The organism is Novosphingobium sp. PhB165, from assembly GCF_004341845.1.
Classification (GTDB): domain Bacteria; phylum Pseudomonadota; class Alphaproteobacteria; order Sphingomonadales; family Sphingomonadaceae; genus Novosphingobium.
Genome location: NZ_SLVB01000011.1, coordinates 56,551 through 142,559, shown reverse-complemented (window position 1 = coordinate 142,559; position 86,009 = coordinate 56,551). Strand labels below are relative to the sequence as shown.

At 63.4% G+C, this 86,009-nt stretch carries 77 protein-coding genes, 1 tRNA gene and 2 pseudogenes (1 of these 80 running past the window's edge); 48 read left to right on the top strand and 32 right to left on the bottom strand.

All coding sequences use genetic code 11. From position 1 onward, the window contains the following. From EDF56_RS22925 to EDF56_RS22830, 20 genes are all read left to right on the top strand, one after another. Positions 1-265 (top strand): VirB3 family type IV secretion system protein (locus EDF56_RS22925; RefSeq protein ID WP_132391944.1); only part of this gene is annotated, 265 nt, incomplete at its 5' end. Continuing rightward, entirely contained in the window at positions 244-2,616 is a 2,373-nt protein-coding gene (locus EDF56_RS22920; RefSeq protein ID WP_132391980.1) for a VirB4 family type IV secretion/conjugal transfer ATPase, read from the top strand. The genes EDF56_RS22925 and EDF56_RS22920, both read left to right, overlap by 22 nt. Beyond that, a complete protein-coding gene (locus EDF56_RS22915; RefSeq protein WP_132391942.1) occupies positions 2,616-3,782 on the top strand; it encodes a type IV secretion system protein in 1,167 nt (388 codons plus the stop codon). The genes EDF56_RS22920 and EDF56_RS22915 overlap by 1 nt, the downstream gene beginning before the upstream one ends. Then, entirely contained in the window at positions 3,782-4,639 is an 858-nt protein-coding gene (locus tag EDF56_RS22910) for a VirB8/TrbF family protein (protein ID WP_132391940.1), read from the top strand. The genes EDF56_RS22915 and EDF56_RS22910 overlap by 1 nt, the downstream gene beginning before the upstream one ends. Continuing rightward, positions 4,636-5,325, top strand: coding sequence for a TrbG/VirB9 family P-type conjugative transfer protein (locus EDF56_RS22905; protein ID WP_132391938.1), 690 nt, complete (start codon positions 4,636-4,638; stop codon positions 5,323-5,325). Before EDF56_RS22910 ends, EDF56_RS22905 begins: the two co-directional genes overlap by 4 nt. Continuing rightward, on the top strand, positions 5,318-6,403 hold the full coding sequence (locus EDF56_RS26500; RefSeq protein ID WP_243652798.1) for a TrbI/VirB10 family protein: 1,086 nt from the start codon (positions 5,318-5,320) through the stop codon (positions 6,401-6,403). The genes EDF56_RS22905 and EDF56_RS26500 overlap by 8 nt, the downstream gene beginning before the upstream one ends. 3 nt (positions 6,404-6,406) lie before the next feature. Beyond that, positions 6,407-7,393, top strand: a complete 987-nt coding sequence (gene virB11 / locus EDF56_RS26495; RefSeq protein WP_132391936.1) for a P-type DNA transfer ATPase VirB11 — start codon at positions 6,407-6,409, stop codon at positions 7,391-7,393. Between the two features lie 488 nt (positions 7,394-7,881). Next, complete coding sequence (locus EDF56_RS22890; RefSeq protein ID WP_132391934.1) at positions 7,882-8,814, top strand: HEPN domain-containing protein; 933 nt, start codon at positions 7,882-7,884, stop codon at positions 8,812-8,814. Positions 8,815-8,930: 116 nt separating this feature from the next. Next, entirely contained in the window at positions 8,931-10,955 is a 2,025-nt protein-coding gene (locus EDF56_RS22885) for a conjugal transfer protein TraG (protein ID WP_132391932.1), read from the top strand. Between the two features lie 8 nt (positions 10,956-10,963). Further along, on the top strand, positions 10,964-11,365 hold the full coding sequence (locus EDF56_RS22880) for a CopG family transcriptional regulator (protein WP_132391930.1): 402 nt from the start codon (positions 10,964-10,966) through the stop codon (positions 11,363-11,365). Then, entirely contained in the window at positions 11,362-12,375 is a 1,014-nt protein-coding gene (gene trbB / locus EDF56_RS22875; protein WP_132391928.1) for a P-type conjugative transfer ATPase TrbB, read from the top strand. Before EDF56_RS22880 ends, trbB begins: the two co-directional genes overlap by 4 nt. Then, positions 12,375-12,704, top strand: a complete 330-nt coding sequence (locus EDF56_RS22870) for a TrbC/VirB2 family protein (RefSeq protein ID WP_132391926.1) — start codon at positions 12,375-12,377, stop codon at positions 12,702-12,704. The genes trbB and EDF56_RS22870 overlap by 1 nt, the downstream gene beginning before the upstream one ends. Next, positions 12,701-12,961, top strand: coding sequence for a VirB3 family type IV secretion system protein (locus EDF56_RS22865; RefSeq protein ID WP_132391924.1), 261 nt, complete (start codon positions 12,701-12,703; stop codon positions 12,959-12,961). The genes EDF56_RS22870 and EDF56_RS22865 overlap by 4 nt, the downstream gene beginning before the upstream one ends. Beyond that, positions 12,955-15,402 carry a conjugal transfer protein TrbE gene (gene trbE, locus EDF56_RS22860; RefSeq protein ID WP_132391922.1) on the top strand — a complete coding sequence of 816 codons (2,448 nt, stop codon included), beginning with the start codon at positions 12,955-12,957 and terminating at the stop codon, positions 15,400-15,402. The genes EDF56_RS22865 and trbE overlap by 7 nt, the downstream gene beginning before the upstream one ends. A 26-nt stretch (positions 15,403-15,428) precedes the next feature. Next, positions 15,429-16,178: a P-type conjugative transfer protein TrbJ gene (gene trbJ / locus EDF56_RS22855; protein ID WP_132391920.1), complete on the top strand. Its 750-nt coding sequence runs from the start codon at positions 15,429-15,431 to the stop codon at positions 16,176-16,178. A 166-nt stretch (positions 16,179-16,344) separates the two neighbouring features. Continuing rightward, positions 16,345-17,658 (top strand): P-type conjugative transfer protein TrbL, encoded by a 1,314-nt coding sequence (trbL, locus tag EDF56_RS22850; protein WP_132391918.1) that lies wholly within the window; start codon positions 16,345-16,347, stop codon positions 17,656-17,658. A gap of 3 nt (positions 17,659-17,661) precedes the next feature. Further along, positions 17,662-18,408 (top strand): conjugal transfer protein TrbF, encoded by a 747-nt coding sequence (gene trbF / locus EDF56_RS22845; RefSeq protein ID WP_132391916.1) that lies wholly within the window; start codon positions 17,662-17,664, stop codon positions 18,406-18,408. Further along, positions 18,405-19,262, top strand: coding sequence for a P-type conjugative transfer protein TrbG (gene trbG, locus EDF56_RS22840; protein WP_132391914.1), 858 nt, complete (start codon positions 18,405-18,407; stop codon positions 19,260-19,262). The genes trbF and trbG overlap by 4 nt, the downstream gene beginning before the upstream one ends. After that, positions 19,259-20,557, top strand: coding sequence for a TrbI/VirB10 family protein (locus tag EDF56_RS22835; protein ID WP_243652797.1), 1,299 nt, complete (start codon positions 19,259-19,261; stop codon positions 20,555-20,557). Before trbG ends, EDF56_RS22835 begins: the two co-directional genes overlap by 4 nt. Beyond that, positions 20,554-20,763: a DUF2274 domain-containing protein gene (locus EDF56_RS22830; protein WP_132391912.1), complete on the top strand. Its 210-nt coding sequence runs from the start codon at positions 20,554-20,556 to the stop codon at positions 20,761-20,763. The genes EDF56_RS22835 and EDF56_RS22830 overlap by 4 nt, the downstream gene beginning before the upstream one ends. 399 nt (positions 20,764-21,162) lie before the next feature. Here the strand turns inward: EDF56_RS22830 and EDF56_RS22825 are convergent, their stop codons facing one another. Together EDF56_RS22825 and EDF56_RS22820 are read right to left on the bottom strand one after the other, a co-directional pair. Further along, positions 21,163-21,627 (bottom strand): hypothetical protein, encoded by a 465-nt coding sequence (locus EDF56_RS22825; RefSeq protein ID WP_132391910.1) that lies wholly within the window; start codon positions 21,625-21,627, stop codon positions 21,163-21,165. Between the two features lie 476 nt (positions 21,628-22,103). Next, positions 22,104-22,586, bottom strand: a complete 483-nt coding sequence (locus EDF56_RS22820; RefSeq protein WP_165912337.1) for a hypothetical protein — start codon at positions 22,584-22,586, stop codon at positions 22,104-22,106. Here EDF56_RS22820 and EDF56_RS22815 point away from each other — a divergent pair. Then, entirely contained in the window at positions 22,566-24,653 is a 2,088-nt protein-coding gene (locus EDF56_RS22815) for a CHAT domain-containing protein (RefSeq protein WP_132391906.1), read from the top strand. The two genes, EDF56_RS22820 and EDF56_RS22815, sit on opposite strands and share 21 nt — an antisense overlap. A gap of 120 nt (positions 24,654-24,773) precedes the next feature. Here EDF56_RS22815 and EDF56_RS22810 read toward each other — a convergent pair whose 3' ends face one another. The 6 genes and pseudogenes from EDF56_RS22810 to EDF56_RS22785 all read right to left on the bottom strand — a co-directional run bounded on the left by EDF56_RS22810 (position 24,774) and on the right by EDF56_RS22785 (position 33,165). Further along, positions 24,774-26,030, bottom strand: a complete 1,257-nt coding sequence (locus EDF56_RS22810) for an IS701 family transposase (protein ID WP_132391904.1) — start codon at positions 26,028-26,030, stop codon at positions 24,774-24,776. 87 nt (positions 26,031-26,117) lie between these two features. Beyond that, positions 26,118-26,884: pseudogene (locus tag EDF56_RS22805) on the bottom strand (IS5 family transposase). 58 nt (positions 26,885-26,942) lie between these two features. Beyond that, a complete protein-coding gene (locus tag EDF56_RS22800) occupies positions 26,943-27,374 on the bottom strand; it encodes a hypothetical protein (RefSeq protein ID WP_132391901.1) in 432 nt (143 codons plus the stop codon). 304 nt (positions 27,375-27,678) lie between these two features. After that, positions 27,679-30,974, bottom strand: a pseudogene (locus EDF56_RS22795) (error-prone DNA polymerase). Beyond that, the gene (locus EDF56_RS22790; protein WP_243652800.1) at positions 30,971-32,383 is read right to left on the bottom strand and encodes a DNA polymerase Y family protein; all 1,413 of its coding nucleotides are present in this window, start codon (positions 32,381-32,383) and stop codon (positions 30,971-30,973) included. Before EDF56_RS22790 ends, EDF56_RS22795 begins: the two are co-directional and overlap by 4 nt. Further along, entirely contained in the window at positions 32,383-33,165 is a 783-nt protein-coding gene (locus tag EDF56_RS22785; RefSeq protein WP_243652796.1) for a damage-inducible mutagenesis protein, read from the bottom strand. The genes EDF56_RS22790 and EDF56_RS22785 overlap by 1 nt, the downstream gene beginning before the upstream one ends. Before the next feature lie 158 nt (positions 33,166-33,323). Here EDF56_RS22785 and EDF56_RS22780 point away from each other — a divergent pair, with 158 nt between their 5' ends. Next, positions 33,324-33,971 carry an SOS response-associated peptidase family protein gene (locus tag EDF56_RS22780; protein ID WP_132391897.1) on the top strand — a complete coding sequence of 216 codons (648 nt, stop codon included), beginning with the start codon at positions 33,324-33,326 and terminating at the stop codon, positions 33,969-33,971. A 107-nt stretch (positions 33,972-34,078) separates the two neighbouring features. On the opposite strand, the gene EDF56_RS22775 is transcribed toward EDF56_RS22780, so the two are convergent. The 3 genes from EDF56_RS22775 to yghU form a co-directional block, all read right to left on the bottom strand. Next, positions 34,079-35,332: an integrase family protein gene (locus EDF56_RS22775; RefSeq protein WP_132391895.1), complete on the bottom strand. Its 1,254-nt coding sequence runs from the start codon at positions 35,330-35,332 to the stop codon at positions 34,079-34,081. A gap of 173 nt (positions 35,333-35,505) precedes the next feature. Further along, positions 35,506-35,580 (bottom strand) — tRNA-Gln (locus tag EDF56_RS22770). Between the two features lie 129 nt (positions 35,581-35,709). Continuing rightward, a complete protein-coding gene (gene yghU, locus EDF56_RS22765) occupies positions 35,710-36,558 on the bottom strand; it encodes a glutathione-dependent disulfide-bond oxidoreductase (protein ID WP_132391893.1) in 849 nt (282 codons plus the stop codon). A 197-nt stretch (positions 36,559-36,755) separates the two neighbouring features. On the opposite strand from yghU, the gene EDF56_RS22760 reads away from it, so the two are divergent. Continuing rightward, positions 36,756-37,385, top strand: a complete 630-nt coding sequence (locus EDF56_RS22760; RefSeq protein ID WP_132391891.1) for a TetR/AcrR family transcriptional regulator — start codon at positions 36,756-36,758, stop codon at positions 37,383-37,385. 80 nt (positions 37,386-37,465) lie between these two features. Here EDF56_RS22760 and EDF56_RS22755 read toward each other — a convergent pair whose 3' ends face one another. Then, positions 37,466-38,572 (bottom strand): branched-chain amino acid aminotransferase, encoded by a 1,107-nt coding sequence (locus EDF56_RS22755; protein ID WP_132391889.1) that lies wholly within the window; start codon positions 38,570-38,572, stop codon positions 37,466-37,468. Positions 38,573-39,346: 774 nt separating this feature from the next. Further along, positions 39,347-39,886, bottom strand: coding sequence for a hypothetical protein (locus tag EDF56_RS22750; RefSeq protein ID WP_243652795.1), 540 nt, complete (start codon positions 39,884-39,886; stop codon positions 39,347-39,349). Between the two features lie 48 nt (positions 39,887-39,934). Here EDF56_RS22750 and EDF56_RS22745 point away from each other — a divergent pair, with 48 nt between their 5' ends. The 7 genes from EDF56_RS22745 (at position 39,935) to EDF56_RS22715 (ending at position 45,352) form a co-directional block, all read left to right on the top strand. Then, on the top strand, positions 39,935-40,726 hold the full coding sequence (locus EDF56_RS22745; protein WP_243652794.1) for a TlyA family RNA methyltransferase: 792 nt from the start codon (positions 39,935-39,937) through the stop codon (positions 40,724-40,726). Between the two features lie 126 nt (positions 40,727-40,852). Further along, positions 40,853-41,407, top strand: a complete 555-nt coding sequence (locus EDF56_RS22740; RefSeq protein ID WP_132391887.1) for a TspO/MBR family protein — start codon at positions 40,853-40,855, stop codon at positions 41,405-41,407. A 46-nt stretch (positions 41,408-41,453) separates the two neighbouring features. Then, on the top strand, positions 41,454-41,702 hold the full coding sequence (locus EDF56_RS22735; RefSeq protein WP_132391885.1) for an accessory factor UbiK family protein: 249 nt from the start codon (positions 41,454-41,456) through the stop codon (positions 41,700-41,702). Between the two features lie 80 nt (positions 41,703-41,782). Next, on the top strand, positions 41,783-42,388 hold the full coding sequence (locus EDF56_RS22730) for a recombination protein O N-terminal domain-containing protein (RefSeq protein WP_132391883.1): 606 nt from the start codon (positions 41,783-41,785) through the stop codon (positions 42,386-42,388). Positions 42,389-42,408: 20 nt separating this feature from the next. Continuing rightward, complete coding sequence (gene leuB / locus EDF56_RS22725) at positions 42,409-43,452, top strand: 3-isopropylmalate dehydrogenase (RefSeq protein WP_132391881.1); 1,044 nt, start codon at positions 42,409-42,411, stop codon at positions 43,450-43,452. Positions 43,453-43,496: 44 nt separating this feature from the next. Beyond that, positions 43,497-44,681: a glycosyltransferase family 2 protein gene (locus EDF56_RS22720; protein WP_132391879.1), complete on the top strand. Its 1,185-nt coding sequence runs from the start codon at positions 43,497-43,499 to the stop codon at positions 44,679-44,681. A gap of 185 nt (positions 44,682-44,866) precedes the next feature. After that, positions 44,867-45,352: a hypothetical protein gene (locus EDF56_RS22715; RefSeq protein WP_132391877.1), complete on the top strand. Its 486-nt coding sequence runs from the start codon at positions 44,867-44,869 to the stop codon at positions 45,350-45,352. 54 nt (positions 45,353-45,406) lie between these two features. Here the strand turns inward: EDF56_RS22715 and EDF56_RS22710 are convergent, their stop codons facing one another. Beyond that, a complete protein-coding gene (locus EDF56_RS22710; RefSeq protein ID WP_132391970.1) occupies positions 45,407-46,690 on the bottom strand; it encodes a phospholipid carrier-dependent glycosyltransferase in 1,284 nt (427 codons plus the stop codon). Between the two features lie 111 nt (positions 46,691-46,801). Between EDF56_RS22710 and EDF56_RS22705 the strand changes: the two genes are divergently transcribed. From EDF56_RS22705 to EDF56_RS22685, 5 genes are all read left to right on the top strand, one after another. Continuing rightward, entirely contained in the window at positions 46,802-48,010 is a 1,209-nt protein-coding gene (locus EDF56_RS22705) for an aminotransferase class I/II-fold pyridoxal phosphate-dependent enzyme (protein ID WP_132391875.1), read from the top strand. Next, a complete protein-coding gene (locus EDF56_RS22700) occupies positions 48,007-49,368 on the top strand; it encodes a PAS domain S-box protein (RefSeq protein WP_165912338.1) in 1,362 nt (453 codons plus the stop codon). Before EDF56_RS22705 ends, EDF56_RS22700 begins: the two co-directional genes overlap by 4 nt. A gap of 90 nt (positions 49,369-49,458) precedes the next feature. Next, positions 49,459-49,857 carry a Co2+/Mg2+ efflux protein ApaG gene (apaG, locus tag EDF56_RS22695; protein WP_132391871.1) on the top strand — a complete coding sequence of 133 codons (399 nt, stop codon included), beginning with the start codon at positions 49,459-49,461 and terminating at the stop codon, positions 49,855-49,857. Positions 49,858-49,921: 64 nt separating this feature from the next. After that, the gene (locus EDF56_RS22690) at positions 49,922-50,719 is read left to right on the top strand and encodes a LysR family transcriptional regulator (RefSeq protein ID WP_132391869.1); all 798 of its coding nucleotides are present in this window, start codon (positions 49,922-49,924) and stop codon (positions 50,717-50,719) included. A gap of 83 nt (positions 50,720-50,802) precedes the next feature. Beyond that, positions 50,803-51,564 carry a carbonic anhydrase gene (locus tag EDF56_RS22685; RefSeq protein ID WP_243652793.1) on the top strand — a complete coding sequence of 254 codons (762 nt, stop codon included), beginning with the start codon at positions 50,803-50,805 and terminating at the stop codon, positions 51,562-51,564. A gap of 51 nt (positions 51,565-51,615) precedes the next feature. Here EDF56_RS22685 and EDF56_RS22680 read toward each other — a convergent pair whose 3' ends face one another. Both EDF56_RS22680 and htpX read right to left on the bottom strand, forming a co-directional pair. Then, positions 51,616-53,031, bottom strand: a complete 1,416-nt coding sequence (locus tag EDF56_RS22680) for an aromatic ring-hydroxylating dioxygenase subunit alpha (RefSeq protein ID WP_243652792.1) — start codon at positions 53,029-53,031, stop codon at positions 51,616-51,618. Between the two features lie 140 nt (positions 53,032-53,171). After that, positions 53,172-54,068 carry a zinc metalloprotease HtpX gene (gene htpX / locus EDF56_RS22675; RefSeq protein ID WP_207904955.1) on the bottom strand — a complete coding sequence of 299 codons (897 nt, stop codon included), beginning with the start codon at positions 54,066-54,068 and terminating at the stop codon, positions 53,172-53,174. 195 nt (positions 54,069-54,263) lie between these two features. Here htpX and EDF56_RS22670 point away from each other — a divergent pair, with 195 nt between their 5' ends. From EDF56_RS22670 to EDF56_RS22660, 3 genes are all read left to right on the top strand, one after another. Continuing rightward, positions 54,264-55,244 (top strand): nitronate monooxygenase family protein, encoded by a 981-nt coding sequence (locus EDF56_RS22670; RefSeq protein ID WP_132391863.1) that lies wholly within the window; start codon positions 54,264-54,266, stop codon positions 55,242-55,244. A gap of 33 nt (positions 55,245-55,277) precedes the next feature. Next, positions 55,278-56,060 (top strand): enoyl-CoA hydratase-related protein, encoded by a 783-nt coding sequence (locus EDF56_RS22665; protein WP_132391861.1) that lies wholly within the window; start codon positions 55,278-55,280, stop codon positions 56,058-56,060. A 364-nt stretch (positions 56,061-56,424) separates the two neighbouring features. Continuing rightward, a complete protein-coding gene (locus EDF56_RS22660) occupies positions 56,425-57,645 on the top strand; it encodes a hypothetical protein (RefSeq protein WP_132391859.1) in 1,221 nt (406 codons plus the stop codon). A 160-nt stretch (positions 57,646-57,805) separates the two neighbouring features. Here the strand turns inward: EDF56_RS22660 and EDF56_RS22655 are convergent, their stop codons facing one another. After that, positions 57,806-59,059: a CaiB/BaiF CoA-transferase family protein gene (locus EDF56_RS22655; protein ID WP_132391857.1), complete on the bottom strand. Its 1,254-nt coding sequence runs from the start codon at positions 59,057-59,059 to the stop codon at positions 57,806-57,808. A 156-nt stretch (positions 59,060-59,215) separates the two neighbouring features. Here EDF56_RS22655 and EDF56_RS22650 point away from each other — a divergent pair, with 156 nt between their 5' ends. After that, entirely contained in the window at positions 59,216-59,998 is a 783-nt protein-coding gene (locus tag EDF56_RS22650) for an SDR family oxidoreductase (protein ID WP_132391855.1), read from the top strand. Positions 59,999-60,262: 264 nt separating this feature from the next. Here EDF56_RS22650 and EDF56_RS22645 read toward each other — a convergent pair whose 3' ends face one another. Continuing rightward, positions 60,263-61,198, bottom strand: a complete 936-nt coding sequence (locus EDF56_RS22645; protein WP_243652791.1) for a diguanylate cyclase — start codon at positions 61,196-61,198, stop codon at positions 60,263-60,265. A gap of 221 nt (positions 61,199-61,419) precedes the next feature. Here EDF56_RS22645 and EDF56_RS22640 point away from each other — a divergent pair, with 221 nt between their 5' ends. Next, entirely contained in the window at positions 61,420-61,908 is a 489-nt protein-coding gene (locus EDF56_RS22640; RefSeq protein ID WP_132391853.1) for a VOC family protein, read from the top strand. Between the two features lie 9 nt (positions 61,909-61,917). Here EDF56_RS22640 and EDF56_RS22635 read toward each other — a convergent pair whose 3' ends face one another. Further along, positions 61,918-62,946 (bottom strand): LacI family DNA-binding transcriptional regulator, encoded by a 1,029-nt coding sequence (locus EDF56_RS22635; RefSeq protein WP_243652790.1) that lies wholly within the window; start codon positions 62,944-62,946, stop codon positions 61,918-61,920. 264 nt (positions 62,947-63,210) lie between these two features. Between EDF56_RS22635 and EDF56_RS22630 the strand changes: the two genes are divergently transcribed. Next, positions 63,211-64,386, top strand: coding sequence for an acyltransferase (locus tag EDF56_RS22630; protein ID WP_132391849.1), 1,176 nt, complete (start codon positions 63,211-63,213; stop codon positions 64,384-64,386). 284 nt (positions 64,387-64,670) lie between these two features. Here EDF56_RS22630 and EDF56_RS22625 read toward each other — a convergent pair whose 3' ends face one another. From EDF56_RS22625 to EDF56_RS22590, 8 genes are all read right to left on the bottom strand, one after another. Then, positions 64,671-65,840 carry a thiolase family protein gene (locus EDF56_RS22625; protein WP_207904946.1) on the bottom strand — a complete coding sequence of 390 codons (1,170 nt, stop codon included), beginning with the start codon at positions 65,838-65,840 and terminating at the stop codon, positions 64,671-64,673. Further along, positions 65,840-66,244 carry an OB-fold domain-containing protein gene (locus EDF56_RS22620; protein ID WP_132391847.1) on the bottom strand — a complete coding sequence of 135 codons (405 nt, stop codon included), beginning with the start codon at positions 66,242-66,244 and terminating at the stop codon, positions 65,840-65,842. Before EDF56_RS22620 ends, EDF56_RS22625 begins: the two co-directional genes overlap by 1 nt. 84 nt (positions 66,245-66,328) lie before the next feature. Beyond that, a complete protein-coding gene (locus EDF56_RS22615) occupies positions 66,329-67,249 on the bottom strand; it encodes a TIGR03619 family F420-dependent LLM class oxidoreductase (RefSeq protein WP_132391845.1) in 921 nt (306 codons plus the stop codon). A gap of 31 nt (positions 67,250-67,280) precedes the next feature. Further along, positions 67,281-68,489, bottom strand: a complete 1,209-nt coding sequence (locus EDF56_RS22610) for a CoA transferase (protein ID WP_132391843.1) — start codon at positions 68,487-68,489, stop codon at positions 67,281-67,283. Positions 68,490-68,762: 273 nt separating this feature from the next. Beyond that, positions 68,763-69,914 (bottom strand): CoA transferase, encoded by a 1,152-nt coding sequence (locus tag EDF56_RS22605; protein ID WP_132391841.1) that lies wholly within the window; start codon positions 69,912-69,914, stop codon positions 68,763-68,765. Then, a complete protein-coding gene (locus EDF56_RS22600; RefSeq protein WP_132391839.1) occupies positions 69,911-70,663 on the bottom strand; it encodes an SDR family oxidoreductase in 753 nt (250 codons plus the stop codon). The genes EDF56_RS22605 and EDF56_RS22600 overlap by 4 nt, the downstream gene beginning before the upstream one ends. Next, the gene (locus EDF56_RS22595; RefSeq protein WP_132391837.1) at positions 70,660-72,090 is read right to left on the bottom strand and encodes an aromatic ring-hydroxylating dioxygenase subunit alpha; all 1,431 of its coding nucleotides are present in this window, start codon (positions 72,088-72,090) and stop codon (positions 70,660-70,662) included. Before EDF56_RS22595 ends, EDF56_RS22600 begins: the two co-directional genes overlap by 4 nt. An 11-nt stretch (positions 72,091-72,101) precedes the next feature. Continuing rightward, positions 72,102-73,388, bottom strand: a complete 1,287-nt coding sequence (locus EDF56_RS22590; protein ID WP_132391835.1) for an amidohydrolase family protein — start codon at positions 73,386-73,388, stop codon at positions 72,102-72,104. 250 nt (positions 73,389-73,638) lie between these two features. On the opposite strand from EDF56_RS22590, the gene EDF56_RS22585 reads away from it, so the two are divergent. From EDF56_RS22585 to EDF56_RS22570, 4 genes are all read left to right on the top strand, one after another. Further along, on the top strand, positions 73,639-73,953 hold the full coding sequence (locus EDF56_RS22585; RefSeq protein ID WP_243652789.1) for a 2Fe-2S iron-sulfur cluster-binding protein: 315 nt from the start codon (positions 73,639-73,641) through the stop codon (positions 73,951-73,953). Between the two features lie 119 nt (positions 73,954-74,072). After that, positions 74,073-75,398 (top strand): cytochrome P450, encoded by a 1,326-nt coding sequence (locus EDF56_RS22580; protein ID WP_132391831.1) that lies wholly within the window; start codon positions 74,073-74,075, stop codon positions 75,396-75,398. Next, the gene (locus EDF56_RS22575; protein WP_132391829.1) at positions 75,398-76,252 is read left to right on the top strand and encodes a glucose 1-dehydrogenase; all 855 of its coding nucleotides are present in this window, start codon (positions 75,398-75,400) and stop codon (positions 76,250-76,252) included. Before EDF56_RS22580 ends, EDF56_RS22575 begins: the two co-directional genes overlap by 1 nt. Positions 76,253-76,336: 84 nt before the next feature. Beyond that, complete coding sequence (locus EDF56_RS22570; RefSeq protein WP_165912336.1) at positions 76,337-78,697, top strand: TonB-dependent receptor; 2,361 nt, start codon at positions 76,337-76,339, stop codon at positions 78,695-78,697. Here EDF56_RS22570 and EDF56_RS22565 read toward each other — a convergent pair. Next, complete coding sequence (locus EDF56_RS22565) at positions 78,685-78,909, bottom strand: hypothetical protein (protein ID WP_132391825.1); 225 nt, start codon at positions 78,907-78,909, stop codon at positions 78,685-78,687. The genes EDF56_RS22570 and EDF56_RS22565 overlap by 13 nt on opposite strands. Before the next feature lie 13 nt (positions 78,910-78,922). Here EDF56_RS22565 and EDF56_RS22560 point away from each other — a divergent pair, with 13 nt between their 5' ends. Next, the gene (locus EDF56_RS22560) at positions 78,923-81,244 is read left to right on the top strand and encodes a TonB-dependent receptor (protein WP_207904939.1); all 2,322 of its coding nucleotides are present in this window, start codon (positions 78,923-78,925) and stop codon (positions 81,242-81,244) included. Positions 81,245-81,411: 167 nt separating this feature from the next. Here the strand turns inward: EDF56_RS22560 and EDF56_RS22555 are convergent, their stop codons facing one another. The 4 genes from EDF56_RS22555 to EDF56_RS22540 all read right to left on the bottom strand — a co-directional run bounded on the left by EDF56_RS22555 (position 81,412) and on the right by EDF56_RS22540 (position 84,242). Then, on the bottom strand, positions 81,412-81,750 hold the full coding sequence (locus EDF56_RS22555; RefSeq protein ID WP_132391960.1) for a YdeI/OmpD-associated family protein: 339 nt from the start codon (positions 81,748-81,750) through the stop codon (positions 81,412-81,414). A gap of 277 nt (positions 81,751-82,027) precedes the next feature. Beyond that, positions 82,028-82,813 (bottom strand): alpha/beta fold hydrolase, encoded by a 786-nt coding sequence (locus EDF56_RS22550; protein WP_132391823.1) that lies wholly within the window; start codon positions 82,811-82,813, stop codon positions 82,028-82,030. Between the two features lie 8 nt (positions 82,814-82,821). After that, positions 82,822-83,325 (bottom strand): flavin reductase family protein, encoded by a 504-nt coding sequence (locus EDF56_RS22545; protein WP_207904930.1) that lies wholly within the window; start codon positions 83,323-83,325, stop codon positions 82,822-82,824. A 23-nt stretch (positions 83,326-83,348) separates the two neighbouring features. Beyond that, positions 83,349-84,242 (bottom strand): LysR family transcriptional regulator, encoded by an 894-nt coding sequence (locus EDF56_RS22540; RefSeq protein WP_132391958.1) that lies wholly within the window; start codon positions 84,240-84,242, stop codon positions 83,349-83,351. A gap of 145 nt (positions 84,243-84,387) precedes the next feature. On the opposite strand from EDF56_RS22540, the gene EDF56_RS22535 reads away from it, so the two are divergent. Continuing rightward, complete coding sequence (locus tag EDF56_RS22535) at positions 84,388-85,881, top strand: CoA-acylating methylmalonate-semialdehyde dehydrogenase (protein ID WP_132391819.1); 1,494 nt, start codon at positions 84,388-84,390, stop codon at positions 85,879-85,881. Positions 85,882-85,984: 103 nt separating this feature from the next. Beyond that, positions 85,985-86,009: the 5' portion of a hypothetical protein gene (locus EDF56_RS22530; protein WP_165912335.1), read on the top strand. 473 nt of this gene lie beyond the right edge of the window; the window shows 25 of its 498 coding nt (coding positions 1-25); the start codon lies at positions 85,985-85,987; its stop codon lies off the right edge, out of view.

The following is an 86,009-nucleotide window of genomic DNA, read 5'->3' as shown; positions in this document are numbered from 1 at the left end:
GACGGTATTCACGGCGCTCACGCGCCCGCAGATGTTCGCCGGTGTGACCTATACCTGGTTCGTCGCCAACGGCATCGTCGCGGCTGAGGCGTTCCCGATCTCCAAGTCCTTCTGGGTGATCGGTGTCGCGCTGCTGGGACATCTGGTGGGTGCGGTGCTGTCCCTGCGCGAACCGCGCTTCCTTGACCTTTGGATCGTGCGCGTCAGCCGCTGTCCCCGCGTGAAGAACCATGCCCTGTGGCAATGCAATTCCTACCGTCCCTGACAAGTGACCCCAAGACTATCGCACGGGAAAAGGGGGCAGGCGATCACCTGCCCTATGCCCGCCATGTCGACGACGTAACGCTCGAGACGCGCGACGGTCTGCTGATGCAGACCGTGCGCCTCGGCGGGCTGCTGTTTGAGACCGCGGACACTGACGAACTCAACTACCGCGCGGACCTGCGCGATGCGGTGCTGCGGACAATCGGCAACTCGCAGTTCGCGATCTATCACCACGTGGTGCGGCGCAAGGCCGAAGCGAGCCTGGAGGCACGCTTCCCCGATGCCTTCTCGCGCGATCTCGACGAACGTTGGCGCGCGCGCCTGGCCTCACGCCAGATGTACGTGAACGAACTCTTCCTCACCATTGTGCGCCGCCCGATGCAGGGCCGTCTGGGCTGGGCGGACAGCCTGCGGGGCTGGGCGACGCGTTCCTCGGTTGACCGGCAGGCGGCGTTCGGCACGGAGAAGCGTGCACTCGATGCCGCCACAGAAGCGCTGGTGGCATCTTTGGGCACCTACGATCCGCGCGTGCTCTCGGTCTACGCGAGTGAGCACGGCCATCGCTCCGAGCCGCTCGAGTTCCTCTCCTATCTCTACAACGCCGATATGCGCCCCGTTGGCCTGCCGCATGGCGACCTCGGCCAGCACTTGCCGTTTCGCCGGGTGAGCTTCGGTCAGGAAGCCTTCGAACTGGCACCTGCCGGGCATCTCGGGCGCAAGTTCGGCGCCCTCATCTCGATCAAGGACTACCCGGGCCAGACGCTGCCCGGCATGTTCGACGAACTCTACCGCATGCCCTTCGAGATGACGGTAAGCCAGTCCTTCGCCTTCGTCGAACGTGGTGCTGCATTGGGCCGCATGAACCTCGCGCTGCGCCGCATGCGCTCGGCCGAGGACGAGGCCCTGTCGCTGCGCGACGAGCTTACGCGTGCCAAGGATGACGTGGCCGCAGGCCGCGCTTCGTTCGGCGAGCATCACATGACGATCGCCGTCCACGCCGAGAGCCTCGAAGTGCTCAATGCCGAAGTGGCCGAGATTACTGCCGTGCTCGCTGATCTCGGGATTGTCGGCGTGCGTGAGGATATTGCGCTCGAGCCCGCGTTCTGGGCGCAGTTTCCGGCCAACTTCAAATATATTGGCCGCCGGGCGCTGGTCTCGAGCCGCAACTTCGCAGGCCTTGCCAGCCTCCATAATTTCCCGGTCGGCCGCGCGCGTGGCAATCACTGGGGCGAGGCGGTCTCGTTGCTCGAGACGACAGCGGCAGGCCCCTATTTCTTCAACTTCCATCATCACGATCTCGGCAACTTCACCGTGATCGGCCCCTCGGGCTCGGGCAAGACCGTGGTGCTGAATTTCCTGCTTGCCCAGGCCCGTAAGTTTGCGCCGCGCATTGTCTTTTTCGACAAGGATCGCGGCGCCGAGCTCTTCATCCGGGCGATCGGCGGCCAGTACGACCGCCTGCGCGTAGGCAGTGCTTCAGGCCTCAATCCTCTGCAGCTTGAGGATACGCCGGCGAACCGCCAGTTCCTGATGGAATGGCTGGGTCTGCTCGCCGGCGGCTTCGATCCCGAAGAGGCCGAGATCGTTGCCGATGCACTCGATGCCAATTTCGACCAGATCCGGCCGCGCCGGCGTCTGCGCCATCTCGTCGAGCTGCTGCGCGGCCATGCCCGTCCCAAGGCGGGCGATCTCTATTCGCGCATGCGTCCCTGGTGGGGCGAAGGCGAACGCGCGTGGCTCTTCGACAACGAAGAGGACCTCACCGACCTGACGGCGGCAACTGTCGGCTTCGACATGACCGCGATCCTCGATGATCCGGCCGTCCGAACTCCAGCACTCCTCTACTTCTTCCACCGCGTCGAGGAGCGCCTCGACGGCACGCCGGCCATCGTTGTGGTCGATGAAGGCTGGAAGGCGCTCGACGACGAAGTCTTCGTGCGGCGCATCAAGGATTGGGAGAAGACGATCCGCAAGCGCAATGGGATCGTTGGTTTTGCGACCCAAAGCGCGCAGGATGCGCTCGAGAGCAAGATTGCCAGCGCCATCATCGAGCAGGCGGCCACGCAGATATTCATGATCAATCCCAAGGCGCGCCCCGAGGACTACATCGACGGCTTCGGTCTGACACCGCACGAGTACGAACTGGTGCGCAGCCTGCCCGACAACTCGCACTGCTTCCTGATCAAGCATGGCAAGGACAGCGTAGTCGCCCGGCTCAATCTCTCAGGCGAGAAGGATATCCTCACCATCCTCTCGGGCCGCGAGGCGACCGTGCGGCTCTTCGACGAACTGGTCGAGGAGACCGGTGCCGATCCCGAGGGCTGGATGGCTCCGCTGCTGGCGCGCGCCTGATGGCCTGTCCTGTCGTCCATACCGGGGAAGATTTCCTCGCCAATGCGCTGGCGCATATCGACTGCCAGGCGCAGGCGATCGGCAGCTATGGCTACGGCGCGCTCGCCAGTCCCGGCTCGCCGGTCACGATCGCGCTCACCAGCCTGCTGACGATCTTCATTGCCCTGTTCGGGATCCGCCTGCTGCTGGGCTACCCGATGGCAACACGCGATGTGGTCGGTGACGTGCTCAAGGTCGGCATCATGCTGACATTGGCAACCAGTTGGCCGGCCTGGCGCGTGGTCGGCTATGATCTTGTCATTCACGGTCCGGGTCAGATCGCGCAAGTGATCGGCGCAAGCGCCGGGCTTCCAGGCAGTGCCGGCGATCTCGCGGCGCGGCTGCAGAATGTCGACAAGGGCTTGGCAGCCTTCAACACCTACGGCAGCGGCCGCCTCGGTGTGGCCCAGGGCGACTGGTTCCAGCTTGGCTTTGCGCGCAGTGCCTATCTGGTGGGAACACTGGGACCGCTGGCGCTGGTGCGGCTGACGGCAGGTTTCCTGCTCGCGGTTGCCCCGCTGATGGCCGGGCTCCTGTTGTTCGGCATTACACGCGGCATCTTCGAAGGTTGGGCGCGGGCGCTGGTTACGACCTTCCTCGCCTCTATGCTGCTCAGCGTCATCTACGGGGTCGAGCTTGCCCTGCTCGAGCCATGGCTGCAGGACGCCTTGCAGCGGCGCGCGGCCGATGTGCAGACGCTCGATGCGCCCGTGGAGATCCTCGTTGCGGCGCTGAGCTTTGCGGTCGCTTCGCTCGCGGGCGTGTTCCTGATGGCACGGCTCGCCTTCCACAGCGGCTTCCACTTCACGGCGATCTTCCCCGAGGCAAGCGAGCGGGCGGAGGCACCGGCCGCGCAGCGGATTTCGATGACGACGGCGAGCGGCGAGGAACCGTCGCGCGCGGTCACCGTCGCCCAGGCAGTGACGGACAATCTGCGCCGCGAGGAGCGCATCGCGAATATCGCGCGCACCGAAGGCCGCTGGGCGGAGCGCAGCGGCAGCGGCACCGCGCCATCAACCCTTGCCGCGCAGGCCAGCGAGGTCGGCGGTGAGAATGCATTGGGCAATACCTGGCGCAGGCCCTCCCGGCGCCATTCCGGGGCCGCACGGCGCAGGGATCAAAACTGATGAACAAGATGAGCGATGACGACCTCAACCGTTACTACAGCCAGGCCGAATCCTGGTCTGTCGATCGGAGCAAGGCACTTGCCGCATCACGGCGCGTGGCCTGGATCATTGCCGGTGCCGCAACCGGTGTTGCCGTGCTCGAAGCCATTGCGCTTGCGAGCTTGCTACCGCTCAAGACGGTCGTTCCGTACACGCTGCTGGTCGATCGCCAGACCGGCAATGTCCAGGCGCTGAAGCCGCTTGAGCAGCAGTCGATCACACCAGACGATGCCTTGGTGCGCTCGTTCCTCGCGCAATACGTGACCGCGCGCGAGAGCTTCGAGATCAATTCGCTGAAGGACGACTACCGCAAGGTCGCGCTGTGGTCGGCCGACGAGGCACGCGATCGGTATCTTGCCTCGATGGCCGCGAGCAACCCCGAGAGCCCACTCGCCACCCTGCCGCGTCAGGCTCTGGTCGAGACCGAGGTGCGCAGCATCTCCTCGCTGGGGCCCGATACTGCGCTTGTGCGCTTCGTGACCAAACGCTCCGATCCCGGTGGACAGAAGCAGGACGTGCAGAACTGGGCGGTGGTCATGAAGTACCGCTTTTCCACCGCCTCGATGAGCGCGGCCGATCGCCTGCTCAATCCGCTCGGCTTCCAGGTCCTGCGCTATCGCCGCGATGCAGAGATCGTTCCGCAGGCGGTCGCCACGCAGGATGCCGCTGCGCCGGCCTCCTCGATGTCTCCGCAAGGTCCGTCGGCGCTGCCTCCCAACTCGATCCAGGGGACGATGCAGCCTCAGGCGCCCGGTGCAATCCGCGCACCGGCGCAGCCCACGATGAACCGTCTCGTCAGGTCGGGGGCGCAGCAATGAGGTCGCTTGCGCTGCTTCTCGTTCTTGCTGCTGGCGCCGCGAGCGCGCAGGAACTGCCCGCCATCGATCCGCGTATCGTCGCCTTGCCGGTGACCGGCACAGGCCTGCTGAGCTTGCGGACGGCGTCCGATGTGACGCAGACACTGATGTTCCGCCAGGGCGAGCAGATTGTCTCGGTCATCTTGAGTGATCCCACCGGCTTCAATGTCATGGTTTCGGGGGCGGGTGACAGTCTGGCACTGCGCGCCATGCGTCCCTCGGCTTTCGGTGTCATGAGCGTGCGCACCAACATGCGCAGCTACGAGTTCGAACTCACGGCCGGCACGCCGCAGTCGGTGCCGGCCGTGGTGCGCCTGGTGAACCCGCCGCCACCGAGCTTCCCTGTGCCGCCGGTCATGCAGGCGGGAGGCGGCAGCCAGCAATCCACGTATCGCCTCTCGGGCAACAAGACTTTACTGCCGACGTCGATCCGCGATGACGGCGCCAAGACTTACATCGAATGGAAAGGCGACCGCGCGATGCCGGCGACGTTTGCGCTGGGACCGACCGGCAACGAGCAGATGGTCGACGGTTACGTGCGCGGCGGCGTCTACACCATCGACCGGGTCTACGAGACGCTGATCTTCCGGATCGACAAGGAGCATGCCCGGGCAACGCGGGTTAGCGAGAGCAAGGCACGTGGCTGAGACATCCATCGAACCCGCCGCCGATCCGCAAGGCATCCGTCCGCTCGTCGCCAGAGCACCGGGCAGCACCGGCGTCTGGATTTTCGCGGCGATCCTCGCAGTTGCGGGCGGCGGTATCTTCTACGGCCTGCAGACGCGGCGCGTGGCCTTGCAGAATCCGTCACTGGTCCAGGCGCAGGCGGGCAGTGCCAGCACGATGATCAGTTCGCCGCCCGAACTGGCGATCCCGCCTGCGCCGGAGTACCAGCAGCCGCTGCAGAGCATGCAGGCTGCGCCAATGGGATATCCGCAGCAGCCGGTCGGCTATGCCGCAATCGGGCAGCCTGCCTATCAGCCGCAGCCGGTTCGAATGTACGCGCCTTCGCCTCCCGTACCGGCCATGCCGCAGCCCACGCCGGCATCGTACTTGCCGCAATCGATGCCGGCAGCACCCGGTTTTGCCTATCAGGCTCCGCAATCTGGTGGAACCGCTGCGCCTGACGGGCCCGCTTCCAAGGCATTTGACGGGCGCGCGCAGGCCCACCCGTTCGCTAATCCCGGCACCACGGTTCCGCAGGGCAGTGTGATCCAGGCAGTGATGGAAACCGCGCTCGATTCAACGCGCGCAGGTTTTTCTCGCGCGATCGTCTCGCGCGACGTCATGAGCTTCGATGGTACCCGTGTCCTTATTCCCAGAGGTAGCCATCTGTTCGGCAGCTATCAGGCCGACATCAGTCTCGGACAGAAGCGCGCGCTGATCCAATGGAACCGGCTCATCCGGCCCGACGGCATGACGATCGACCTGGATTCGCCGTCTGCCGATCCGCTCGGCCGCGCCGGGGTGAAGGGCAACGTCAATACGCACTTCCTGCAGCGCTTCAGCGGGGCGATCCTGCAATCCGCGCTCGATATTGGCGTGAACGCCGCAAGCAAAAAGGTGGCGGGGAACACCGTGATCGTGGGGCTCTCGGGTTCCAACACCCAGGCAACTACCATCCAGAATCCTGCCGACATCAAGCCGACGCTCAAGATCCCGCAAGGCGCGAGCGTTTCCGTCTTCGTGGCGCGTGATCTGGATTTCACGTCGGTGGAGCACTGAATCGTGCCAGAAGCCGAGTTCGCGCGCGAGGTCTATCTCGAGAGCTATCTCGCGCCGTTGGCGCCGTTCCTGTCACAATCCGACGTAACCGACATTTACGTCAATCGGCCTGGTGAAGTCTGGGTCGAGGCGCTGGGCAAGGTGCCCGAGCGGTTCGACGTGCCGGAACTGACAGGCCGGGTTCTCGCGCGACTGGCGCGGCAGATCGCGGCTATGAATGCGCAAGGGATTAGCCGCGAACATCCGTTGCTGTCAGGCGCATTGCCCGATGGCTCGCGCGTGCAGGTGGTGTTGCCGCCGGCCACGCGGGGCGAGATTGCGCTCGCGATCCGGCGTCATGTCTCGGCGGGGCTGAGCCTGCAGGACTACCATGACACAGGCGCCTTTGCGCAGACCCGGATGGACGCGGCAACACCCAGGCCGCTTGCTGCCGTAACAACAGACGATGATGATCTTCTCGAAGTACTTCGTCATGCCGTCCGGGAGCGGCGAAACATCCTGATTTCAGGCGGCACTTCGACTGGCAAAACGACCTTCCTCAATGCCCTCCTGCAGGAGGTACCGCAGCACGAGCGGTTGATCCTGATCGAGGATACGGCGGAACTGCAGATTGCGCATCAGAACTCCGTCGGGCTCCTCGCTGCGCGTGGCGCGCTCGGCGAGGCCGATGTTTCGGCCGAAGACCTGTTGATAGCCTCGCTGCGCATGCGGCCCGATCGCATCATACTAGGCGAAATGCGGGGGCGTGAGGCGATGACCTTCTTGCGGGCCGTGAATACGGGGCATCCCGGCTCGATGAGCACCATCCATGCCGATACGCCCGAGCGGGCGATCGATCAATTGGCGCTGCTGATCCTGCAATCCGGTGCCAACATGGAGTGGGAGGATGTCGTGCGCTATGTGGTGCGATCGGTCGATCTGATCGTTCAGCTTACGCGTGAGAACGGGGTGAGGATGGTTTCTCGGATTTGGGCTCCTAACGGGAGCTGATCGTGTAGCTGTAACCTAAGTCCGTTGGAGCGGAATGTCTGCCACTCATGGTTGCCAATCCAAAAGGAGGCATTCTGGATTCGGCCAGACCCTGCCAACATCGGACGCATTAACGAGAGGCTGGCTTTGGGGAAGACGCTCGGAGTCGGGAGCGTCCACTCGGTCGGCGGCAATTGACAGCGGCACCCTGAGGTCGGAACGTCCGCTATCCCATTATCGCGGCTCCGAAGTGGACTGAGCACAAGGTCCCAGGGGCGAGCTTTCGGATTCGCAACAGCGGGACCTCCACTGTCGTGGGACTGATCGGGTTTAGGCAGGGAGCAGTAGAGGGCACGACTTCCACCGCCGCGCATACTGGGGCGCACGACTGAATTCGGCGGCGCACTGGTTTTGGAGTTGCGCGCGACCGGCAATGACACAGGAACACCCAGTAGATCGCAAGCCGCAGGGGCTTGCCAACCGATCTCATTCGGGCGAGAATCCAGTTGATGCGTAAGGATATAGATCATCTCCCGGAAGTTCAGCGGGCGGAGCTCGAACGGGCAAAGCAGATCCTGATGGCCGAATTCGAAGTTGCGATTTCGCGGGCGACACAGCCTTGGAAGAAGAATGGCCGGATCCTCAAGATCATTCTTTTCGGGAGCTATGCCCGAAGTGACTGGGTAGATCGGCCGCTCAATGGCTACCAGTCCGATTTCGACTTGCTGATCATCGTAAGCCACCCCAAGCTCACAGATATCGCCGAATATTGGCACGTTGCGGACGACAAGATGGCTAGAGATCCGGCGATCGAACGCCAGGTCAATTTCATTGTCCACACGATGGACGACGTAAATCAAAGCCTCAACCGCGGCGAATATTTCTGGGTGGACATCGCCCGGGACGGCATCGCTCTCTATGAGCTCCCTGGCAGTACGTTTGTTATGCCAAAGCCCCTCACGCCTACTGACGCATACGAAATGGCATCAGCCTATTTCACATCGTGGATGGGGAAGGTGAACGATGCGATCGAAATCGCAGAGTTCTGCGTTGCAAAGAACAAGCTGAACGATGCAGCCTTTCTGCTCCATCAGGCGACTGAGCGAGCTTATATTTCCTTTCTCCTCGTTCGCACCCACTATTTCCCGCGATCGCACAACATCAAGTTTCTGCGGTCGTTGGCCGAGGGAAAGGACTCTCGTTTGATAGACGCGTGGCCGCGCGAAGCAAAGATTGACCGGCGGCGCTTCGAACTGCTTAAGCGCGCCTACGTCGAAGCTCGGTATTCCACGAACTATGAAATCAGCGTCGAAGATCTTGAGGCGATAACGGCACGGGTTCACGCCCTCCGAGACCTCGTTGGGCTTGTATGCCAAGAACGACTCGCGTATCTGAGCGAAAACGCGCGTCACGATATTGGTGGCAATTCACGCGGAGCGTGATCCGCAATATCCTGCAATATCCAATAAACGCCAATTAGCGCCGTTTAGTTTTTTCCCTTCATCATGGATTCTTCTCCCGCTCGGATCGCATTGGACGACCGGGCTGGAGAAGCCCTGTGACGCCCACCAAAATCCTCGCCGGTCAGATTCTCGTTGTCTTTGCGATCATGTTCGCGGGGCTTTGGGCTTCGACGCAGTGGGCGGCCGCAATGTTGGCCTACCAGCCTGAGCTTGGTGCGGCGTCGTTTCATGTGGTTGGAGTGCCGTGCTATCGGCCTTGGGCACTGTTTGGTTGGTGGTACCACTTCGATGCCTACGCGCCCCAGGTTTTCGACAAGGCGGGCATGCTCGCCGGCGCTAGCGGCTTCCTGGGCTGCGGATCGGCAGTAGCAGGTTCGCTGTGGCGGGCTCGCCAGAAGGGCAGGGTCACCACATATGGGTCCGCACGCTGGGCCAGCCACAGCGAAGTGGTCCGCGCCGGGCTGCTAGGTGACGCCGGCCTTATGCTGGGCAAACTCGGCTGCGAGTACCTTCGCCATAACGGCCCAGAGCATGTCCTGGCCTTCGCGCCGACCCGCTCCGGGAAGGGTGTCGGCCTGGTGGTGCCAACCCTGCTCGCTTGGACCGGCTCTGCCGTCATCCACGACATCAAGGGCGAGAACTGGACGCTGACCGCCGGATGGCGCGCGCGGTTTTCGCACTGCTTGCTGTTCAACCCCACCGATGCCGCATCGGCCCACTACAATCCGCTGCTCGAAGTGCGCCGCGGTGCCAATGAGGTGCGCGATGTCCAGAACATTGCCGATATCCTCGTTGATCCCGAAGGCGCGTTGGAACGCCGCAACCATTGGGAAAAGACCAGCCACTCGCTGCTGGTCGGCGCGATCCTCCACATTCTCTATGCCGAGGATCAAAAGACGCTCGCCCGAGTCGCCACGTTCCTCTCCGACCCTCAGCGCTCGTTCGCCGCCACGCTGCGCGCCATGCTCACCACCAACCACCTTGGCAGCGACGAAGCCCCGCGTGTTCATCCGGTAGTCGCTTCAGCCGCGCGGGAGCTTCTCAACAAGAGCGAGAATGAGCGCTCCGGCGTACTCTCAACCGCCCTGTCGTTCCTCGGGCTCTACCGCGACCCTACAATCGCGGAGGTCACTTCGCGCTGCGATTGGCGGATTGCCGATCTCGTCGATGCCGAGCAGCCGTGCTCGCTCTACCTCGTCATTCCGCCGTCGGATATCAGCCGCACCAAGCCGCTTATCCGCTTGGTCCTGAACCAGATCGGACGGCGCCTGACCGAGGCATTGGACGGGGTCGGGGTCGCTGGCCGCAAGCATCAGCTCCTGATGATGCTCGACGAGTTTCCGGCACTCGGCCGCCTGGACTTCTTCGAAACCAGCCTCGCATTCATGGCTGGCTATGGGATCCGGGCATTTCTCATCGCCCAGAGCCTCAATCAGATCGAGAAGGCGTACGGCGAGCACAATTCAATTCTCGACAACTGCCACGTCCGCGTTGCCTTTGCGGCGAACGATGAGCGGACCGCCAAGCGCATTTCCGATGCCCTCGGGACTGCGACCGAGCAGCGCGCCATGCGCAACTATGCCGGTCACCGCCTCGCGCCTTGGCTCGCTCACGTCATGGTCAGCCGACAGGAAACCGCGCGTCCGCTTCTGACCCCCGGCGAGGTCATGCAACTCTCGCCAGACGAAGAACTCGTCCTGCTGTCCGGGATGGCGCCAGTCCGCGCCCGCAAGCTGCGCTATTTTCGTGATCGTAATTTTGCCGACCGGCGGCTTCCGGCTCCGACCGTTGCCTGCGGCCCTTATGCAGATCGCCCGGCATCGCGCTCTAATGATTGGAAAGACACCGTACGGGCGCAGGACGCAAGACTAGCCGAGCTGATCGCGCAGGCAGACGCTGACGACGAAAGCGGCCCTCAGCAGCAACGTCATCCGGGTGCAAATGGTGGCCCACCGATCGCACGCGACGAGCCCGAAGTCACGGAGCCGCAGCTTGCGAACGACGACGATGGCAACCCCGTCGCGGACAAGCGGGCGATGGAACAGGTGCAGGCGCTGACGCCTGTCGCGCGCGGTTTCGCCTTCGATGACAGCCAGCACACCCGCGACCTCGGACTGTGAGACAGCCCATGAAACTTCGCCAGAACCTCTACCTCGACCGCGACGTCACCGTGGCGCTAGACCGCCTGGCCGCCGGCACGCGCGGCAACAAGAGCCGCCTCGTCAACGATGCGCTAAAGGCATGGATCGCGCGCCAAGGCTCGAATGAGATCGAGGACCTGCTGCGTCTGCGCTTCGATCGCCTCGCGCGGGAGATCACCGCGAGCCGGCGCGATATCGATGTCGTGCTGGAAAGCCTGGCACTCTTCATCCGCTACCAGCTTTCGGTGACAGCACCGCTGCCTGACGCTGACTCGGCCGCCCGCGCGGTTGGCCGCGAGCGCTTCGAGGCGTTCGTTGCCCAGGTCGGGCGTCAGATCGCAACCGGCAAGCGGACGCTTCCCGAGCGCAAGTCGGGAGAGGGCGCATGACGGGTACACCCGACGCCATTTCGGCCGAGCGCCGCCGCGCCATGCTGCGGACCGCCATGGGCCCGGCCATTCGCGCCGCGCTCGAAGACCCGCGCATCATCGAGATCATGGTAAACCCGGACGGAGCCCTGCGCGTCGATGTGCTGGGGGAAGGGCGGGTCGATACCGACGTCCGGTTCGAGCCGGCCCAGGTCGAACGCATTGTGCGGCTGGTGGCATCGCATATCCGCGCTGAAGTCCATGCCGACGCCCCGATCGTCTCAGCCGAACTCCCGGCCCATGGGGCCGGTGCGGGCGAGCGCTTCGAGGGCCTGCTGCCACCGGTTGCCATGGCGCCGTGCTTTTCGATCCGGAAGCCTGCAGCGCGGATCCACACGCTTGCCGACTATGTGCGCGATGGGATCATGACAATAGATCAGGCGGGCTTCCTGTCCCGGGCGGTCGTCGCACGCGCTAACATCCTGGTCGCGGGCGGTACGAGCTCCGGCAAGACCACGCTCGCAAACGCGTTGCTCGCGGAAATGGCCAGCCTCGATGAGCGCGTTATCCTCATCGAGGATACACGCGAGTTGCAATCGCCGGCTGCCGATACCGTCGCGCTGCGCACCAGAGCGGGCAGGGTGTCGATGAGCGACCTCGTTCGCTCGACGCTGCGACTGCGGCCCGATCGGATCATCGTCGGTGAGGTGCGCGGGCCGGAGGCCCTCGACATGCTGAAGGCCTGGAACACCGGCCATCCCGGCGGCATCGCCACTGTTCACGCCAACAATGCGCGAGCCGCGCTCTATCGGATCGACGGACTGGTGCAGGAAGCGGTCACCACCGTTCCGCGCCGGCTGATCGCCGAGGCCATCGACATGATCGTCTTCATCGCAGGTCGCGGTGCTTGCCGCCGCATCGAGACGATCGCCCGCGTCGCCGGGCTGGATGAACGCGGCGAGTACCGCGTCATCGACGCCTTTCGAACGCCCAACACCCCAATCGACCATCAACCTGAAGGAGAATGCTGATGCGTGTCTTCCATATCGCTGGCCGGAAACTGAACGGCCTCGTCGTCTTCGCTTTCGCTTCGGTCCTGGCATCTCCCGTGCTGGCCAGCGGTTCAGGCATGCCTTGGGAAGATCCGCTCGAGAAGGTGCTGGAATCCGTCCAAGGACCGGTCGCCAAGATCGTGGCGGTGCTTATCATCATCACCACCGGGCTGGCACTGGCGTTTGGCGAGACCGCCGGCGGCTTTCGCAAGCTGATCCAGATCGTCTTCGGGCTCTCGATTGCCTTTGCTGCCTCCTCCTTCTTCCTCTCGTTCTTCAGCTTCGGCGGAGGGGCGCTGGTCTCGTGAGCCATATCGAGGGCTTCGAGACACCGATCCACGCGAGCCTCGTCCAGCCCATCCTGATGGGCGGGGCTCCGCGCGGGATCGCGATCGTCAACGGGACGCTCGCCGCCGCGCTCGGGCTCGGCCTCCAGCAGTGGCCGGTCGGGATCGCGCTCTGGGCGATCGGGCACAGCTTCGCGGTCTTCGCGGCCCGGCGTGACCCCGAGTTCGCGAACGTCCTCATCCGCCACCTCCGGCAAAAAGGATACCTGGCATGCTGAACCTTGCCGAATATCGCTCCCACTTCGACCGGCTTGCCGATCACTTGCCCTGGGCCGCGCTGGTCGCACGCGGTGTGGTGCTCAACAAGGACGGAAGCTTCCAGCGCAGCTTCGCCTTTCGCGGCCCCGACCTCGAAAGCTCGACCGAAGCGGAACTGGTCGGCGCCTGCGCCCGAACCAACAATGTCCTGCGCCGGCTCGGGTCGGGCTGGGCGATATTCTTCGAGGCCCATCGCCGCGAGATTTCAAGCTATCCGCAAAGCCAGTTTCCCGATGCGACATCCTGGCTGATCGACGAAGAACGGCGCGCCGCATTCGAGGCCGAGGGCCATCATTTTGAGAGCGTGTTCACCGGTACGCTGCTCTGGCTGCCGCCTGGGGATTCGAGCGATGCTGCCGGTCGTTCGCTGATCGAGCGGCCGGAGCCCGAAAGCAGCGAGTCTGGAGGGCGCGATTGGCGCTCCGCGCTTGCCGGGTTCATCGCCGAGACCGACCGTGTCCTCGATCTCTTCGCCGGCTTCATGCCCGAAGTTCACGGGCTGTCGAGCGCCGAGACCCTCTCCTACCTCCACGACACGGTTTCGGACCGGCCCGTCCATCTCGCCGTTCCAGAGACGCCGGTCTACCTTGACGCCATTCTCGCCGACACACCGTTCATCGGCGGACTGGAGCCGAAACTGGGACGCCATTACGTCCGCACGCTGACCTTGCCGGGCTTTCCCAATGTGAGCCGGCCCGGCCTGCTCGATGCGCTCAATCATCAAGGCTTCGGTTATCGCTGGATGACCCGCTTCATCGCCATGGACCGGGCGGACGCCACCAAGGTCCTGACAAAGCTGCGGCGTCAGTGGTTCAATAAGCGCAAGTCGATAACTGCGCTGCTACGGGAAGTCTTGTATAACCAGCCGACGCAGCTGGTGGACAGCGACGCCGACAACAAGGTGGTCGATGCCGATACCGCGCTGCAGGCGCTTGGCGGCGATCACGTCTCGTTCGGCTACCTCACCGCGACCATCACCGTCGCCGACGAAGACCGCGCCCGCGTCGAGGAAAAGGTCCGCGCGGTTGAATGCGTGGTCAATGGGCTTGGTTTCACCTGCATCCGCGAAGGCGTGAACGCGGTCGAAGCCTGGCTCTCCTCATTGCCGGGGCAGGTCTACGCCAATGTCCGGCAGCCGCTGGTCCATTCGCTGAACCTCGCGCACCTGATGCCGCTTTCCGCGGTCTGGGCCGGGCAGGAGAGCAACAGGCATCTCGCGGGCCCGCCGCTATTCCATGCCCAGACGCAGGGATCGACCCCGTTCCGCTTTTCCACACACGTCGGCGACGTCGGACACATGCTTGTCGTGGGTCCGACCGGTGCCGGCAAATCGGTGCTGCTGTCGCTGATCGCCTGCCAGTTCCGCCGTTATCCGGGATCACGGGTCATTGTCTTCGACATGGGTCTTTCGGCGCGCGCTGCGGTCCTGGCCATGGACGGAACTCATAATGCTCTGGGGCAGGGCACCGATGCGCTGGACGGGCTGAGTTTCCAGCCACTCAAAGCCATCGACGATCCGGTCGAGCGCAGTTGGGCCGCCGACTGGATCCTCGATCTTCTGACTCACGAATTGCTCGTCACCTCTCCGGAAATGCGTGACCATGTCTGGTCTGCGCTCACCAGCCTCGCCGGCGCTCCGAAAAGCGAGCGGACGCTCACCGGGCTCTCCTTGCTGCTCCAGTCGAACGAGCTGCGCATGGCTCTGGCGCCTTATACGCTCGAGGGCACGTTTGGCGGACTGCTGGATGCCGCCGAGGAGCGCCTCGCGGACGCCGACGTCCAGTGCTTCGAAACCGAGGCGCTAATGGGACGGAAAGGACTGGTCGCCCCGGTCCTGACCTATCTCTTCCACCGCATCGAGCAGCGCTTCGATGGCCGCCCCACTCTGCTGGTGCTAGATGAGGCCTGGAGCCTGCTTGACGATCCGATTTTCGCTGCGCGCATCCGCGAGTGGCTGAAGACGCTGCGAAAGAAGAACGTCTCCGTCCTGTTTGCGACGCAGAGCCTCGCCGACGTGGCGCAGAGCTCGATTGCGCCGGCGATCATCGAAAGCTGTCCGCAGCGGATATTCCTGCCGAACGACCGCGCGATCGAGCCGCAGTCCCGCGATGCCTACGACGCCTTCGGTCTCAACGACCGCCAGATCGAGATCATCGCACGGGCCACGCCCAAGCATCACTACTATCTCCAGTCAGCGCGTGGAAACCGCCTGTTCGAGCTGGGGCTGGGACCCGTTGCGCTGGCACTTTGCGGCTCCTCCGGCCCGGCCGCGCAGCAGCGGATAGACCGCATCATCGCCGAGCACGGCGCCGAGAACTTCCTGTCCCACTTTCTCGCCGGGTCGGACGCCGCGTGGGCATCCGACCTTGCCGCCTCGTTTCGGGCGCCCGGCACCTTCTGATCCCGCTTCAGCAAAGGAGAAGACCGATGATTGTGAAACAGCGTACCCGTTCCTCGCTCGCCGCCGCCGGGAGCATGGCGCTGGTGGCCCTTGGCGCCACGTTCGCCGCCGTCGCGCTCCCGTCAAGGCCTGTGCACGCGTTGATCGTCTATGATCCGACCAACTACAGCCAGAACCTGCTGACGGCCGCCCGTACGCTCCAGCAGGTCAACAACCAGATCAAGTCGCTGCAAAACGAGGCGCAGAGCCTGCTCAATCAGGGCAAGAATCTAACGACGATCGGTTTTCCCGAACTTCAGGCGCTGACGCAGACGCTCCAGCAGATCGATGTGCTGATGGGACAGGCGCAGGGGATCCAGTTCCAGGTCTCCACGCTGAACCAGCAGTTCCGCCAGCTCTACCCAACCAGCAACGGCTCGCTCTCGCTCAGCAGCCAGGTATCTGCTGCCCGCGCGCGCCTCGATACCGAAATGACGGCCTACCAGCACACGATGACCGTGCAGGCGCAAGTCGTCGAGAATATCCAGAGTGATGCCTCCGCGCTCTCGGCTATGGTGGAGCGCAGCCAGAACGCCGAAGGCGCACTTCAAGCAAGCCAGGCGACCAACCAGCTTTTGGCGCTGACTGCCAAGCAGCAGTTCCAGATCCAGCAGCTCCTCGCCGCGCAATATCGCGCCGACACGCTTGAGCGCGCAAACCGCGCGCAGGCGACCAGCGCCGCGCAAGCCGCGACCGCAAAATTCCTCGGCACCGGGACGGCCTACACGCCGAACTGACCATCCGGACTGGCCGCGGCCAGTTCCGTTTCCATCATAGTTTGCGGTGACGGTCCGCCTCTCCCGTCACCGCCTCGCGGGACGCGGTTTTTTCGCGCCCCTGGCCGCGTCCCGCGACACCCATTGTTTCCAATCCCCTCGGCATTCGGATGGAAAGTGCAGCGCCATGAACGACCTCAATGTCATCGACCGCTTCATGACCAGCTTCATCGCCTACATCGACAGTGGCTTCGGTCTGCTGGGCGGCGATGTCCACTTCCTGACGGCGACCTTGATCGGCATCGACATGACGCTCGCGGGGCTGTTCTGGACGATGGGCGGAGAGGACAACATCCTCGGGCGCTTCATCCGCAAGATCCTCTACGTCGGCGCGTTCGCTTTCATCATCGGCAATTTCTCGGCGCTTGGCGACATCGTCTTCCGCTCGCTGGCGCAGGCCGGGCTCACGGCAGGGGGCGGCACGCTGACGGCGGCTGACTTGCTGAAGCCGGGGCGGCTGGCTGGCACGGGCTTTTCTGCCGCATGGCCGCTTGTCGAGTACGCGTCCAAATTGATGAGCGTCACTGGCCTGCTCAACAACTTCCTTTTGATCGTCGTCCTTTTGCTGGCGTGGCTGCTGGTGATCCTCGCCTTCTTCATCCTCGCGGTGCAGATATTCGTCACCATCCTCGAGTTCAAGCTCACCAGCCTTGCCGGTTTCATCCTGGTGCCGTTCGCGCTGTGGAACCGCACCGCATTCCTTGCCGAGCGGGTACTCGGCAACGTCGTCAGCACAGGCATCAAGGTCATGGTGCTCGCCGTCATCGTGGGCATCGGCTCGAACTTCTTCGACGAATTCACCACGGCCTTACAGGGCCAAGAGCCCGATATCGCACAGACCTTGAGCCTTGTGCTCGCCAGCCTCGCGCTGTTCGGACTCGGGATATTCGGTCCTTCCATCGCCTCAGGTCTTGTCGCCGGTGCGCCCCAACTGGGTGCTGGCGCTGCGCTTGGCACCGGGGTCGGTGCGGCCGGCATCATCGCCATGGGCGCCGGCGGCGTCGCCGGTGCGGCCAAGCTTGCGGGCGGCACCGCGCTCGGCGCGGTGCGCGCCGGCACCAGTATGGGCGCCGCCGCCTCTACGTCGTGGAGCATGGGTCAATCCGCCGCCGGCTCGCAAAGCGTCGGTGCTGGCCTCAGCGGCATGGCCAAAGCCGCTGGCGGTGCAGCCCGACAGAAGGCCAGTCAGGCCTTCGGGATTGGCGAAGCCGCCGAACGCGGTCGCTCGGCTGCGAGGGCTGCCTTCGAAGGCTCGGAAGGTGCCGGCAGCGCGTCTGAGACCACAGCCAATCCCGCGAACAATTCTGCTCCGGGCTGGGCGCGCGATCTCCGCCGCCAGCAGGACACCCGCCATCACCGACAGATCGCGCTCTCCACCCTGAAGGACGGTGAGCGCGGCGGTGCCGCCGCCAACCCCGACATCAAGGAAAAGGAGGACTGATCGATGATCTTCAAGCGCGCTGTCCAGCGTTACGGACGAACACCGCAGCCCGAAACGCCCTTCCAGCGGGCGGGCCAGGTCTGGGATGAGCGCATCGGCTCCGCCCGCGTCCAGGCACGCAACTGGCGGCTGATGGCTTTCGGGACCTTAGGTATGGCCGGAATGATGGGCTCGGCGCTGGTCTGGCAATCGCTTCAGAGCCGTGTGGTGCCCTATGTCGTCGAGGTCGATCAGCTTGGCGAGGCGAGGGCGGTGAACGAGGCCGATGTTGCCATCACGCCCACCGATCCGCAGATCGCCTGGCATCTGGCCCGCTTTATCGAGTGCGTGCGCGGCGTGTCGCTCGATCCGGTGCTGATGCGCCGCGACTGGCTCTCCGCCTACGATTTTGCCAGCCAGCGCGGGGCGCGTTTCCTCGATGGCTATGCGCGCGAGGCCGACCCGTTCGCCAACCTCGGGCAGCGCAGTGTCTCAGTGCAGGTGACCAGCGTCGTGCGCGCGTCGGACCAGTCGTTCCAGGTGAAGTGGATCGAGACGTCCTATGAGCGCGGCGCGAAGGCCGGAACCAGCCACTGGACCGCAATCCTGACGATACTGACCCGCCCGCCGCGCAGCGCCGACATCCTGCGACGCAATCCGCTCGGGATCTATGTCGACGCGATTGACTGGAGCCGGGAACTTGAACCCGCCGCGTCAACCCAACTTCCGCCTGAACCCGCAGCTCAGTCAGCATCGGAGATCCAGCCATGAATGTGCATTCCCACAGGCTCGCCATCATCGCGGGCGTCCTCGCGCTACCTGTGTTGGGCCATCCCGCCCTCGCGGCCCCGGCGCCCAGCTCCCGCGCGGCCGTCGTCGACCGGGCTAATCGCGCGGCGACGATCGAGCCTCAGGCCAGCGGGTTTGTCCAGGCCATCCAGCTTCAAGCGTATTCCGAGGGGGCGATCTACCACGTTTTGACCGCGCCCGACCGGGTGACCGATATCGCGCTTCAGGCGGGCGAGGGGCTCGTTGCGGTCGCCAGCGGCGATACCGCGCGCTGGGTGATCGGCGATACGACAAGCGGGCAGGGCGACAGCAAGCGCACCCATATCCTCGTCAAACCCTACTCGCCGGGGCTTTCAACCAACCTTGTCATCACGACCGACCGGCGCAGCTACCATCTGGCGCTCTCCAGCAGCGGCGGCGCGGCAATATCGGCGTTGTCCTGGACCTATCCGGCTGATGAGCTCGTCGCGATCAAGCGGGCAGCGGCCGCAGCGGAAACGGCAAAGCCAATTGCCGCCGGTCTCAGCGCCGAAAACCTCAACTTCAACTACGAGATATCCGGCGACAAGCCGACCTGGCGGCCGCTCCGCGCCTTCGATGATGGCCGGCAGACGTTCATCCAGTTGCCGCCAAGCATTGTGCTCGATGAGGCGCCCCCGCTGTTCCTTGTCGATGAGAAAGGGACGGCACAGCTGGTCAACTACCGACTGTCGGGCCGCTTCTATGTTGTCGACCGCATCTTCACGGCCGCCGAATTGCGGCTGGGGACGAAGAACCAGCAGGTGGTGCGCATCCAGCGCGTGGCCGAGGGTGCGGTTCAGGAGAGGGCGCGATGAGCGAAGAACCCGTAAGCGCCGTCAATCAGCGGCAGCCAATTGGAGACCGGCAAATGGTGGGCTCCGCTGACAATGTGGAGAGCGCGCCGGCCGCTGGAGTGCGCCCGCCGGCCAAGGTCGATCCGGAGTCGCTGGCGCTCCGATCGAAACCGCCAAGGGCCATCCGCTTCAAGCGGGAAGTCATCATCGGGATGACAGGAACACTCGCGCTCATCGTGGCGGGAACCGCCTGGTACGCCCTCGGGCCGATCAGGCTTCACCTTGCCGGCAACGGCGACAGCGAGGCCAGTGCCGCAAAGATCTCAACCGACGCGATCAATGCGCTGCCCGAAAGCTATGACAAAGTGCCCAAGCTCGGGCCGCCGCTACCGGGTGACCTCGGGCGGGCCATCGTCGAGAGACAGGGCGCAACGATCAAGCCGATCTCGACGGCCTTGCCAGGATCGCAAGCGACGAGGCAGCAGTCGGTGCCGGATCGCATGGAGGAAGAAAGGAGGTCGGCACGGCAGTCCGGTCTGTTATTCGGTAGCGCCAAGGCCGCGGCGATGTCTGCTGCTGCGGAACCTGCTGCGCTTCAGGCCGAAAAGCCTGCAAGCGGCGCCGAAGGAAAGCTCGCGATCGACTTCAACGGCGATCCGAACGCCCAGCAGCGTAAGGCCGATTTTGTGTCTGCCAAGGATAATGCCGGCGATGTTGAGCCGCATGCGCTAACCTCGGCGGCGTCGGCGAACATGCTTTCTGCCGGCAGCGTGATTGCCGGGAGCCTCATTACCGGGCTGCGTGCGGATCTTCCCGGTCTCGTGATCGCGCAGGTCACCGAGCAAGTCTTCGATAGCGCGACGGGGAGGACCTTGCTCATTCCGCAGGGCGCCAGGCTGATCGGTAGTTATGATAGCCTTGTTGCCTTCGGACAGAAGCGGGCGCTCATCGTCTGGCAGCGGATCGTCATGCCCGATGGCAGTTCGATCCGCCTCGACAACGTGCCGGCGGCCGACATGTCAGGGTATGCTGGCCTGGAGGATAAGGTCGATGCCCATACCTGGCAGGTCATCAAAGGAGCGGCGATTTCGACGTTGCTAGGGGTCGGTTCAGAGCTGACCTTCACCGGTGAAAGTGATTTGGCTCAGGCCATTCGGCAATCGACGCAGCAGAGCGTTTCGCGGGCAGGCGATCAGCTCGTTTCCCGCAGTCTGCAAATTCAGCCGACGATCACGATACGACCCGGGGCGCAGGTTCGCCTTGTGGTTCATCGCGATCTTGTCCTTGAACCGTGGTCGAAGGGAAATCAGCAATGACCAGCGTCAGACTGCCCAAGCTGCCCGACCGAACGCCACTAAAGGTTGCAATTCACCTCATGCCGGATCTTTCCCGGAGGCTGGAAGACTATGTCGCAGCCTACGAGGCAACCTACGGCCAGAAGGTGACAGTGGCAGAACTCATCCCAGCAATGCTGGATGGATACATCAACAACGATCGGGCCTTCGCTAGGCGGAAGAAATGATGATGCCTGCTCATTCCGCGCAAATTTCCGACAGAATGGATAAATTCGGAACCTGCAGACTAATAACTATCGAAGAATTTGCGCAAATCGCCTGTTTATCGAGGCGACAGATCGATAGGCTACGTAGACGGCGCCCGAGCGGCTTTCCAACGGAATATGAGATGGGGAGCGCGATCAGTAAGTTTCGGCGCTGCCCGCGTTTCAAGCACTCAGATGTATTGGCTTGGATCGAAACGCGCGCATTGTGGTGATCGCACGATGATTGAGCGATTATTGCCCACCTGCAGACAATTTACTATCGCCACACAACTGATTTAATCGTGATAATATTAATTTATTTTCAAATATTCCGATATGAGATATCCAGGAGCTGGGAGGATATTCAATATCCGTACTAAGTTATCGTACTTTTGTACCGCCTTGCTTAATTGAGGTGCTGCAAGCTTGAAGAAGTGCGTCGGCACGCTGTTTAATTCGGTCCTCGTTGCTCCAGCCAGATTGAAAATCCGAAATCTCGAGGTTAAACGCAATCATTTGCTTCCGGACAAGGTCGTCTTCCGCCAATATAGATAATCCCCAATAATTTCTTCTAAAATTCTGAATAGCATTGCGTCGAGCCGCCGGGCTATCGGAAATTACTATGGCTCCGACTAGATCGGCTATTTCACGATATGAGTCTAACCTATTAGTCCAAAGTTTTCTCTTGAATTCTATAGAATCTCTCTCCAAATTTAGTCGATGCTCTACTTGAAGTCGTTGAGATTCAGCGTGCTGGAATTGCCAAAACCCAATTAATAACCCGCACACGCTAATGATCTGCGCTGTAATTCCCAGTATTACACCAGAACCAATCTCCCGCTTCATCGCTACCTCCGAAGAGTGAAAATTCTATCTTCTGTCTGGGTGGAGCGGTCTATGGCTCGAGACCTTAGGCGAAGTCGTCTTTCAGAACCGATGTTCTGCAATGAAATAATATAGAGTTTATCGTCAATTCTCAATATCGGATCAATACTATCTAGATTTTGTAATTTCCAAGAGTGTGTAGTGTGACGTAATGTTCCATTAACGCACTCATTGATATTTAATACGCCGCGCGGCATGAAAATATATTCCATGCCGACGGCGCAATCATCCTTCCCTCCCCTAAGCATAACCACATCTTCCAGGACCCACCGATTTCCACGGGATCCAGAAATTTGCCCGCCGTCAATTTTGTTAACAGCCTCTGCTTGAATTTGGCATGAAGAGGTTACAATAAATATAGTCAGAAAAGATGATAATAACACATGTCTCATTTCGCCCTCACTGCGTACATGTAGGGTAATATGGCAACGAAGAGATCAATATGGTGTCAATGTTAATTCAGCTCTTTCCATACCTATTCGAGCTCGTTCGTCATGATTATCATTGCTTCCGAAAAAGATCTGACCACTTATTTCGGATGGTGATATCCCCTTTGATTCTAAATATTCCTTAATCACTCTGAATCGTAATTCGCCAATCTCTTCCGAAATTGGACGGGTCCTATTCAATAGAACATACACATCGATGCCGATCCTACTTCGATGTACGAGGTGTTCTGTAATGGCGGCGTTAATTATACGTTTTTCTTCGTCACTAATATGGTACGATTCAGGATCTACGTCTGTGATCGACTGATCGTAGTCATAAAAGATAATATAAGGACCTCTGTTGGGGTGGGTGCCTGTCTGCGCAAAAATTGCGCTTGACGGCCCTAACGCCATTATAAATGCTGCTATGCAAAGCCCCAGTGCTTTACAAAAACAGCTAGGCTGCGGAATATGCTTTTCCATTATTTTCATTTTGATTCAGTGCTCAAGAGGTCCGCGCTATACGGCACCTTATTCATTATCATTTTCGTTGGATATGCACAAGTTACGCGGGCGCAGAGTGTACCTGTGCACGTTTACTCGAATGCCGATCCCTCCCGCGGTTTCCCAAATCTGGATGATGTGGATCGGATTTTGGCTGATCCGAACATTGATCGCGCTGGCTTTGAGCGTGCTCTAGCTTTATTAGAGGCAGCGGAAAAAAAATTTCCAGGAGTGAGGTCAATAGAATGGAAATATAGATCATTAATTGATATTAGGAGCAACAATAAAGATGATTTAAATGTAAGTATAAATCTAGGTCTTGCCGAAAATCTTATTGATCAAAATCGATTTGAGGAGTCTCTTGAATTTCTGAACGAAGCTCAAAGGACTATAACGACTATTCCTGGTGTCGAGCCAGATACGATTTTAGCAGTTGGGTTTGCATTCGCAACAGCATATCGAGGGCTTGGTGATGCGGAAGCAATGATGCAATCGTTGGGCCGGGTCGCAGTATATTCGCACGCGTCTCCCGGAGTGGAGGCCCGATGGCAGTATCTTTCTACGGTTGCAGCGCTGAAATTACATTCCCGAAACTTATCTCCAGATACATTGGCGAAATGGTGTAGTCATCTCGTCGAAACAGTATCTATGCCTGTGTTGCTCGCGGAAGGTGTTGATCGGCAGGGAAATCGCTTCGAGGTGTCGAGCTGCTGGAAGTTGGTTGCGATTGCCTATGCCACTTCCGGGGGTGATCAAGAAACTCTTGGCATCGAGCAGCGCGATGTTACTCTGGAGGGTTTATTAAGGATTGGCGCGAAGTTGAATTCAGATAAAATATCTACATTTAATAAGTTCATTCTCCCTGAAGATGATTCTGTAGTATTTTTGATTTCCCCTACGCAAGAATTTCCGGGGGTAGCTATTTCTATTTTTCAATCTTCCATATTTTTTGATGTTATAGATTCGAATGAAAAGAAGTTAACTGAATTAATTGAATTAATGCGGAAAAAATTGGATCCCAAGGGGTTTTCGATTGGTCCTATGTCGGACGTGGGCGGGCGCGGTTTGTCTGAATGCGAAGTTGGTCGCAAAATATATGATTTGGTCATGAAGCGGTCTGTAGATCATCTTAAGATTGAGGCGGGGCGAAGTACCATTAAATTTGTCGCCGAGGATTATTTGTCTGCTATACCCTTCGCCGTTCTTAACAACCGGGACGTCCAGCCGAATGATATACCTCAGTCGTCGGGTTGCCATCGCTTCATAGAAGATTTCGCCATATCGCAATCCCGGAGCCTGGGTGAGGCCTTGGCGGAGACTAGAACTGCTTCCTCGTCTAGGTTGGTAGGCACGATTTACGCCTTCATCGATCCGAATTTTAAAGTTGCCATGAGTCCATTTTACACGGAGCGGCATCAAGAGGTGGGCGACGAAATTAATTCGCTTCCGGATTTGCCGTTTACGAAATTTGAGGGTGATGAAGCGGCGAAAGCGCTTGTTGGCTGGAAATATAAAGCATATCCAGGACAAGAGGCGTCTGAGAGGAATTTTTTGAATCTTGGCATGAACGGGAGAGTGCGATCTGGCGATATTGTTTTAGTGGCTAGCCACAGCATTCTGCCGGGAGAATTTCTCTCTCTGGACGATCAGGCGCTAGTCTTGTCTTATCCAATGTCTCCGGAAGAGGACGGGTTGGTCTCGGCGCTTGAAATCCAAGATTTAAAATTTAGGGGAGCTTGGATTATTTTGTCAAATTGCAACAGTGCGGCTCCAGGTATTCTTGATAATGCTCCATTTTCCGGTTTGGTGGGCGCTTTTTTCCGTGCTGGTGCCGATTCAGTTCTAGCCAGTCAATGGCGCGTTCGTGACGATGTTACCGCGTCTATTGTGTCATCGATGCTAAAGCATTGGTGGCAAGGCGATTTGTCTAAATCGCGCGCGCTCCGTCTTGCGATGCTAGAGCAGTTATACCGGCCACTTTCTCCTGATTCTCATTCTGGAGAACAGCTGGCTTTTTCTTGGGGAGCACTTGCCTTGGTGGGGGACGATAAATAAAGTTTGTTAATGATCGTCTGTATTTTGATCTAGCACTACTTTGGCAGAATATTGCTAGATGGTTTAAGCAGCGCGCCTCCGCAATGAGGGCAATGGCTTGGCGGAGAGCGCGGTAAGCGATCAAGGATGGCTTGGCGAACTGCTGGCAGACTGGGCTGAGGTGGCGGCCCGGAGACTCTTTTTTTTCCGGCCCGCCTGAGCGAGCCTTCGTGTTTGTAGAAACGCGTACGCCATCATTGTCATGAGCGCGTGTCGATGCAGCCCCGTCCATGACCTTCCCTCGAAGTGATCGAGGCCAAGTTCTTCCTTGAGTTGCTGATGGGCCTGTTCGCAAACCCAGCGTGCCTTGATCGCGCCTGCTAGCTCGCGGATCGAGGTTCCTGCGGGCAGATTGGAGAGGTAGTATTTGCGTTCGCCGTTCGAACGACGCTCGCCCACCAGCCAAACCTCTTCGCCGGGCATATGCTGGGCTCCTGCAGAGCCAATCCGCTGGGGGGCGCCATCGGCGATGCGCATGCGCATGGCGGCGAAGCGGGCGCTCAGCCTCCCCTTCGTTCCCCGCCTCCAACTGACCTGTCGCCATTTCGCATCCTCGAGCATGGCATGGGCCGCTCGGGATTTGACATCAGGCACGTGCCGGACACGTGGCCGGCCCCGCGTCGCTACCGGGAAAATCAATTGCACATCGGCTGGATAGACCTTCTGGTGCCGGGGAATACCGACCGCCCAGCATAGATCCCGGGCGGTGAGTGCCTGCCGGAACGACGCCGAGAGCCCATAGCCGGCATCGGCCAAGACGCAGCCGAAGCGAACGCCAGCAGCGATTGCGCGGTCGATTTCCTCCACAGCGATCTCGGGCTTTGTGCGGTAGCTCTGCAAAGGCTCAGGCACGCCAGCTTTGGTCATCCGCGCCACATCGCCGGTCCAGCTTTCCGGCAGGAACAGGCGCAGGCTCAGCATGATGGGTACTTCGCCCGATGCGAGCGTTACCGAAACCATCGTCTGACAATTCGCATTCTTGCCGAGCACCGTTGCATATTGCGGGGCGACACCGACCGAAGCTTTGCCCTTCTTGGGCAAGGCCGTATCGTCGATGATCAGCCACGCCTTGTTGCCGCCGACCAATTGATCTGCCTGGCTCCACAAGGTCGCTTCCAGCGGGGCGCTGTCCCACAGGCCGGCCCCGATGAAATGATGCAGTCGGTCATAAGGGATGGCATCAGTTCGAGCTGCCATGGGCTGAATGCTCTTGCGATCGCCAGGCCCAATCAAGCCGGCAATATAGGCCGGGCACATCCGCCGCCGCGTCTTGTTGGCCAGACTTCCCAGATATGGCTCAAGCCAACGCTCCAGATCTGCTTGCCAGCCCTCGTCCATCGCCAGCCTCCATAAAAGCTGGCTCCTCATGAATCACGCATTCAACGCCGAGGAAATCCCAAAAATCAAAATTCTGCCAAAGTAGTGCTAGGTCGTAGACTCATAAGCACGGAGCCACAGGCGCATGGAGGCGAGTTGGACCATAGCCAGGAAGTTCTCGGCCAACTTTTCGTATCGGGTAGCGACCCGGCGGAAGTGCTTCAGCTTAGAGAAGAAGCGCTCGATCAGGTTCCGCTCGCGATAGAGCCATGTGCTGAAGTAAGGTTTCGACCGCCGGTTGGCCTTGGGCGGAATATTGGCGAACGCGCCTCTGTCGCGGAGCGATGCGCGGATGCGGTTGGCATCGTAGGCTTTGTCTGCGAGCACAATCGTTCCAGCACCAACATGATCAAGCAGATCGTCAGCCGCCCGCCCGTCATGGTCTTGCCCGGCAGTCAGGGTCAGTCGGATCGGGAGGCCTTGCCCGTCGACGACCGCGTGGATTTTGGTCGTAAGGCCTCCTCGGGATCGACCGAGACAATGATCTCGATCCCCCTTTTTGCCGTTGCGGCCTGTTGGTGGGCGCGAACGGAAGTGCTGTCGATCATCTGAATGTCGCCGTCGTGGGCGGCGGTGATGGCATCCATCATCCGATCCCACACCCCAGCCTTTCGCCATCGCGCAAAGCGGTTGTAGCAGGTGGTGCGTGGGCCATAGCGCTCCGGCAGGTCTCGCCACGGCGCACCGGATCGCAGCACCCAAAAGATGCCGTTCAGCACGCGGCGGTCATCGACGCGAGGGACACCGCGCGGCTTGTTGGGCAACAGCGGTTCGATCACGCGCCACTCAAAGTCGGTCAGGTCATATTGGCTCATGCCACGCCTGAATCAGATTTCGACGGAATAAGAAAGCTCAAGCCAATGGCGCTTGTCGCTATGCCGCTCGGCTGAGCAGATCTGCAACGATCTGCCCCAAAACCGAGACGGACGTAGCAGATGGGACCGCCATATCCGGCTCCGGCTCAAAGCCCTCTTTGCTACCCAAATTGCGATAGGGGGTGACTTTCAGCAAACTCCCGTCGCTAAAGACGGTGACATGCTTGGACAATTTCATAAACGTGGGCCACGAACCAACCCCGGCGGCCGTCAGCAATGGCTTGTCAATACGTGCATCGGGCGACGGTGTGAGGACGCCTTCCTGCGAGCGTTCCAAAGCCTGTTCGATGGCGCGGCCCAACTCATCATGCGAAGGCTGGCTGAAGCAAGCCACATGCGCGTCGTCGATCCAGAACCCAGCCTTCGTCTTGTGCGACGCCGTCACAAACAATCGCCCCTTGCGCTCATAGATTGCAGCCAGCTTCTTCATGCCTGCACTTTGCGCTCGAGGGGCGCCTGTCCACAAGGGGCCACTGGTCTACCGTCCTCATTTATGGGTTCACAGCCTAAAATATTACAAAATGCAATTAATTTTCGCATAGAATTGTCTATGAGATTAGGGGTGACGAAAAACATTTTGCATGACAGGATTTTAGTAAAAGCACGGCGTTTTAATGTTTATTAAAAAGTTACAATTTATAAATTCGTGTTTTATTGTTTTTCCATAGCCGTTTGTTTTACGAAATTACAGGTATTGATCTTATGAGGTCCGCGGGATCGCCCGGAATGGTTCCTCAGCCAAGCCTCAAATCAGGAGCATGTAGGCCGCGAGGATTGCGCCGCAGATGATGGGTTTCTAGGTCACGCGAGTCAGGCGTCATCGCGCTTTTGACGATGTCGGCGCGGCTGACCTGATAAACATTGGCGATGTCGGTGCGGTTTCCCACGCTGGCGACCAACCCGGAGAGATCGTCCAGTTGCTGGGCGATGACGTGGATGACTTCACCTTCCTTCTGGACCTGTCCTCGCACACCCATCATCGAGGCGCCGAGCACTGTGCGCCGGTGCTTTTCAAAGACTTTGGTCCAGACGACGAGGTTGGCGACATCGGTCTCGTCCTCGAGGGTAATGAACATGACGCCCTTGGCCGATCCGGGCCTTTGTCGAAGCAGAACCAGTCCGGCGAGATTGACCCAGCGGCCATCCTTAATGTCGCGTAGATCGGCACAGGTAATCATTTTTCGAGAGATCAACTCGTCCCGCAGGAAGCTGAGGGGGTGCGCCCGCAAGGATAAGCCAACGGCGCGATAGTCCTCGACGACTTCCTCGCCGTCTCCCATTTGGGGCAAGGCGACTTCCGGCTCGACCGCCTCGGGCCGGAGCTTGCCAGCGCGCTCGTCGGCGGCCGCAAACAAGGGGAGGGCTGGGGCGCCAAGGCCCTTTACCTCCCATAACCCTTTCCGACGCGACAGCTTTAGCGAACCGAAACCGCCGGCTTGGCCGATCCGGTCCAGTGCGCGTCCGCTGACCCCGGCGCGCCGCTGAATTTCCTCGACGCTGTCGTAGGGTTCGTTGCCTCGGGCCAGGACAATCGCAGCACCGTCCTCATTTCGCAGTTCACGGGCATAGCGAAGGCCCATGCGCACTGCGAGATAAGGGCCGCTGGAAAGTTCAAGAGAGCAATCCCAGCGACTGTGATTCACATCGATTGGACGAACCTCGACGCCGTGCTTGCGGGCGTCTCCTACGATCTGGGCAGGGGCGTAGAAGCCCATGGGCTGCGCGTTGAGCAATGCGGCGCAGAATACATCGGGATGATGGCATTTTTCATCCACGACGAGGCGTAGGCGATGAGGGCGAACGAAGCCGCATGGCTCTCCGGAAAGCCGTAGCTGCCGAAGCCCTCGATTTGCTTGAAGGCTTGCTCTGCGAAGTCACGCTGGTAGCCGCGCGCGATCATCCCATCGATCAGCTTGTCCCGAAAATGCGAGACGCCGCCTGTCAGCTTGAAAGTCGCCATCGCCCGGCGCAGCAGGTCGGCCTCCGAGGCCGTAAAGCCGGCACACTCGATCGCGACCCGCATGGCCTGTTCCTGGAATAGAGGCACGCCCAGCGTCTTTTCCAGCACGCCCTTGAGCTCGTCGGTCGGGAAAGTGATGGGCTCTTTGCCTTCGCGGCGTCGCAAATAGGGATGGACCATGTCGCCCTGGATCGGTCCGGGCCGCACGATCGCGACCTGCACGACGAGGTCATAGAACTTCCTGGGTTTGATGCGCGGCAGCATTGCCATCTGCGCGCGGGATTCGATCTGAAACACGCCAAGTGTGTCGGCCTTGCGAATCATCGCGAACGTCGCCGGATCGTCGTGGGGAATGCCGGCGAGGTCCATGGCGATGCCTTTGTCCTCTTCCAGCAGGGCAAAGGCGCGGCGCATGCAGCCCAGCATGCCAAGACCCAGGACATCGACCTTCATGAAGCCGAGGGCATCGATGTCGTCTTTGTCCCATTCGATGATTTGCCGGTTGGCCATCGCTGCGGGCTCGATTGGAACCAGCTCGTCAAGCCGGCCAAGCGTAAGCACGAACCCTCCGGGATGCTGCGATGTGTGGCGAGGCGTATTGATGAGTATGCGCGCCAGTTCCAAGGTCAGCGTCAGGCGGCGGTCCGTCATGTCGAGGTTGAGTTCCTCGGCATGGCGCTCCTCAACACCCTCGCGGCTCCAACCCCAGACTTTCCTGGCAAGACCCGAGACCACGTCCTCGGTCAGACCCAGCGCCTTGCCAACCTCGCGTACAGCACCCCGGGCGCGGAAGCGCGAGACAACTGCGGTGAGCGCCGACCGCTCACGCCCGTACGTCTCGTAAATCCATTGGATCACTTCCTCGCGGCGTTCGTGTTCGAAATCGACGTCGATGTCGGGCGGCTCACGCCGTTCTGCCGAGACGAAGCGCTCGAACAGCAGCTCGGACTTTACGGGATCGATCGAAGTGATCCCGAGCACGAAGCAAACGGCCGAGTTAGCCGCGCTTCCGCGCCCCTGACAGAGGATACCCTTGGAGCGCGCGAAGGCGACGATCGAGTGTACGGTGAGGAAATAGGGCGCATAGGCCAGTTCGCCGATGAGGCGGAGTTCGTGCTCCAGCTGACGTCGAACATTGCCCGGCGTGCCGTCCGGGTAGCGCTCGGGAGCCTTGGTCCAGGTCAGCCGCTCCAGTTCCTGCTGCGGTGTGAGGCCGCTTTCGCCGATCTCGTCGGGGTAGGTGTAGGTCAGCTGCCCTAGGTCGAAGGAGCAGGCGCGGGCGATCTCGACACTGCGGGCAACCGGGGTGATGTCGCCGAGGTAGCGAGCGAACAGCCGCTCCAATTCCGCGGCAGCCTTGAGATGCCGATCGGCAAAACGCTCACGCCTGCGGCCCAGCGTGTCGACTGTGCACTTCTCCCGGATGCAGCTCACGACATCCAGCAGTATGCGCCGATCGGGCGCGTGGTAGAGCACGTCGCCGGTGGCCACTGTGGGAACCCCTGCGGCAGCCGCCATAGCCGCAAGGTCGCGCAGGCGAATCGCGTCGCGCGGGCGGCGCCGGATCGAGAGGGCCAGATAAGAGCGTGAGCCAAACACGCGAGTGAGCCGGGCCAGCGCTTCCTCGGTCGCGGCGTCCGCGCGGTCGGGGACAAGGATCGCAATCGGACCTTCGGACCAGTCCTCAAGATCCGACCAATAGAGATGGCATCCGCCCTTGCCGGCACGGCCTTTGCCTATGCTGAGCAGGCGGCATAGCCGCGAATAGGCGTCGCGGTCGGACGGGTAGACCAACAGTGAGGTACCGCAGACCAGATCGAGCCGGCATCCGACGATGGATCGGACGCCTGTAACCTTCTGCCCGTCCCAGGCGCGTACTGCGCCACCCAGCGTATTGCGGTCGGTGATGCCGAGTGCGGGCAAGGCCAGCAAACTCGCGGCAGAGAAGAGTTCCTCGGGGCTCGACGCACCGCGCAGGAACGAAAAATGGGTTGTGACCTGCAGCTCGACATACCGGGCATGTTCGAGGGGATCGTCATCTCCGCCAGCAGAATGGCCATGCTGGTTCATGCGAAGGCGCCATGAATGAACCAGCGCATCGGGCCGGTGGCACTGCGCTCGCCATCGCCCAATCGAAATATCCAGTAGCGTCCGCCTGTCGCTGTCTCGACCTGAAAGTAATCACGCACCGTATAGGGCGTGTCCGCTTCATGCCCGCCTTCACGGCACCATTCGCCGTGCAGCCGTTCCGGGCCATCGGCCTGGGCAACCCGGTGCCGCTTCCCGCGCCAGATGAACATGGCCGGGGGATGGTCGGGCAGCATTGCCATGACTTCGACTGGCTCTGGCGGGATGATCATCCGCGACGGCCGCGGCAAATCGTCGTCCCAGCTAGTGCCTTGGGTTGCGGAGAGCGCCGGCACATCCTCGACCTCGCGCTCGGGCATGGCGCTCTCACGGGGCTGCGTACGGAACAGGCGTCGACGGCCAAATCTGTTCGCCAGCGTATCGACGATCGCAGAAATGTCCGGTCCTCGGCGTTCTCCGGAAAGGATGGAACCGAGCTGCGAGGCCGCCAACGGCTGAACGAGCGAGGCCACGAGAGTCATCGCTTCCACACCCAGTCCGGGATCGACCTCACCCAGCTTCTGCGACAGTAATCTGCCGATGTGACGCGGATCGCGGACCGGGCTGGCCGTCCCTATCCGAATCGCCTGACTGTGGCCGTCGACTCGCTGAAAATAGAGATCGAGCGTGCGCGCACCGATTCCCTCCCGTACCATGAGCGCGGTAATGTCGTCGGCAAGGTCGTCGATTACATGCACGAAGGCCTCGGCAGTGCCGATCGGTTCCAGCAATCCGCGACGCGCACGTGGAAGCTCGACGGGAAACACCGGTTCGATCGGCTCGGAGATCTGCCCAAGTGCCTGGTCGAGGCGTTTGTAGAGCTGGCGACCGAAGCGCTTGGCGAGCGGCGCGCGCGGTGCCGCGATTAACTGCTCCACCCGCTCGAAGCCCATGCGGCGCAGTTCCTCCGACACGCCCGGCTCGATCCGTAATGCCGAGACGGGAAGGATGGAAAGCGCGGCGCGCGCGCCGCCTGGCTCGATGACGCTGGGACGACCGGAGGGAACGAGGCGCGCGACGGCATGGGCGCAGCCGGCAGTATCCGCTACTGCAGCCTGGCAAGCCATGCCAGAGGCAGCAATGCGCCGCATCATGTCCTTGAGCATCGGCTTCTCGCCGTCGAAACGGTGAGCGCAGCCCGTAACGTCTATCCAGATGCCGTCAGGCGGATCGGCAGCGACGACCGGCGAGTACCGGCGTCCTGCCCATAGCGCCAGACGGCGCAATCCTTCGAGATACTCCTCGTGGGCAGCGTCCGCAACTTCCAGTCCGGCCACCAATGCTCGCGCTCTTGTCACTGTCATGCCCGGGAACACGCCGAGCCGCCGTGCAGCCGCGTCAACGGCGGCAATTACACGCCGGCCGTGATCGGGATGAGCCGTGACGAGGGGAGCGGCTTCGCCTTCAGGCGGCCTCCCGGCCTTGCGCCGGATGCGATCCGTCGGCCAAGGTCGGCAGGTATAGCGAGACGACCCTGCGCATCGCATCCCTCCAAAATCCAGAGTTTCGGTTCTACGCCGCGAACGCGTTCCAGCGCGACCTGCCAGCGGGGACGGGCGAGGCTCGGAATGCCGAGTCGCTCGCTGGGTGCCGCCTTGATCCGCCAGCGGGTCATCGCGGCGGTCCCATCGGCTACAGCATCAGCCGGTAAGCCCCGGCGAAACACGAATGCCGGAACGCCCGATTCCTCGGCTGCAAGCTGCAAGCGGCGTGACGCGGTGAGGGACAGTTTCCTTAGCTCGCCAACAACGCCGCCAAGACCGGGTTGGCGCAAGCACTCCTCCATGGCGATCAGCACATTCGTGTCGCTGCCCGCCTCGATGAAGATGACGCGGTCCGGATGAAGTCCGGCAAAGTGGAGGGCCGGCGCGAACAAGTCGCGCCAGTGCATGCACCAGAACACAGTGCCTTCCATCCGCGCGAGAATTCCGGCGAGAAAGACGGTCGCTGCCGCGTCGTCGGCCAGTTCGCGGCTGCCCGCCACTTCGTGGAGCGCGCCAGTTGCAAGGCCGCCGTCGGGGAGGCTCTGGTCGATGGCGTCAATTTGGAAGGGCAGGGCAGGATGCCGCGAGGAGACGCCCTCGATCTGCGCAATGCGCTCACGCAGTTCGTGGAGGACGGTGGAATTGGCCATGGCACGGTTGAGACTCGGACAGGAGGAATTATGTTCCCTATATGTTCGCTCTTTTCCGACCTCAGAGTCAACGCAAGTTGGAGTTCCGAATTTTCTGTCTGGGGTAAAGCCGGTGTATGGGAGGTGCAGAACTCGAACGCGGCGGCACGGAGCCCACGATGTGTAATTTGTACACGCAGCGCCTCAATCCAGCTGATATCGCAGCGCATTTCGGGGTCTCGGCGATCCCCAATTCCAATGCTGACGGCGAAACCTTTCCTGGAAAACCCGGAATGGTGGTTCGGGAAGAAAATGGTTCGCGCCTGATGCAGACGATGACGTTGGGCTTTCCGCTTCGCCTCAAATCAATGGCGCCCACTTCCAAACCCATTCCGGTCAACAATATCGCGGAACTCCCCAAGAACATGTGGGTCGGTCTGGCACGCAAGCCGCAGTGGCGCTGCCTTATCCCGCTGACCGGATTTGCCGAAGCGGAAGGGCAGAAGGGCAAGAGGACCCGAACCTGGTTTAACATCAGGGGACAGGAGGTTTTTGCCTGGGGCGGGCTCTGGCGCGAAAGCGACGAATGGGGGCAGGTCTATTCGGGCGCCATGACCGACTGCAACGAGGCAATCCGGCCCGTGCATGATCGCATGCCCGTGCTCCTCCTGCCGAATGAATACGAGACCTGGCTCCGCGGCAGCTTCGAGGATCTGATGGCCTTTCAGGAGCGCAAGTTCCCCGATGAGTTGGTCGAGATGGTGCGCACGGACGAGTTGTGGTCGGCCAGGAAGGCGCCGGCTTCGCCGGAGAGCACGTTGCTTTGATGCGCAGCCGACCACGTGCGACTCGCGGAAACTTCGCCGGATATTCTGGCGCGGGGAGCAGCATTGCCAGATGGGCATCGTCGCGCCCCGCGCCAGCTTTGTGAGCACTAAGCCGGTGGCTTGATTGGTCCTTCAGGGATTTCGAGCAATCGCGCGACGCCGCTCTGGTGGGCAATCTCGACGATTTCGGACTCCCACTTCAGGAACCAGGCGGCTTTCTCCTCCTCGAGTTCATAGCCGTCATAGATGCGCTCCATCCCCACTTTCAGGTGGTTGAGCATTGCTTCGGCAGTCTCGTAATCGACCTTGAGGCGCTTGGTATTGCTGCGGGCAGTCCGCCTGAAATCGTGCGGCACGAAATGATCGATTTCGCGTCCCGCAATCTGGGCCATCAAGGCAAGCGCGCGCTTCTTTGCAGGATACCAGCCGTTCGTGCGGGGGCCCGCGATGCGGGGAGAGGGAAATACCCATTCCCCTTCCGACGAGATCAGATGGCGGCCCCACGGACCCAACTGGATCGAATGCGGAGCACTGTTCTTCGATCGTGCTGCGGGGATCGTCCATACGCCGTTCTCGATCTCGTCCGATCGCGCGCGGATAACTTCGGAGAATCGGGCGGCGGTCAGAAGCCAGAGCAGCATGCCTCGCCGGAAATCGCGTTCCTCCTCCTTTGCCACCGCTTCCAGGAGCCACCCAATTTCTTCGAGGCTGAGCTTTCGGCTCCGGGGTGTTTCAGGAAATCGCAGATCGGCGAGCCGGCGCGAAGGATCGACCTCGAGGCCGACGATAAGCCCGCGCAGGCTGGCGGCCCAACCGAAGAACACCTTGAGTTCGGCCGCTAGCCGGTTGGCCCGCACCTTGGCGGTACGGCCTTTCGCCAGCACCAGATTGATCAGATCCCTTTCCGTTACCGCGTAGATCGACTTCTTTGCGAGGCGGGGCGCGATGTCGCAGCGATAGATGTAGAGCTTGTCCTGAATCGTGCGTGGCTTGTTTTTGCGCTTTGACCGGGAGCCGCGACCTTCGCGGGTGGCTTCCATGTAAAGTTCGTGCGCGCGGGCGACCGTCATCGAATCGCGCGTATCGGCGAGTCGTCTCGCTTCACGCGGGTCGATCCCCACTTCAATCTCGTCATTGAGCCCCTTGGCCCAGTTGCGGGCATCGGCGATGGTATGTGCGGGGTAGGTGCCGAGGCGCATGCGGACGAGCTCTCCATCTCCCGAGATGCGGCGCGCGTAGCGCCATACCTTTTTGCCGCTTGGCAGCACTTCGAGGCTCAAACCCGGATACAAGGGGTCCCTTATTGAACCCTTGTTCAGCGTGTCGAGCGATGCAGGTGAAAAGGCGATTTTCCGTGTCATTTACCGACTCCGTGGCCGGCCCCGAATCGCAAAAAATCATGATACAAATCGTGATACAAACGCCGTCTAAACCGGTCTTGCCGAGGCAAACCGGGTCTAGCTGGTGGGCAAGAGCCCTTCACGATTTTTAGTAAATTGATCAATGAGATCTGGCCGAATCATGAGGATTCGGCTGGCTGGGGCGGCAGGATTCGAACCTGCGAATGCCGGTACCAAAAACCGGTGCCTTACCACTTGGCGACGCCCCAGCAGGGAATGCGCGCTTAGCGGCTAATGTCGGTGCTGAAAAGGGCTTTTGGGAGAAGTTTTCCGCAGGCTCGTGCACGAAGGCGTGCAAGCGCGGGGAGCAGTGGCACTTCCCCGCGCTTGCTGCCCTTTTACTTGGCCAGCACCGCGTCGATATCGGCGGCCGAGTGCCGTTCGCGGACGAAGCCGTCGCCGTTGCGGTTGACGATGCGGCCGCGCTGGATGCCTTTGCGGGCGGCGAGATCCTCGCCCCAGCGAACGAGATTCGCATAGCTCGGCACGTCGAGGAAAGTTGCCGCGTCGCCATAGGCGTCGCCCCGCAAGAAGCCGCCGAACCAGCCGTAGCAGGCGATGTCTGCGATCGTGTAGTCGTCACCCGCCAGATAGCGCGCCTCGGCGAGGCGCTTGTCGGCGACGTCGAGGATGCGCTTGGTTTCCATCGCGTAGCGGTTGATCGGGTATTCGTACTTCTCCGGCGCGTAGGCGTAGAAGTGGCCGAAACCGCCGCCGATCATCGGCGCGGTGCCCATCTGCCACATGAGCCAGGACATGCATTCGGCGCGCGCCGGCTGGCTGGAGGGCAGGAATTTGCCGAACTTTTCGGCAAGGTGGAACAGGATCGAGCCGGATTCGAAGACGCGGACCGGCTCATTGCCCGAGCAATCGAGCAGGGCGGGGATCTTCGAATTGGGATTGATCGCAACGAAGTCCGACCCGAACTGGTCGCCATTGCCGATGTCGATCAGCCATGCATCGTACTCGGCCTCGGCGACGCCGACTGCCAGCAGCTCTTCCAGCATGATCGTTACCTTCTGCCCATTCGGCGTGCCGAGCGAGTAGAGCTGCAACGGATGCTGGCCGCGCGGCAGTGTCTGCTCGTGCGTGGCGCCGGACACCGGGCGGTTGGTCTTGGCCCATTCGCCGCCGTTCTCTTTGTCCCAGGTCCAGACTTTCGGCGGTTCGTAGGTGGTTTTGAGCATGGAGGAACTCCGTGAGTGTCGTTCCCGGTCAGGTAGGGTCGGCGATGGCCCGCTACAACCCTTCGACCGGTCTTCGCCGGGCGCTCAGGTAATTGAAATAAGATAAATAAATCAAATTCGTAATCCGAAAGTATGAGGAACTTGCCTATGGGTCAGGCGTTGACAGGCAATGCTCAGGTTGGGCAAGCAGGTCAGGCATGATTCAATCGATTGAAAATGAGCTCTCCGGCCGTTCCGGGGAGACCAGCCGCCAGTCGCGTCGCCGCAACAAGGGGTTCGAAGAAACCCACCTCGTACTGATCGAGACCGCAGTGAAACTGGTCTCGGCAAAGGGAATGGAAGCACTTTCACTTTCGGAAGTCGCGCGTGAGGCCGGTGTGAACCGGACCACCATCTATTATCACTTCGCGGACCGCGAGGCGTTGATTAATGCCATACGCAAATGGTCGGCGCAGCAACTTACCGCGGTGCTCTCGTCCACGGACACGGCCGAGCACCGGGGGCGCAGCGTAATCCGCTATGTGCTGGAGAATCCGGAAGTCGTGGCGCTGTGGACGGAGGATTTCCTGTCCCCGGGCCGGATCTCGGACCGCTATGCGATGTTCGATGGCCTGACCGAGGAATTGCGCGTCCATTTCGAGACCGAACCCATGGCCGAGGGCTTGGATGCCGAGGTCTTCGCCACGTTCATGCTGACGTGGGTACTGGCAGGCGCGCGCGTCTACCGGAACAGCGTTCAGCCCGAAGCTTCGCTTGATGAGGCGGTTGAGCGGCTGACAGGCACGCATATGGCGATCCTGCGCCTATGCGGTCTTGTAAAGGGCTGAAGGCCAGCAATTGCTGGCCTGCGATTTTCAAACGATCGCTTAAGGAAACAGGCAGGGGCGTTACCCCTGCCTGCATGCGTTTACTTGCAGTCGATCTTGCGGATCCAGCCATGGGTATCCGCCGCTTCGCCGCGCTGGATCGAAACCAACCGGTTCTTGAGCTTGGAGGTCACCTGACCGGGACCGCCCGAGCCGATGATGAAATCGCCAGCGCGGCCGGAAACCTTGCCGACCGGAGTCACGACCGCCGCAGTGCCGCAGGCGAAGGTTTCGATCAGCTTGCCGGAGGCAGCGTCGGCGCGCCATTCTTCGAGGCTGTAACGGCCTTCCTCGACCTTGAGGCCTTCCTCGCGTGCCAGTTGCAGCAGGCTGTCGCGGGTGATGCCGGGCAGGATCGTGCCGGTGAGGGCGGGGGTGAGCAGGGTGCCATCCTCGAACACGAAGTAGAGGTTCATGCCGCCCAGTTCCTCGATCCACTTGTGCTCCGCGGCATCGAGGAAGACGACCTGATCATGGCCGCGCGCGATGGCTTCGGCCTGCGGTACGAGGCTGGCGGCGTAGTTGCCGCCGCACTTGGCCGCGCCGGTGCCGCCGGGGGCGGCGCGGGTGTAGTCCGAAACCCAGATCGAGACCGCCGGGGCGCCCGACTTGAAATAATTGCCCGCCGGGCTGGCGATGACGATGAACTTGTACTGCTTGGCCGGACGCACGCCGAGGAAGGCCTCGGTGGCTATCATGAAGGGGCGCAGATAGAGCGAGGCGCCTTCGGCACCCGGGATCCATGCGCTGTCTGCCTGGACGAGCCGCTCGATCGCCTCGATGAACAGCTCCTCGGGCACTTCGGGCATCGCCAGGCGCTGGGCCGAGGTGTTGAAGCGCGCGGCGTTGGCGGCGGGGCGGAACAGCGCAACGGCGCCGTCGGCTTGCTTGTACGCCTTGAGGCCTTCGAAGATCTCCTGCGCATAGTGCAGCACGGCCGCGGCCGGATCGAGCGCGAGCGGCTGGCGCGGGCCTACTACGGCGTCATGCCAGCCCTTGCCCTCGGTCCACTCTACAGTGACCATGTGGTCCGAGAAATGCGTGCCGAAACCGGGGTTCGCAAGGATCGCCTCGCGCGTTTCGGCGCTGGTCGGCGCGGGGTGGGGCAGAGTGCTGAAAGTCAGGCCGGCATCGGCGAGCGTCGCCATCGAACGAAATCCTCTAGACTGCGATTGCCTGCGCTCTCTGAACGAAAATTACGCGCAGCGCAACCATATAGTAATTTTGATACGCGGTGTTGTTGCTTTAGCGCGAATTGAGGGCGGAAAGCCGGTAGACTCGCGCAGGAAGCCAGAGCGTGAATGCTCCTAGCGCCTGCTCGCGCGAAAGGGCCAGTGCGAAATGCGCCGGGCGGCTTGCTTCGGGTGATGTTGAGGAGTGCGGCGCGTTCTGGGGCTCAGCGGTGTGCAAAGCCGGGAATGCGCCCAAATGAGAAGGGCCGCCCCGGAAATCCGGTGCGGCCCTTCGCATGGTCAGCGGCCGGGAAGTGCCGCCAGCGAAAGCCTTTATCGCTAATTCAACTCAGCGATAATGCCTCGCGACGGAAATTGCCGACCTCTCTGCTGAACCATGAGACATCGGATCACCTCCTTTCGCGCTGTTGAGCCAAAGTACGCCGTGTTACCGGCTGGGGCTTCGGTCCATCCCGGGCGCGTTTCCCAGGGTCCCTCGGCCCTGTTCAAATGTGTGTCTGATTCCGCAGCGCACAACAAGACTTGTATTCGTTTTTTTTGGGATCATTATCGGTGCTTCGGGCTAGTTTTCCCCAGCCTTCGATCCGCTCCGGAACGCGATTGTTGGGGCGCTGGATTGCGGCCTGAAAGCGCCCGATTTTAGCTCCAGACAGGCTCTTCAGGCGCCCTGAAAGGCGCCTCGCGAGTCCCGTTCAAAAGTGCACGTTTAGAGGGCGTTCAGTGCCAATCTCAGCGGCAGTCCTCGACCACGCGGGAGACTTCGGTCCAGCTCGGTATATAGAGCGTGGCAGTGCCCGCCGTTTCGATGGCGAAGCGGCCCTTGCTGAAGGCCATGGCGTCCAGCAGCGCGTCGCGCGCCGGCACGTCTACTGCCAGGCCCCCGGCCACGGGCGTGGCGGTCAGGGCGCGCGCAACATCGGATGTGCGCACGGTGAGGGAACCGGGCGCGGATGCAGCATTCCCTGCGCGGATCAGCGTGACCGTTCCCGCCGGCCTATTGCAGCGCATCGTGAAGAGCCCACCCGCGAACGTGGCGGTGCCCGGCGCGGTCATGCTCCAGTCGCCCGGGGTCTGCGGAGCGTCGCGCCAGTCGGCCGGCGGTGGGGCGGGTCGCGTGACCGGAGCCGGCGCGGGGCGCGGCGGGGGCGCGGGTGGCTGGGGCGCGGACACGCAGGCCGCGAGCAGCGCCAGCGCGGTCAGCGGGGCGCTTGCGACAAGTTTGCGGGGGAACGACGGGACGGCTGCAAGCCGGCGCGGATTTGCCTTCATGCCCCCGGTATGGAATGAGGCGCGCTCCTTCTCAAGTGCACAAAGCCAATGACCGACCCGTCCGAGCCCCGACATATCGAAAACAAGCCCGCCGACAGCAAGCGCCCGGCAAAGGCGCGCGTCGACCAGATGCTGGTCGATCGCGGCCTTGCCGAAAGCCGTACGCGGGCGCAGGCGCTGGTGTTGGCGGGCCTGGTGTTTTCCGGCGAGACCAAGATCGCCAAGCCTGGGCAGAGCCTCAAGAGCGACGCGCCGCTGGAGGTGCGTGGGCGCGATCATCCCTGGGTCTCGCGCGGCGGGATCAAGCTGGCGCATGCCATCGAGCACTTCGATCTCGATCCCACGGGTGCCATCGCCATGGATGTCGGCAGTTCGACCGGCGGCTTTACCGACGTGCTGCTGACCAAGGGCGCGGAGCATGTCTTCGCGGTGGATTCGGGCACTAACCAGCTGGCTTGGAAGCTGCGGCAGGATCCCCGCGTGACCGTGCTGGAGCAGACGAGCGCGCGGATCCTGACGCCTGAGCAGATCGATCGTCCGTGCAATTGGGTGGTCTGCGACGCCAGCTTCATCTCGCTCGCCAAAGTGCTGGAAGTGCCGCTGCGCCTTGCTGCGCCGCAGTGCCGCGTGGTCGCGCTCATCAAGCCGCAGTTCGAAGTGGGCCGCAGCGAAGTGGGCAAGGGCGGCGTCGTGCGCGATCCCGTGCTGCATGAGCGGGTCTGCGGCGAAGTGCGGGACTGGCTGGAAAGCGATGGCTGGACGATTCAGGGCATCGTCGAAAGCCCGATCAAGGGCCCGGAAGGGAACGTGGAATTTCTGGTTTCCGCATCGCGCGGTTGAGCATGGCGGGCGGCGGATCGATGGACCGGCCGACTTTTGCGCTCCACGCGCATTGCGTGTTTGCCCGAGTCGTACCACAAACCGCCGCACTTGATGGTTTTTCCTGATTCGGGGGTTTGCCAGGAAATGAACCCAATTGCCTCACCGGCCCAGTTGCGTGCCAGCCTCTTGCGCTGGTCGCTGGTGCTCGTGCCGTTGATCGTGTTGCTGGGCTTTCTTTCCGGCAAGATCGCGGACAGCGGGCCGGGCAATGCCTGGTTCGACGCGCTTGCCAAGCCCGGGATCTATCCGCCGCCGATAACGTTCGCGATCGTCTGGACCGCGCTCTACGCCCTGATGGGGCTGGCGCTGGCGATGGTCTGCGCCGCGCGCGGCGCACGGGGGCGCGCGGCGGCGGTCGTGGCCTTCGTGGTCCAGTTCGCGCTCAATCTTGCCTGGAGCCCGATCTTCTTCGCGCTTCACCAGATGACCGTCGGGCTCGTCGTGCTGGGGCTGATGATCGTGGCGGTGATCGTGACGATGCTGTTTTTTGCCCGCGTGCGGCCGGTGGCGGCCCTGCTGCTGGTGCCGTACCTCGCGTGGATCTGCTTCGCCAGTTACCTCAACTTTGCGTTCCTCCAGCTCAATCGCGACATGGACGGCGTTGAAGGCCCGCGCGCGGTGGAGCGTTTCGAAATCTGACGGACTGCCTCTTGCGCAGTTTGGCTCAAGCGACCAAATAGCCCCCATGCAAAGCGAAAACCCCTTCGTCGCCGATTTCGTCAAGATGATGAACAGCGCCGCCGGCACGCTCGCCGGCGTCGGCCGCGAAGCGCGCGACAATGCGCGCGAGCGCTTCCGGGAGTTCATGGGCGATATGGACTTCGTCAGCCGCGAGGAATTCGAGGCCGTGAAGGAACTGGCCGCCACCGCGCGTGGCGAGATCGAGGACCTCAAGGCCCGCATCGCCAAGCTCGAAGGCAAGTCGGGCGAGTGATCGCCCGCCGGGGGAGCGTCCTTTGAGGGTGCCTCCTTCCACCTTGTTTCGCGTTTCCTGAAGCTCCACAAGCCGCAGCCATGCAGTTGCGCGCTCCCGCTATCGTCTGTGCGACGCGGCCTCATGGTGAGACCGCCGTCATCGCCCGGCTGCTCACCGAAGAGGCCGGGATCGTTGCCGCCTATGTCGCCGGAGGGCGCGGGCGGCAGCTTCGCCCGGTGCTGATCCCCGGCAATGTGGTGGAAATCGACTTGCGGTCGCGCAGCGAGGACCAGCTTCCTTTCGCGCGCGTCGAGCTGCTCGAATCTCGCGGGCCCTGGCTCAGCGAACCGCTCCCTGCCGCCGCGATTTCGTGGGTTACGGCGCTGGCCGCCACCGCGCTTCCCGAGCGGCAGGCCTTTCCTGCGCTTTATCAGGCGCTCACTGCGCTGCTCGATGCGATCTGCGTCGCGCCGTCCGCGCGGGGCTGGGTCATGCCCTTGCTTTCGTTCGAAGTCCTGCTGCTGCGCGAGCTTGGCTATGGGGTTCCGGTCGGCCGCCCGAACGACGACGACTGGGGGGCGATGCTTGACGTTTTCGACCGCCTCGGGCCCGAGCTTGCGCGCTATCCGCTTGCCGAACGGCGCGGAGACGTTATGGGGGCGCGCGTCCTTCTGCGCGAGCGGCTGGGGCGAATTCACGGCTAAACGCCCAACGGAGAACGTACATGCGCATTGCGGTATTTGCAGGAGACGGGATCGGTCCCGAGGTCACCGAGCAGGCAGTGCGTGTTCTCAAGGCGCTTGAACTTCCCGGCCTCGAACTCGTCGAAGGCGATGTCGGCGGCGTTGCCTATCGCAAGCACGGCCACCCGCTGCCCGCAGAAACGCTGGAGATCGCGCGCTCGGCCGAGGCGATCCTGTTCGGCGCGGTGGGCGATTTCTCGTGCGATCACCTTGAGCGTCACCTGCGCCCCGAACAGGCCATTCTCGGCCTGCGCAAGGAACTGGGCCTCTTCGCCAACTTGCGCCCGGCGCGCGTGTTCCCGGGTCTGGAAGACCTGACCACGCTGCGCGAGGAAGTCGCCGCGAAGATCGACCTGCTGATCGTGCGCGAGCTGAACGGCGATGTGTACTTCGGCGAGAAGGGCATCCGCACACTGGAAGACGGCCGCCGTCAGGGCTGGGACATGATGTCCTACGCCGAAGACGAAGTGCGCCGCATCGCCCATGCCGGTTTCCAGGCTGCGATGACCCGTTCGAAGAAGCTGTGCTCGGTGGACAAGGCCAACGTCCTCGAAACCTCGCAGCTCTGGCGCGATGTGGTGATCGAGGTTGCCAAGGAATATCCTGAGGTCGAACTCAGCCACATGTACGTCGACAATGCGGCGATGCAACTGGTGAAGAACCCCGGCCAGTTCGACGTGATCGTCACCGGCAACCTGTTCGGCGACATCCTTTCCGACCAGGCCTCGATGTGCGTGGGCTCGATCGGCCTGCTCGCTTCGGCCAGTCTTGCCGAAGGCTCTTATGGCCTTTATGAGCCGATCCACGGTTCGGCGCCTGACATCGCCGGCAAGGGTCTTGCCAATCCGATGGCGACGATCCTTTCGGCGGCGATGCTGCTGCGCCACTCGCTCGGTCTCGAAGCCGAGGCCGTGCGGATCGAGGCGGCAGTGGCGAAGACGCTGGCCGACGGGATCAAGGGCGGCGACCTTGGCGGCTCGGCAGGCACCCGCGAGATCGGTGATGCCGTGCTGGCGCGGCTCTGATCGCGGATAAGGTTTCTTCAGGTTTACCAAGTAAAACAGGGCGCATGAACATCACCCGTTCCGATCTTGCCGAGGCCGTAGACGTCGCCGCAGCTCAGGCCACCAAGCCGCTTGAGCTGGCCGTCGTCCTGCCGACGTACAATGAGCGCAAGAACATCGCGACGATGATCGACCGGCTCGACAAGGCGCTCAAGGGCGTCGTGTGGGAAGCGATCTTCGTCGACGACAACAGCCCCGACGGCACCTCGGACGAGGCGCGGAATCTGGCGCTGCGCGATCCGCGCGTGCGCTGCATCCAGCGCATCGGCCGCCGCGGCCTTGCCAGCGCCGCGATCGAGGGCATGTGCTCCACGGCGGCGCCGGTGGTGGCGGTGATGGATGCGGACCACCAGCACGATCCCGAACTGCTGCCGCAGATGCTGAAGGCCGTAAGCTCGGGCGAATACGACCTCGCCTATGCCTCGCGCTTTGCCGAAGGCGCCAGCACCGAGGCCTGGGGCCGTCCGGACCGCGTGAAGGCGTCTGGCTTCGCCAACAAGATTGCCAACAAGGTCACGGGCGTTGATCTCAGCGACCCCATGAGCGGCTTCTTCATGCTCCAGACCAAGATCCTGCGGGCCGACGCGCATCGGCTTTCGGGTGTGGGCTTCAAGATTCTGCTCGATATTCTCGCCACGGTCGATGCACCGTTGCGGGTCAAGGAATTTCCCCTGAACTTCGCCGCGCGCGCGGAAGGCGAAAGCAAGCTGGACAGGACGGTCGTGTTCGAATTCCTCGTTGGTCTTTACGACAAGTGGCTCGGCCGCTTCATCCCCACCCGCTTCGCGCTGTTCGGCACGGTCGGCGGCCTGGGCGCGGTTCTGCACATGAGCGTGCTGGCACTGGTGCTGCACCTGTTCGGCGCCGAATTCGCGATGAGCCACTATCCGAAGGAAACCGCGTTCATCGTCGGCCAGACGATCGCGGCGATCGTCGCGATGACGTTCAACTTCGTGCTCAACAACGAACTGACTTACGCGGACAAGCGCCTGCGCGGGTTCGGCCCGCTGGTGCGTGGCTGGGCGCAGTTCGCGCTGACTTGCGCTTTCGGCATGGTCGCCAATATCGGCGCCTCCACGGCGCTGGTGCGCATCGGTTTCCATGACTATGCGGCGGCGATCATCGGCATCGTGCTGGCTTCGGTCTGGAACTTCGCGCTTTCGTCGAAGTTCGTCTGGGGCAAGTACTGACCATCGACTCGGCCGTTCTGCGGCCCCGTCGTCAAAGTCATCACCATGAACGCGCGCCGCTGGTCGGCGCGCGTTTGTCGTTGTGGGTACTTGATCGACAATAAACTGGCGTTCGCCGGAAACGCTTTGATCGCTGCGAAGCTCTGGCGTCTCTCCCCGCCATCGAACCGGGTAGGGAGAATTTCATGATCTTTCACGTTTCCACCGACGCCCGCGATCCGCAGCGGGTTGCCGAAGTGCTGGCCGAACTGCTGGGCGGCGAGGCGACGCCGTTTCCGCCGGTTGCCGAGGGCAGCTGGGTCGCCCACGCGGGCGACGAGCGCAACACGCTGGTCGAGGTCTATCCGCGCGGAACGCAGCTTATGGAAGCGCCGGGGAAGGGAGACTTTCTGGGCGTGCCGGGCGATGGCGGGCTCAGCGCCACGCATTTCGCCATGGCGACCAACCTCGGGCCCGCGCAAGTCTTCCTGATCGCCGCGCGCGAGGGCTGGCCCGCCAAGTACTGCAAGCGCGGCGGTGCTTTCGGCGTGATCGAGCTATGGATGGAGGGCGACCGTGTGGTCGAGGTGCTGACGCCCGAAATGCAGGCGGAATACCTTGCCGCCGTCACGCTGCCCAACTGGAAAGCGGCACTGGCGCAAGGCGCAGGCGCGCAACGGGCGATGGCGTGAGCGAGGCGGACGGATAAGGGCGGGAGGTCGTACTCCAGCCCTGTCCGTGCCCGTTTATCGCCAGCTCGGCAGCCACATCCAGAAGTTGTAGGTCTCTTCGGTCGGCAGCGGCAGGGCCGAGATGATCGGAAAGAACAGCACGAACATCCCCAGCGTCACCGCCATCGACAGCGTGGCGAGGTGGCGCCAGCGATCCTTGCGCTGCCACAGGGCCTCCAGGGCGAAAGCCAGCGGTGCCATCAGGAAGGCGCCGGGCAGCAGGTAGTGGTAATAGAACTGCACCGGCTTGCCGTTCACCGCCCACATCATCAGCGTGGCCGCGTAAAGCACCAGGAAGACGCCGATGTCGCCCCGGCGGCGGAACAGCGCGGCCCACAGGCCCCAGAAGAAGGCAACAAGGCCCGCCAGCATCGAGAATGGATTGCCAAGCATGACGATGCCGCGATGGGCACCGTCGACATTCTTGAACAAGTACCAGATCACCCGCCAGTCGACCGCCCACTGGTACCAGAAGCTGCGGTAGGGGTGCGGCTTCTTCACGCTGTCCTGCAAGCGGACCATCAGCTCGTGCTGGCCGATGAAATCGAACGGCGAAAGCGTCAGGCGCGAATAGAACATCGCGGGCGTATAGGTCGCCCAATAGACCGCGATGGGCAGCAGGCCGAGCCAGAAGGCCGCCTCCACCAGCGAGATTCCGGGGATCGGCCCGGCGTTCCGCTGACCGATGAACTTCCAGCCGGTTTCCTTCATGCGCAGCACAAGGAAGCACAGGCCCGGCATGATCAGCGCCGGCGCGCTGCTCCACTTGGCGCCCAGCGACAGGCCCAGCGCAATGCCGGCGGCGGCAAGGCGCAGGCGTGCCGCGCCGATGCTCCTGGTGTTCAGCGCGGCGGCGAATTGCCACAGGCCGATCATGCAGAGCGCGGCTTCCACCATATCGAGCATGGCGATGCGGCTCTGCACGAACCACATGAAGTTGGTCGCCAGCAGAACGATCGCCGCGATCGTCGCGGCGCGCCGATGCGAGGCGTGCCAGACCAGTCGGCCGAACGCGAAGAGGCCCGCCGTGCCGAACAGCACCGGCCCCAATCGCCATCCCAGCGGTCGATCGCCGATGAAGTGGATGGAGGTGGCAATCACTTCCTTGGCGAACAGCGGATGCTCGCGATTCGTCGGAATCAGGCTGAGCATTTTCAGCGCAGCCGGGACGTAGTGAACCTCGTCGAAGTAATAGATACTGGGCGTCGTGATCCGCCATAGCGCGAGAGCCAGGAAAAGCCCGGTTACGGCAAGGCACCAGCCGAGCGGGTCACGATTGTTGCGGGAAGCGATCGGCATCGGAGGCGCGGAATAAGGGGGAAGCGTGTGGACTGCAAGCGCGCCATTTGCGCCGGGCGGACGGGCGCGGGCGCTTGCATCCATCCGCGCGCGATCCTAGAGGCTTGGGCCATGAAACGCACGACCGGACAGGACCGCACCAAGACCCGCAACTGGCGCCCGGCCACCCGCGCAATTCGCGGTGGTACCTGGCGTTCGGAAATGGGTGAGACCAGCGAAGCGCTGTTCCTCACCTCGGGCTATTCCTACGACGATGCCGCCACCGTTGCCGCCCGCTTCATGGGCGAGGACGACGGCATGACCTATTCGCGCCTCCAGAACCCGACGGTGCAGATGCTCGAAGAGCGCATCGCCCTGCTGGAAGGGGCCGAGGCGTGCCGCACGCAGGCATCGGGTATGGCGGCGATGACCGCCGCGCTGCTGTGCCAGCTTTCGGCGGGTGACCACATGGTTTCCGCCCGCGCCGCCTTCGGTTCGTGCCGCTGGCTGGGCGACAGCCTGCTGCCGCGCTTCGGCGTGGACGTGACGGTGGTGGACGCCACCGACCTTTCCGCGTGGGAAGCGGCGATCCGCCCCAACACCAAGGTGTTCTTCTTCGAAACCCCGGCGAACCCGACGATGGACGTCGCCGACCTTGCCGCCATTGCCGAAATCGCCAAGGCCCACGGCATCACCACCGTGGTCGACAATGCGTTTTGCAGCCCGGCGCTGCAGCGCCCGCTGGAATTCGGCATCGACGTGGTCGCCTATTCGGCCACCAAGCTGATGGACGGGCAGGGCCGCGTTCTGGCCGGTGCCGTCTGCGGTAGCGAGGAATTCATCAACGACAAGCTGCTGCCGTTCCAGCGCAACACCGGCCCGAACCTTTCGCCGTTCAACGCCTGGGTGGTGCTGAAGGGGCTTGAGACGCTGGACCTGCGCGCCAAGAAGCAGAGCGAGAATGCGCTCAAGGTCGGCCAGTTCGTCGCCGGCCGCGTGCCGAAGATCCTGCACCCCTGGCTGGACAGCCACCCGGCGCAGGCGCTGGCGATGAAGCAGATGGACGCTTGCGGTCCGATCTTCAGCTTCGTCCTCGATGGCGGCCGCGCGCAGGCGCATGCGCTGCTCGACGCGCTGGAACTGATCGATATTTCGAACAACATCGGCGACTCGCGTTCGCTGATGTGCCATCCTGCCTCCACCACGCACCACAACATGGGGCCGGAGGCACGCGAGGCCATGGGCATTTCGGAAGGCATGCTGCGCATCAACATCGGTCTGGAAGATCCGGATGATCTGATCGCGGATCTCGATCAGGCGCTGGCCAAGGCGGGTCTCTGAACCCGCCCGGGCTCGGGACCGACGCCGGGGCACTGCTCGCGGCGATCGTCGAATCAAGTGACGATGCCATTGTCGGCAAGTCGCTCGACGGGACGATCCTGAGCTGGAACCAGGCTGCCGAGCGCATTTTCGGCTGGAGTTCGGCCGAGATCGTCGGGATGAACGTGCGCACGCTGATCCCCGAGGACCGGCAGGCCGAGGAAGATGCGATCATCGCCAGCATCACGCGGGGCGAGCGCGTGCCCACGTTCGAGACCGTGCGGAAGCGGAAGGACGGCAGCGCTATCGACGTTGCCGTCACCGTTTCGCCGGTGCTCGACAGTGAAGGGCGGGTGGTCGCCGCCAGCAAGATCGCGCGCGACATCAGCCTCAAGAAGGAAACGCAGCGCCGGCTGGAAGAGAGCGAGGCGCGGCTGAGCCTGCTGGCGGACAACATGTCGCAACTCGCTTGGATCGCGGGGCGCGACGGCCGGGTCGTCTGGCGCAACAAACGCTGGTTCGATTATACCGGCACCACGCCCGAGGAGATGGAGGCCAGCGGCCGCCAAACGGTGCAGCATCCCGACTACAGCGAGGCGGTCAATGCCCGGTTCCGCGACCACCTCGCCTCGGGCGAAGACTGGGAGGATACTTTCCCGCTGCGCAGCGCGAACGGCGAATGGCGCTGGTTCCTCTCTCGCGCGACGCCGATCCGCGACGAAGCGCGGAGCATCCTCTATTGGTTCGGCACCAATACCGACGTGACCGAGATGCGCGATGCGGAGCAGCGCATCGAACTGCTGTTGCAGGAGGTCAATCATCGCAGCAAGAACATGCTGTCGATCATCCAGTCGCTTGCGCGCCGGACGGACAAGAACCGGCCGGACTTTATCGAACGGCTGGAGCAGCGCATTCGCAGCCTTGCCGCCAGTCAGGACCTGCTGGTGCGCCGCGCGTGGTCGAGCATTCCGGTGCGCGAGATGATCGATACCCAGTTGCAGACGCTAGTGGATTCGCACGTGCAAGTGCGCCTGGACGGGCCGGAAGTCCTGCTCTCCCCCGGCGCGGCAGAGGCGCTGGCCATGGCTATCCACGAGATGGGCACCAATGCGCTCAAGTATGGCGCGCTTTCGGTGCCGGATGGCCGGGTCGCGATCGAATGGTCGGTCGAACCGGCGCCGGAAGGCGAAGCGCCCGGTTTCCGCATCGCCTGGCACGAGCAGGGAGGCCCGCCGGTGTCGGCCCCGACACGCCCGGGATTCGGCACGCGGATCATCGTCGACGTGCCGCGCGTGAAGCTCAATGCGCAAGTGGAGACCGCTTACGATCCTTCCGGCTTTGCGTGGTACCTCGCATGCCCCGTGTCGGCGATTCTGTGATCCACTGATAATTTTCCAGCGATTTGCGGGAGCAAGGCATTGGGTCTAAGAGTTGTCCATAAGTCGTTAGCCGGTTAGGTTGGCTGCATCATGAAGCAACTCTTCCAGCATACCGCCATCACCGAGGGTGTGACTGTCCGCGTCGCGGTGAACTTTCTGCCCGAACAGTCCCGCATCGAAGCGGGCAAGTGGTTCTGGGTCTACCACATCCGCATCGAGAACGATTCGGACGATTCGCTTCAGCTTCTCACGCGTCACTGGCGGATTACCGACGCCAATGGAGATGTGAATCTGGTCGAAGGTGAAGGCGTGGTGGGTGAGCAGCCGCTGATCCGGCCCGGTCGCAGCCATGACTATGTCTCGGGATGTCCGCTGACGACGCCGCAGGGCTCGATGGAAGGCTACTATACCTTCGTGCGCAGCGACGGCACCGAACTGGAGGCCCAGATTCCGTTCTTCCCGCTCGCCGCGCCCGCGAAGGTCGGCTGAACCTCGACTTCGCCCCATCTACTTCCCCGTTGCCGCAGCAACGCCAAGCGCTTAGGGAAGCGCCATGAAGCGCACGCACCTGCCTCTCAATGCCTTGCGCGTCTTTGATGCCGCGGCCCGCCACCTCTCCTTCACCCGCGCGGCAGACGAACTGGCGGTGACGCCGGCAGCAGTCGGCCAGCAGATCCGCGCGCTGGAGGACCTGCTTGGGGTCGTGCTGTTCCGCCGCACCAGCAAGGGCCTGGAACTGACCGATGAGGCGGGGGCCGGTCTCGCCGCGCTGCGCACTGGATTCCTGCATTTCGAGGACGCGGTGCAGGCCATGCAGGCCAGCCAGTCCAGCCATGTCTACACCATCGCCGCGCCGCGCGAGTTCTTCGCCGCCTGGCTGGCGCCGCGCCTCGCCGCGTTCCGGGCCGCGAATCCGGAAGTGCGCTACGTGCTCGTCGATGGCGAACTGACCGATTTTACCGAGGCCAATCTCGATCTGGCGGTGCGCTGGAGCGAGGGGCCGGGCGACCTTGAAGGCATCACGCTCGGCGCGCCCGAATGGGTCGAACTGGGCGAGGGCGACTGGATGGGCTGGCCGGGCGATCCCACGCCCGAGGGTCATGAAGGCGTCGATGAGGAAGAGGCCAAGCCGGCCATCCTGCTGGCCGATGCGGGGCAGGCGGTTGCCGCCGCGACATCCGGCCTTGGCCGCGTGCGCGTGCCGGCACTGCTGACTGAGGGACTTCCTGCCGGCACCAGTGTCAAAGTCGGCGCTGCCACATCCTGCCGCCGCGCTTACTGGCTAGTGGCTCCGCTTCCGCAGTGGCGCCAGAAGAAGGTCAAGGCGCTGGTCGCCGCGCTGACCGCCTGACACGCCCTTTCGCAAGGGTTATGGCGGGACACAGGGGCGCGTGATAGCCTCCGGCGTGCATCACGCTGGAGACTGCCATGTCCTTGAGCGAAGTCCCCCCGGAAAATCAGAATTCCTGCTGCCGCACGTCGCGGCGTGACATCATCGGCGCTGTGGCCGCGCTGGCGGCGGCGCCGGCAATCGGCTTGGTTGCTGGGCCTGTCCGGGCGGCGGAGGCACCCTCCGGCGCCGCGCCAACTGAGACGATTACGCCCGATCAGGCGCTCAAGGAGATCATGGACGGCAATGCCCGCTTCATCGCGGGCGCGCCGACCGCGCATACCAAGGACCTTGCGATCATCAAGGCGCGAGCGGCCGAGGGGCAGTGGCCGATCGTCGGCGTGCTGTCCTGCGCGGATTCGCGGGTGCCGGTGGAAATGGTTTTCGATGAGCCCATCGGGCGCCTTTTCGTGACGCGCGTGGCGGGCAACATCACCACGCCGGAAATCATCGCCAGCCTGGAATACGGCATTGCCGTGCTGGGCATAAAGGCCGTGGTGGTGATGGGCCATTCGAACTGCGGGGCGATCAAGGCGGCCATGGAGAACCCTGAGGTTCCGGGGCAGATCAGCGCGCTGTTCCCGGCGATCCTGCCAGCCGTCTACATGAGCGGCAGCGATGATCCGATGGTCGTCACCCGCCAGAATGCCGTGATCCATGCAGCGACGCTGATCAATTCATCGCCCGTGGTCGAGGCCAAAGTGAAGGCGCGCGAACTCAAGGTCGTACCGGCCGTTTACGACGTTGCGACCGGAAAAGTGGAAATGCTGCCGATCCCGCCGGCCATGCGGACCACGTCGAAGTAGGCGCGGCAGATAGACTGGGACTCGGCATCAACCGAGCCCCAGCCCGCATCGTCAGATGCCGAGATACTCGATCGGACCGTCGAAGTTGCCGCCCAGCTTGTGGATCGCCGTGGCGAGCTTTTCCTGCGGCACACCCTTGAGGTAGCCGTCGATGATCCGCTGATAGTTGCTGATCATGCCTTCCACCTCATGCGAGAGGCGCATGAACTCGAACCCGCTGGCGTGCAGGCCCTTCTGCTGGATCGGAATGTTCGAATAGTCCTGCCGCGGAATCGGCGGGAAATCGGGGCTGTTGTAGGGCAGCACCACCGGCTCCATCACCGTTTCGAAGTCGGTGTCTTCGGGCATGTAGGTCAGCGACCAGATCTCGAAGAAGCAGCTTTCCGGCCCCGTCGGGCGGATGCGGTAGGCCGACATCGACGTGAAGTAGGGCAGCAGGAAGTAGTGCGGGAAGAGGAACTCCACCGCCTTCACCGGATGCGTCTGCGATACCGCGCAAAGGTCCGGAACCGGCTCGCCACGCGCCTGCAACTGGGCCGAGATCTGGTGCATGACGATGCCCAGCCAGTGGAACATCGCCATGTTCTGGTCTTCGGGCAGCCCTTCCTCGACACCGATCAGGCCGCGCGCGATTTCCACTTCCTTCTCGTGGACCATGCCCGCCATGCCCTCGCTCAGGAGCGCCATGGACTTGACCTGCAGCTCCTGATTCTCGCGATAGGAGAGGTGCGGTTCGGCCATGATCGGCACCGGACCGCGCGGGCTGCGGTACATCGAATCGTACATCATCGGCGCGGCGTGTTGCAGCTGCGGGTGCGTCTGCATCACGTGGTAGCCTTCCATGAAGGCCTCCATCGCGACCTTCCAGTTGGCCGGGAGTTCGGCGCCGTAGCACCATTCCGCACGCATCTTGTCGAGTCCGCGTGCTTCGAGGTTGCCGGCAAGGGGGCCGATCGAATCGCGCACTGAAGGTGCGTCTTCATCATGGTTGATCCAGACGCAGCCGATGAAGGTCTCGGCGCGGCAGGGGATCAGGTTGATGTCGTCTTCCTGAAGCTGACGCTCGGAGAAGAGGTGCTTGCCGTAGACCTGGGTGGATTCGCCATCCATGTTCCAGCGCCAGCCGTGGAACGGGCAGACGAAGCCGGACTTCGCGCAGTTGCCGTGCGAATGGCCGGTGCCCCCCGCGAACGGCACGCCGCGATGGCGGCAGGCATTGTGGAAAGCCTTGATGCCGCTGGCCGTGCGCACGATGATGACGGACTTGCCGACATTCTCGTACTCGATCCAGTCGCCCACTTCGGGGATCTGCTCTTCACGGCAGGCCATCTGCCAGACGTGCGGCCACAAGTGGTCCAGCTCTGCCTGGTAGAAATCGGCATCGTAGTAGCGCTTGACCGGGATCCGTTCGGGATCTTCGATCGGGTAGGGGACGGCTCTCAGGCCGCCGTCTGTAGATTTCAGCACTCCGACACCTCTCGGATTGTTCTTCATTCGTGTTGAACGAATGTACAACCCTGTGCGAGGCAGGCAATGGCCGGACGCGCAAGGCGCATCGCAGACGCGCTAAGTGGCGCATGAAGGCATGCGCCAAGCGTCCTTGGCACTCACTTGCGCAGCGGATCGAGCGCCGAAGCTCTCCTGACCGGGGCTGCGGGCCTGCCCGGCGACGTGCCGTCCATCGCCATCAGAGCGGCAATGCGCTTTTCGGTCGCCGGGTGGGTCGAGAACAAGTCGGAAACGCCGGTGGGCACGATATAGAGCTGCGCGGCGGCCGGATTGCGCTCCGAGGCGAAGCTGGGAATCGCTTGTGCTGGGCCCGCGATCTTGGCGAGCGCCGAGGCCAGTGCGCGCGGGTTGCCGCTGATTTCCGCGCTCGCGCGGTCGGCGCTGAACTCGCGGGTGCGGCTGATCGCCATCTGCACGATCATCGCCGCGAAAGGCGCCATGACCATCGCGGCAATGGCGATCAGCGGATTGGGCCGGTTTTCACTGTTGCCGCCGAGATGGCCGCCGAAGAACATGCCGAAGTTGGCGATCATCGAGATCGCGCCGGCAATCGTTGCCACCATGGTCATGGTCAGCGTGTCGCGATTCTTCACGTGGCCCAGTTCGTGCGCCATCACCGCTGCCACTTCGTCGCGGGTCAGCATGTTCAGCAGGCCCGTCGTGGCGGCCACGGCGGCGTGATCGGGATTGCGGCCAGTGGCGAAGGCGTTCGGATTGGCGCTGTCGATCAGATAGACGCGCGGCATCGGCAGTTGTGCCCGGCCCGCGAGGTCGGCGACGATGCCGTAGAACTCGGGCGCGGAGCGGGCGTCCACCTCGCGCGCGTTGTGCATCTTGAGCACGATGGTGTCGGCGTTCCAGAAGGTGAACAGGTTCATGCCTGCCGCCGCGATCAGCGCGATCATCGCACCGCCGCCGCCGCCGAACACATAGCCCAGCCCCATCAGCAGCGCCGTCAACGCCGCCAGCAGCATGGCCGTCTTGATACCGTTCACTTTCTTCGAACTCCTTGTGATTGCTTTGCCGAATCTAGATAGCGGGCGGCTGCTTTCAATATCCGGAACGGCCCGATCCGGAGCGAGCCGCCCATCGCCTGCGCGAATTGCTCGATCCGGTGCGTGATCGGGTGTCCCCAAGCGCGCCAATCCCCCCTAGGACCGCCCCAAAGAGCTATTTGGGAGTTGAGTGGAATGGCGTTCAAGACACGCGTCACCGAGATGCTCGGTATCGAGCACCCGATCGTGCAGGGCGGCATGCAGGGCGTGGGACTGGCGGAACTGGCCAGCGCGGTGTCCAATGCAGGCGGGCTCGGCACGTTGACCGCGCTCACCCAACCGAGCCCGAAGGCGTTGCGCGAGGAAATCGAGCGCTGCCGGTCGATGACCGACAAGCCTTTCGCCGTGAACATCACCGTGTTCCCCACGCTGCTCCCGCCCGACTACAAGGCCTATGCTCAGGCGGCGATCGACGGCGGCGTGAAGATCATCGAGACGGCCGGCACCCAGCAAGTGCGCGAGATCTGGGAGATGGTGAAGCCGCACGGGATCACCGTGCTCCACAAGTGCACTGCCGTCCGTCACGCGCTTTCGGCCGAGAAGCACGGCTGCGACATCATCTCGATCGATGGCTTCGAATGCGCCGGTCATCCGGGAGAGGACGATATTCCCGGCCTGATCCTGATCCCCACGGCGGCGGACAAGGTGAAGATCCCGATGCTGGCAAGCGGCGGCTTCGGTGACGGTCGCGGCCTTGCCGCCGCACTGGCGCTGGGAGCCGAGGGCATCAACATGGGCACGCGTTTCTGCGCCACGCAGGAAGCGCCGATCCATGACAATGTGAAGGCCAAGTACATCGAGAACGACGAGCGCGGCACCAACCTGATCTTCCGCAAGTTCAAGAACACCGCGCGCGTGGGCAAGAACGACGTGTCGGACGAAGTGGTCGAGATCTCGGCCCGCCCCGAAGCGACTTTCGACGACATCAAGCACCTTGTCGCGGGCGCCGTGGGCCGCGAACTGCTCCAGACCGGCGATCTCACCAAGGGGATCTTCTGGGCGGGCATGGTGCAGGGCCTGATCCACGATCTGCCGACCTGCAAGGAACTGATCGACAGGATCGTTGCCGATGCCGAGGAAATCGTCAAAGGCCGTCTCGGGAAGATGCTGGTCTAAAACAATACGGGCCTGAACGGAGCGCCGAACGTCATGACTTACGAGAAAGTCCTCTACAGCCTTGAGAACGGCGTCGCCCGGATCGCGATGAACGATCCGGCCACGCGCAACGCGGGTTCCGCGCAGATGGGCGAGGAACTGTTCCACGCGGTGACCCGCGCTTCGTTCGAGGCGCGGGCAGTGGTGCTGACGGGCGAGGGCAAGGCCTTCTGCTCGGGCGCCAACCTTGGCGATGCGGCGGACATGCTGGCCGATCCGCGCCGCGATGTCGGCACTTTGCTCGACCGCCACTTCAACCCGGTGATCGTGGCCATGCGCGACATGGCGCAGCCGGTGGTGACCGCCGTGCGCGGCGCGGCGGCGGGCGTGGGCGCGGGGCTGGCGATGGCGGGTGACCTGATCCTCTGCGCCGAGAGCGGGTTCTTCCTTCAGGCGTTCCGCCATGTCGGCCTCGTGCCCGATGGTGGTTCCTCGTGGCTGCTCACGCGCGCCGTGGGCCGCGTGCGGGCAATGGAGATGATGCTGCTGGGCGAGCGGCTTCCAGCGGCAAAGGCGCTGGAGTGGGGTCTCGTCAACCGCGTGGTGCCGGATGAGGACCTTGATGCCGCCGCGATGGCTCTGGCGGGCGAACTGGCGCAGGGGCCGTGGTCGCTGCGGCGGATCAAGCAAGTGGCCTGGGCGGCGACCGACTGCACGCTGGAACAGGCTCTTACCAATGAGCGCCTTGGCCAGCGCGATGCCTCGCGGACCGAGGATTTCGTGGAAGGCGTGACCGCGTTTTCCGAAAAGCGCAGCCCGGTGTTCAAGGGCCGCTGACCGCAAGGTTACACCGGGGTTTACACAGTTTACACTGTCCAGAGGAAAAACCGTCACCTTGTGGCGGAAGCTGTCACCTTGTGGGGCGAAGTGTAACCTTGCACGCCCTGCAAGGCGAAGCGGGGCGTGCAACAAAGAGGACGGGGCGGCAGGCATCGCCGGCAACATAACGCGGGCGGCGGTGTGTAGGAAAACGCCTTCCCGTCGTTGACGGCGGGGCGGGCAAAATAAGGCGGGCAGGGCGGCCACCGGGCAACCTGCGGGTTTCTCCCGATTTCGGGCAGCGATCTGGCGCGGATAGTTTGGCAGGTCTGGATAGTCCTGCGCATTCCGCGTCGGATATGCGCGCCGCAAGGTCCCTGCCATGCTCGACCTCGAAACCCTGTTCCGTCATGGTCCGCCGCGCCGAACGGCGCGCTTCGCGCGCGTCGCTCTGCCACCCTTTTCAACCCCGGTGCCGCGCGTTGCGCTGGTGCTGGTATTGGGCTGGCTGCCACTCATCCTCATGACTCTCGCCACCCAACCGCGTTTGCTGTCGGATCTGGGGTGGGACATCGCGGTCCATGCCCGCAGCGCCGTAGCCGCGCCGCTGCTGGTGGTGGCCTATGCCTCCTGCGGCAGGCGGCTAGGTCTGATCGCGGGAAATTTCGCGCACGCCGGTCTTCTGGACGAGAAGGGGCGGGAGGACCTTCGGGCCGAACTGGCGATCAGCCACAGATTGCTCGATTCGCGTGTTGTCGAGGGGATCACAATCCTGCTCGCCGTGGTCATGGCGACGGCGACGTTCCGGGGCATGACGGGCTCCCCGAATATGGCGGCCTGGGCTTTGCAGGACGGCCGCCAGGGCACACTTTCGATGGCCGGGGCGTGGCAGTTCGCAGTGAGTCTGCCGCTGCTGCTGACGCTCATGCTCGGCTGGCTGTGGCGGATCGCGATCTGGGCCCGGTTGCTCATGCGCATTTCCCGGTTCGATCTCAATCTGATTGCATCGCATCCCGACCAATGCGGCGGGCTGGGCTTTCTCGGCCAATCACTGCGAGCCTTTGCCGCTTTCGGCATGGCGCTGGGCGCGATTGCGGCCGGGCGGCTGGCGCATGAGCATCTGGCGGGGAAGTCGAATTCGTTCAACGACGGGCTTCTGGCCGGCGGCAGCGTCGTCGTGGTGGCGATCCTGTGCGTCGGGCCGCTCTGTGCCTTTTCCGGCCGCATGATGGATACATGGCGCCGGGGCTCGATGGTCTATGGCGCGCTGGCGATGCGGCTGGGCACGAAGCTGGAGGCGGCATGGCTGGAGCCGCTTCTGCCGGTTCGGCGGGGGGCGTCCGACGAAGTGCGAGCCAAGGAAGCGCAGCCGGGCGGCGACGATGCCGGAGAGCCTCAGGAGATCCTTAGCGCGCCGGATTTCTCGGCGGCGGCGGATCTCTACACGGTGGTCGCGAGCGTCCAGTCGATGCAGTTCATTCCGGTTGATACGCGCAGTGTCATCATGCTGGCGCTCGCGACGCTGCTGCCGTTCGTCGCGGCGCTTTTCCTGACCATGCCTTTCGATCTGGTCCTGCAAACGCTCAAGAGTCTGCTGATGTGAGATGGTCGGGGCGTGCCCGATTTGGCACGCGGAAGCGCAGAGAGGCGGATTGCCGCACCGCGTCTCCGCGCCTCCGCGCGAACCAGTTCAGCGCACCCCGCTGCACGGGAGGCGAAGATGGCGTGACGACGGCCTTTTCAGCCGCCGAAGACCGCTTGGTTCAGATCGCCCCGGCTTCGCGCAATTTCGCCAGTTGCTCCTCGCCGATACCGATTTCGGCCAGCACTTCGGCGGTGTGTTCGCCCAGCATCGGCGGCGCCATGCGGATCGTCGCCGGGCTCTCCGACATCTTCGCCAGCGGGCTGGCGATCAGATCGACCGAGCCGCTCTCCGCATAGGCATGCGGTGTGGTGGCGCGCAGTTCGCGGTGCTTGACCTGCTCGTCCTCCCACACGTCGGCCAGTTCGTTGTAACGCGCGGCGGGGATGCCGACGCCGTCCAGCATCTCCTGCATCCGGTTGACCGTGAAGCTCTCGCTCCAGCTGTTGATGATGTCCATCAGCTCGGCCCGGTTGGTCTTGCCGCGCTTGAGGTTGCTGTCGAAGCGCGGGTCGGTGAACAGTTCGGGCTGCTCCATCAGCACGGTGAGGCGGCGATAGTGTTCGTCGGTGCCGGCGGTCAGGTAGATGATGCCGTCGGAGCAGCGCATGAGGTCCGCCGGGCCGCCGCCGTTGCCGCCGTTGCCGAGGCGGGGAGGGGCCTGACCGCTGATCAGGTAGTCCTGCATGATGTGGCTGACCATCGCCACCGAACTGTCGAGCAGGGCAATGTCGATGAACTGCCCCTCGCCGGTGCGGTTGCGATATTGCAGCGCGCCGAGGATGGCGATCGCGGTGTTGTGGCCGGTCACGAAGTCGACAAGGCTCGGGCCGGTCTTGAGCGGGCCGCTGCCGGGCTGGCCTTCGGGAATGCCGGTCACGGCCATCATGCCGCCGGTAGCCTGAAACAGCCCGTCATAGCCGGGGCGTGCCGCCATCGGGCCGGTCTGGCCGAAGCCGGTGACCGAGCAGTAGATCAGGCGCGGATTGATGGCTTTCAGGCTCTCGTAGTCGAGGCCGAAGCGCGCGAGATCGCCTACTTTGTAGTTCTCGATCAGCACGTCGGCGGACTTGATCAGTTCGCGCAGAATCTCCTGCCCCTCGGGCTTGGAATGGTTCAGCGTGATCGAGCGCTTGTTGCGGTTGGAGACGGTGAAGAAGCTGGAATGGCGGGTCTCGATCCCGTCCTTGCCGGGCACCCACGAGAAACCGTAGCCGCGCCCGTCGTCGCCCACGCCGGGGCGCTCGATCTTGATGACGTCGGCGCCAAGGTCGCCCAGAATCTGCGCGCCCACGGGGGCGGCGAAGACGCGGCTCATGTCGATGACGCGGATGCCGTCCAGCGCGGCTTTCGAGGTGCTGTTGTTCGTGCTCATGATGGTGCGACGCTAGCCCCGGCCTCGGGAGCGGCCAAGGCGAGGGGAGGCGCTTATCGCAGCGACGATCAAGCATCGCTGCCCGCGCAGACAGGCTTTATCCGGGGCCCCGAACGCGCTTAGCCGGGTGGGAAAGACGAACTTGAGAGGAATGCGATGAAAACGGCGATCATCACCGGCGCGGGCAGCGGCATCGGGCTCGAAACCGCGAAGATTCTCCATGCCGAAGGGTTCGCCATCGTCGGCGTCGGCCGTAGCAAGGACAAGCTGGCGACGCTGGAGGCGGCGATCGGCAACCCCGACCATGTGCTGGCGATCTCGGCCGACCTGACCGACCCGGCCGCGCCGGGGCAGATCGTGAAGGCCACGCTCGACCGCTTCGGCCGCATCGACGCGCTGGTCAACAATGCCGGCGTCGGCAGCCCCAAGCCACTCGACGAGACCGATGACGAGACGCTGGACGATTTCCTCGACATCATGCTGGTGGCGCCGTTCCGGCTGTGCCGCGACGTGATCTCGCACCTTTCGCAGGGCGCCAGCGTGGTCAATGTGACCAGCACATTCGCGCATATCGGCGGCCGTCGCGGCGGCGCCTATTCGGCGGCGAAGGGCGGCCTGAAGTCGCTGACCGAGCACATGGCCTGCGAATATGGCCCGCGCGGCATCCGTTCGAACTGCGTGGCACCGGGCGTGACGATGACCGACATGGTGCGCCACCGGTTCGAGGACGAAGGCTTCAAGCGCGCCAATGTCGAGACCACGCCTTATCCGCGCCTTGCTCTGCCGGAGGATATCGCTTCGGTGATCGCGTTCCTCTGCCTGCCGGGCAGCGAGATGATCAACGGTCAGTCGATCGTGGTCGATGGCGGCTGGACGGCAACGAAGTACCTCAGCCCGCGCGTTACGCGCACCACTTGGGTCGAGCCTGAGCAGGTTTGAATGCGGGTATGGGGTAGGCGCTAAATCAGCAAGCTACCCCCAAACTCGTCATCCCCGCGAAGGCGGGGATCCCGCTTGTTCTTTTTGGCACGCAGAGGCGGTGGCTTGCTGCGGGACCTCTCTGCGTCTCCGCATCTCTGCATGAAACAAGCAAAGCGGGGCCCCCGCCTTCGCGGGGGCGACGAGCCTTTGAGTTGCTAGTTCACCGCCAATATTGAGCCGGTATTAGGCCCCTGGACGGGTTCCTGCATCAGGGGCGCCGCCTCAGTCCCCGGTGCAGAGGTGCCCGCCGCCTTGCCGCTTCGCGCGGTAGAGCGCGGTGTCGGCCCGCACGAACAGCGCTTCCGGATCGAGCGATGCGCCCGGCTGGGCAAGCCCGATCCCCGCGCAGGCGCCGAGCGGCAGCAACTGCCCGTCCCACAAGACCGGGGCGAGCAGGGCGCGCAATTGCAGCCGCAGCAGCCCTTCCGCACACGGCGTGCGCGGGCAAAGCAGCATGGCGAATTCGTCACCGCCGATGCGCGCGATCAGTGGCGCTTCGGGAAAGGCCTGTCGCAACCGCTGGGCAAAGGTGGCGAGGCAGGCGTCTCCGGCGGCATGGCCCCAGCGGTCGTTGAGCTGCTTGAACGAATCGAGGTCGAACAGCACCAGCGCGGTGATGCCGTGCAGATCGGTGTGGTCTTCCGGCAGGTCGAGAAAACGGGCCTGGAACTGGGCGCGGTTGGCAAGGCCGGTAACGGGATCGTTCTCCGCCATGCGCCGCAGCCGTTCCCAGCGTGCGTGCTCTTCGGTCACGTCCTGCTTGGTGCCGTAGAGCGCCACCGTGCGGCCACCTTCCGTGCGCGCAGCGGCCGTCAGGCGGATCCAGCGCGTGCTGCCGTCCGTACGCCGGATTTGCGCGTCCATCGCGAAGCCGGTGCCGGTGGCTATGGTGTGGGCGCGCAGGCGCTCCATCGTCTCGCGCGATTCCTCGCCATAAAGCGCCACGGCCTCGCGCCGGTCGATCCGGCGGTCGTTGGGCAGGCCGAAGAGGTCGAACACCTCCGCCGTCCACGACAATTGCCCGGTGGCAAGGTCGCAGGACCACGCGCCCAGGCCGACAAGGCGGGTCGCCTCGGCGAACAGGGTGGAATCGGTTGTCAGGGTGGTTGCGAATTCCGACGTTTCAGGCGCCGGGTTCCGGATAGGAGCATGGAACAAGCAGGCGAATCCTCGATCGGGTGGCGGAAGAGTCCTCCGGGAATTCCCCCGATCTCGTAAATGGCAAAGGTAAAGCCCGTGCTAATAGGCAAAAGTTGCCGCTGTCAGCATGTTTCACCCGGACGCACTTCCGATTGCTCCGGGAGGGACAAGTCGCGGCGATTGCCTCAGCCACGGTGCAGGCCAATATTCGCGCTCAAGAAAATGCGGGAGAGCAGGCCATGATCAGGGGTATCCACCATGTCGGCGTCAATTGCCGCGACATTGGCCGGATGAAGCGTTTCTATTGCGAGGCTTTCGGTTTCGAGCCGGTGGACGAGGGATTCGGCTGGTCGGACGAGCCGGTGATGGACCTGATCGTCGATGTGCCGGGCTCCGCCGCCAAGGGCGTGATGCTGCGCGCGGGCCAGTGTTATCTGGAGCTGTTCGAATATGCGGCACCGCCATCGGATATCGAACGCCCGCTGCGCCCCAACGATCGCGGCTACACGCATATGTGCATCGACGTGACCGATATCGCGCAGGACATCGTCCATCTCAAGGCCTGCGGCATGACTTTCAATGACCGCGATTTCGTGGACGTCGGCCATGTCCGCACGCTCTATGGCTACGATCCCGAGGGCAATGTGATCGAGGTGCAGCAGTGCATGCCCGCCAATGGCTTCACGCTGGAGGAATTGCGCGCGGCCAATGCGGCAGCCAGCGCATAGAGCGCTGGGTCAGCGCCGCATGACCTCCGGCATGGATGCCGATGTCCTGACGTAGTCGAGCTTGGCCTGCACCGATCCGCGCAGCACCATCGCGGTTTCGAACGACGGATCGGGCAGCGGGTCGATCAGGCCGCCGGAAACGCGGGCTGCCGCGTCGTGGCCCATTTCTGCCCACGGGACATGCATCGATGTGAGTGGCGGCGCCGTCATTGCCGCAATCGCCGTATCGCCGAAGCCCACCACCGAAAGCGTGCCCGGCACCGCAATTCCGGCCGACGCCGCGGCAGCGATAACCCCGGCGGCCATCTCGTCATTGCAGGCGACGATCACGGAGGGGCGGGGGCTCAGTTCCAGCAGCAACCGTGCGGCTTCGGCGCCCGAGGCAAAGGAATAGTCTCCCGTCACGATCAGCGAGAGCCCCCGGTCGAACCCGTGATCGGCCATGGCGTCAAGGTAGCCGAGTTCGCGCTGCCGGGCAGTGAGGGAGGCTTCGGGCCCGCCGACCAGACCGATGCGGTGGTGACCTTGCCGGAACAGCCACCCGACGAGCGCGGCCATCGCACCGCGATCATCGCAGGCCTCGTTGCCGGTAGGGTCGTGCTCGCCGCGCACCCGGCCCAGTCTTGCGCAGCGTACACCGGCCGCCTCGCAGATCGCGGCAAGGTCCTCCCGCTCGGACAGGGGCGGCAGCAGGACCACCCCGGTGGGCATGTGGCGATCGACGAAGGCGCGCAGACCGGCTGCTTCGTCGCGTTCCAGCGGGCGCAGTACCAGCGCCAGTTCGCTGCCTTCCATGGCATGCAGCATGCCGCTTTCGACCGCTTCGCGCATGCCGCGATCCGAACCGTCGTGAACCAGCGCAACCAGAAAAGTCCGCCGCAAGGCCAGTGCCCGCGCCTGCGCATTGGGCACGAAACCCAGCGCCGCAATCGCCGCTTCCACCCGGGCGCGCATGGCCGTGCTGACATCGGGCGAATTGTTGATGAAGCGGCTGATCGTCTTCTTGGAAACCCCGGCCGCCCGGGCGACGTCATCCATCGTGGGGCGGGGTGAGAGCACGGTCATCGCACGATAATGCGAGATGCTCCGAAGGCCACCAAGCAGAGTCTGGTCGGATCCGGATGCATTTGCCGGGAACATGTGCTATAGGGCGACGAATGCGAAAACTGCGCGAAACCGCGCCGTATACGCGACAGAACGATACAACCCCGTCATTGCGACCCGGGGTACCAATCCCTAAGTGAGCCCGGAATGAGCAGGGTTCCCGCTGGATGGGGCCCGTCCCATCCCCCATGGAGAACGATGAAGCCCGCTCCGACGCAACGCCACTATGGAATGGATTGGCTGCGCGTTGGCGCCTTCGTCTTGCTGATCTTCTACCATGTCGGCTTCTCGTTCACCCCCTGGGGGTATCAGACACCCACGCGCGGCGTGATCGGCTGGGCCGAGCTGCCGCTGCTGGGCCTGAGCGCCTGGCGGCTGGCCTTGCTCTTCGCGATTTCCGGTTATGCCAGCGCGGCGCTGCTGAAGAAGGACGGCAACAACCGCGTCTTCCTGAAAAGCCGCCTGCTGCGCCTCGGCATTCCGCTGCTGTTCGGCCTGACCGTGGTGGTGCCGCCGCAGCCCTACATGGGGCTGATCAATAGCGGCTACGAGCACGGCTACGGCTACTTCCTGTTCCACGACGCCTTCAGTTTCCGCAAAGTGGGCAATGAAGACCTGCCCGCGACCATGCACCTGTGGTTCGTCATCTACCTGCTGGTCTACACGCTGGTGCTTTGCGCGGGGCTGATGTTCCTGCCCGCGTCATGGCGGACATGGTTGCGCGACAATGCGGAAAAGCTGCTGTCCGGCCCGGCGCTGCTGCCGCTGGGCATCGGCCTGATCTTCGCGGTCCGCATGTTCTACGACGGCTGGACTGACATCCACAGCCTGTTCGTGGACCGCGCCGCGCACCTCCATTACATGGGCATGTTCCTGTTCGGCTTCCTGCTGCGCGGGTCCGAACCGATGCGGCAGGCCATTGCGAAACAGTGGAAGCTGGCGCTGGTGCTGGCCTTGCTCGGCTATGCCTGGGTGATCGGCGATACCCTGCTGTGGCCCGGTAACACACCGACGCCGGCCGCATGGGAGCAGCCGCTGTCCTTCGCCAAGTCGGTCCAGTGCTGGGGCACGGTGATCGCGCTGTTCGGCATTGCCGACCGTTACTGGAACTTCGACAGCAAGTGGCGCGCGACTTTGGTCGAGGCGGTGTTCCCGATCTATATCGCCCACCAGACGGTGATGGTTTTCGTGAGCTACGGCATCCGCGACATGGGCCTGACCGCGCTGCCGGAATTCCTGACCTTGTGCTTCAGCGTGGCGGGGGGATCCTGGCTGTTCTACCTCATCGGCCGCGAGATCGGTCCGCTGCGCCCGCTGATCGGGCTGAAGCGGCATCGGGCGCCGCGCAAGGTGGCGCAAGTGGCGGTGGCCTGAGGGCGGTCTGGTTGGCCCTCAGCCAATAGAAACTCGTCGCCCCCGCGAAGGCGGGGGCCCCGCTTCGGATTAGGCACGCAGAGACGCGGAGACGCAGAGAGTGCAGTTGCGCACGACCTCTTTGCGTCTCCGCGTCTCTGCGTGGTTTAAAGGAAAAGCGGGATCCCCGCCTACGCGGGGATGACGGAATTAGATGGATGAGCGGGGGCGAGAGGGCTCGAAAACCTCTGAACTCGGGCTCCATCCCCGGCCTCGCAGGAGGAGAGCCCGCGAGGCCGGAGCCCTCAATCCCTTGCCAAGAGCAGCGCCGCCGCCATCGGGCCGCCGCCCGAAGTCGCCACCGCCACTTTCGGATCGCCGGCGATCTGCCGCCCGGTGGCCGTGCCGCGAAGCTGGTTCACCGCCTCATGCGCAAAGCCGAAGCCGTGCAGGCGGCCCGCGCCCAGCTGGCCGCCGAAGGTGTTCAGCGGCAGTTCGCCGTCCAGCGCGATGCGTGTGCCGCCCTCGATGAACTTGCCGCCTTCGCCCTTTTCGCAGAAGCCGAGGCCTTCTAGCCAGGTGATCGGCAGGAACGCGAAACCGTCGTAGAACTGGGCGGTGTTCACGTCCTTCACCGTGTAGTCGGTGCGCGTCCAGAGGTCGGCGCCGGTCTCGTAGGCGGCGGGCCATTCGACCTGATCCCACGAGTAGCGATCGACCGATCCGGACATCGCGGCCACGCGGACGGGCGTGGATTTGACGTCGCCCAGCGCATCGCCGGCCGAAACGATCACCACGGTGGAGGCATCGGAGAAACGGTCGCAATCATAAAGGCACAGCGGCGTGGTGATCATCCGCGCGGACATGTACTTGTCCAGCGTCAGTTCTTCCTTGGTGATCGCCCTCGCGCGCGGGTTGCGCATGGCGTTCTTCGAACCGTTGACGGCGATCTGGCCAAGCTGTTCGCGCGTCAGGCCATAGCGGTGCATGTGGCGTGCGGCGTATTGCGCGGTCCAGCAGGCGGCGGAGGTGGCCCAGAACGGGCTGGTCCACTGCGAGGAGCCGGTGACGGTATCCTGACGCGCGCCCGACATATAGGTGCCCGGATCGGCCATGCCGCCCGCCTCGTAAACGGTGCGGAAGCAGATCGCGTGGCGGACGAGGCCCTGCTTTACCGCCATCACCGCCGCGCCGATGGCGGCAAGCTGGGCGGGCTGTTCGGCAGCGCCAAGGTGCCACTTGGACTTGATGCCCAGCACTTCGATCAGATCGTCGCTGCTGACGGGGGAGAAGGCGGTGTAGCCGTTCATCTTGCCGGGATAGGTGAACACCCCGTCGATCTGCGAGAGCGTCAGCCCCGCGTCGTCCAGCGCTTCCCGCACGGCATCGACGGTCAGCAGCAGCGGATGGCGCGGCAGGCGCACGCCGACTTCGGACTGGCCGAGGCCGGTGATATAGGCTTCCGTACTGGCCATCAGACGGTCCTCTCGAAGAGGGGGTAGAAAATGCCGTCCTGCTCCTCGAACACGACGCGGACCTTGTCCTCGAAATCGACCGCATCGACGGGGCAATTCACGATGTTGGTGGTCAGGTAGACCCCCGGCGCGTCGTCCAGCTTTACGCGGGCGATCACATAGGGGACTTCCAGACCCTTGGCCCAGGGCTGGTGGTTCACCGTGAAGCTGTCGATCACGCCGGTGCCGGCTACCGCGTGGGCTGCCACATTCTCGGACTGGCAGTGGCGGCAGAGCAGGCGCGGGGGATGGGTGAACTCACCGCAATCGCCGCACTTCACGATGTTCAGCTTGCCTTCGCTGCCGCCTGTCCAGAACGCGGTATTCTCCTGGTCCAGCTTCGGCCGTGGCCGCGGTGGATTCATCGTTTCTCTCCCATTCGTTGGCCAGAGAAGTCCGGCGCAGGGGCCTCGGCGTCAAGCAGTGCGGCGTATTGATCGTGCCAGCGGTCAGGAGATGACCGGCATGATCTCCTCGGCGATCCACTGGGTGTAATCGCGGTAGGCACCGACGCCGGAAAGCGGCGGGATCGGCACCGAACTCCACGTTACGCCCAGTTGCGCAAGATGGCTCAGGCGGTCGATCAGTTCCTGCTTCGTCTGGCCGGGGCGGGCGGAGGGATCGTCCTGCACTTTGTGCCCTTCGCCGACGCGGGCGGTGGAGATGCCGTAGAACACGTCCGCCAACTGACCGTTGTAGTCCGGCTGTGAGCGGATGAAGTCGATCTTGTCGGGGATGGTCTCGGGCTTGGTCAGGAACGGCCACCAGCCTTGCGCATAGCGCGCGGTGCGCTTCAGCACGGCATTGGCATCGCCGCCGAACCACACCGGGATATGCGGCTTCTGCACCGGCTTCGGTTCGAAAGCGACATCGCGGAAGGAGACGTATTTGCCCTCGAACTCCGGGTTTTCCTGGGTCCAGAGGGCAAGGATCGCCTGAATGTATTCCTCCGCCATCGCGCCGCGTTCGTGGAAGGGGATGCCGAGCAGGGCGAATTCGTCCTCCAGCCAGCCGACCGCGAACGTGATCGTCACGCGGCCGGAGGAGAGCCAGTCCATCGTCGCCAATGCCTTGGCGGTGACGATGGGGTGCTGGGCGGGCAGGATGGCGATGCAGGAATTGACCCGCACCCGCTCCGTCGCGCCGGCGAAGTGGCTCATCGCGGTATAGGCGTTGAAGTAGAACGGGCCGGAGAGATCGACGTGACGCTTCGGGATGACGTGATGCTCGGGCACCGCGATCATCTCGAACCCGAGTTTTTCCGCCCATTTGGCAAGGGCGGTCTGGTCCGCGCCGGTGACGGCCAGTTCCCATGGCTGCATTGTCGCCTTGAGTTCGAGCATGTGCGGCATTGCGAATGCGAGTTTCATCTGATCCCTCCCGCGTGACTTCGGACCGACTTCAGTCGATCACTTTGCGGGCTATCAGATCGTCCATTTCGCTTTCGGACAAGCCCAGAAGCTCGCGGTAGACGTAGCCGTTGTGCTCGCCGAGGAGTGGCGCGCCGCGTTCGACCAAGGGGCCTGCGGGGCTGATCCGCCATGACGGGCCGATGATCGGGCGCGTGCCGTTGCGGTGATCGCTGACCATGCGGAAGGCATCGCGGCCCCAGAGGAAACCGTCCGAGCACAAGTCCATCGAACTCATCGCCTTGAACGCCGGAACGCCTGCATTTCTGAGCTTTTCGGCAAGGTCCATGGCGTCGTGCGGGCGGGTGAGCGCGGAGAGTTCGGCATCGAGTTCGGCGCGGTTGGTCAGGCGGTCCGCCAGCGTCGCGAAGCGCGGATCGGTGGCAAGAGCGGGGGCGCTGAGAGTGTTGCAAAGGGCGCGCCATTCGGCCTCGTTCGCCACTGCGATACTTGTCCAGCCGCTCTCGCCGCAGGGATAGAAGCCGTGGGGGGCCATCTCCGGATGGGCGTTGCCGTCGGCCTTGGGCACTTCTCCGGTGACGCTGGCGGCGAAGAGGCTGTCGCCGACGAGGCTGGTCATCGCCTCTACCGCCGACAGGTCGATGAACTGGCCTTCGCCGGTGCTTTCGCGGTGGTGGAGCGCTGCCACGCAGGCGAGGGCGGCAAGCGCGCCGGCGGTGGAATCGCCGTACCGGATGTTCATGCCCTTGGGCGTTTCGCCCTCATGCCCGACCAGCGCGGTAAGGCCCGAGAGCGCGGCGAAGCAGGGGGCGTAGCCGGTCTGATAACCCAGCGGGCCGTCGCTGCCCCACATCTTGATGGAGCACTGGATGAGGTCCGGCTTGATCGCCTTGAGGCTTTCGTAATCGAGCCCGGACCGCTCCATCGCGCCGGGGCGGATGTTGTCGATCAGAATGTCGGCCTCCGCGATCATGCGCTTGACGAGGTCCAGCCCCTCGGCGGTCTTCATGTTGACCTGAACCGAGAGGATCTCCTGATTGATCGACAGGAAATAGGGCGCGGCATCGATGTCCACGCCGCCATAGGCGCGCATCTCGTCGAGGTTGGAGCGGGATTCGATCTTGATCACTTCCGCGCCGAGGTGGGCGAGCAGCTTGCCCGCGTAAGGGCCGGCCCAGACTTTGGTGAGTTCGACGACGCGGATGCCGGCGAGGGGGCCTTGTCGGTCAGGAAGCGGCATGGTGGCGCTCCGGGATTGGGTTCACGCGGAGGCGCGGAGACGCGGAGAAGAAGGGGGAAGAGAAGGGGATCCGCGCAAAGGCGCAAAGGCGCAAAGATGTCGTGTTTTCGGCGAAGCCTTTTACATTTCGACGATAGCGCGTGCTGCAGCATCCGGAAAATGAGGAAGCCTGCGGCGCAGCGCGACTCCTTTGCGCCTTTGCGCCTTTGCGCGAATCCAACCTTCCTTCCTCTCTTTTCTTCTCCGCGTCTCCGCGCCTCCGCGTGAAACCAATCATGCTTCCGCCTCCTGTCGGCTGGCGTCCAGTTCCGGCGCGGCAGAGCGAATTCGGACCGGCGTGGCGCTCATGCGGTAGGCGGCGGTGGGATAGGAGACTTCCCCAAACGCCGGATGCATGGCCTGCTGGAAGAAGCCGCGATGGACGAACTGTTCATGGCGCGGCAGGTCCTCGGCGGTCTGGACAGGCACCATGGCGACGCCGGCTTTCTGCGCGGCCTCGGTGATCGGATGCTTGTCCTGCCGGGCGATCCAGCCGGTGAAATGTTCGCGGAATTTCGCGACATTGGGCGGCGTGCAGTCGAACTCCAGCCAGTCCTCCCGCAGTTCCCGCGTCCAGTCCGGATCGCCCATCAGCGCGCAGAGGCCCTTCCAGTGCGCGCGGCTGGTCATCAGCAGGAAGACGTGTCCGTCGCGGCAGGCGAAGGAGGTGCCGGGGCCGCCCATGTCGTAGGCGGTGCGCGCATCGCTGGGCTCGGCCTCGCCCGCGAGCATGCGGTCGAGCACGCAGTCGATGCGGTTCAATTGCACTTCCACTTCGGAAATATCGACGAACTGGCCCTGACCTTTGCGGCGCAGGCGCAGCAGCGAGGCCATGGTCGCCAGCGCGGCGTCGATTCCGGCTTCGTAGTCGGAGAGGAACCGGCCCGCGCCTTTGAGCGGCGGCTTGTCGGCAGGCGTTTCGCTGGGGCTGTGATAGGCCCAGCCACCCGCCGCGATGACGTTGATCGGGCGGGCGGATTGCCAGCCTTCCGGCGCGTCCTGTCCGAACGGCGTGACCAGCGTGTGCACCAGCGCGGGATGCGCGGCAGAGACCGCTTCGGGCGTCAGGCCCATGGCGCGGGACCACCCCGCGTCGTGATCGTCGATCAGCGCGTGGGCGCGCGCCAGCAGGCGGTCCAGCACCTTGCGATCCGCCGCATCGGCAAGGTTCAGCACGACCGATTTCTTGTTGGTGTTGAGGTAGGCGAACAGGGTCGATTCCCCCGCCGCGAAAGGCCCCATCGTGCGCGTCGGAGCGCCGCCGGGACGTTCCACCTTGATAACTTCGGCGCCGAGATCGGCCAGCAGCTTGCCGGTATATTCGCCGCTCACCCGCTCGGCGACCTCGATTACGGTCAGCCCCTCAAGGGCACCTCTGCTCGTCATAGCGATTGCCCGTCGTCGATCGTGAACGTCGCGCCCGTCACTTGCGCGGAGGCGTCGGAAAGCAGGTAAAGCAGCATCGGAGTCAGCGCCTCGGTATCGAGCAGGCGGCGGCGGTGGAGGCCGGCAATGTCGGCCTGTCCGAGCTCGCTGGCGAACCAGTCCGTGTTGATCTCGGTGGCGATCCAGCCGGGTTGCAGGGTGTTCACGTTGATCCCCTGCCGCACCCATTCGCGCGCCAGCTGTCGGCCCAGGTGGGCAAGACCCGCCTTGGTGGCCGCATACATGGCATCGCCGGTGCCGTTCTGCTGCGCGGTGATCGATCCGATCAGCACCACGCGCCCGCGTTGATGCTCGCGACTGCCGCCCGCGATCAACCGCCGTCCGGCCTCGCGCGCGACCAGCATCGCGCCGAGCAGGTTGGTATCGAGCACGCGGCGCAGCCCGTCTTCCGGCACATCGGTGGAGCGGCCCCCGGTGCCGACGCCGGCATTGCAGATCACGCCGTCGATTACGCCGAACTGGGTCTCTGCCGCATCGAAGGCGGCGCGCACCGAAGCCTCGTCCGTCACGTCCAGTTCGACGGCTAGCGCTTCGCCCAGTTCCGCCGCCAGTTCGGCGCAGCGGTCTAGGCGCCGCGCCCCCAGCACGACGCGTCCGCCCGCAGCCGAAATGGCGCGCGCGAAACCGGCGCCGATCCCGGAGGAGGCGCCGGCCACGAAAATGGTGCGACCTGAAAGCGAGAAACTCACGGGCGCTGTAAAGCCCGGAAGTCAGGACGATAGGGCGGCAGCGCCATGTACTTGTCTATGGTCTGTTCGAAGTGGCGCACGCGCACTTCCTGATAGTCGCCCAGGGTAATGCCGGGCTTGGCGCTGGCTTCCAGACCTTCCTGCTGCGCGTAGAGATTGTCGGTATCCTGATCGAGGATGTGGCCGAAACCGGGGTCCATGCCCTGTGCTTCTGCAAAGGACTGGTGATCAGCCAAGATCTCCACCTCGGCCGTTTCCACTTCGCTGCCGTCCTTGGGCTTGGGCCGCATGAACATCACTTCGTAGATCGTGCGGCGATGGTCGCGCGCATCGGGGCGGAAGCGGTAGATCATCGGCAGCGAGATGCCGGGGAACAGGAACAGGTTCGGGAAGAACGTGTAGCTGTAGGTATCGAGCAGTTCGGTATCCGAAACGTGGCTGAGATCGGTGTTCGTCGCCGTCTCGAACATGTCGCGGAACATGTCCGCCATCACCTGCCGCGCGCGTTCGCCGGCCTTCAGTTCGGGCTTGCTGCCGCCCAGCGAGGAACTGTCGCCCAGCGTGAAGTTGGCGATGATGTCCGCCTCGCTGTACTTGTCGCGCAGCTTGGGGCTGACCACGCCGAGCGTGGAGATGAAGCGGTCCACGTGATCGCCGTAAACGTCGTACTGCGAGTTCACGTCGCCATTGGCGGGTGCCACTTGCGGGTGGGTGTCGCCGACGTGGTAGGCCTCCATGAAGGCTTCCATCGTCAGCTTCCAGTTGGCCGGGTAGCTCTTCTGGACGTGGAGGTAGATATAGCGATCCTCCAGCTTCCACGCCTTGAGATGGGCGAGGGCCTCGGCGCCGAGGTACTCTTCAAGGCTGGGCGCGGCGGGGTCCATGTTGACCCAGACGAAGCCGCCCAGCCGCTCCACGCGAGCTTCCGGCAGGCACATCTTCTGTGTGGCGACATGGGCGAAGTCCCACTTTTCGGGGATTTCCTTCAGCGATCCGTCGAGGTTCCAGGTCCAGCCATGGAACGGGCACTTCAGATTCGCCGCAAAGCCTGCCGTGCCGGAGGGCTTCAGCTTGGTGCCGCGATGGAGGCAGGCGTTGAAGTAGGCCCGGATCTCGTCGTCATCGCAGCGCGTGACGACGAACGAGTACGATCCGATGTCGTAGACGTAATAGTCGCCCACTTCGGGGATGTGGTCCTCTCGGCAGGCCATCTGCCAGGTGCGGGTCCACATCCGCTCGAACTCCGCTTTGGCGAAGGCGGGATCGGTGTAGCGTTCCTTGGAAACGTCCTCGCTGCCGAGGTAGTGGTAGCTTTCGCTGGCGGCCCAGGCGGGCGCGGCGTTGCGGTCTGCGGCGATGATGTCCTGCGTGGATTCGGCGGGGCAGCGGGCCTCGCCGGGCTGCAGCGTTCCGGTGGCGACGTTCATTCTGAGGCTCCTTATTCCGCCGCTTCGAGCGTCGGCGTGCTCGCATGTGTTGCGAGGGCAGGGCTGATTTTCTGGACCACGCCGTCCTTCATCACGAAGGCGACCTTTTCCGGCCCGGCGAGGATGGAAATGTCGGCAAGCGGATCGCCGTCGACCAGGATCAGGTCGGCCAGCTTGCCCTGCGCCAGTGTGCCGAGTTCGCCGCCATATCCCATGGCGAGGCCGCCGTTGCGCGTGGCGCAGACCAGCGCTTCGGCCGGGGTGTAGCCGTAGAAATCGACGAAGGATTTGAGGTCGCGCCCCTGCGTGCCCTGCGGGCTCCAGCCGAAGCCGTAGTCGCCGCCGATCAGGTGGCGGATGCCGCGCTTGCGCAGTTCGGTATGCGTCTTCAACGAGTTTTCCAGCAGGTCCGGAATGTTCATGTACCCGCCGACTTCGGGCGAGAGGCCGTGCGCCGAAGCCTCGCCCGCCATGATCTGCGCGAAGAGGCCGACGGTGGGGACGATGAAGATGCGGTCCCGCGCCTCCTCCATCATGTCCAGCAGTTCCTCGTCCACGTATTCGCAGTGGAACAGGCCGTCCACGCCCGCGCGGACGCAGTGTTTGGAGCCTTCGATGGAGCGGGTGTGGGCGTTGATCTTGCGGCCATAGGCATGGGCCGTTTCGGCGGCGACGCGCACTTCCTCGAAAGTCATCGGTGTCGTGTTGCCGGGGGTGCCGGGGTAGAACGGGTCGCCCGAGACATCGAGCTTCACGTTGTCGATCCCCTCGCGGCAGTGGAGGCGCACGGTTTTGCGCATCTCTTCCACGCCGTCGACGATGGCGGAGGGGCCGATGCGCGGGTTGTGCAGCTTGCTCTCGTCCCCCATCGCGCCGGTGACGGAGATTTCGAGGCCCCCCGCACGGATGCGCGGGCCGGGAAGACGGCCGGCGTTGACCTCGTCACGCACCGCGACGGCCAGTTTCAGCTTCGCTTCGGACGCGCCGTAGGCAGAGGTGAAGCCCGCCTCGATCAATGCCTTGGCCCCGCGCGCGGCGGTGAAGACCTGCGTTTCGGGGCAGGGGGTGATCAGGTCCTCGGTTGCGCAGACATTCTCGAACGAGAGGTGCGCGTGGCCTTCGACCATGCCGGGCATCAGGAACATGCCGCTGGCGTCGATCGTGATGTCGTCCGGCTGCGCAACGGTCGTGGTGCCGACCGAGGTGATGAGGTTGCCCTCGACCACCAGATCGCCCTTGATCGTGCTTTTGCCTGTCCCGTCGAATATCGTGGCGTTCTGGATCAGTGTCCGTCCCACGGTTTTTCTCCTTCCGGCCACCGATGTCCTCGTGGCTCTTGGAACACAGGTTAAGAGCGGCGAGGGGCGCGGCAAATGACGGGCCGGGCAGTGGGCTTGGTCCCTGTAGGTACGTCGCGGGGGCGGTTTTCCCGCTGGGGCAAGTCGCAGGGCACGGGGAGCGCTTTGCGCGGCCCCCCGGCTGCGGCATCACGTGTGAAAATCAAACGAAGAGGACCGGGCCGGATTTATGGGCAACCTTCATGTCACCATGACCGACATCGACGGCGTGAAGCACGAATTTTCCGACGTGGATGAGGGCGTTAGCCTGATGGAACTGGGGCGTTCGCGCGGTGTTGCCGGGATCATGGGCGATTGCGGCGGCGGCTGTGCTTGCGCCACCTGCCACGTCTATGTCGCGCAGGAATGGTGGAACGAAGTGGGCGAGCCTGACGATGTGGAATTCGCCATGCTCGACATGGTGGCGGACGTCATGAAGGACACCAGCCGCCTCGGCTGCCAGATCAAGATGAACGACGATCTGGACGGGTTGGAAGTCACCGTGGCGCCTGCCTCGGGGTACTGATCCTTCCCCTCGGGGCAAGCCTTGGTTCGAGGGCGGGCATGGCTGGTCGCCGCTGCCCGGTCCATAGAAGATGACAAGAGGCGGCTATGACCGCAGCATCATTTTACGGGACAGGCTAAATGGCAACACAGGCAAGCGAAGACCGGATCAGCGAACGGCGGGAACTGCCCCCCGAGGAACAGGCGCTGCTCGATAGCGGTTCGCTGGCCGATACCGCGATCCAGGCGCAGCCGAACCAGTTCTACCGCGCCATGCGTCACGGCGATCCGATCCACTATGACGAGCGGCTCGGTTCCTGGCTGGTGACGCGGCACGAGGATATTGCGCAGATCCAGTCGGACCCGGTGACCTTCTCGGTCAAGCACGGCTATTCCGAACAGCAGGCGCGCGGGATGCGGGAGGAGTTTCAGGCCTACCTCGAAGAGCACGGCGGCGGCTATTTCCCGGACGCGATCATGTCCGATCCGCCTTATCACACACGTATCCGCAAGCTGATGGAGCAGGCCTTCACCGCGCACCGCGTGAAGGAGCTGGAACCGCGCATTACCGAAGTGGTGCGCGGGGTGATCGCCGATGTGGTGGCGCGCGGCGATGGCCAGTGCGATGCCGTGAAGGACATCGCGATCCCGCTGACCATTCGCGTGATCGTGGAGCAGCTCGGGCTCGATCAGGGCATGGAAGAGCAGATTTCGCGCTGGTCGGTCGCAGTCACCGCGCAGATCGGCGCGATGCAGAGCCGCGAGACGATGCTGGCCAACGCCGCGCAGATAGCCGAGCTTCAGCAGTATCTGATCGCCAAGATGAAGCAGCGCGAGACGAACCCGTCGGAAGACATGCTGTCCGATCTGGTCCACGCCGAAGTCACCAATGAGGATGGCGGCAAGGAGAAGCTGACTTTCGCAGAGGCCGTCTCGCTGGTGCGCGCCACGCTGATCGCGGGCAACGACACCACGGCGACCGCCATCGGTAACCTGTTCTACGTCCTCACCACGCGCCCCGGCATGGCCGAATTGCTGGAAAGCGTGGCCGACGACGATCGCCAGCTCAATCGCTTCGTGGAGGAGCATCTGCGGGCCGAACCGCCGGTGCGCGCGCTCAGCCGCATGACCACGCGGGAAGTTACCGTGAACGGCACGACGATCCCCGCCCACGCGCATATGCTGCTGGTCTACGGATCGGGGAACGATGACGAGACGGTGTTCCCGGAGCCGCGCAAGTTCGATCTGACCCGGCCCAATCTCGGCCGCCACGTGGCCTTCGGCGGCGGCCCGCACCGCTGCATCGGGCTGGCGCTGGCGCGCATGGAAGTGAAGGTGGCCGCGCGGGAGATCGCCCGGCAGATGAAGAACCTTAAGCTGGCCATTCCCGAAAGCGCGATCCGCTACACGCCCACCGTCGCCACGCGCACCATCGAGTCGCTGCCGATCACCTTCGAGGCGCGCTGATGGAACTTGCGGGCAAAGTAGCGGTCGTCACCGGCGGCGCCAGCGGCATCGGCCGCGCCACCGTGGAACTGTTCGCGGCGGAGGGGGCGAAAGTCCTGATCGCCGATATCGCGGACGAAGCGGGGGAGACGCTGGCAGAAAGGCTCGGCGCTTCGGCGGTCTACCAGCGCACCGACGTATCCGATCCGGCAGCGGTGGAGGCGATGATCGAGGCTGCCGTCTCTCGCTTTGACGGGATCGACGTGCTGTTCAACAATGCGGGCATGTCCTGCTGCGCGTTTCCGAGCTTCTTGGACGATACGCTGGAGGATTTCGACCGGGTGATGCGCGTCAACGTGCTCGGGCCGATGCTGGGCACGCGCAATGCGGCGCGGATCATGGCGAGGCAGGGCAGAGGCGGCGTGATCCTCAACAATGCCTCCATCGCCGGCACGCTCGCGGGCCATGCGATGATGACCTATCGCGCGTCCAAGGCGGCGCTGATCCAGTTCTCCAAGTCCTCCGCCATCGATCTGGCGCGGCACGGCATTCGGGTGAACTGCATCGTGCCGGGCCACGTGCGCACCGAATTGTCCTCGTTCGGAGAGAAGGGGGCCGAGAGCGGCCTTGCCGCGCGGATCGAGGAGGGCGTGAACGCGGTCTACCTCTCCAACCAGCTGATCAAGCGGCGCGGCGAGCCGGATGACGTGGCGCAAGTGGCGCTGTTCCTTGCCAGCGACCGTTCGCGCCACATGACCGGCGCGGTGATCCCGGTGGAAGGCGGCGTGACGGTGGGCGATCCGGTCAACCATCTGGAGCAGATTTTCGACGCTCGCACTGCGGCATTCGCGGCGATGGAGCGGCTCGACGGCTGAAGACCCCGCAAAGGGGCGAAGACAGCCGACTTGTGGCGGCAAGCTTGGAGCGGCGCCATGCCGTTCCCGGGGAGGAGAGGGAACATGAGGAACTGGCTGAAGGCCGCGCTGGCGGCTGGAACGGTGCTGTCCGGAGCGGACGGCGCTTACGCACAATCGCAGCAAGCGCCGTCCGGCGGCGTGGCGGTCCACGAAGGCGATATCGTCGTGACCGCGCGGCGGCGCGACGAAAGCCTGTCTACCGTACCGGCAGCGATTACTGCGCTCAGCGGCAGCGATCTGGTCGAGCGCGGGGTGAGGACCGATTCCGACCTGCAACGCGTCGCCCCGGGCCTGACGATCCGCCAGACTCAGGGCAACAACTCGCTGACATACTCGATCCGTGGGCAGACGGCTGACACGTTCTCGGGCTCGCCCTCGGCCGTGATCGCCTATCTCAACGAAGTGCCGCTGACGATCAACAGTGCCTCCTCGTTCTACGATCTTGCGAACGTGCAGGTGCTGAAGGGCCCGCAAGGCACGCTGTTCGGCCGCAATGCCACTGGCGGCGCGGTGCTCTACAATACCGCCAAGCCCACGGACAAGCTGGAGGCCTCGCTGCGCGGGCGCGTCGGCAATCTGGATACGTGGGAAGGCGAGGGCATGCTGAACGTGCCGCTGCTGGAAGACAAGATCCTGCTGCGCGGCGCTTTCGATCTGCTGCACAAGAACGGCTATATCCGCAACCTGCTCAATGACGAGCGACTGGGCGACATCCGCCGCGAGAGCGGCCGCGGAACGCTGACGATCAAGCCGACCGATACGATCAGCAACACCACGATGCTGCAATATACCAACACGCGCGGCACCAATACCGGCGCTTCGTACACCTACAGCGTCTATTCCTGCGGCCAGACCAACAACGGTTTTGCGCTCACTTGCGGCGCCGGAAGTCTGTTCGGACCCTCGCTGGACGCGATCGCCGGGCCGGGGGCGTGGAACGCCTATCTGGCCGCGCACCCGGACGCCTATGCGCCCGGCCTGATCGACTATGTGAACGAACAGCGCCGCATCGGGCCCTACAAGACGCGCCATCCGGGCGGCGCCAGCCATCACGGCGAGGACTGGTTCGTCACCAACACCACCGAGTTCGAACTGAGCGACAGCGCCAAGCTGCGCAACATCTTCGGCTGGTCGGATTCGAAAACGCGCTCCGAACAGCCGCAGCTCGGAGCACCGTTCGTGACGATCCTGACCGCCAATGCCCCGGCGGGTGAATTCGGCAACCAGCTCAAGGTCCGCTCGGTCTCCGACGAACTCCAGCTTGTCGGCGATACGCTGGACAGCCGGCTCGACTATATCGTCGGCTATTACATGCAGCGCCAGCGCAGCGACACGCTCTGGCCGCAGACCTATTTCGACGTTTCGCCGATCATCCCACCCAGCTACGTCACCAACAACTTCCGCATCCGCAACAAGACGGACGCGGTCTACGGGCAGGTCTCGTACGAAGTGGTGACCGACCTCAAGCTGACCGGCGGCCTGCGCTACACGTGGGAGCGCGTGTCGATCGCGCAGCTTCCGGGCGCGACTTACACATACGGCGCGCCGGACCAGCACAAGACCTTCTCCGATCCCTCGTGGGAAGTGGGCCTGGAATACAAGGTCACATCCGACTGGTTCGCCTATCTCAAGACGCGCGGATCGTTCCGTTCGGGCGGCTTCAACGGCGCCGCCCCGCCGGTTAACGCCACCGCGACCGATGGCGGCAACCTGTTCAATTCGGAACACACGCAGGATATCGAAGGCGGCCTGAAGTTCGCAGGGCAGGTCATGGGCCGTCCCGCCAACTTCGCCAGCGCCGTGTTCATCCAGTGGGTGCAGGACGTGCAGCGTGTGGAGTTCCCGGATCCTGACGGCCCCGGCGGCCTTGCCTCGATCGCCGTGACCGCAAACGTCCCGTCCCAGCGGATCTGGGGCTTCGAGGCGCAGGGCAATATCCGTCCCGCTGAGTGGCTCGAACTGGGCGGTTCGGCAGCCTATACCAATGCCACGTTCACCGACGGGCATATCGAACTGTTCGGAACGCCCTATTCCTACGGCCCGGTGGGCGATACGCCGAAGTTCTCCGGCACCGCCTATGCGCAAGTCTTCATGCCGGTGGCCGAGGACGCGGGTCAGGTCTCGCTACGCGGCGATCTCTATGGGCAGACCGCGCAGTACTTCTCCAACGCGGCGGACTCGATTGCGCCGGGGACCAAGCTGCCGGGCTATGTGCTGGTCAACGCACGGCTCGACTGGAACGGCATCATGGGATCGGATTTCTCGGCGGCACTGTTTGCCAAGAACCTGACCGACAAGGCCTATTTCGTCGGCGGCATGACGCTCGCCGCCGCGCTGGGCCACAATGCCGCCGCCGTGGGCGAACCGCGCACTTATGGGCTGGAGATCAGCTACAAGTTCTGAAGATCTGCGCGCAATTGCGGCCTCCGCGCCGCAATTGCGCACATCAAAATGCGTCCATCCCATTCAATCTGCATCACCAGCGGAAAGCGTTGCTCAATTGCATCGCCTTTTGGGAAATCGTGCGCAGAATCGCCGGTTGAGCCATGCGCAACAAGTTCTTGTAATGACAGCGTCACCCTCCCTTTATAGCTGCGCCGTTCGATTTTACCCAAAGGGGCTATCCGCGTGCGACACATTTTCACCATCCGAACCGCGCTTCTTCTTGGTTGTGGCCTTGGCGCCTTTGGGCTGAGCGATGCCGCCTTGGCGCAAGACGCCGGCGCCAACGCAGCGGCTGAAACCAATGCCGGAGAAGGCCTCGGCGAAATCGTCGTGACCGCCGAACGCCGCCGCGAGAATCTTCAGGACGTGCCGGTTTCGGTCGGCGTCGTTTCGGGCGATCAGCTCCGCACGTTCCAGGCTGCCGGCGATGACATCCTTGCGCTGTCGGGCCGCGTGCCGGGCCTCTATGCCGAAACCACCACGGGCCGCATCTTCCCGCGCTTCTACATTCGCGGCCTTGGCAATATCGACTTCTACCTCGGCGCCTCGCAGCCGGTGTCGATCATTCAGGACGACGTGGTTCTGGAGCATGTCGTGCTCAAGTCGAACCCGGTCTTCGATATGGATCAGGTGGAAGTGCTGCGCGGCCCGCAGGGGTCGCTGTTCGGCCGCAACACCACGGCCGGCATCATCAAGTTCGACACGATCAAGCCCACGACCGACCATTGGACCGGCCGTGCCAATGCCAGCTACGGTTCGTACAACACCGTTTCGTTCGACGGCGGCGTGGGCGGCCCGATCATTCAGGACGTGCTGGCGGTCCGCGTTTCCGCGCTCTATCAGCGCCGCGACGACTGGGTGGACAACACTTACGACGGCCCCAGCGCCGACGGCACCGTTTCGCCCAAGAAGGACGCAATGGGCGGCTTCGAGGAGCGTGACGCGCGCGTGCAGCTCCTGCTCGCGCCGACCGGCAGCGATTTCTCGATGCTGACCAGCTTCCACGCCCGCAAGTACGAGGGCACGTCCACGATCTTCCATCGCGGCGCCTTCACCAAGGGCTCGAACGACGTGTCCGACACGCCGCGCGATGAAGTGGCGCTGGACGAGGCGCACAACAACCCGCAGGCCTATGACACTTACGGTGCCTCCAACCGCATCGCGCTCGATTTCGGGCCGGTCACGCTGACCTCGATCACGGCATGGGAATCGACCTCGGGCTACAGCCGCGGCGATACCGATGGCGGCGCGGGCGCGAACTTCCCGGTGAACGGCGTGGCCAATGGCTTCGGCCAGTCGCAGGGCAATGTGCGCGATCTCGACCAGCTCAGCGAGGAACTCCGCCTCGCCAGCAATGGCACCACCCGCTTCAAGTGGCAGGTCGGTGCGATGTGGTTCGATTCGCGTGACATTACCGACTTCTACCAGCGCGCCTATTTCCTGACGCCGCCGGCCAACAACCCCAACAACTGGGTGCGCCTGCGCAACGTCAACACCAGTTGGGCCTTCTTCGGTCAGGGTAGCTACGAACTGGTGGACGGCCTGACGCTGACCGCCGGCGCGCGTTATACCAACGACACCAAGAAGACGCGCCTCATCAAGACCGCCGACACCGTCGACGGCGTGGTGACCTACAAGGGCCGCTATAATGTGCGCCTGTCGGACGAGAAGCCGAGCTGGGACGTCAGCCTGAACTACAAGGTCAACCCGGACGTCAGCGTCTACGCCCGCGTCGCCACCGGTTTCCGTGGACCGACCATTCAGGGCCGTTCGGCGGTGTTCAACACGGACTTCACCACGGCGGATTCGGAAACGATCCTTTCGGGTGAAGCGGGCATCAAGACCCAGTTGTTCGACAACAAGGTGCGCTTCAACCTTTCGGGCTTCGCGTACCGGGTGAAGGACATCCAGCTCAACGGCAACGACGCCGACGGCAACGGCGTGCTGTTCAATGCCGACAAGGCCGAGGCCTACGGCATGGAAGCCGAACTGGAAGCGCGGCCGGTGCGGAACCTGACGCTGACCGCCGGTCTCAGCCTGCTGCACACCGAGATCAAGGACAAGAACGTCTACGCACAGGTCTGCGCGCTTAACGGCGTGGTGGTCTGCACGGTCGAGAACCCGACGATCACGGTGGCCGGCAAGGGCGTCTTCGCGCAGATCGACGGCAACCCGCTGCCCAACGCGCCGAAGTACACTGCCAACATCACCGCCCGCTACGACGTGCCGCTGGGCAACGGCGGTTCGCTCTTCGCCTCGACCGACTGGATGTTGCAGGGCTACACGAACTTCGTGCTCTACAAGACCAAGGAGTTCTACTCCGACGGTGACTTCGAGGGCGGTTTGAAGGTTGGTTACTCGGCTCCGGGTGGCCAGTACGAAATCGCGGCCTTCGCCCGCAACATCACCAATGAGAAGAACCTCAAGGGTGTGATCGAGAACTACATGGCGGCCGTGTTCAACGAACCGCGCGTCATCGGTGCTTCGATCTCGGGCAAGTTCTGATCTGAGCGCGGGGCCGGAGAGTTCTCCGGCCCCGTCGCATCCTCGTCATTGCTGCGCTATGCTCGCAGCGACGAGGTTTAATGGCGTCTCACACGCCGCTCATCCTGAGCGTGTCGAAGGATAGAGACCAAGGGCCATGCTCCGGACAGCCGGAGGCTAGCCTCCGCTCACGGCACTTTCTTCTGCTTGTCGATCAGCACGGCTTGCTGCCACCGGCTAGGCGCCTTGTCGGTGCGGTGAATGCAGCCGGCCCAGCAGCACGGCCGCTTCTTGCCCTCCAGCAATTCCTCGCAGGTGCGTTCGATACGGCGCTGGCGCGTCTTCGCCTGTTTTGCGTCTTCCACCCAGCAGATGAATTCGTTCCGGCCAAGCGGCGTCAGGTTTTCCCACAAAAGCAGGATCTCGGGGGCCGACTGCAAAGCCGATTGAAGATCTTCACCAGCCTCGTGGACGGTGCCATGGGAAACCGCATTCACCGCGAAAACCTCCAACCAATCGGCCTGCATGCCAAAGGGCTGAATTTGAGCATACAATACCCGATTGTCCACGATCGGGAGGGACAAGTTTCCTCGGTCGACGGCAGGCGCAATTCCGCCGCGTGATCTCGGCGGTAAAGCGAAGAACTCCGCTGCCTTCCCGCACTCCGCTCATCCTGAGCTTGTCGAAGGATGGCACCATAGCGCTACATCGCCGGGGCTTCGACAAGCTCAGCCTGAGCGGGACGGGTATCCAGCGGGATGACGGTCGAATGAGCGGAAGCGGGGCTGTCCGTGCCGAAGTGCCCTAGGCCAGAAATTCCACGATCTCTCCGGCCAGTGTGGCAGGGATTTCCAGGTTAAGCAGGTGGCCCGCATCGGCGTGGTCGATGCGCGTCACATCCCGGCCAGTTGCGGCAATGAGGTCCGAGATCAGGCGGAAATCCTCGGTATCGCGCGCGCCGGTAAGCAGCAGCGTCGGCACGGAAAGCGAGGTCAACCGGTCCACTTCCGGTAGTTCCGGGCGCTGGTCATCCTGCGCCCACTGGCGGCCGGGGAACGCCGCAATCGATTGCCTGAGGTGCGCCGCCGCTTCCGGAACTTCGCGGGTGCTGTCGAACAGCGGATGATGCCACCAGAGGTCGCGCGCGGTGCCGAAGTCTTCGGCGCGGGCAGCGCGGCCCATCGTCTTCCAGCGGTCGATCCAGTCACTCGACCATGACCAGCCGAGCATCAGTGGGCTCACCAGAACCAGCCGCCGCACACGCTCCGGATGATCGAGCGCGAAGTGCAATACGTTGCCGCCGCCCATCGAAATACCGCAAAGGTCTGCGCGCTCCACATCCAGCGCATCGAGCAGCGCCAGCAGATCGTCGGCATGGGAGAAGGGTACACCGGGTTCACCGGGAGATTCGCCGAAGCCGCGTGCGTCGTAGGCAATCAGCGGTAAATCTGGGGGCAGGGCCGCGATCACCGGCTCCCAGTCATGCCGTGATCCGCCGAAACCATGGGCCAAGACCAGCGGCGTGCCGGTCCCTTCGCGCCGAACGCCGACAAGCGCACCGCCCGCCAATTCGACGCGAAAGTTCGGCATGCCCGCGATTACATCCGCTCGGCGAAACCGCCGTAGCGGCCCTTGTGGAACAGCATCGGATCGTCTTCGCGCACGGTTTCCATGCGCAGCACTTCGCCCAGCACGAACCAGTGGTCGCCCGCTTCGGTCACGGAATAGAGCCGGCATTCGATCGCCGCGATGGAATCGGCGATAATCGGCAGATTGTGCTGGGACACCGTGTATTCCACGCCGACGAACTTATCGGCGCCCTTGGCGGTGACCGCGCGGCAGACGTCGCCCTGATCGCTGGCCATCACGTTGACGCAGAAGTGGCCCGCCTTCTCGATCAGCGGCCATGAGGTGGAGCGCTTGTCGGGGAAGAAGCCCACTAGCGGGGGATCGAGCGAGACGGAGGTGAACGAACCCACCACCATGCCCGCCGGGCGGTCCTCATCGAGCGCGGTTATCACGCAGACGCCGGTCGGATAGCTGCCAAGCACCTTGCGGAATTCGGCCGGGTCGAAAGTCGTGATCGTCACTGGGTCTGTCATCCTGTCGGTATGGTGCGGCGGCATCAGGGCTTCAATACTCCCTCCATCTGCCTGACGGTTTCGTCAAGCCACTGCCGGAAAGCGACGACGCGGGGCAGCTTGCGGATGTCTTGGTGCGTGACGAACCAGAAGCTGCGCAGAATGCGCCTTTCCGGAAGCACCGGCACCAGCCGGGGATCGTCCTCCGCCATGAAGCAGGGCAGCACGCCAAGCCCGGCGCCGCTGGCGATCAGGCTCTGCTGCGCGGTGATGCTGGGCGAGCGGACCGTGGCGCGCAGGCCGGCGTGGATTTCGTCGAGATAACGCAGTTCGGGGGCGTAGATCAGGTCGGGGATGTAGCCGACGAGGCCGTGGCCTTCGAGCAGGTCCGCCGGGCGCTGCGGGTTGCCGTGGGCGCTCAGGTAATCGCGGCTGCCGTAGAGCCCGAGCCTGTAGTCGGATAGCTTGTGCGCCACCAGCGGCCCGGTCCGCGGGCGCGAGAGCATGATCGCCACATCGGCCTCGCGCCGCCCCGGGCTGAGGAAGCCGCTGGAGGCTACGAGATCGATGGCAAGACGCGGGTGGGCGCGCTGAAACGCCGGCAGGTGGCGGGCGAGGAACCAGCAGCCGAAACCTTCCGAGGTGGTGATGCGCAGCGTGCCCGAAAGGCCGTCTCCGCGCTCGGCCTGTTCGGAAATGTGGCCGGCGGCGGTGGCCATCGCCTCCACCGTGGCGAGCAGCGCCTCGCCTGCCTCGGTCAGGTCCTGCCCGCTGCGGGTCTGCTCGAACAGGCGCATGCCCAGCGCCGCTTCCAGACGGCGGAGGCGGCGGCCCACGGTGGTCGGATCGACGCCCAGCGCACGGGCTGCGCCCGCCAGTTGCCCCGCCCGGGCGATGGCTAGGAAGGCCTGATAGTCGCTCCAGTCTATGGAAGGCATCGTCACGGCGGGAAATAGTCCTTGGGGCTGCAAATGTGCAGTTATCGATGGCGTATTTTCAGCTTGCCTGCAAATCGAGCCGGGACCACCTAACCCGTGAAAGGGCACGAGCTTGCCCGTGATAGAATTTGCGAAAGGATGAGGAATGCGCCTGATTGACCACTTCGTAGTCGGCGGACCCGGCGGTCCGGCCGCTCGTCTCGGCGACGTTTTCAATCCCAGCACCGGCGCCGTGCAGGCGCAAGTGCCGCTTGGCGACAAGGCTCTGCTGGACCGCGCCGTCGCCACCGCGCAGGCCGTGCAGCCCAAGTGGGCCGCCACCAACCCGCAGCGCCGCGCCCGCGTTCTGTTCAAGTTCAAGGAATTGATCGAGCAGAACATGCAGGCACTTGCCGAAATGCTCGCTTCGGAGCACGGCAAGGTGGTGGACGACGCCAAGGGCGACATCCAGCGCGGCCTTGAGGTCGTGGAATTCTGCTGCGGCATTCCGCACATGCTGAAGGGCGAATACACGCAGGGTGCCGGTCCGGGCATCGATGTCTACTCGCTGCGCGCGCCGCTGGGCGTGGGCGCGGGCATCACCCCGTTCAACTTCCCGGCGATGATCCCGCTGTGGATGTTCGCTCCCGCCGTTGCGGTGGGCAATACCTTCATCCTCAAGCCGTCGGAGCGCGATCCCTCGGTTCCGAACCGCCTTGCCGAGCTGTTCATCGAAGCCGGCGCGCCCGAAGGCGTGCTTCAGGTCGTCCATGGTGACAAGGAAATGGTCGACGCGATCCTCGACCATCCGGGCATCGCCGCCGTCAGCTTCGTCGGCTCGTCCGACATCGCGCAGTACGTCTATTCGCGCGGCGTTGCTGCCGGCAAGCGCGTGCAGGCAATGGGCGGGGCCAAGAACCACGCCATCGTCATGCCCGATGCGGACATGGACCAGGCCGTCAACGACATCATGGGCGCGGCCTATGGTTCGGCGGGCGAGCGCTGCATGGCGCTTCCGGTCGCAGTGCCGGTGGGCGATGAAACCGCGGACATCCTGCGCGAAAAGCTGATCGCCGCGATCGACAAGCTGAAGGTCGGTATCTCCACCGATCCCGAGGCGCAGTACGGCCCGGTCGTGACCGCCGTGCACAAGCAGAAGATCGAGAACTGGATCCAGGCCGGCGTCGACGAAGGCGCGGAACTGGTGGTCGACGGCCGCGGCTTCTCGCTTCAGGGTTACGAGGAAGGCTTCTTCGTCGGCCCGTCGCTGTTCGACCATGTCACGACCGAGATGAGCGCCTACAAGGAAGAGATCTTCGGCCCGGTGCTCCAGATCGTCCGTGCCAAGACGTTCGAGGAGGCGGTGGAACTGCCGACCCGTCACCAGTACGGAAACGGCGTCGCCATCTTCACCCGCAACGGCCATGCCGCGCGCGAGTTCGTCAGCCGGGTACAGGTCGGCATGGTCGGCGTGAACGTGCCGATCCCGGTGCCGGTCAGCTACCACAGCTTCGGCGGCTGGAAGCGTTCGGCCTTCGGCGATCACAACCAGTACGGCATGGAAGGCGTGCGCTTCTGGACTAAGGTCAAGACCGTGACCCAGCGCTGGCCGGATGGCGGCGCGGGCGACAGCGCCTTCATTATCCCGACCATGGGGTAATGTAGACAGCGCAGCGGCCAGCAGGCAGGAGCAGGGCGGAAACAGCGGGGTGTTCGGGGCGTTCCTTCGGGAGCGCCCTTGGAACCGGAAAGGACAAGTCATGATGAAGATCAGGACCGTTACCGCAC

Bases quoted from the DNA above. Each gene is read 5' to 3' on its own strand.
- EDF56_RS22690 (WP_132391869.1), top strand. From the start codon at position 49,922: ATGAAGCGCACGCACCTGCCTCTCAATGCCTTGCGCGTCTTTGATGCC.
- trbF (WP_132391916.1), top strand. From the start codon at position 17,662: ATGATCTTCAAGCGCGCTGTCCAGCGTTACGGACGAACACCGCAGCCC.
- EDF56_RS22615 (WP_132391845.1), bottom strand. From the start codon at position 67,249: ATGAAACTCGCATTCGCAATGCCGCACATGCTCGAACTCAAGGCGACA.
- trbG (WP_132391914.1), top strand. From the start codon at position 18,405: ATGAATGTGCATTCCCACAGGCTCGCCATCATCGCGGGCGTCCTCGCG.
- EDF56_RS22880 (WP_132391930.1), top strand. From the start codon at position 10,964: ATGAAACTTCGCCAGAACCTCTACCTCGACCGCGACGTCACCGTGGCG.
- EDF56_RS22785 (WP_243652796.1), bottom strand. From the start codon at position 33,165: ATGGCCAATTCCACCGTCCTCCACGAACTGCGTGAGCGCATTGCGCAG.
- EDF56_RS22540 (WP_132391958.1), bottom strand. From the start codon at position 84,242: ATGCCTTCCATAGACTGGAGCGACTATCAGGCCTTCCTAGCCATCGCC.
- yghU (WP_132391893.1), bottom strand. From the start codon at position 36,558: ATGCTCAAAACCACCTACGAACCGCCGAAAGTCTGGACCTGGGACAAA.
- leuB (WP_132391881.1), top strand. From the start codon at position 42,409: ATGCGCATTGCGGTATTTGCAGGAGACGGGATCGGTCCCGAGGTCACC.
- EDF56_RS22910 (WP_132391940.1), top strand. From the start codon at position 3,782: ATGAACAAGATGAGCGATGACGACCTCAACCGTTACTACAGCCAGGCC.
- EDF56_RS22640 (WP_132391853.1), top strand. From the start codon at position 61,420: ATGATCAGGGGTATCCACCATGTCGGCGTCAATTGCCGCGACATTGGC.
- EDF56_RS22735 (WP_132391885.1), top strand. From the start codon at position 41,454: ATGCAAAGCGAAAACCCCTTCGTCGCCGATTTCGTCAAGATGATGAAC.
- EDF56_RS22750 (WP_243652795.1), bottom strand. From the start codon at position 39,886: ATGAAGGCAAATCCGCGCCGGCTTGCAGCCGTCCCGTCGTTCCCCCGC.
- apaG (WP_132391871.1), top strand. From the start codon at position 49,459: ATGAAGCAACTCTTCCAGCATACCGCCATCACCGAGGGTGTGACTGTC.
- EDF56_RS22555 (WP_132391960.1), bottom strand. From the start codon at position 81,750: ATGCAGGCCGATTGGTTGGAGGTTTTCGCGGTGAATGCGGTTTCCCAT.
- EDF56_RS22665 (WP_132391861.1), top strand. From the start codon at position 55,278: ATGACTTACGAGAAAGTCCTCTACAGCCTTGAGAACGGCGTCGCCCGG.
- EDF56_RS22755 (WP_132391889.1), bottom strand. From the start codon at position 38,572: ATGGCGACGCTCGCCGATGCCGGCCTGACTTTCAGCACTCTGCCCCAC.
- EDF56_RS22745 (WP_243652794.1), top strand. From the start codon at position 39,935: ATGACCGACCCGTCCGAGCCCCGACATATCGAAAACAAGCCCGCCGAC.
- EDF56_RS22760 (WP_132391891.1), top strand. From the start codon at position 36,756: ATGATTCAATCGATTGAAAATGAGCTCTCCGGCCGTTCCGGGGAGACC.
- EDF56_RS22905 (WP_132391938.1), top strand. From the start codon at position 4,636: ATGAGGTCGCTTGCGCTGCTTCTCGTTCTTGCTGCTGGCGCCGCGAGC.
- EDF56_RS22705 (WP_132391875.1), top strand. From the start codon at position 46,802: ATGAAACGCACGACCGGACAGGACCGCACCAAGACCCGCAACTGGCGC.
- EDF56_RS22710 (WP_132391970.1), bottom strand. From the start codon at position 46,690: ATGCCGATCGCTTCCCGCAACAATCGTGACCCGCTCGGCTGGTGCCTT.
- EDF56_RS22810 (WP_132391904.1), bottom strand. From the start codon at position 26,030: ATGGACGAGGGCTGGCAAGCAGATCTGGAGCGTTGGCTTGAGCCATAT.
- EDF56_RS22655 (WP_132391857.1), bottom strand. From the start codon at position 59,059: ATGAGCACGAACAACAGCACCTCGAAAGCCGCGCTGGACGGCATCCGC.
- EDF56_RS22605 (WP_132391841.1), bottom strand. From the start codon at position 69,914: ATGACGAGCAGAGGTGCCCTTGAGGGGCTGACCGTAATCGAGGTCGCC.
- EDF56_RS22870 (WP_132391926.1), top strand. From the start codon at position 12,375: ATGCGTGTCTTCCATATCGCTGGCCGGAAACTGAACGGCCTCGTCGTC.
- EDF56_RS22835 (WP_243652797.1), top strand. From the start codon at position 19,259: ATGAGCGAAGAACCCGTAAGCGCCGTCAATCAGCGGCAGCCAATTGGA.
- trbB (WP_132391928.1), top strand. From the start codon at position 11,362: ATGACGGGTACACCCGACGCCATTTCGGCCGAGCGCCGCCGCGCCATG.
- EDF56_RS22595 (WP_132391837.1), bottom strand. From the start codon at position 72,090: ATGAACGTCGCCACCGGAACGCTGCAGCCCGGCGAGGCCCGCTGCCCC.
- EDF56_RS22730 (WP_132391883.1), top strand. From the start codon at position 41,783: ATGCAGTTGCGCGCTCCCGCTATCGTCTGTGCGACGCGGCCTCATGGT.
- EDF56_RS22890 (WP_132391934.1), top strand. From the start codon at position 7,882: ATGCGTAAGGATATAGATCATCTCCCGGAAGTTCAGCGGGCGGAGCTC.
- EDF56_RS22815 (WP_132391906.1), top strand. From the start codon at position 22,566: ATGCTTTTCCATTATTTTCATTTTGATTCAGTGCTCAAGAGGTCCGCG.
- EDF56_RS22570 (WP_165912336.1), top strand. From the start codon at position 76,337: ATGAGGAACTGGCTGAAGGCCGCGCTGGCGGCTGGAACGGTGCTGTCC.
- EDF56_RS22825 (WP_132391910.1), bottom strand. From the start codon at position 21,627: ATGAAGCGGGAGATTGGTTCTGGTGTAATACTGGGAATTACAGCGCAG.
- EDF56_RS22800 (WP_132391901.1), bottom strand. From the start codon at position 27,374: ATGAAGAAGCTGGCTGCAATCTATGAGCGCAAGGGGCGATTGTTTGTG.
- EDF56_RS22720 (WP_132391879.1), top strand. From the start codon at position 43,497: ATGAACATCACCCGTTCCGATCTTGCCGAGGCCGTAGACGTCGCCGCA.
- EDF56_RS22670 (WP_132391863.1), top strand. From the start codon at position 54,264: ATGGCGTTCAAGACACGCGTCACCGAGATGCTCGGTATCGAGCACCCG.
- EDF56_RS22625 (WP_207904946.1), bottom strand. From the start codon at position 65,840: ATGGCCAGTACGGAAGCCTATATCACCGGCCTCGGCCAGTCCGAAGTC.
- EDF56_RS22580 (WP_132391831.1), top strand. From the start codon at position 74,073: ATGGCAACACAGGCAAGCGAAGACCGGATCAGCGAACGGCGGGAACTG.
- EDF56_RS22915 (WP_132391942.1), top strand. From the start codon at position 2,616: ATGGCCTGTCCTGTCGTCCATACCGGGGAAGATTTCCTCGCCAATGCG.
- EDF56_RS22650 (WP_132391855.1), top strand. From the start codon at position 59,216: ATGAAAACGGCGATCATCACCGGCGCGGGCAGCGGCATCGGGCTCGAA.
- EDF56_RS22635 (WP_243652790.1), bottom strand. From the start codon at position 62,946: ATGGATGACGTCGCCCGGGCGGCCGGGGTTTCCAAGAAGACGATCAGC.
- EDF56_RS22620 (WP_132391847.1), bottom strand. From the start codon at position 66,244: ATGAATCCACCGCGGCCACGGCCGAAGCTGGACCAGGAGAATACCGCG.
- EDF56_RS22920 (WP_132391980.1), top strand. From the start codon at position 244: ATGCAATTCCTACCGTCCCTGACAAGTGACCCCAAGACTATCGCACGG.
- trbE (WP_132391922.1), top strand. From the start codon at position 12,955: ATGCTGAACCTTGCCGAATATCGCTCCCACTTCGACCGGCTTGCCGAT.
- EDF56_RS22780 (WP_132391897.1), top strand. From the start codon at position 33,324: ATGTGTAATTTGTACACGCAGCGCCTCAATCCAGCTGATATCGCAGCG.
- EDF56_RS22715 (WP_132391877.1), top strand. From the start codon at position 44,867: ATGATCTTTCACGTTTCCACCGACGCCCGCGATCCGCAGCGGGTTGCC.
- EDF56_RS22660 (WP_132391859.1), top strand. From the start codon at position 56,425: ATGCTCGACCTCGAAACCCTGTTCCGTCATGGTCCGCCGCGCCGAACG.
- trbJ (WP_132391920.1), top strand. From the start codon at position 15,429: ATGATTGTGAAACAGCGTACCCGTTCCTCGCTCGCCGCCGCCGGGAGC.
- EDF56_RS22535 (WP_132391819.1), top strand. From the start codon at position 84,388: ATGCGCCTGATTGACCACTTCGTAGTCGGCGGACCCGGCGGTCCGGCC.
- EDF56_RS22545 (WP_207904930.1), bottom strand. From the start codon at position 83,325: ATGACAGACCCAGTGACGATCACGACTTTCGACCCGGCCGAATTCCGC.
- EDF56_RS22740 (WP_132391887.1), top strand. From the start codon at position 40,853: ATGAACCCAATTGCCTCACCGGCCCAGTTGCGTGCCAGCCTCTTGCGC.
- EDF56_RS22550 (WP_132391823.1), bottom strand. From the start codon at position 82,813: ATGCCGAACTTTCGCGTCGAATTGGCGGGCGGTGCGCTTGTCGGCGTT.
- EDF56_RS22630 (WP_132391849.1), top strand. From the start codon at position 63,211: ATGAAGCCCGCTCCGACGCAACGCCACTATGGAATGGATTGGCTGCGC.
- EDF56_RS22585 (WP_243652789.1), top strand. From the start codon at position 73,639: ATGACCGACATCGACGGCGTGAAGCACGAATTTTCCGACGTGGATGAG.
- trbL (WP_132391918.1), top strand. From the start codon at position 16,345: ATGAACGACCTCAATGTCATCGACCGCTTCATGACCAGCTTCATCGCC.
- EDF56_RS22610 (WP_132391843.1), bottom strand. From the start codon at position 68,489: ATGCCGCTTCCTGACCGACAAGGCCCCCTCGCCGGCATCCGCGTCGTC.
- EDF56_RS22775 (WP_132391895.1), bottom strand. From the start codon at position 35,332: ATGACACGGAAAATCGCCTTTTCACCTGCATCGCTCGACACGCTGAAC.
- EDF56_RS22830 (WP_132391912.1), top strand. From the start codon at position 20,554: ATGACCAGCGTCAGACTGCCCAAGCTGCCCGACCGAACGCCACTAAAG.
- EDF56_RS22820 (WP_165912337.1), bottom strand. From the start codon at position 22,586: ATGAAAATAATGGAAAAGCATATTCCGCAGCCTAGCTGTTTTTGTAAA.
- EDF56_RS22575 (WP_132391829.1), top strand. From the start codon at position 75,398: ATGGAACTTGCGGGCAAAGTAGCGGTCGTCACCGGCGGCGCCAGCGGC.